This window comes from Candidatus Bealeia paramacronuclearis (assembly GCF_035607555.1).
GTDB classification, from domain to species: domain Bacteria; phylum Pseudomonadota; class Alphaproteobacteria; order UBA9655; family UBA9655; genus Bealeia; species Bealeia paramacronuclearis.
Window position 1 is genome coordinate 286659 of the sequence record NZ_JAVHWZ010000001.1, and the last position, 115343, is coordinate 402001.

Annotated in this window: 113 protein-coding genes, 2 tRNA genes and 3 pseudogenes (2 of these 118 cut by a window edge); 54 read left to right on the forward strand and 64 right to left on the reverse strand. The window is 42.9% G+C overall.

Annotated elements, in window-relative coordinates:
* From iscU to Bealeia2_RS01535, 12 genes are all read left to right on the forward strand, one after another.
* Nucleotides 1–107: the 3' portion of a Fe-S cluster assembly scaffold IscU gene (gene iscU / locus Bealeia2_RS01480; protein ID WP_331255392.1), read on the forward strand. It extends 286 nt beyond the left edge of the window; only the last 107 of its 393 coding nucleotides appear in the window; the start codon falls outside the window, past its left edge; its stop codon occupies nt 105–107.
* Between the two features lies 1 nt (nt 108).
* Nucleotides 109–450, forward strand: coding sequence for a HesB/IscA family protein (locus Bealeia2_RS01485; protein ID WP_331255393.1), 342 nt, complete (start codon nt 109–111; stop codon nt 448–450).
* 105 nt (nt 451–555) lie between these two features.
* Entirely contained in the window at nt 556–1071 is a 516-nt protein-coding gene (gene hscB, locus Bealeia2_RS01490; protein ID WP_331255394.1) for a Fe-S protein assembly co-chaperone HscB, read from the forward strand.
* The gene (gene hscA / locus Bealeia2_RS01495; RefSeq protein WP_331255395.1) at nt 1052–2863 is read left to right on the forward strand and encodes a Fe-S protein assembly chaperone HscA; all 1812 of its coding nucleotides are present in this window, start codon (nt 1052–1054) and stop codon (nt 2861–2863) included. The genes hscB and hscA overlap by 20 nt, the downstream gene beginning before the upstream one ends.
* 63 nt (nt 2864–2926) lie before the next feature.
* Nucleotides 2927–3781: a 2OG-Fe(II) oxygenase family protein gene (locus Bealeia2_RS01500; protein ID WP_331255396.1), complete on the forward strand. Its 855-nt coding sequence runs from the start codon at nt 2927–2929 to the stop codon at nt 3779–3781.
* 28 nt (nt 3782–3809) lie between these two features.
* A complete protein-coding gene (locus Bealeia2_RS01505) occupies nt 3810–4148 on the forward strand; it encodes a ferredoxin family 2Fe-2S iron-sulfur cluster binding protein (RefSeq protein ID WP_331255397.1) in 339 nt (112 codons plus the stop codon).
* A gap of 78 nt (nt 4149–4226) precedes the next feature.
* Nucleotides 4227–5261 (forward strand): small ribosomal subunit Rsm22 family protein, encoded by a 1035-nt coding sequence (locus Bealeia2_RS01510; protein WP_331255398.1) that lies wholly within the window; start codon nt 4227–4229, stop codon nt 5259–5261.
* A 72-nt stretch (nt 5262–5333) separates the two neighbouring features.
* Entirely contained in the window at nt 5334–6104 is a 771-nt protein-coding gene (locus Bealeia2_RS01515) for a transporter substrate-binding domain-containing protein (RefSeq protein WP_331255399.1), read from the forward strand.
* Nucleotides 6105–6122: 18 nt separating this feature from the next.
* The gene (locus Bealeia2_RS01520; protein WP_331255400.1) at nt 6123–6779 is read left to right on the forward strand and encodes an amino acid ABC transporter permease; all 657 of its coding nucleotides are present in this window, start codon (nt 6123–6125) and stop codon (nt 6777–6779) included.
* Nucleotides 6776–7498 carry an amino acid ABC transporter ATP-binding protein gene (locus Bealeia2_RS01525; protein ID WP_331255401.1) on the forward strand — a complete coding sequence of 241 codons (723 nt, stop codon included), beginning with the start codon at nt 6776–6778 and terminating at the stop codon, nt 7496–7498. The genes Bealeia2_RS01520 and Bealeia2_RS01525 overlap by 4 nt, the downstream gene beginning before the upstream one ends.
* Nucleotides 7499–7729: 231 nt before the next feature.
* Entirely contained in the window at nt 7730–11374 is a 3645-nt protein-coding gene (locus Bealeia2_RS01530; protein ID WP_331255402.1) for a vitamin B12-dependent ribonucleotide reductase, read from the forward strand.
* A gap of 120 nt (nt 11375–11494) precedes the next feature.
* Nucleotides 11495–12535: a DUF2608 domain-containing protein gene (locus Bealeia2_RS01535; RefSeq protein ID WP_331255403.1), complete on the forward strand. Its 1041-nt coding sequence runs from the start codon at nt 11495–11497 to the stop codon at nt 12533–12535.
* A gap of 116 nt (nt 12536–12651) precedes the next feature.
* On the opposite strand, the pseudogene Bealeia2_RS01540 reads toward Bealeia2_RS01535, so the two are convergent.
* The 12 genes and pseudogenes from Bealeia2_RS01540 to Bealeia2_RS01595 form a co-directional block, all read right to left on the reverse strand.
* Nucleotides 12652–13776: pseudogene (locus Bealeia2_RS01540) on the reverse strand (ISL3 family transposase); the annotation flags it as partial.
* 155 nt (nt 13777–13931) lie between these two features.
* Nucleotides 13932–14288, reverse strand: coding sequence for a peptide-methionine (R)-S-oxide reductase (locus tag Bealeia2_RS01545; RefSeq protein ID WP_331255404.1), 357 nt, complete (start codon nt 14286–14288; stop codon nt 13932–13934).
* Nucleotides 14289–14463: 175 nt separating this feature from the next.
* Nucleotides 14464–15303, reverse strand: coding sequence for a hypothetical protein (locus tag Bealeia2_RS01550; protein ID WP_331255405.1), 840 nt, complete (start codon nt 15301–15303; stop codon nt 14464–14466).
* Nucleotides 15304–15662: 359 nt separating this feature from the next.
* On the reverse strand, nt 15663–19652 hold the full coding sequence (locus tag Bealeia2_RS01555) for an inverse autotransporter beta domain-containing protein (protein ID WP_331255406.1): 3990 nt from the start codon (nt 19650–19652) through the stop codon (nt 15663–15665).
* 196 nt (nt 19653–19848) lie between these two features.
* Entirely contained in the window at nt 19849–20778 is a 930-nt protein-coding gene (trhO, locus tag Bealeia2_RS01560; RefSeq protein WP_331255407.1) for an oxygen-dependent tRNA uridine(34) hydroxylase TrhO, read from the reverse strand.
* Nucleotides 20779–20903: 125 nt separating this feature from the next.
* The gene (locus tag Bealeia2_RS01565) at nt 20904–21299 is read right to left on the reverse strand and encodes a hypothetical protein (protein WP_331255408.1); all 396 of its coding nucleotides are present in this window, start codon (nt 21297–21299) and stop codon (nt 20904–20906) included.
* Nucleotides 21300–21324: 25 nt separating this feature from the next.
* Complete coding sequence (locus Bealeia2_RS01570) at nt 21325–21789, reverse strand: phasin family protein (RefSeq protein ID WP_331255409.1); 465 nt, start codon at nt 21787–21789, stop codon at nt 21325–21327.
* 82 nt (nt 21790–21871) lie between these two features.
* Nucleotides 21872–22423 carry a hypothetical protein gene (locus Bealeia2_RS01575; protein WP_331255410.1) on the reverse strand — a complete coding sequence of 184 codons (552 nt, stop codon included), beginning with the start codon at nt 22421–22423 and terminating at the stop codon, nt 21872–21874.
* Nucleotides 22407–23228: a pyrroline-5-carboxylate reductase gene (proC, locus tag Bealeia2_RS01580; RefSeq protein ID WP_331255411.1), complete on the reverse strand. Its 822-nt coding sequence runs from the start codon at nt 23226–23228 to the stop codon at nt 22407–22409. The genes Bealeia2_RS01575 and proC overlap by 17 nt, the downstream gene beginning before the upstream one ends.
* A 4-nt stretch (nt 23229–23232) precedes the next feature.
* Nucleotides 23233–23736 carry a type III secretion system chaperone family protein gene (locus tag Bealeia2_RS01585; protein WP_331255412.1) on the reverse strand — a complete coding sequence of 168 codons (504 nt, stop codon included), beginning with the start codon at nt 23734–23736 and terminating at the stop codon, nt 23233–23235.
* A 169-nt stretch (nt 23737–23905) separates the two neighbouring features.
* Nucleotides 23906–24670 (reverse strand): methyltransferase domain-containing protein, encoded by a 765-nt coding sequence (locus Bealeia2_RS01590; protein ID WP_331255413.1) that lies wholly within the window; start codon nt 24668–24670, stop codon nt 23906–23908.
* A complete protein-coding gene (locus tag Bealeia2_RS01595) occupies nt 24670–25104 on the reverse strand; it encodes a hypothetical protein (protein WP_331255414.1) in 435 nt (144 codons plus the stop codon). Before Bealeia2_RS01595 ends, Bealeia2_RS01590 begins: the two co-directional genes overlap by 1 nt.
* Before the next feature lie 134 nt (nt 25105–25238).
* Between Bealeia2_RS01595 and Bealeia2_RS01600 the strand changes: the two genes are divergently transcribed.
* Together Bealeia2_RS01600 and Bealeia2_RS01605 are read left to right on the forward strand one after the other, a co-directional pair.
* Entirely contained in the window at nt 25239–25601 is a 363-nt protein-coding gene (locus tag Bealeia2_RS01600) for an IS1/IS1595 family N-terminal zinc-binding domain-containing protein (protein ID WP_462346296.1), read from the forward strand.
* A 19-nt stretch (nt 25602–25620) separates the two neighbouring features.
* The gene (locus Bealeia2_RS01605; protein WP_331255416.1) at nt 25621–25827 is read left to right on the forward strand and encodes an IS1 family transposase; all 207 of its coding nucleotides are present in this window, start codon (nt 25621–25623) and stop codon (nt 25825–25827) included.
* 156 nt (nt 25828–25983) lie between these two features.
* Here Bealeia2_RS01605 and Bealeia2_RS01610 read toward each other — a convergent pair whose 3' ends face one another.
* The 4 genes from Bealeia2_RS01610 to Bealeia2_RS01625 form a co-directional block, all read right to left on the reverse strand.
* A complete protein-coding gene (locus tag Bealeia2_RS01610; RefSeq protein ID WP_331255417.1) occupies nt 25984–26787 on the reverse strand; it encodes an ABC transporter permease subunit in 804 nt (267 codons plus the stop codon).
* Nucleotides 26777–27622, reverse strand: a complete 846-nt coding sequence (locus Bealeia2_RS01615) for an ABC transporter permease subunit (RefSeq protein WP_331255418.1) — start codon at nt 27620–27622, stop codon at nt 26777–26779. The genes Bealeia2_RS01610 and Bealeia2_RS01615 overlap by 11 nt, the downstream gene beginning before the upstream one ends.
* Before the next feature lie 70 nt (nt 27623–27692).
* Nucleotides 27693–28838 carry an ABC transporter ATP-binding protein gene (locus Bealeia2_RS01620; RefSeq protein WP_331255419.1) on the reverse strand — a complete coding sequence of 382 codons (1146 nt, stop codon included), beginning with the start codon at nt 28836–28838 and terminating at the stop codon, nt 27693–27695.
* 1 nt (nt 28839) lies between these two features.
* Nucleotides 28840–29943 carry an extracellular solute-binding protein gene (locus Bealeia2_RS01625; RefSeq protein ID WP_331255420.1) on the reverse strand — a complete coding sequence of 368 codons (1104 nt, stop codon included), beginning with the start codon at nt 29941–29943 and terminating at the stop codon, nt 28840–28842.
* Between the two features lie 107 nt (nt 29944–30050).
* Between Bealeia2_RS01625 and Bealeia2_RS01630 the strand changes: the two genes are divergently transcribed.
* Nucleotides 30051–31571 (forward strand): sensor histidine kinase, encoded by a 1521-nt coding sequence (locus tag Bealeia2_RS01630; protein ID WP_331255421.1) that lies wholly within the window; start codon nt 30051–30053, stop codon nt 31569–31571.
* Here Bealeia2_RS01630 and Bealeia2_RS01635 read toward each other — a convergent pair.
* The 4 genes from Bealeia2_RS01635 to Bealeia2_RS01650 form a co-directional block, all read right to left on the reverse strand.
* Complete coding sequence (locus Bealeia2_RS01635; protein WP_331255422.1) at nt 31568–32671, reverse strand: NAD-binding protein; 1104 nt, start codon at nt 32669–32671, stop codon at nt 31568–31570. The genes Bealeia2_RS01630 and Bealeia2_RS01635 overlap by 4 nt on opposite strands.
* A gap of 7 nt (nt 32672–32678) precedes the next feature.
* Nucleotides 32679–33353 carry a hypothetical protein gene (locus tag Bealeia2_RS01640; protein ID WP_331255423.1) on the reverse strand — a complete coding sequence of 225 codons (675 nt, stop codon included), beginning with the start codon at nt 33351–33353 and terminating at the stop codon, nt 32679–32681.
* A 99-nt stretch (nt 33354–33452) separates the two neighbouring features.
* Nucleotides 33453–34124, reverse strand: coding sequence for a phosphoribosyltransferase family protein (locus Bealeia2_RS01645; protein WP_331255424.1), 672 nt, complete (start codon nt 34122–34124; stop codon nt 33453–33455).
* Between the two features lie 19 nt (nt 34125–34143).
* Nucleotides 34144–35715: a lysine--tRNA ligase gene (locus Bealeia2_RS01650; RefSeq protein WP_331255425.1), complete on the reverse strand. Its 1572-nt coding sequence runs from the start codon at nt 35713–35715 to the stop codon at nt 34144–34146.
* A gap of 338 nt (nt 35716–36053) precedes the next feature.
* Here Bealeia2_RS01650 and Bealeia2_RS01655 point away from each other — a divergent pair, with 338 nt between their 5' ends.
* From Bealeia2_RS01655 to Bealeia2_RS01665, 3 genes are all read left to right on the forward strand, one after another.
* Nucleotides 36054–37025 (forward strand): IS701 family transposase, encoded by a 972-nt coding sequence (locus tag Bealeia2_RS01655; protein WP_422388038.1) that lies wholly within the window; start codon nt 36054–36056, stop codon nt 37023–37025.
* A gap of 647 nt (nt 37026–37672) precedes the next feature.
* The gene (locus Bealeia2_RS01660; RefSeq protein WP_331255426.1) at nt 37673–38809 is read left to right on the forward strand and encodes a phosphoserine transaminase; all 1137 of its coding nucleotides are present in this window, start codon (nt 37673–37675) and stop codon (nt 38807–38809) included.
* Between the two features lie 85 nt (nt 38810–38894).
* Nucleotides 38895–39143 carry a hypothetical protein gene (locus Bealeia2_RS01665; protein WP_331255427.1) on the forward strand — a complete coding sequence of 83 codons (249 nt, stop codon included), beginning with the start codon at nt 38895–38897 and terminating at the stop codon, nt 39141–39143.
* Nucleotides 39144–39150: 7 nt separating this feature from the next.
* Here the strand turns inward: Bealeia2_RS01665 and mutL are convergent, their stop codons facing one another.
* The 20 genes from mutL to Bealeia2_RS01765 all read right to left on the reverse strand — a co-directional run bounded on the left by mutL (nt 39151) and on the right by Bealeia2_RS01765 (nt 58140).
* On the reverse strand, nt 39151–40938 hold the full coding sequence (gene mutL / locus Bealeia2_RS01670) for a DNA mismatch repair endonuclease MutL (RefSeq protein WP_331255428.1): 1788 nt from the start codon (nt 40936–40938) through the stop codon (nt 39151–39153).
* Nucleotides 40935–42089 carry a hypothetical protein gene (locus tag Bealeia2_RS01675; protein ID WP_331255429.1) on the reverse strand — a complete coding sequence of 385 codons (1155 nt, stop codon included), beginning with the start codon at nt 42087–42089 and terminating at the stop codon, nt 40935–40937. Before Bealeia2_RS01675 ends, mutL begins: the two co-directional genes overlap by 4 nt.
* Nucleotides 42090–42212: 123 nt before the next feature.
* Nucleotides 42213–42722: a DUF3035 domain-containing protein gene (locus Bealeia2_RS01680; protein WP_331255430.1), complete on the reverse strand. Its 510-nt coding sequence runs from the start codon at nt 42720–42722 to the stop codon at nt 42213–42215.
* Nucleotides 42715–43203: a signal peptidase II gene (gene lspA, locus Bealeia2_RS01685; protein WP_331255431.1), complete on the reverse strand. Its 489-nt coding sequence runs from the start codon at nt 43201–43203 to the stop codon at nt 42715–42717. The genes Bealeia2_RS01680 and lspA overlap by 8 nt, the downstream gene beginning before the upstream one ends.
* Entirely contained in the window at nt 43184–45952 is a 2769-nt protein-coding gene (gene ileS, locus Bealeia2_RS01690) for an isoleucine--tRNA ligase (protein ID WP_331255432.1), read from the reverse strand. Before ileS ends, lspA begins: the two co-directional genes overlap by 20 nt.
* Nucleotides 45953–46122: 170 nt before the next feature.
* Nucleotides 46123–47388: an O-antigen ligase family protein gene (locus Bealeia2_RS01695; RefSeq protein ID WP_331255433.1), complete on the reverse strand. Its 1266-nt coding sequence runs from the start codon at nt 47386–47388 to the stop codon at nt 46123–46125.
* A 19-nt stretch (nt 47389–47407) separates the two neighbouring features.
* A complete protein-coding gene (mltA, locus tag Bealeia2_RS01700; RefSeq protein WP_331255434.1) occupies nt 47408–48532 on the reverse strand; it encodes a murein transglycosylase A in 1125 nt (374 codons plus the stop codon).
* Nucleotides 48529–49131 (reverse strand): Tim44/TimA family putative adaptor protein, encoded by a 603-nt coding sequence (locus tag Bealeia2_RS01705; protein WP_331255435.1) that lies wholly within the window; start codon nt 49129–49131, stop codon nt 48529–48531. The genes mltA and Bealeia2_RS01705 overlap by 4 nt, the downstream gene beginning before the upstream one ends.
* A gap of 10 nt (nt 49132–49141) precedes the next feature.
* Nucleotides 49142–50506, reverse strand: a complete 1365-nt coding sequence (miaB, locus tag Bealeia2_RS01710; protein WP_331255436.1) for a tRNA (N6-isopentenyl adenosine(37)-C2)-methylthiotransferase MiaB — start codon at nt 50504–50506, stop codon at nt 49142–49144.
* A gap of 18 nt (nt 50507–50524) precedes the next feature.
* The gene (locus Bealeia2_RS01715; RefSeq protein WP_331255437.1) at nt 50525–51313 is read right to left on the reverse strand and encodes a lysophospholipid acyltransferase family protein; all 789 of its coding nucleotides are present in this window, start codon (nt 51311–51313) and stop codon (nt 50525–50527) included.
* Nucleotides 51313–52140, reverse strand: coding sequence for a GNAT family N-acetyltransferase (locus Bealeia2_RS01720; protein ID WP_331255438.1), 828 nt, complete (start codon nt 52138–52140; stop codon nt 51313–51315). The genes Bealeia2_RS01715 and Bealeia2_RS01720 overlap by 1 nt, the downstream gene beginning before the upstream one ends.
* A 23-nt stretch (nt 52141–52163) precedes the next feature.
* A complete protein-coding gene (locus Bealeia2_RS01725) occupies nt 52164–52553 on the reverse strand; it encodes a Fur family transcriptional regulator (RefSeq protein WP_414437838.1) in 390 nt (129 codons plus the stop codon).
* A gap of 124 nt (nt 52554–52677) precedes the next feature.
* Nucleotides 52678–53112: a Ros/MucR family transcriptional regulator gene (locus Bealeia2_RS01730; protein WP_331255440.1), complete on the reverse strand. Its 435-nt coding sequence runs from the start codon at nt 53110–53112 to the stop codon at nt 52678–52680.
* A gap of 81 nt (nt 53113–53193) precedes the next feature.
* Complete coding sequence (gene rimI / locus Bealeia2_RS01735; protein ID WP_331255441.1) at nt 53194–53652, reverse strand: ribosomal protein S18-alanine N-acetyltransferase; 459 nt, start codon at nt 53650–53652, stop codon at nt 53194–53196.
* Complete coding sequence (tsaB, locus tag Bealeia2_RS01740; protein WP_331255442.1) at nt 53630–54259, reverse strand: tRNA (adenosine(37)-N6)-threonylcarbamoyltransferase complex dimerization subunit type 1 TsaB; 630 nt, start codon at nt 54257–54259, stop codon at nt 53630–53632. Before tsaB ends, rimI begins: the two co-directional genes overlap by 23 nt.
* A gap of 4 nt (nt 54260–54263) precedes the next feature.
* Nucleotides 54264–54854 (reverse strand): malonic semialdehyde reductase, encoded by a 591-nt coding sequence (locus Bealeia2_RS01745; RefSeq protein WP_331255443.1) that lies wholly within the window; start codon nt 54852–54854, stop codon nt 54264–54266.
* Nucleotides 54855–54863: 9 nt separating this feature from the next.
* Nucleotides 54864–55817 carry a glucosaminidase domain-containing protein gene (locus Bealeia2_RS01750; RefSeq protein ID WP_331255444.1) on the reverse strand — a complete coding sequence of 318 codons (954 nt, stop codon included), beginning with the start codon at nt 55815–55817 and terminating at the stop codon, nt 54864–54866.
* Between the two features lie 27 nt (nt 55818–55844).
* A complete protein-coding gene (locus Bealeia2_RS01755; RefSeq protein ID WP_331255445.1) occupies nt 55845–56393 on the reverse strand; it encodes a NifU family protein in 549 nt (182 codons plus the stop codon).
* A 63-nt stretch (nt 56394–56456) separates the two neighbouring features.
* A complete protein-coding gene (locus Bealeia2_RS01760) occupies nt 56457–57056 on the reverse strand; it encodes a hypothetical protein (RefSeq protein ID WP_331255446.1) in 600 nt (199 codons plus the stop codon).
* A 106-nt stretch (nt 57057–57162) separates the two neighbouring features.
* Nucleotides 57163–58140, reverse strand: coding sequence for a peptidoglycan -binding protein (locus Bealeia2_RS01765; protein WP_331255447.1), 978 nt, complete (start codon nt 58138–58140; stop codon nt 57163–57165).
* Between the two features lie 171 nt (nt 58141–58311).
* Between Bealeia2_RS01765 and Bealeia2_RS01770 the strand changes: the two genes are divergently transcribed.
* The 5 genes from Bealeia2_RS01770 to Bealeia2_RS01790 are packed head-to-tail and all read left to right on the forward strand — an operon-like array spanning nt 58312 to nt 59983.
* Nucleotides 58312–58869 carry a hypothetical protein gene (locus tag Bealeia2_RS01770; protein WP_331255448.1) on the forward strand — a complete coding sequence of 186 codons (558 nt, stop codon included), beginning with the start codon at nt 58312–58314 and terminating at the stop codon, nt 58867–58869.
* Nucleotides 58870–59067 carry a hypothetical protein gene (locus Bealeia2_RS01775; RefSeq protein ID WP_331255449.1) on the forward strand — a complete coding sequence of 66 codons (198 nt, stop codon included), beginning with the start codon at nt 58870–58872 and terminating at the stop codon, nt 59065–59067.
* A gap of 54 nt (nt 59068–59121) precedes the next feature.
* On the forward strand, nt 59122–59460 hold the full coding sequence (locus Bealeia2_RS01780; protein ID WP_331255450.1) for an IS630 transposase-related protein: 339 nt from the start codon (nt 59122–59124) through the stop codon (nt 59458–59460).
* A gap of 58 nt (nt 59461–59518) precedes the next feature.
* A complete protein-coding gene (locus Bealeia2_RS01785; RefSeq protein WP_331255451.1) occupies nt 59519–59725 on the forward strand; it encodes a transposase in 207 nt (68 codons plus the stop codon).
* Nucleotides 59726–59731: 6 nt separating this feature from the next.
* Nucleotides 59732–59983 carry a transposase gene (locus Bealeia2_RS01790; protein WP_331255452.1) on the forward strand — a complete coding sequence of 84 codons (252 nt, stop codon included), beginning with the start codon at nt 59732–59734 and terminating at the stop codon, nt 59981–59983.
* 125 nt (nt 59984–60108) lie between these two features.
* On the opposite strand, the pseudogene Bealeia2_RS01795 reads toward Bealeia2_RS01790, so the two are convergent.
* The 6 genes and pseudogenes from Bealeia2_RS01795 to Bealeia2_RS01820 form a co-directional block, all read right to left on the reverse strand.
* Nucleotides 60109–61101, reverse strand: a pseudogene (locus tag Bealeia2_RS01795) (acyl-CoA dehydrogenase family protein); the annotation flags it as partial.
* A gap of 44 nt (nt 61102–61145) precedes the next feature.
* Nucleotides 61146–62342: an RNA-guided endonuclease InsQ/TnpB family protein gene (locus Bealeia2_RS01800; RefSeq protein WP_331255280.1), complete on the reverse strand. Its 1197-nt coding sequence runs from the start codon at nt 62340–62342 to the stop codon at nt 61146–61148.
* Nucleotides 62326–62949, reverse strand: coding sequence for an IS607 family transposase (locus Bealeia2_RS01805; RefSeq protein WP_331255279.1), 624 nt, complete (start codon nt 62947–62949; stop codon nt 62326–62328). The genes Bealeia2_RS01800 and Bealeia2_RS01805 overlap by 17 nt, the downstream gene beginning before the upstream one ends.
* Before the next feature lie 33 nt (nt 62950–62982).
* A complete protein-coding gene (locus Bealeia2_RS01810; RefSeq protein ID WP_331255453.1) occupies nt 62983–63147 on the reverse strand; it encodes an acyl-CoA dehydrogenase family protein in 165 nt (54 codons plus the stop codon).
* Complete coding sequence (locus Bealeia2_RS01815; protein ID WP_331255454.1) at nt 63147–63812, reverse strand: hypothetical protein; 666 nt, start codon at nt 63810–63812, stop codon at nt 63147–63149. Before Bealeia2_RS01815 ends, Bealeia2_RS01810 begins: the two co-directional genes overlap by 1 nt.
* A gap of 18 nt (nt 63813–63830) precedes the next feature.
* A complete protein-coding gene (locus tag Bealeia2_RS01820; RefSeq protein ID WP_331255455.1) occupies nt 63831–64547 on the reverse strand; it encodes a hypothetical protein in 717 nt (238 codons plus the stop codon).
* Between the two features lie 266 nt (nt 64548–64813).
* Between Bealeia2_RS01820 and Bealeia2_RS01825 the strand changes: the two genes are divergently transcribed.
* Nucleotides 64814–65407, forward strand: a complete 594-nt coding sequence (locus Bealeia2_RS01825; RefSeq protein WP_331255456.1) for a CYTH domain-containing protein — start codon at nt 64814–64816, stop codon at nt 65405–65407.
* A gap of 4 nt (nt 65408–65411) precedes the next feature.
* Here the strand turns inward: Bealeia2_RS01825 and Bealeia2_RS01830 are convergent, their stop codons facing one another.
* Nucleotides 65412–66716: an ABC1 kinase family protein gene (locus tag Bealeia2_RS01830; protein WP_331255457.1), complete on the reverse strand. Its 1305-nt coding sequence runs from the start codon at nt 66714–66716 to the stop codon at nt 65412–65414.
* Complete coding sequence (gene pyk / locus Bealeia2_RS01835) at nt 66688–68115, reverse strand: pyruvate kinase (protein WP_331255458.1); 1428 nt, start codon at nt 68113–68115, stop codon at nt 66688–66690. The genes Bealeia2_RS01830 and pyk overlap by 29 nt, the downstream gene beginning before the upstream one ends.
* Nucleotides 68116–68307: 192 nt before the next feature.
* Here pyk and Bealeia2_RS01840 point away from each other — a divergent pair, with 192 nt between their 5' ends.
* From Bealeia2_RS01840 to Bealeia2_RS01860, 5 genes are all read left to right on the forward strand, one after another.
* Nucleotides 68308–70362 carry an OPT family oligopeptide transporter gene (locus tag Bealeia2_RS01840; RefSeq protein WP_331255459.1) on the forward strand — a complete coding sequence of 685 codons (2055 nt, stop codon included), beginning with the start codon at nt 68308–68310 and terminating at the stop codon, nt 70360–70362.
* A gap of 312 nt (nt 70363–70674) precedes the next feature.
* Nucleotides 70675–71628 (forward strand): PhoH family protein, encoded by a 954-nt coding sequence (locus Bealeia2_RS01845; RefSeq protein WP_331255460.1) that lies wholly within the window; start codon nt 70675–70677, stop codon nt 71626–71628.
* Nucleotides 71625–72128, forward strand: a complete 504-nt coding sequence (gene ybeY, locus Bealeia2_RS01850) for an rRNA maturation RNase YbeY (RefSeq protein ID WP_331255461.1) — start codon at nt 71625–71627, stop codon at nt 72126–72128. Before Bealeia2_RS01845 ends, ybeY begins: the two co-directional genes overlap by 4 nt.
* A 6-nt stretch (nt 72129–72134) precedes the next feature.
* On the forward strand, nt 72135–72980 hold the full coding sequence (locus tag Bealeia2_RS01855) for a hemolysin family protein (protein WP_331255462.1): 846 nt from the start codon (nt 72135–72137) through the stop codon (nt 72978–72980).
* Nucleotide 72981: 1 nt separating this feature from the next.
* Nucleotides 72982–73431, forward strand: coding sequence for a hypothetical protein (locus tag Bealeia2_RS01860; RefSeq protein WP_331255463.1), 450 nt, complete (start codon nt 72982–72984; stop codon nt 73429–73431).
* Nucleotides 73432–73472: 41 nt separating this feature from the next.
* On the opposite strand, the gene Bealeia2_RS01865 is transcribed toward Bealeia2_RS01860, so the two are convergent.
* The 3 genes from Bealeia2_RS01865 to Bealeia2_RS01875 form a co-directional block, all read right to left on the reverse strand.
* Nucleotides 73473–74627, reverse strand: a complete 1155-nt coding sequence (locus Bealeia2_RS01865; RefSeq protein ID WP_331255464.1) for a C1 family peptidase — start codon at nt 74625–74627, stop codon at nt 73473–73475.
* 121 nt (nt 74628–74748) lie between these two features.
* Nucleotides 74749–75156, reverse strand: a complete 408-nt coding sequence (locus Bealeia2_RS01870) for a hypothetical protein (RefSeq protein WP_331255465.1) — start codon at nt 75154–75156, stop codon at nt 74749–74751.
* A 506-nt stretch (nt 75157–75662) separates the two neighbouring features.
* Nucleotides 75663–76634, reverse strand: coding sequence for an IS701 family transposase (locus Bealeia2_RS01875; protein WP_422388038.1), 972 nt, complete (start codon nt 76632–76634; stop codon nt 75663–75665).
* A 315-nt stretch (nt 76635–76949) separates the two neighbouring features.
* On the opposite strand from Bealeia2_RS01875, the gene Bealeia2_RS01880 reads away from it, so the two are divergent.
* Nucleotides 76950–77933: an IS5 family transposase gene (locus tag Bealeia2_RS01880; protein ID WP_331255236.1), complete on the forward strand. Its 984-nt coding sequence runs from the start codon at nt 76950–76952 to the stop codon at nt 77931–77933.
* Between the two features lie 140 nt (nt 77934–78073).
* Here Bealeia2_RS01880 and coaD read toward each other — a convergent pair whose 3' ends face one another.
* From coaD to Bealeia2_RS01940, 12 genes are all read right to left on the reverse strand, one after another.
* Entirely contained in the window at nt 78074–78592 is a 519-nt protein-coding gene (gene coaD, locus Bealeia2_RS01885; RefSeq protein ID WP_331255466.1) for a pantetheine-phosphate adenylyltransferase, read from the reverse strand.
* Nucleotides 78570–81269 carry a DNA gyrase subunit A gene (gene gyrA, locus Bealeia2_RS01890; RefSeq protein WP_331255467.1) on the reverse strand — a complete coding sequence of 900 codons (2700 nt, stop codon included), beginning with the start codon at nt 81267–81269 and terminating at the stop codon, nt 78570–78572. Before gyrA ends, coaD begins: the two co-directional genes overlap by 23 nt.
* A 55-nt stretch (nt 81270–81324) precedes the next feature.
* On the reverse strand, nt 81325–81789 hold the full coding sequence (gene ssb, locus Bealeia2_RS01895; protein WP_331255468.1) for a single-stranded DNA-binding protein: 465 nt from the start codon (nt 81787–81789) through the stop codon (nt 81325–81327).
* 139 nt (nt 81790–81928) lie between these two features.
* Entirely contained in the window at nt 81929–82333 is a 405-nt protein-coding gene (locus Bealeia2_RS01900) for a ribosome-binding factor A (protein ID WP_331255469.1), read from the reverse strand.
* A gap of 13 nt (nt 82334–82346) precedes the next feature.
* Nucleotides 82347–84812 carry a translation initiation factor IF-2 gene (infB, locus tag Bealeia2_RS01905; RefSeq protein ID WP_331255470.1) on the reverse strand — a complete coding sequence of 822 codons (2466 nt, stop codon included), beginning with the start codon at nt 84810–84812 and terminating at the stop codon, nt 82347–82349.
* 6 nt (nt 84813–84818) lie between these two features.
* Complete coding sequence (gene nusA, locus Bealeia2_RS01910; protein ID WP_331255471.1) at nt 84819–86342, reverse strand: transcription termination factor NusA; 1524 nt, start codon at nt 86340–86342, stop codon at nt 84819–84821.
* A gap of 10 nt (nt 86343–86352) precedes the next feature.
* Nucleotides 86353–86841: a ribosome maturation factor RimP gene (gene rimP / locus Bealeia2_RS01915; protein WP_331255472.1), complete on the reverse strand. Its 489-nt coding sequence runs from the start codon at nt 86839–86841 to the stop codon at nt 86353–86355.
* A 173-nt stretch (nt 86842–87014) separates the two neighbouring features.
* The gene (locus Bealeia2_RS01920) at nt 87015–88130 is read right to left on the reverse strand and encodes a hypothetical protein (RefSeq protein ID WP_331255473.1); all 1116 of its coding nucleotides are present in this window, start codon (nt 88128–88130) and stop codon (nt 87015–87017) included.
* Nucleotides 88131–88231: 101 nt separating this feature from the next.
* Entirely contained in the window at nt 88232–88675 is a 444-nt protein-coding gene (locus tag Bealeia2_RS01925; RefSeq protein WP_331255474.1) for a Rap1a/Tai family immunity protein, read from the reverse strand.
* A gap of 39 nt (nt 88676–88714) precedes the next feature.
* Nucleotides 88715–89974 carry an RsmB/NOP family class I SAM-dependent RNA methyltransferase gene (locus tag Bealeia2_RS01930; RefSeq protein WP_331255475.1) on the reverse strand — a complete coding sequence of 420 codons (1260 nt, stop codon included), beginning with the start codon at nt 89972–89974 and terminating at the stop codon, nt 88715–88717.
* Nucleotides 89971–90657, reverse strand: coding sequence for an RlmE family RNA methyltransferase (locus Bealeia2_RS01935; RefSeq protein WP_331255476.1), 687 nt, complete (start codon nt 90655–90657; stop codon nt 89971–89973). The genes Bealeia2_RS01930 and Bealeia2_RS01935 overlap by 4 nt, the downstream gene beginning before the upstream one ends.
* On the reverse strand, nt 90654–91646 hold the full coding sequence (locus Bealeia2_RS01940; RefSeq protein ID WP_331255477.1) for a Ppx/GppA phosphatase family protein: 993 nt from the start codon (nt 91644–91646) through the stop codon (nt 90654–90656). The genes Bealeia2_RS01935 and Bealeia2_RS01940 overlap by 4 nt, the downstream gene beginning before the upstream one ends.
* A gap of 127 nt (nt 91647–91773) precedes the next feature.
* Between Bealeia2_RS01940 and Bealeia2_RS01945 the strand changes: the two genes are divergently transcribed.
* The 13 genes and pseudogenes from Bealeia2_RS01945 (at nt 91774) to Bealeia2_RS02005 (ending at nt 103935) form a co-directional block, all read left to right on the forward strand.
* Nucleotides 91774–91847: transfer RNA gene (locus Bealeia2_RS01945), tRNA-Gln, on the forward strand.
* Nucleotides 91848–91951: 104 nt separating this feature from the next.
* A complete protein-coding gene (locus tag Bealeia2_RS01950; protein WP_331255478.1) occupies nt 91952–94390 on the forward strand; it encodes a methyl-accepting chemotaxis protein in 2439 nt (812 codons plus the stop codon).
* A gap of 31 nt (nt 94391–94421) precedes the next feature.
* Complete coding sequence (locus Bealeia2_RS01955) at nt 94422–94808, forward strand: response regulator (RefSeq protein ID WP_331255479.1); 387 nt, start codon at nt 94422–94424, stop codon at nt 94806–94808.
* Nucleotides 94809–94831: 23 nt separating this feature from the next.
* Nucleotides 94832–95461: a protein phosphatase CheZ gene (locus Bealeia2_RS01960; RefSeq protein ID WP_331255480.1), complete on the forward strand. Its 630-nt coding sequence runs from the start codon at nt 94832–94834 to the stop codon at nt 95459–95461.
* Nucleotides 95462–95485: 24 nt separating this feature from the next.
* A pseudogene (locus tag Bealeia2_RS01965) lies at nt 95486–96634 on the forward strand (chemotaxis protein CheA); the annotation flags it as partial.
* Between the two features lie 120 nt (nt 96635–96754).
* Nucleotides 96755–97993, forward strand: a complete 1239-nt coding sequence (locus Bealeia2_RS01970; protein WP_422388042.1) for an ISNCY family transposase — start codon at nt 96755–96757, stop codon at nt 97991–97993.
* A gap of 101 nt (nt 97994–98094) precedes the next feature.
* Nucleotides 98095–99552 carry a chemotaxis protein CheW gene (locus Bealeia2_RS01975; RefSeq protein ID WP_331255959.1) on the forward strand — a complete coding sequence of 486 codons (1458 nt, stop codon included), beginning with the start codon at nt 98095–98097 and terminating at the stop codon, nt 99550–99552.
* A complete protein-coding gene (locus tag Bealeia2_RS01980) occupies nt 99549–100025 on the forward strand; it encodes a chemotaxis protein CheW (RefSeq protein WP_331255483.1) in 477 nt (158 codons plus the stop codon). Before Bealeia2_RS01975 ends, Bealeia2_RS01980 begins: the two co-directional genes overlap by 4 nt.
* Before the next feature lie 22 nt (nt 100026–100047).
* Nucleotides 100048–100413, forward strand: coding sequence for a response regulator (locus Bealeia2_RS01985; RefSeq protein ID WP_331255484.1), 366 nt, complete (start codon nt 100048–100050; stop codon nt 100411–100413).
* Between the two features lie 2 nt (nt 100414–100415).
* Nucleotides 100416–101531: a protein-glutamate methylesterase/protein-glutamine glutaminase gene (locus Bealeia2_RS01990; RefSeq protein WP_331255485.1), complete on the forward strand. Its 1116-nt coding sequence runs from the start codon at nt 100416–100418 to the stop codon at nt 101529–101531.
* Nucleotides 101528–102397, forward strand: a complete 870-nt coding sequence (locus tag Bealeia2_RS01995) for a CheR family methyltransferase (protein WP_331255486.1) — start codon at nt 101528–101530, stop codon at nt 102395–102397. Before Bealeia2_RS01990 ends, Bealeia2_RS01995 begins: the two co-directional genes overlap by 4 nt.
* A gap of 158 nt (nt 102398–102555) precedes the next feature.
* Nucleotides 102556–103398, forward strand: a complete 843-nt coding sequence (locus Bealeia2_RS02000; protein ID WP_331255487.1) for an ATP-binding cassette domain-containing protein — start codon at nt 102556–102558, stop codon at nt 103396–103398.
* Nucleotides 103399–103425: 27 nt separating this feature from the next.
* Nucleotides 103426–103935: a rhodanese-like domain-containing protein gene (locus tag Bealeia2_RS02005; RefSeq protein WP_331255488.1), complete on the forward strand. Its 510-nt coding sequence runs from the start codon at nt 103426–103428 to the stop codon at nt 103933–103935.
* Between the two features lie 3 nt (nt 103936–103938).
* Here the strand turns inward: Bealeia2_RS02005 and Bealeia2_RS02010 are convergent, their stop codons facing one another.
* Entirely contained in the window at nt 103939–106428 is a 2490-nt protein-coding gene (locus tag Bealeia2_RS02010) for an ATP-binding protein (protein ID WP_331255960.1), read from the reverse strand.
* Between the two features lie 165 nt (nt 106429–106593).
* Here Bealeia2_RS02010 and Bealeia2_RS02015 point away from each other — a divergent pair, with 165 nt between their 5' ends.
* The 11 genes from Bealeia2_RS02015 to hemF form a co-directional block, all read left to right on the forward strand.
* Nucleotides 106594–108498: an F-box protein gene (locus Bealeia2_RS02015; protein WP_331255489.1), complete on the forward strand. Its 1905-nt coding sequence runs from the start codon at nt 106594–106596 to the stop codon at nt 108496–108498.
* Nucleotides 108499–108577: 79 nt separating this feature from the next.
* Nucleotides 108578–109363 (forward strand): uracil-DNA glycosylase, encoded by a 786-nt coding sequence (locus Bealeia2_RS02020; protein WP_331255490.1) that lies wholly within the window; start codon nt 108578–108580, stop codon nt 109361–109363.
* Nucleotides 109356–109976, forward strand: a complete 621-nt coding sequence (locus Bealeia2_RS02025) for a ribonuclease HII (protein ID WP_331255491.1) — start codon at nt 109356–109358, stop codon at nt 109974–109976. Before Bealeia2_RS02020 ends, Bealeia2_RS02025 begins: the two co-directional genes overlap by 8 nt.
* A gap of 51 nt (nt 109977–110027) precedes the next feature.
* Nucleotides 110028–110165, forward strand: a complete 138-nt coding sequence (locus tag Bealeia2_RS02030) for a hypothetical protein (RefSeq protein ID WP_331255492.1) — start codon at nt 110028–110030, stop codon at nt 110163–110165.
* Nucleotides 110146–111393 (forward strand): hypothetical protein, encoded by a 1248-nt coding sequence (locus tag Bealeia2_RS02035; protein ID WP_331255493.1) that lies wholly within the window; start codon nt 110146–110148, stop codon nt 111391–111393. The genes Bealeia2_RS02030 and Bealeia2_RS02035 overlap by 20 nt, the downstream gene beginning before the upstream one ends.
* Before the next feature lie 51 nt (nt 111394–111444).
* Nucleotides 111445–112356, forward strand: coding sequence for a tyrosine recombinase (locus Bealeia2_RS02040; RefSeq protein ID WP_331255494.1), 912 nt, complete (start codon nt 111445–111447; stop codon nt 112354–112356).
* A gap of 18 nt (nt 112357–112374) precedes the next feature.
* Nucleotides 112375–113331, forward strand: coding sequence for an acetyl-CoA carboxylase carboxyltransferase subunit alpha (locus Bealeia2_RS02045; RefSeq protein ID WP_331255495.1), 957 nt, complete (start codon nt 112375–112377; stop codon nt 113329–113331).
* A gap of 9 nt (nt 113332–113340) precedes the next feature.
* On the forward strand, nt 113341–114312 hold the full coding sequence (locus Bealeia2_RS02050; RefSeq protein ID WP_331255496.1) for a sodium-dependent bicarbonate transport family permease: 972 nt from the start codon (nt 113341–113343) through the stop codon (nt 114310–114312).
* A gap of 51 nt (nt 114313–114363) precedes the next feature.
* Nucleotides 114364–114455, forward strand: a tRNA-Ser gene (locus Bealeia2_RS02055).
* A gap of 36 nt (nt 114456–114491) precedes the next feature.
* Entirely contained in the window at nt 114492–114944 is a 453-nt protein-coding gene (locus tag Bealeia2_RS02060) for a tRNA (cytidine(34)-2'-O)-methyltransferase (protein WP_331255497.1), read from the forward strand.
* Nucleotides 114945–114954: 10 nt separating this feature from the next.
* A protein-coding gene (hemF, locus tag Bealeia2_RS02065; protein WP_331255498.1) for an oxygen-dependent coproporphyrinogen oxidase crosses the window boundary here: on the forward strand, nt 114955–115343 show its beginning. The gene runs 460 nt beyond the window's last position; the window shows 389 of its 849 coding nt (coding positions 1–389); the start codon lies at nt 114955–114957; its stop codon lies beyond the right edge, outside the window.

Genomic DNA, 115343 nt, shown 5'->3' on the forward strand with positions numbered 1-115343 from the left:
ATTTATCTTTACCTCCTGTTAAGATTCATTGTTCTATGCTAGCAGAGGACGCAATTAAAGCGGCCATATCCGATTTAAAAACAAAAAACCAACGAGCTGCTGCTTAAAATGATACCGTCCAAGGCCATTCTTACTATCACAGACTCTGCCGCCGAGCGGGTCAAAGCTCTGCTTGCAAGCCGGGGAAAGCCGTCTTATGGCGTGCGTATCGGTATTCGGACAAAGGGATGCTCTGGCCTTTCCTACACCCTCGAATTTGCCGATGAGAAAAATCCTTATGACGAGGAGATAGAAGACAAAGGCGTTGTGGTTTTAGTGGATCCAAAAGCGACAATGTTTTTGCTAGGTACAGAAATGGACTACGTTGAAGAAAAACTCTCCTCCGGATTTACATTTAAAAACCCGAATGAAAAGGGGCGTTGTGGGTGTGGAGAGTCGTTTCATGTTTAGACTCTCCTATCGTCATTCTGAATTTATTTCAGGATCTTTTTTCGAGATGGTGAAACGAGTTCAGTATGACGGCGTAGGGCAAATTGGAAACACGGAGTGCTACTCATGACTTCCCAAAATCCCTATACACTTTTAGAACTCGAGCCTACCTTTGCAATTGATATAAAAACGTTGGATCAGCAGTATTTCAAATTACAGCGGCAATTTCATCCTGACCGTTTTGCGCAGCATACGGAGGAGGAAAGGAAGGTTACAGAAAATCATTCATCTCTCCTGAATTATGCGTATCAAAACCTTAAAAGGCCCATCGAGCGTGCAAAATCTTTGGCACAACTTTTAGGGCATGAAATTGAAGTCTTAAGATCTTCTGAAACGATTTTGGTAGAAGCTATGCACTGGCGTGAGCGTGTGCTTGTCACAGAAGTAGGCTCTTCGGATTTAGATACACTCTCTCAAGAGCTTCAGCAGGACATGAGCGCATGTCTTGATGCAATTGATTTGGCTTTTATGACACGTGATTTTTCGGCTCTTTCCCCCCTTGTAACAAAGCTTTCTTTTTTGGAGAAGGTCGCTCAGGATATTAAAAAGAAGGGGCAAATTAATGTTACTCCAAATTTCTGAGCCGGGACAAAGTCCTGAGCCTCATGCCAAAAAACTGGCTTTAGGTATTGATTTGGGAACAACTCACTCCGTTGTTGCTCTCTTGAAAGAGGGGGAAGTCAAGGTGATTGAAGAAGATGGAAAGGCCTTGATTCCCTCAATCGTAGGGCTTCTTGAAAATCACATTGTTGTGGGAAATGAAGCGCTTCAGACATCTTATCATTTGAGTTCAATTAAGCGCTTGATGGGGCGAGGGGCTCAAGATGAAATCGTTCAGAAGTTCCCAAATGTTATCACCTCTCAAGAAGACACCATTTTGAAATTAATGCTGGGTGATCGACAATTAACGGCGATTGAACTTTCTGGGGAAATTTTAAAGCATTTAAAATGTTTGGCAGAAGAGGCACTTTCAGCCTCGATTCAAGATGCCGTCATTACCGTTCCGGCTTACTTCGATGATGGTGCGCGCCAAGCAACAAAAGACGCTGCAAAATTAGCAGGTCTTAACGTCTTACGCCTGGTGAATGAACCCACAGCAGCAGCCTTAGCTTATGGTTTAGACAAGGGCGTTCAAGGCATTTATGCGATCTATGATTGGGGAGGTGGTACTTTTGATTTTTCATTACTGCGCCTTGAAGACGGTATCTTTCAAGTTTTAGCTACTGGTGGGGATCTCAATCTGGGGGGAGACGATGTTGATTGGGAGATTTTAAAATCTCTTATTGAAGAAGATCCAACCTCATTATCCCCTCTTGAACTCCAAAATGCACTTTCCAAAGTCAGGCGTACGAAAGAACTTCTGTCCGTAAGTGAATTTGCAGAATGTAAATTTAAAATCGGAAAGACCCTCCACGAAACGGAGCTTACCCGAATTGAATTGAATCGCATTGCACGACCTTTTGTGAGCCGGACGCTTAAAATTGCAGAGCAAGTTTTAGAGGCCGTTGAACTTAAACCTCAAGATCTTCAAGGGATCGTTTTGGTGGGGGGGTCTTCGCGACTTAAAATCGTAAGTGCTATGATAGAGTCTCAATTTTCACAAACGCCTTTAACTGATATTGATCCAGATCTTGTGGTTGCCATGGGTGCCGCACAACAAGCTGCAAATTTGATGGGTGAGGGAACATCTCTTCTTTTAGATGTGACCCCGTTGTCTTTAGGTATTGAGACCTTGGGCGGCATTGTGGAAAAAATCATCCCCCGAAATTCGCCAATTCCCTGTGAAGTTTATCAAGATTATACGACCTATGTGGATGGACAAACCGGCATTTCAATTCATGTGGTTCAAGGCGAACGTGAGCTTGTCAATAATTGCAGGTCTCTTGCCCACTTTGAGCTCAAAGGATTGCCAGTGCGGCCGGCAGGTCATGTCAAAGTCCGCATTGACTTTCGTATTGATGCCGATGGTATTTTAAAAGTCAGAGCTTCAGAAGATACCACTGGCATCGTCCAAGAAATTAACATCAAACCGTCTTATGGACTTTCTGAAGATCAAATTCGAATGATGATTGAAGAAAATTGGAGGCAAGGTGCCAAAGATATGGAAGAGCGTCTTTTTATTGAGACCAAAATTGAGGCACTACATCTTATTGATGATATAGAAAAAGCTCTGCTCAAAGACGCAGCGCTTTTGAGTGATTTGGAAGTTTTGGCGATTAGAGTCGGAATTGAAGATCTCAAATCCGCAATTACTTCGTCTCATCGTGGCCAAATCTTAAAAGCCCATGAAGTGCTTGAATCCTTAACCGAAGATTTTGCGGAAAAACGTGTCCGCGCAGCCCTTGAAAAGGTTTCTGTATCCTCCTCACTTTAGCTTGGCAAAGGGGGGAGACTCAGTTATACACTCCTCATGAATTTCTAATTTTGGAGGTTTTTTATGGATATTCTAACGGTTGATTATCGTAGTCCTGATGCGGCAAAACTCTTTGCAAAATCATTACACGAAACCGGGTTTGCCGTTATGAAAAATCATCCAATTCCTTATGAGCTGGTTCAAAAAGCTTTTGAGATTTGGGCCGGATTTTTTGCCTCTGCCCATAAAACAGATTTCATGTTTGATGCTACAAAAGCAGGGGCTCAAGACGGTTATTTCCCTTTTAAATCGGAAAATGCAAAGGGCTACGACAAAAAAAATCTTATGGAGTTTTTCCACTATTATCGTTGGGGAAAATTACCTCCTGAAGTTACAAAAGAAACAGTTGAGCTTTTCAATCAAATGGAAAAGTTGGGTACAGAAATCCTTGGGTGGCTTGAGGCTGGCCTTCCTGAAGGTATTCGGAGTCAGCTTTCGATGCCCCTTCAAGATATGGCAAAGGGAAGTGATATTTCGTTATTCCGCATTATTCACTACCCCCCTATTGCAGATGATGAAGAACCCGATGCCATGCGCTCGGCTCCTCATGAGGACATCGACCTTCTTACCATTTTGCCAGCCGCCTCAGCGCCAGGACTCCAGGCGCGAGATTTGGAAGGTAATTGGCATTCCATTAATTGTGACCCCGGTCAATTGGCCTTTAATGCGGGTGATATGCTGCAGATGTGTACGAAGGGCTATTATCCCTCAACGACGCATCAAGTCATTAATCCAGAGGACGAAGATGCGCGGAAACCACGTTTCTCGATGCCTTTCTTTTTTCATCCTCATGACTATGTGAGATTGTCTGAAGACTATACTGCCTTTGACTATCTTGAGGAACGTCTGAACGAGTTGGGCTTGAAAAAAGCTGTTTAATTTTTATTGAGTCAGTAAGGAGTATTCCATGCCAAAGATGATTTTTATAAAACCCGATGGAGAGCGCGTAGAAGTTGATGCGCCATTGGGACTTTCCATTCTTGAAATTGCCCATCAAAATGCCGAAAAAATTTATCTTGAGGGCGCGTGTGAGGGCTCCTTAGCGTGTTCCACATGTCATGTTGTGGTTGATCCTGAATGGTATGAAAAACTTTCCGAAGCCACCGAAGATGAAGAAGATATGTTGGATTTGGCATTCGGTTTGACGAAAACTTCACGCTTGGGTTGCCAAATTATTATGACACCAGAGCTGGATGGCATTGTTGTCAAATTACCCGCTGCGACAAGAAATATGCTTGTCGATTAAATTTATAAAACATTAGTAAATTCTTTACTCCTCCTTTGTCATAATGCGCTCATCACATTGTGTTGAAGGAGGTTAATTATGACAGGTCTGCTCGCCAACAAAGAAAGTGAGATTTTTATGGAATCTCTTCCTCTTGAACTCTCGAATGCCATTGATCGTGAGCTTGCACCCTTGCATCCAGATCGTTTGCGGGATGCCTGTTTTGAGCTTTCTAATCGCTATTCGCGTGAGAGTGTAAAGGGCCCTTTTATTACCACCACAGAACATCGACACGCCTATATTGCAGCACGCCTTCCCGCAACGTATGGTGCTATGCGGCAGATCTTTCGCCGGATTGAAGCCCATAAAAAAAATGTGAAATCGATTCTGGATTTAGGATCAGGTGTGGGGAGTATTGCCTGGGCCGCAAAAGACGCTTTTCCGAAATTAAAATCCGTGATGCTTGTTGAAGAAGATCTCGAACTTTTGAGATTGGGGCAATACCTCACAGACATCCACCTTGATCCCTTGCAACTGTCTTGGTGTCATGAAAATCTCATTGAACAAGAAGGGTTTCCTGTTCATGACGTTGTGACGATGTCTTATGTATTAAATGAGCTCTCTCCTCATGACCAACTGGTGCTTTTAAACAAAGCTTATTTGGCAGCAGATCAACTTTTGATTTTGGCAGAACCTGGAACCCCTCAAGGATTTGCAAATATATTAAGAGCACGAGAATTTCTGATCAAACAAGGTGCTCACGTTCTGGCTCCTTGCACCCACAATAATACGTGCCCGTTGGCCCAAGCTTTTCATGATAAAAAAGATTGGTGCCATTTTTCGGTGCGAATCCCCCGCGGAAAATATCACCGCAGGGCCAAAGCCGCAGCCCTTCCTTATGAGGACGAAAAATATAGTTATCTTGTGGTTTCTCCCATGCCTTTGCCGACGCCGCAATCTCGGATTATCAAAAGTCCTATCCTCAATACAGGGCATGTAATTTTGGATCTTTGTGATGAAACGGGAGCACACAGAAAAACAATTTCCAAAAGCCAAGGTAAAATTTATCGTGCGGCTCGAGATGCGGAATGGGGAGATGCACTCAATCCTTCTGATTTTGAGGGAAAAGAGTAATGACTAAGAGGCTTGCTTCCAAGGCGTGAATAAGGAATAGTAGCGCTTCACTTTGTGAATATGAGGACCATTATGAAATTCAAGGCAATTTTTCAAAGTATCGTATGCGTTTTGCTCCTGTCTTTGGGCGGTTGTGGCGAGAAGAAGAAGGATCCGAATGCGCCTTACATTGTCATGACATCTCCTGATAATCCGCCTTTTGAGTATGTCGACACCTCTTCAGGATCTGAAAAAATCGTAGGCTTTGATATTGAGATGATGAATAAAATTGCAGATCATTTAGGATGGAAAATTGAGGTCGTTCCCGCGGACTTTGCTTCTTTGATTCCAGCCATTCAATCGGGACGTGCGGATATGGTTATTGCAAGTATGGTCCCTACACCTGAGCGAGAAAAGAGTGTTGATTTTTCGACGCCCTATTATCAAAATTCACCAGCCTTCCTTATTCGCAAAGGGGCAACCATTCAAGGTGTTGCAGACCTTACAAATCGTCAAGTGGGCGTTCAATTAGGAAGTACGCATGAACAAGCGGCAAAAAAATTGAGCAATAATAACGAAATTTTCAATGTCTTAAGTTTGACCCGCATTGGTGATCTTGTTCAAGAACTCAAAACTGGTCGAATTGATGCGGTTTTAATTGAAAAGCCTGTGGCAGAAGGTATCATCGCCAATAATCCTGATCTTGCAGTCATTGATGCCACGGATGTGCAAGCTGAATCCCCAGCCATTGCATTTCCAAACGGTTCCCCGCTTGTCGTCCCTGTGAACAAAGCCATTGAGGAATTGAAAAGTACCGGCGTTATTGAGAGTATGGCTAAACTTTGGTTTAGTGATCACAAATAAGAAAGTCCTAACGTTACCATGATCTTGCAATTTGAAAGAATTTTACCTTCAATTCCTTATATTTTGGAGGGAGTTCAAGTCACCTTATTTTATACGGTGACGTCGCTGACATTGGGATTTTTTCTCGGAATTATTTTAGCTATGATGAAGGTGGGGTCTTTCAAAATTCTCCAACTTTTTGCCCAATTTTACACTTCTATTTTTCGAGGCACTCCGCTTCTTTTACAACTCACGCTCATCTATTTTGCCTCCCCTGAGATTACGGGATACAAAATTTCGGCGTGGGAAGCCGGTGTTCTTGCGTTTTCACTCAATTCTGGAGCTTATGTTTCCGAAATTATCCGGGGAGGAATTTTGGCTGTGGATCGGGGGCAAACAGAGGCGGCACTTTCTTTGGGTGTATCTTATTTTTCTATGATGAAAGATATTATTCTTCCGCAAGCCATTAAAAATATTCTCCCAGCCCTTGTAAATGAGGCAGTGAATCTTTTAAAAGAATCGGCAATGGTTTCGGTGATTGGTGGCACAGATATTTTAAAACGCGCCAATGTGGTCGCCAGTGAGAAATATATTTATTTTGAGCCACTTATTGTTGCTGGCGCTCTTTATTATGTACTGGTCATGATTTTGAGTAGCCTTGCAAAAATCCTAGAAAGAAAGATGGCACGTTCATGATTCGTCTGGAGAAAATCACAAAATCATTTGGTGCTCATCACGTCCTCAAGAACGTCTCAGGACAGATTTCTCATGGCGAAGTGGTGGCCATCATTGGCCCCTCAGGATCAGGAAAATCAACATTGTTGCGCATGATGAACGGGCTTGAAAAACCAAGCTCAGGACGCCTTTTGGTCGATGGAGAAGATCTCACCTCTAAAAAAATGGATATTCAAAAGGTCCGGACTCGTGCGGGCATGGTATTCCAGCACTTTAATCTGTTTCCTCATATGACTACTCTTGAAAATGTAAGCTATGTGCCTCAAAAAGTAAAAAAACTTAGCCGTGATGATGCAGAAGAAAGAGGACGAGTTCTTTTAAATCGAGTGGGCTTAAGCGATAAAACGGACATGTATCCGCCAAGGCTTTCAGGAGGGCAAAAGCAACGGGCTGCGATTGCCAGGGCGCTTGCCATGGACCCTGAGATTATGCTTTTTGATGAGCCTACTTCGGCTCTTGATCCTGAGATGGTCAAAGAAGTTTTAAATGTGATGCAAACGCTTGCGCACACCGGTATGACTATGGTCATTGTAACGCATGAGATGGGCTTTGCTCGAGAGGTTGCAGATCGGGTTTGGTTTTTAGATCACGGCGAACTTTTAGAAGATGCGTCTTCCAAAGCTTTTTTTGAATCCCCGAATTCCGATCGCGCAAAGCAATTCTTAGAAATGGTCCTTTAACTTTTTGTTTTTCATTGTTTTTTTATGAAGAAATTGAGGTTTGGACCTCGCTTTCTAAAAACCCTCCACGCTTCAACATATCTGATATGTCTCTTCTCTCAATGCGTTAGAAATTTTTTTGAGAAGGGGCATTGACGTGCGATTGTAACTGCATATAGTGGTCTTATCACCCAAAACCTACTAAATGTAGTAGCATTTTCGCAACACGTCCCGTATTGATAAGGAGCCACGATGAAAGTCTCTCGCCGTTTTACAAAAGCCAATCAATCCCCTTATGTGTCCATTGCCTTTCGTAAGACGGACAGTGAAATCCGAAATCCTGATGGTTCGATTGTTTTTCAACTTAAAGATATTGAAGTCCCTGAATCTTGGTCCCAAGTGGCAAGTGATGTCTTGGCCCAAAAGTATTTTAGAAAAGCAGGCATCCCGAAGGCGCTTAAGAAAGTTCTGGAAAAGGGTGTTCCTGAGTGGCTTTCCCGTCATGAGGCAGACGAAAAAGCTCTTGAAAAATTGCCTGAAGGTGAGCGTTATGGAAGCGAAATGACGGGCCAACAAGTCTTTGATCGCCTGGCCGGATGCTGGACATATTGGGGCTGGAAAGGTGGCTATTTCGATTCAGAAGAGGATGCTAAATCTTACTATGATGAAATGCGCTATATGCTTGCCAAGCAAATGGCCGCCCCCAATTCCCCCCAATGGTTTAACACGGGGCTCAATTGGGCCTATGGCATCGATGGCCCCACACAAGGTCACTACTATGTCGATCATGTCACAGGTAAATTAACGGCCTCTGCTTCTTCTTATGAGCGGCCTCAAGTTCATGCTTGCTTTATTCAAAGCATCAAAGATGATCTCGTGAATGAAGGCGGTATTATGGATCTTTGGGTGCGTGAAGCACGCCTTTTCAAATATGGCTCTGGTACGGGTACGAATTTTTCCAACTTGCGTGGCACGGGCGAGTCTTTGTCGGGGGGTGGAAAATCCTCAGGCATGATGAGCTTTTTGAAAATTGGAGACCGTGCTGCGGGTGCTATTAAATCTGGAGGCACCACACGTCGCGCTGCTAAAATGGTGACTGTGGATGTGGACCACCCGGATATTGAAGAATACATCAACTGGAAAGTCCTTGAAGAGCAAAAAGTTCTGGATCTTGTCGTGGGTTCAAAGGTTGCCAAAAAACATCTCACGGCCGTGATGGAAGCTTGCCAAGAGGGTTCGGGGGATACGCGATTTGATCCACGGGAAAATTCAGCACTCAAACTTGCCATTCGTGAAGCCAAAGCGGCCATGGTCCCTGAGAATTATTGTCAACGTATTATTCAATATGCGCGCCAAGGTTTTACAAAAATTGACTTCCCTGTTTATGACACAGATTGGGATTCAGAAGCCTACCTTACGGTTTCAGGCCAAAACTCTAACAACTCGGTCCGCGTGACGAACGACTTTTTAGATCGTGTACTTGAGGACAAAGAGTGGGATTTGATTCGCAGAAAAGATGGAAAAGTTTACAAAACACTGCGTGCACGGGATTTGTGGGATCAAATTTCTTCTGCGGCCTGGGCCTCTGCGGATCCAGGATTACAATACGACACCACTATTAATGAGTGGCACACGTGCCCCCAAAGTGGTCGCATTAAGGCGTCCAATCCTTGCTCTGAGTATATGTTTTTGGATGACACGGCGTGCAATTTAGCCTCCATCAATTTGATGAATTTTTTAAAGGATGAAGTTCAAAAAAATCAGGTCAATTTCGATATCGCAGGATTTGAGCATGCTGTTCGTCTTTGGACTTTGACTCTTGAAATTTCGGTCATGATGGCCCAATTCCCCTCCAAAGAAATTGCACAACTTTCTTACGACTTTAGAACATTAGGTTTGGGATATGCCAATATCGGAGGGCTTTTGATGGCCTCAGGGCTTCCCTATGATAGTGACGAGGGACGTGCTTTAACGGGAGCGATTTCAGCGGTGATGACCGGTGTTTCTTATGCGACTTCAGCCGAGATTGCAGGATCAATTGGTACTTTCCCCAATTATGAAATGAATAAAAACGATATGCTTCGTGTGATTCGCAACCACAGACGCGCAGCTTATGGAGAAAAAGAAGGGTATGAGAATCTAACTATTCTCCCCGTGCCATTGAAAGCTGAAGATTGCCCGAATCAAGATCTGGTTGAGGCCGCCAAAAAAGCGTGGGATCTGGCGCTTGCACTTGGTGAAAAGCATGGCTACAGAAACGCACAAGCGACCTGTATTGCGCCCACGGGTACAATTGGGCTTGTGATGGATTGTGACACAACAGGAATTGAGCCTGACTTTGCCATTGTGAAATTCAAAAAACTGGCAGGTGGCGGCTATTTTAAAATCATCAATACAATGGTGCCTCAAGCCCTTAAAGTTTTGGGTTACACGAAGTCTCAAATTGATGACATCATCAAATATGCCGTGGGTCATGGAACGCTTAAGAATGCACATGGCGTGAGCTTTGATCGCCTTAAAGAAAAAGGATTTACGGATGAGATTCTTGCTGCCCTTGAAAGCGGCTTAAAATCAGCATTTGATGTGCGCTTTGCCTTCAATCGTTGGACTTTAGGAGATGAGTTCTGCAAATCTACGTTGAAACTCACGGATGCACAACTCAATGACATCAACTTTGATATGCTCTTCCATTTAGGTTTTGATAAAGACGAAATTGAGGCTGCTAATAACTTCTGTTGTGGTACGATGACTGTGGAAGGCGCTCCTCATTTGAAGGACGAACATCTCCCTGTCTTTGATTGTGCAAATGCGTGCGGTCGTATTGGAAAGCGGTTTTTGTCCGCCGAAAGCCATATCCGTACCATGGCTGCGGCTCAACCTTTTATCAGCGGTGCGATTTCAAAAACCATTAATATGCCTAATAGTGCAACCATTGAAGATTGCAAAGATGCTTATATGCTCTCTTGGCGCTTGTGCTTAAAAGCCAATGCGCTTTATAGAGATGGATCCAAACTTTCCCAGCCTTTGAACTCATCCCTTTTGGGCGAGGACGAAGCCGAAGATTTCCAGATGCTTTCCACGCCTGAGAAAACCAAAGTTATGGCGGAAAAAGTGGTCGAGCGGGTTATTGAACGTGTGATGCAAGCGCAACGGGAAAAGCTCCCCTCGCGTCGGAAAGGCTATACGCAAAAAGCCTCTGTCGGTGGCCACAAAGTCTATCTCAGGACGGGCGAATACCATGATGGAAAATTGGGTGAAATCTTTATTGATATGCATAAGGAAGGTGCTTCCTTCCGCTCTCTTATGCATAATTTTGCGATGGCTATTTCCATTGGTCTTCAATACGGCGTGCCTTTGGAAGAATATGTGGATGCATTTACATTTACCCGCTTTGAACCCTCTGGTATGGTTACAGGAAATGATACGATTAAAATGGCGACCTCCATTTTGGATTATATTTTCCGAGAACTTGCGATTTCTTATCTCGGTCGGAACGATTTGGCTCACGCCAATCCATCAGACATTTTGCCCGACACCATTGGACGAATTGAGGCGGAAAAAAGTTCATTAGTGAGTATTTCAAGAACGCAAGAGGACTCCACAACCTCTCACACAAGTTCCGGATTTGTGAGAAACAGCCTTTATGCTTTCAAACCCAAGATGGTGGCCAATAAGGACGTGGATCATGCGATTCTTCAAGTTGCAACGGGCACAGAAGGCAGCGCTCTTGATATTGGGCATACGTCCTCTAAAACAGAAGTCATGAGTCAACGCGATCAAGCGCGCATGAAAGGTTATGCTGGAGATGCGTGTGGCGATTGCGGAAACTTTACGCTTGTGCGCAATGGTACGTGTTTGAAATGCGATACGTGCGGATCAACGAGTGGTTGTTCGTAAGTATTTTTGAAAATCTCCCTCAAAACTTTAGAGGATCCCCAAAGGGATCCTCTTTTTTATTGAAAAAAGAAAAAAATCTCTTTATGTGAATCTATTATTTTTTGAGGTTGAGAAATGATCATGTCTTTTATTTTTAGAGTCGTTCGTATTTTTTATATTTTTATTGTTTTGTTTCCGTTAGCTGGAAATGCTGTTGAAGATCAAGTCATTGATAATGGTCGGATTCATATTAAATCCATCATCGACTACTCAGAGCTTCTCCGAATCATTGAGGAAGAAGAAAAAAAAGACGTAAATCAAACTTTCTTTGTTATTACAGATTGGGACGAAACCGTCGTTGGAATTAGTAATTTTGATTTTATTCACCGACAACACAATACATCTTCTGTCATCGGGACGCTGAAAAAAAAGAGCATCCCTGTCTGTGTTGCCACAGCAAGGTGGCTTCATCAATCTATAGACCTTAATGACTATAAAAAGTATGCAACCTCTATGGAGCAAGGAACTGGAATTTATGTCTCCGATCAGAAATGCTTTGATAAGAAAACAATAGATTTTCGGAAATTATTACCCTCAAAAAGAGGCGTATTTATGAATGGTATTTGTTTTACTGGAAGTTCAAAAGGGCAAGTTACCAATGCACTTCTCGATCACCCAGACCTTCCTAAGGCCTCACATTATTTATTTGTTGATGATGATGAAAAATATATATCGCAAATGATTGAAGTCTTTAAAAATCGTAAGGAAAAAGCCACAATTCTTCATTATCCTAATGAATTAGAGATTCAAAAACATACCCCCCTGCTAAAACAAATTTCTTTAGAAAACTCTGATGAAGTGCTTTTAAGTCATCTCCATTTCTTGTTGCGCCATAACTATGAATATAAGGTATTGGAACTCTTACAGAATACAAGAATTTTAGAGGGCATAAGGAAGGGTGAGGCATTCCCTTTTCTTATTGATTTAAATTACTCTAAGAATGAATCTCTTGCCGAGAAGGTCTTGGGAATATTAAAATTCGACTTGAAAAAAATACATATTATCAAAGAGGTCTTTTTAGAGTCTTTCGACCAGGAAGAAACCTCTCCTTTTGAAAAATGGTTTTTAAAAAAGATGGATAACATATTCCTTCAAACTGAACTTATTGAATTCAAAAAATAGAATTGATTATACCCATCGTGAATGAAGATTAGAGATAAGGGCTTGAAAAACATGTGAAAATTGTTCGACAAAGAAAGGTGAAGAATTTTTGGCTCACCAAGAATCGTTGTTGCAAATTAAGCGAGCTCTAAGGCTTGGTTTTGCTTGAAAAAGTGGTATCCCGAGATGTCGAGGAAGGCTCTTTGAAAGAGGTGATTTAGGTTCCAAATGCCATAACAGCGACGCTTTAAAACTTTCAATTTGTTATTAATGCCCTCTACAAAACCACTGCTGTAGCGGTTTTTAAAATATCCCACAATCTCAGTCTGGTATTTCTTGAGTGTCTTGATAAATGTATTGAAACAGGTGAGTTCAGAAGCCTCAACAGCTTGGATCCATTGTGTAATCTGTTCGTGAGCCTCCTTCACACTTAAGTGGCTGTTATAGATTTTTGTAAACTCACACGTGAAGCGATGTGCGGCTTTCAGTGCTGGGGAATGTTTGAAAAGACGTTTTAAGAGCTTTTTTTCATCGGCAGACGGGAATGGATTCTTGCGACATAACACAGCAATGGCTGGTTTTAATCGCTGATACTCCTCCCGACTTAGCTCTTTTTGGAGGCGTTTGAGTTCAGATTTTCGAATCTGCACAAACCCTTTACGGTAAAGCTGCGCCACATGAAATCGATCGATAATCACAGGAATGTCTTGTCCCAATGCCTCCCGTGCCCCATTAATAAATCCTTCATACATGTCTGTACAGACTGCTGAGATTGTCCGGCGCAATCTCTTGGGCATTGTCTTGAGAAAGGCCGTAACTGTTGCTTTTTCACGACCTTTGAGCACGCCCAACATCTGGACCTCTGCCTCTGTTTTCGCGGTCAGTACCGTCACAAAATCACGGAATCCCTTTTTCAGGCTGATCTCATCAATCCCCAATAGACCAATCTTCTTAATTTGATCCCAGTTCACCTCTGTGACCACATGCCGGTCAATGATCCCTTGTACGGCAGCGCAGCTCAGATCTTCCTTGATGGCAACATCCGCAATCGTACTATGGATGAGGGAAATCACGGCGTGCTTTTCATAAGCTTTTGTATACTCGCTGTTGCGCTCATACCAGTTGGCTTGCTGTGTCGTTGTGGCGCCGCCATCACAATCTTCGCATTTCCCCCGTCTTGGTGTGATTTCGATGAATGTTGGCCTCCCACAAATTGGCAAGTGTTTCATTCGACAGATTACGCTGCGCCCATGGGGACGTGTTGACTTCCCACACTAACGACACGGAATCTTTTCAACAGTACTTTCTACACGAACAATGATACGCCCATTTCGGTCCATCTCTGATGAAACTACCCGAATATCAGAAATGCCCAACAGCTCTTCTGTAATGTTCAATTTGTTCGTATTTTGGGAAATCATAAAAACACCATTCTCTGTTTAAATACTTGTTTTCCATATACTTTTAAACATTTGTTTGCAACAACGATTCTTAAAGAGCCGAGAATTTCTGTACGAATCAAGCCGTGAGAAATGTCTCTTTTTTGAACAACGGCCTGAGGGGTTATTGCATCCCAAAAGCTAGGCCACCCACTTCCTGAATCATATTTTGTTTCAGATATAAAAAGCGGCTGATCACAACAAGCACAAAGGTAAGTTCCGTGATCATAATGGGTGTTATATTTTCCGGAAAATGGGGTCTCCGTGCGTTTGAGCCAGCAGACAGAATAAATGTCTTCGGGCACTTTTTTCCAATCTTCAGGGGTTTTGGTCATGAAGGCCTCCTGAGTTTGAGAGGTAGATCCGTTTAAAAGCTCAGTAGTTTTAATTTTTTATTTATAAATTCTACAATAAAAATCAAAAAACTTCAATTTAATTTTAGAACAGGGTGTGCCATCCTGAGAAAGGAGCTCCTTTTTCTAAAAAGTCACCCCTTTCTAAATAATGGCTCTATTTTTTCTCCTCAGCAGTAAGCTTCACACCATCAATCTTAATAAAGATATACCCTAATGGAGAGTCTGCATTAGGAATGAGAAGGATTTTTGATTTATGATCTGTGCTGTTACGAGCTATCCTGGCATCAGGTAAATTGTCTTTATCCATTTCTTCACAGATTTGCAAAATATCAACAAGTAATGTATTTAAGGCTGAATTTTCATCAAAATTACTATTAAGACTTTCAATGTCCCCTTTGAGTTTTGTGGGAAGATTTTTTTTAAGCAATTTAAAATCAATTGTGGCTTTAGTGTCTCCCCACAATTTATAAGCTTCTGTATTTTTTACTAACTCCTCTGATCCCACAATAAAATTCAAAAAAATAATTGGCGCCCTTATTGAAATCTTTTTTTCCGTCTGCTCAACTTTGGTCAGAGGAAGTGATTTTTCCACCTTTTGAATTAATTCATTTCCACGTTCTAGAATAGAGAGCTGCGACTCATCTCTAGTTTTTAGAAAAACCTTTGAAGTCTCTTCAGAATTAATGGATAGGACGTCTCTACGAACATCGCTATTCAAAAAAGGCTCATTTTTCTTTTTTTTACTGGTAGAGTTCTCTTTTTCAGTTTGAACAGAAAATACATCTTTTTTTACATCTTTTTTCTCCTCTTCTTGGAGAGACTCATTGACAAATTGATCATATTTTTGAACTGTTGAGCTTTGCACAAGGGATTTCTTCTCTCCTTCATCAGCGTGACTGCCTTTTGAGCAACATATCCCCGCCTGCGCCCTTTCAGAAAAAGCTGTAATGGAGATTAAAAAAATGGAACTTAATATTTTAAAATTACGCAACATATGACACCTCTTAAATTAAAAAAAATAATTAAATTTTACTCAACTCTATTTTTCTCCCCTAACGTTTAGTGATCTTACTGTCATTTTTGTTTTTTAGCTTTACCCAATGGGGTGAAGGACCCCCCCATTTTTTTATAAAGTGGAGAAGGGAGGTTAGAGGAATTAAATGAATTTTCTTTTTCCTTAGAACCCTCTTTTACATCCGGAGAATTAAATGCTTCATTGCCTTTCTTCGTACTCGACCGAGGAGAATCTGGAGAAAATGCATCCTTTCCAACACGAACAAAGCCTTTGTTCAATAGTGGTGTGGACATCATATCCGGAGAATTAAACGCTTCATTTCCTTTCTTCGTACTCGATTAAGGAGACTCTGGGAACGCGTCATTCCCAAAAAGATCAAAGCTCGTATTTATCTGCGAATCACTAGAAAAGGAACTTGAATGCATGTCAGGAGAGTTGAACGCATTATTTCCACGCAAAATTGAGGGACTATCGAATCCTTCTTCACGCTGAAGTATGTGTACAGAAGGAAATTCTTGCTTCACAAACTGCGCCATGTCTTTTGCTTTCTCTTCCGAAAGATGGGTGAGGTCTAAATAAGCATTTTGGCCACTTAAAAACTCCTCTTTAAAAGTGTCATAGCTCTCTAAATCCTCTAAACTTGGCAGTGTCATGTGGGTAACGCTTTGGATGCCTGGCAACAAAGACTCATCCTCAATGTTTATTGGTAAATTTTCATAAAGCTTGAAAATTTGAATGCCTTCATTTTGAGAAACTAATTTTTGAGGTGTTTCAAAATTGAATGTAAAAATTTCTGGGTCTACCAAAAGACCTTTGTCTTTCTTCAGCGTGGTTTTAAGAGGGGTGCTTTGCGGTGTGACACTGGATTGTGTTTTAATAAAGTTCATCTCATCATTTTTAAAAAGCCAGGGAAGATCCTCCTCTTCTTCAGATTCCAAAGAGGCCGTTAGCTGTGCTTGCGGCAAGGACTGAAGATTCTTTGGCGCTGGGTTTATATCAACAAGGTTTTCATCAATCAGGGCATCCAATTTCGAGCCTGTATCCATCAATGTGTTGGGTGTTTGATTGAGAGAGGTTGTTTGTGACAACGCCGATGTCTGCACGATTTGTGGTGTAGTATTCACGACAGGTGTCGGCATTTGAGGCGTAGAATTCAGAGAAACGGCATGAAGCGTCGATGGCTGTGAAATCATGCCTGTATTTTGAGGCGTCTGATTTAATGGTGTTGTTGTAACAAGCGCATTGTCAAAGAACGAACTTAAATCCCAGTCTGGATATTCTGTTTGTGTAGAAGTTATTGGGAAAGATATTGGTGTTGAGTTCGTCTGAACATTTACAGGAAGGGCCGTGTTTACGACAGGTGTCGAGATCTGAGGCGTAGAATTGAGAGAAACCGCATGAGGCGTCGATGGCTGTGAAATCACACCTGTATTTTGAGACGTCTGATTTAATGGTGTTGTTGTAACAAGCGCATCGTCAAAGAACGAACTTAAATCCCAGTCTGGATATTCTGTTTGTGTAGAAATTATTGGGAAAGATAGTGGTGTTGAGTTCGTCTGAACATTTACAGAAAGGCCCGTGTTCACGACAGGTGTCGACATCTGAGACGTAGAATTCAGAGAAACCCTATGAGGCGTTGATGGCTGATTAAGAGCTGTTGTTTGCGAAGACATCTGTACAGGTTGAGGCATAAGCAAAGTAGATTGAAGGGGCGTCGATGGCTGTGAAATCACACCTGTATTTTGAGACGTCTGATTTAATGGTGTTGTTGTAACAAGCGCATCGTCAAAGAACGAACTTAAATCCCAGTCTGGATATTCTGTTTGTGTAGAAATTATTGGGAAAGATAGTGGTGTTGAGTTCGTCTGACCATTTACAGGAAGGACCGTATTCACGACAGGTGTCGAGATCTGAGGCGTAGAATTCAGAGAAACCGCATGAGGCGTTGATGGCTGTGAAATCATACCTGTACTTTGAGACGTCTGATTTGATGGTGTTGAGTTCGCCTGACCATTTACAGGAAGGGCCGTGTTCACGACAGGTGTCGAGATCTGAGGTGTAGAATTGAGAGAAACCATATGAGGCGTCAATGGCTGTGAAATCATACCTGTACTTTGAGACGTCTGATTTGATGGTGTTGAGTTCGCCTGACCATTTACAGGAAGGGCCGTGTTCACGACAGGTGTTGAGATCTGAGGTGTAGAATTGAGAGAAACCATATGAGGCGTTGATGGCTGATTAAGAGCTGTTGTTTGCGAAGACATCTGTACAGGTTGAGGCATAAGCAAAGTAGATTGAAGGGGCGTCGATGGCTGTGAAATCACACCTGTATTTTGAGGCGTCTGATTTAATGGTGTTGTTGTAACAAGCGCATTATCAAAGAACGAACTTAAATCCCAGTCTGGATATTCTGTTTGTGTAGAAATTATTGGGAAAGATAGTGGTGTTGAGTTCGTCTGACCATTTACAGGAAGGACCGTATTCACGACAGGTGTCGAGATCTGAGGCGTAGAATTCAGAGAAACCATATGAGGCGTCGATGGCTGATTAAGAGCTGTTGTTTGCGAAGACATCTGTACAGGTTGAGGCATAAGCAAAGTAGATCGAAGGGGCGTCGATGGCTGCGAAATCATGCCTGTATTTTGAGGCGTCTGATTTAATGGTGTTGTTGAAGGGATAGGCGTCTGCACGATCTGAGGCGTCGTATTCACAGGAGCTCGTTGAGTTTCAATCGGTGTATTTGTGCGATCAGTGATGATGCTTTGAGTGCTCTCAATTCCCAAGAACGACTGATGCACATCACTTTCCTGATCAAAAGAAGGGCTGAGAGAATTGGCCGCATTCTCAAAATCTATATCATTGAAATCCCTCACGCTGTCTTGAGAAGTAATGATAGGTGTCTCTTTCTTCCTCTCCAAAAGCGGAGAATGGGCAGTCTCTATCTCTTCCTGATCTTGACTGGAGAATATAATGTCTTGAGGCAAACCTGGAATCTCGCTGAGTTTAATATCAGAGATAGAATTATCCGCAAATTGTGATTCCAGGACAGGGCTGAGCAAATTATTTTCCTGCTCAATAGCGTGATTTTCCTTTTGCACTTCAACAACAGAGTATTTCGTTTGTTCTTTAAGCCGCTCTCTCGAAACCTCAGACATTTTCAAATCGATGGTTTCTAGAGGTTTCCAGGAAGGTGTACTTTCAAAGGGGATCTCTGATGCAAGATTTTGATGAGGAGCCGCGGCCTCAAAATAGGGAGGACGCGGAACATACGTTGCCTTTAATTGGGACAATTTTTCCCGGGCTAAAATGCGTTCCCCTGTATCCAAATCATAGTAAAAATAGTTTGGATTTTTTTCAAGGACCTCTATCAGCTCTGTCGTTTCCGTGGAACTTGTGGGCGTTTCAAAAGATCCTTCGCGACCCGACTTTCTTTTTTGCGCAAAAATATAAAGATCTTCTGTAGAGACAAGTTTTGGTTTTGAGGCTTGAGCCACAATGTCAACATCTCTTTCAATCTCATGTGTCATCCGACGTTCAAGAGGTGTTAATTTCTCCCGATCCGCACGCCTTCCAAAAGGCACATGAATTAAGACCCCAACAAAAATCGCACCGTGACGAATATTGTCATATTGTTGAGAACCCGTAAAAGAAAGGTAATCATTCACCCGAATTTCCGCACGACCTCTCACTCCTTTGACAGGAATTGCCCCAGATCCATAAAAATAATAGCCTGCGGCATAGAGTCTCAAACGGTCAAACTTTGGTACAGAGCGTCCAATTTCAAGATCAAATCCACCTAAAGGAATTTCTTTGCGTTCCGTGAAATACTCGTTATGGCCACGGAAAATTCTTTCGGGGGAACGGCTGCTTTTAATCGGACGACTTTTGGATAAGGGGGTATACGTATTGAGGCGATAATCCCAAGTTTCACTTAGCGCTTCAAGGCCCAATGTGAACTGGTTGAACGTATTGTGGTGCTCACTTTTTCGGATATCGTAAAATCCATATCCGCCCAAAATCCAACCTGAAGACGCCTTCAGTTTGCGGAAGGCTAACCCCAGGTTGCCCTCTTTGTTGTTTTTGGAATCCGCCATTGAGCGTACATCAAAAAACCAGAGGGAATCCTGATCTTGAACTATCGGAATCGTCAGTCCGGCTTGCCCTAACTTTCGAACATTACCGGCTTTTAAATGAAGGCGAGATTCTGCTGCCCATTTTTTGGGTTGGAGTGATTCCAGTTTAACTGGCGATTCGGCAAAAAGATGAGATACACAAATAACTCCGAAAACTTCGAAAGCCATCACACCTAATTTTTTTTTACAGCCCATAAAGCAACACGTTTATACCCAATGAATACAATCAGCGAAAAAATACATTTGACGAAACAAATGCTTATAGAGATAGATTTGTCAATGTTTTTTCAACTTGATATCAATAAAATTTTAGATAACCCATATTTTGGCACAAAAAAGGGACACTCTTATGAGTGCCCCTCAGAAAAAGTTGACCATTTGGTTTAAAAAACTACACCTGAGGACCGAGCTTTGGCATCACAGCACCGATGTGTTTTTGCCCGCGCTTTGCCGCGAGCTCTTGTTGCCGCTGCCGTTCACGCGCACGCATTTTTTGCTTTTCGGTTTGATGATGATAACAATGCGGACAGGAAACACCGCGCTCATAAAATGGCGAAGACTTATCCTCTTCTGTAATGGGATTTCGGCACCCAAAACAAGACTCGTGATGACCAAATTCTAAAGCATGGGCTAAACTCACGCGTCCATCAAAAACGAAGCAATCCCCCTCCCAAAGACTTTGTTCTTTGGGCATGTCTTCAAGGTATTTTAAAATTCCACCTTTAAGATGGTAAACTTCTTCAAATCCTTCTTGAAGCATATAAGACGAGGCCTTCTCACAACGAATTCCACCAGTACAAAACATCGCCACTTTGGAGTATTTTTTGGGATCAATATTGTCTTTCACAAATTTGGGAAATTCGCGAAACGTTTTGGTCTTGGGATCAATGGCATTTTTAAAGGTCCCAATTTCCACTTCATAATCATTGCGCGTATCAAGTACAATCACATTTGGATCTGAGATAATTTTATTCCACTCTTGAGGACTCACGTAAGTCCCCACTTTTTCCGTAGGATCCACTTCTGGAATTCCAATGGTAACGATTTCTTTTTTTAGTCGCACCTTCAAGCGATAGAAGGGATAATCCTCTGACCAAGACAACTTGTAATCCACATCTGAAAAGCGGGGATCATTTTGAAGCCGCTTTAAAAGCTCATGAATATTATCTTCTATGCCGGCCACAGTTCCGTTAATACCTTCGTGGGCAACAAGAAGCGTCCCCTTAATCTCAAGCTCTTGCCCCCAGGATTTGAGAGTAACTTGGAGTTTTTGGATGTCTTCAATTTTAACGAATTTGTAAAGGGCTGCAACGCGGATCATTGGACGACTCATAAAAATTTTAAGGTATTATTCAAATACCAAAAAACAACAACACAACGCAAGAAAAAGAAAAACGGGGATTCAAAAATGACCCCCGTTTAAAAAGACTAAAGTCGCTCTTTGATTTATTGAGCGTGTTCTTGAGTGGCTTGAGAAGAAGGCACATAATCCGCCTTATCATCAGCTGTCAGTGATTTTTCACTGGTATGAAGGGGGCAGCGGCCATTTTCACACGCGGTGACAGTCTTTCCATTTTCAGTTGTAACATTGCCTGCAGCAGAACTAGATCCAGACTTAATCCCAACATCTGATGATCCTGTCGTTGTCCAATGACCTGTGCTAGGTCCGAAACCTGTACCAGTTCCACTTGCCGTTCCCACAGTTGTGCTTGAGCTGGAACCTGTCACACCAGAAGAATACCCTGTGCTTGTTCCGCCAGTACCCCCTGAAGTTTCTGATGTTGCAGAAAGTACTCCACCCGCTACCATCAAAGCTGCCGTTAATGTTATTAATTTTGTCATTTTTATCTCCTGTTAAACTTGGCGTTTATTTTGTTCCTGTTTGCTGAACTTTTGTTACAATATTAGCACACTCATCAACACTTTCTTTCAGACACTTTTGAACGGTGTCCATAACTTTTGTATTGGTTTGCGTCAAAAGATGATTGACTTCTTTTGTATGAGAAATGGCATGATCGATCGTATCTTTGACTGAACGTGTATGACTTGCAGTCTTGTCTTCCATACTTTGTGAAGACGTCAAATTCTCTTTTGTTTGTTGGGACAAATCTTCAAATAATTGCTTCATATATTGCGTTTGAATTTGAACCAAGTTGCGTGTGGCATCTGCAATCACTTGTTGCGTTGAATTCAGAATATCCAAATTTTTACGATACGTCGTCATTACAGACTCCATATCATAGTGGGGAACTTTAAAATCCCGAAAAAACTTTGTGTAATCTTGAGAAAAAGGATTGCTTTGAAAGTTGTCGTTATTGGTTTGCTTGGCCATGTTCGCCTCCCCTGACTATTTATTTATTAGGAGGAAGTATTCACCCGTCTATTCATTCCGTCAACATCTTTCTTTTAAATTTTTAGAGACTTAAAGCGTGCGCTAATTTTTCAACACGAAGAAGACCGCGATCCAGGGATGCCATGGTTTTTTCCATATCCAACGATGCATCCGAAAACCACGTTTTGAGTGTATAAAGATAAAGTACGGTTAATCCCTGAACGCGTAACATTCCCGACCAACCATAAGGATTGAGACCTGCTTGCTCAAGCATCCACTGAACGGACCCCAATCCCTTTTGAGAAATAAAAAGAGACGACAGGGGGGCAGACAAACTTTCTTCAAAAAGCTTCTGAAAGATTTTTTTGTAAGGGGATGCAATTTCAAGACGTGTTAAAATAATTTCAAATAAAATCTCTCGGGAAGAGTTTTGAGAATCCATGCCTGCCAATTCCTCAAGCATCTTCTCATCGATATACTGAATGAGGGAAGAAATCACTCCAGATTTATTTTGAAATAATCTATAAAATTCAGACAAAGGAATTCCAGAGGCACGGTAGACTTTCTCAAAGGAAAAGTCTTTCCAGTTGTATTTCTCAATAAAATCCAAACAAGCTTTAAGGCTTTGATCCATGGGTCCGAATGTCCTCACTGCGTTGAAGTGCAGCTTTTAACGCCCCTTTAATAAGGGATTTTAAGCCAAAATCACCCATCAAAACCTCCAAAGCGGCTTCTGTCATTCCACCGGGACTTGTGACTGCAATGCGTAAATCTTCTGGTGACGTCTTCGTGTTATGGGCATAATTTGAAGCCCCCCAGAGTGTCCCTTTAGCCAACTTCAAGGCCTGATCAGCTGAAAAACCTAAATCTTGTGCAGCCTCTGAAATCGCCTCAATCATATGAAAAACATAGGCCGGACCACATCCTGAAATGGCTGTGATATTATCAAGCACTTCATCGGACTCAACCCAAATTACATCTCCCAAAGGTGCAAACAAACCCTCAAGAACACTTCGGCTTTGAGAAGAGGTATTAGGCTCCATCAAAAGCCCACAAACCCCCTTGTTGATAATCACAGGAGTATTAGGCATGACGCGTGCACAGCAAGCGCCAGCTCCTAAACCTTCGGAGATTGATGACAATGTGAGTGCGGCTGCAATTGAGATAAAAATTGTTTTTTCAGAAATGAGTTTTTGATAATCTTTTAAAATCAAGGGCAAGACTTTAGGTTTGACCGCAAAAAGAATGACGTCCCAGTTTGAATCTGAAATCTCTTCAATCGCATGATAAAACTGAACTTGAGAATAGTTTTGAAAATTTTCAGCATTTTCTAAGTGGGGGGAGATCACCGTAATGCGCTCAAAAGATGTGCTAGAATTCATCCATCCTTGAAGAAGGCTTGAACCCATGGCGCCACATCCCACAAGAAGAAGCTTCATGAGATTAAGCCTCGCCCACCGTATCAATCATTGCGGCAAAAGCAGCATCTCGCGGCGATTTTCCACCCCACAAAACAAACTGAAGGGCAGGATAAAATCGATCACATTCCAAAAGGGCTGCCTCTAAAACGTCTTCCAATTGCTCAGGAGACAGTCCCGCACTCCCGCGCAGAGTCAAATTATATCGGAAGCAAGGATAATCCTCATCCAAAGGAATTTCGAAATGGCCCATCCACACGCGGGGGTTAACTGTGGCAATTAATTCTTCAACGGCTTCGCGATAGGTGTCTGGAATTTTAGCTTCAATCACGCAACTGGTGACAAGGCATTCCTGATCTTCGCGCCAGATGAAATAAAGACGATAAGCACACCAACGCCCATCAAGCTCGCACATCAGGCTTTCTTCCGCCATGCGCTCGAACTCCCACTCCCGCGCAGAGAGAGCATCTTCAATCAAATTTAAAGGATGAACATAATGGGAGGAAAAATCTTTAAGGGCAAGTTTCATGGGGAGGAGCCTTTATCATCAATGATATCTCAGAAGCTAACAAATTTCATGAGAATTGCAAGGATATTCAGAAGAACGGCTAAGCCTGTACATACCAAGAACTTTCTTGAGAGGCTGAATTCACGAGCGATTGGTTTATTATCCTTAATATCGGGCTTAAGGTGTGAAATTAAGACCGTTTTCGCGCTTGTATTCGAACGGAGAGTTGTGCTCCTGATTCAATTGCGGTCACGAGATCTCTGTTTGATTTCAGGAGAATGTCCCTCAAATTTGGCTCAATCACACTCGCGAATTTTCTTTTGTGATCTGAAGACTCCAAAAGTGCTCCCAAATTTTTAACATAGCCGAGATAAACGTCGCTTTCGTTTTCAAAAATAACATCTTGAAATCCACAATCCTCAAGAATTTTTTCATAAGACGTCTGCGTTTCTTTGGATGAAATCTCACCAGAGGCCCGCATTTCATTTTGAGGTCCCCGAATTTCGGGAACAATCCAATCGATCAAACAGAGCTGTGCTCCAGGCTTTAAGACGGGATAAATTTTTTGAAAAAGTGATTTTTTATCGGACACATGGGTGAGAACGCCTTTACTGTAAACCATATCAATGCATTCATCAGAAATGGGGATCAACCCCTCCTCAGTATAGGTTACAAAATTGACGTGATCTTTAATATTTGCAGGTGTGTGATTTTGCCCGTATTCGGCCATCCATGGGTGAATTTCAAGCCCCGTGACATGGGCCCCATACTTCTGCGCTAAATAATTGGCCATGCCCCCAATTCCCGATCCAACGTCCAGGAGTTTTTTTCCTAAGAGTGGGAGCCCCTCAAACATCCGATCCACGGCCTCATATCCGCCCAATGAAATAAGCCCCGAACCATACATTGCCTCATATAAGGGCACATTTGCGGGAGAGTAGATTTCTTGAGTCATTAATATTTCCAATCAGTCAGGTTTACGGCTTTGTTAAGATATTCGACTTCTGCTTGGGTTGGTACATAATTCACATGGGCAATGGAAGGATAATCCCAAAACCTTTGAGTAGATATTCGGCACGACTGATATGCCATTTTTAAAAATTTAAGATCAGATTTGGAAATACCTGAATGCGTTTTCTCATCCTCCTCAGACAACATGTGATTATGAGGCACATCAAACGCAGCTAATCTCTCACAAAGCATAGTTCCAATTCCATCCGTAAAACCTCCGACACCAGCGCCGGGAACGCCGCATAAATCATGATAGCTGTATAGATGATCTACAACACTTTGTATCATTCTTGCTGGAGTTACCTTTGAAAAATTATCAACGGTGTCTAATCTCCTCATACCTTCTGTTTTATTGCCGGAGTAATAAGGAGTCTTCATTTCTCAGGGGTATAAAAGTACTTTTTAGAACTTAAAAAACAAAGAGTCAAAAAGTATCAATTAAAATTTTGAGAGTATTCATAAAAAGATAGATATGAGCTATTCTTTATCCTTGGAATAAGAAAGGGGAAGAGATGGTTGCGTGCAAAAGATGTGGAGGCAATAACAGTGTTAAGAACGGTTTTGTCAGGAGACATCAGCGCTACAAGTGCCGGGAGTGTTTGCTGAATTTCGTTGAGGGCGACCAGCGAAAAAAGCCACAAACGGCCGTCAAGAAAGCCCTTTGCGTGATCCTTTATAGTCTTGGAAAGGCCTCATTTTCCATGCTGGGAAAAATATTAGGACATTCGCCTTCTCTTATGTATCGATGGATTGTGGAGGCGATGGATCAGGTGAGAGAGCCCATCATTTCAGAAGGTATTCAAGAAATGGAGTTTGATGAAATGTGGCATTTTTTGGGTTCAAAAAAACAAAATTTGGATCCTCAAAGCTGTTGATCGTGGGACCCGGAGAACTGTGGCCTGGGTTACAGGGAGTCGTGATACTGCAACATTCCAAAGGCTCTATGACAAAGTCAGTCACCTAAAAACATGTCATTTTTATACAGATAATTGGGATGCTTTTTCGAAGGTTTTACCTCAAGAGCGTCACACGATTGGAAAGTCGGGAACGGTGTGCATTGAACGCGATAATAGCAATACAGCCATCACCTTGGTCGCATGACCCGACGCACCAAGGTCGTTTCGAAAAAAGAATCCATGGTTTATGGGTCTATCCTGCTCTGGTGCGCCCTAACCTCTCCCGAAATCTTTCATCACTACCAGAAAACCCTCTTGCCTATCTTTAGGTGAATACTCTCAAATTTTATATGTTTTTTATCTATCTGGGTTGACTATGACGTTGCAAAATATAGCCTGCAATCATCACACCGATGGCAACAAATGTGATGATGATAGTGGCCAAGGCATTGATCTCAGGACTCATTCCGTAGCGCACGCTTGAGAAAATGACCATGGGCAAAGTGGAAGATCCCGGTCCTGCCACAAAGCTTGCAATCACAAGATCATCCAAAGATAAAACAAAAGCCAAAAGCCAACCCGAAATAAGTGCAGGCGAAATAATGGGCAATGTGATTGCAAAAAAAACCTTAAGTGGCTTTGCCCCCAAATCAAGGGCCGCTTCCTCAAGAGTAGGATCCATTTCGCTTAAGCGTGTTCGCACAATGATGGCGACATAAGCCAAGCATAAAGTGGTGTGGGCAATGGTGATTGTGGTAATCCCCCGGGACGGCCATCCAAAGGTTTGATCAAGGGTCACAAACAAAAGCAAAAGCGCAAGACCTGTAATGACTTCTGGCATGACAAGAGGCGCTGCTGTTAAAATAGAAAAAAGACCGCGCCCTCGAAAACGCTCCCATCGCACGAGTCCAACAGCTGACAATGTACCCAAAACCACCGCAAAAAAGGCGCTTAAAAAAGCGACTTTCAAACTCAATCCTGCAGCGTCGAGAAGAATCTGATTTTGCAAAAGCGATTCATACCATTTCAACGAAAAAGATGTCCAGACGGTTACCTGTTTTGAGTCATTGAAAGAAAAGATCACAAGAGAGATAATGGGTAAATATAAAAAGCTATAACCCAAAACCATAATCACCCGAATGGGCCAAGACCGCTTAGTCCTCATGATGTTGCTCCGTTTGCCTTTCTTGAAGCTTTTGGAAAAGTGCAATGGGGATGACCAAAAGGATCAACATCAAAACAGCAATGGCAGAGGCTACTGGCCAATCGCGGTTATTGAAAAATTCATTCCATAGCAATTTTCCGATCATAAGCGTTTGCGTACCCCCCAAAAGTTCGGGAATGACAAACTCGCCCACAGCGGGAATTAAAACCAACATGCACCCTGTAAAAACGCCGGGCAAAGACAAGGGTAGAATAATTTTCAAAAAAACTTTCCAAGGACGAGCGCCCAAATCAAAAGCCGCCTCAATAAGCGTATCATCGATTTTCTCAAGGGCAACATAAAGCGGCAAAATCATGAAGGGAAGGTAGCAATAAACAATGCCTAAAACGACGGTTCCCGTATTGTAAAGAAGAGGTAGAGGATCCGCGATCCACCCCAAAGACAAAAGTGTATTATTAATGATGCCCTTAGGGCTTAAAATTCCAATCCACGCATAAACACGCAGTAAAAATGAGGTCCAGAAGGGGAGAAGGACGAGCATCAAATAAAAAATGTGGTGCTGTCGGGGCTGCTTGGCAATGGCATAAGCCAAGGGGTACCCCACAATGAGCGCCCCCAAAGTGCCCAAAGAGGCAATTCCCAATGACTTTAAATAGACCTTATAATAAAGATCGTCAGAGGCAATAAAAAGATAGGATGAAAGGTTGATTTTGAGTTCTAAAACTGTCTCAGATACCCAAGTGAGAATAGGATCATAGGGGGGAATCCCAATTTTGAAATTGGAAAGACTTATTTTAAAGACGATAAAAAAAGGAATGAGAAAAAATAAGCTCACCCAAAGATAGGGGGAAATTACAACCCAAAGTATCGACCATTTTTTGGAAACAAGCTTTCCCACAGCGACCTCAAGAAACCAAAACGATGCTGTTTTCAGCGCGCCAATACAAGTAAACCTCGTCGTCCCAAGTCACCGTTCGCTCGGCCAAACGCACGAGATTGGGCATAGTTGCCAAGACAATTTTTCCCGAATCCAATTCCACGTGATAAATGGAAACATCCCCCAAATAAGCAATATCTTTGACGATACCTTTGGTAACATTGCGCACGATATCAGGCTCATTCAGCGAAATCATGACCTTTTCAGGACGAATAGCAACCAGAACTTGCGATCCTTGCGGAACGTCTGCACCGTGGCCTACATAAAGCTCACGGCCCGCTTCTTCGGATTCCACAACGACATGATTTTTGGCGGATTCTAAAACGATCCCCTCAAAGAGATTCATCATTCCGATAAAGTCGGCCACATATTCGGAATTGGGATATTCATAAATTTCATTGGGAGTTCCCAATTGGCGTAATCTTCCGTGATCCATAATTCCCATGCGCGAGGACATGGTCATGGCCTCTTCCTGATCGTGGGTGACCATAATAAAAGTGACCCCCACTTGCTCTTGAATGTTCACCAATTCAAATTGAGTTTGATCTCGAAGTTTTTTATCGAGGGCCGCCAAAGGCTCATCCAGAAGAATAAGCTTAGGTTGTTTGACCAAACATCTGGCCAAGGCCACCCGTTGACGTTGTCCACCGGAAAGTTGATTTGGTTTGCGCTTGGCGAATTTCCCCATTTGCACCAAATGAAGAGCATCGATGACTTTTTCTTGAATTTCTTTTGTACCAATACGTTCTTGTTTTAATCCAAAAGCCACATTTTGCTCAACGGTCATATGGGGAAAAAGGGCGTAGGATTGAAACATCATATTAACGGGACGATCATAAGGCGGCCTATGTGTCACATCCACACCATCAATATAAATCCGGCCAGATGAAGGCATTTCAAATCCCGCGAGCATTCTTAAAAGCGTGGTCTTCCCACAGCCTGAAGGCCCCAAAAGGGAGAAGAATTCCCCCTGATAAATCGAGAGACTGACATTATCAACAGCAGTCACGCCACCAAAATCTTTCGAGACCCCCTCAATTTCAATATAGGGTTTGGATTTGGGATCTTGCCAAGGCTCGAGATGAATGCGTTTGGTTTTGGGGTAAGCTGCCATTTTATTGTCCTGTTTTCACGCGAATCCATTCCCGAGAGCGTGAACGCTCAAATTGGGGTGGATGGATTTTATCAACAAATAATCTTTTGCGCACTTCTTTTGACGGATAAATCACGGGATCTTTAACAATGTCCTGATCCATGAACTTTTTGGAATTGGGAATCGCATTGGCTGTAAAAAGCGCATTTGAGATTCGCGCGATAATTTCGGGCCTGAGGAGAAAATCAATTAACTGATGTGCCTCTTGAATATGGGGGGCATTTTGAGGAACGGCAAAGGCATCAATCCACAAGTTGGACCCTTCCTGAGGAATCACATAATCAATCTCATCTCCGCCGATTTCCCGGGCCCTCTCGCGTGCCTGAAGCATTTCTCCAGACCAACCCTGAACAACGCAAGCTTCCCCATTTAAAAGATCTTGCATGCCTTGAGTCCCATGAAATTTAAAAATATAGTGACGAACTTTCATGACATTTTGAGAGGCGAATTTAAGATCTTCCAAATTGTCACTATTGGGATCTTTCCCCAAATAGGCAAGAATGGCGGAAAATACATCCACAGGGGAATCAATAAGCTCCAATCCACACGCATTAAGGTCTTTTGCAATTTCGGGGTCAAACAAAAGCGCCCATGTAGAAAGATTTTGGTCAGGAAGAAGCTTTTCTACTTTTGAGACATTCAGGCCAATTCCTGTGGTGCCCCACAAATAAGGAATTCCAAATTGATTTTTAGGATCGGCCGTACTCATTTTTTTCAAAAGATCGGCATCTAAATGAGCGTAATTCCTGAGGGACGTTTTGTTTAAAGGTTGATAAATCCCGGTTTGAATTTGACGATCTAAATAAGGCCAGACGGTAACACCCACCACATCATACCCAGAATCTCCGGTCAAAAGCTTAGCTTCCATGAGCTCTGCACTATCATAAACATCATAATGCACTTGAATTCCAGTTTCAGCTTCAAACTCTTTGAGGATATTTTGTGGAATACCTTCCGCCCAATTTAAAACGTTGACATGTTTTTTTTCAGACGCCACAAGATTTTGTGTGCCTAAAGATAAAAAAGCAAAAATTATAAAGAGTGTGTTAATAATTTTGTGAAACATTGCATGGAGTATCCTTTCAAAGGATTAAAAAGTTATTCCATCATAAAACGGGGAGACTATTGCTGCAAGTGAATTTATGATAAAATCATCAAAAAAGAATTAATAAAATGGAAAAAACCCAAATTCAATTTTTAACTTCTGGGCGATCAGGGCTCAAATCTCGAATGATGTCCTGGGTTGCGACCGTCATGACAGGTATTGTGTGTATTACACTTTTGGCCTCGCTTTACCATTCTTTTAAAACAGATTTAGAAAGCCTTGTGACACAAGGGCACCAGCTCGTCTCCATTCAATCCACATCTGTGGCCGAACCCCTTTGGAATCTCAATACACAGCAAGTAGATCTTTATCTTTCTGCCAATGCCAAAAACCCTGACTTTAAAAATGCTGTCGTCAAAGACCAGGAAGGAAAAGTTATTTCTCAGTATGGAAAATTAGACGTTTCCGAAGATGATTTAAAATTTGAAGGGGACATCATTTATAGGGGAGGAGATAAACCTCAAAAAATTGGCAGTCTATTTTTAACTCTTACGAAAGAGGGAATTATCGCCCGTGAAAAAACAGAATTTATAATTTCTGTTTTTGCGTTTTTGATACTTTTAAGTGCTACTATGGCAACCGTTTATTTCAGCCTTCAGCGCATCATTATGTCCCCTTTAAACGAAGTCTTGGATGTGATTGAAGCGGTCGCTAATGGGGATCTCAGCCGCCAAATTCCTTTAAGACGGGATGATGAGTTGGGTCGACTTTCTCTCTCGTTCAATAAAATGACCCAAAGGCTCAATCGTATTTATAAAGCTTTTGAAGCGCGCACCCATGCGCTTGAAACCATGAATGAGGAACTAACGCTCGCCCGGGAAGACGCTGAAACCGCCAACAAAACCAAAAGTCAGTTTTTGGCCAATATGAGCCATGAACTCAGACCCCCCCTCAATGCCATTATTGGTTATAGCGAAATTTTAAAAGAAGACCTCATAGATATGGGACAAGACAGCCTTTGCGAGGACCTTGATAAAATTATTCAAGCTGGAAAACATTTGCTTGAAATTATTAGCGACATTCTGGATCTCTCGAAAATTGAGGCTGGAAAAATGGAGTTGCATTATGAGAATTTTGATGTTCAAGCTTTGATCCAAGGCGTTGAGGCCATCATCAAGCCGTTGACTTCCAAGCGCAATAATACCCTTTTGATGGACTGCTCCAAAGATTTAGGTATTATGAACGCCGACATGACTAAGGTGCGTCAGAATATTTTCAACCTCCTTTCAAATGCGACGAAATTTACTGAAAATGGCGTCATCACCCTTACTGCAAAACGATTTGAAATCCAGGATGAAGATTGGATTGAATTTCAGGTTTCAGACACAGGAATTGGGCTCACTCAAGAGCAAATGGGAAAGCTCTTCCAAGCATTCAAACAAGCTGATTCTTCAACCACCCGAAAATATGGGGGCACAGGTTTGGGGTTGGCTATCACCAAGCGCTTTTGCAATATGATGGGGGGAGACATCACCGTTGAAAGCCAGTACGGAATGGGTTCCATCTTCACCATTGTTTTGCCCGCCTCACCCTTAAAATCAAATGAGAAGATGGATCTTGAGGAAGAAGACCTTGCAAAAAGAGCTTAAATATTCCCCAACTCTTTCATGACATCCTCAATCTCAACATTGTGAAATTGACACCAGTCCGAAAGAATTTTCAAATCCCAATCCTGAGGCACCCCATGGTACCCATTTTTGAGTTCTGTGTCCAAGAGCAAATCAATTGCTGAATTGTGTGCATGAAAAATCGCCTCAAGATATTTCATAGGCGTGGGTTCAGGCGTCCCAAAATTTACCGGCGATTTATGGTTGAGGATTTGAGCGGACTCAAATTGATCTCCCCATTCATCTTCAGCGCCGATATTGGCAAGATATTTTACGCATCTAAAATCATTTGCCGTAAAGTACTTTGAGATAAATCCGAGAATAGCCGTTGCTGTAACCACAGCAAATGAATTTTGAATGGCGTCCAAAATCTTTTCTCTCGCCTCAAAAGAAATACCGCGAATGCCACGTTTTTGAGCGTACGCGAGGCGATCAAAATCAACATCCACAACAGTAACATAAGCGCCACTTTCTTTTAAAAAATGAGCTACCCCTTGCCCCACTTTTCCGTATCCAAAAATGAGAAATTCTTGAGACGCCACACTTTCATTCGCAAACTGAGAAAATCCATTTAAAAATCCTGATCCTGTACCATAAAACGTCTCAAGTCCTTTAAGACGACTATCATCAACAGAGATAACTTTGTAACTTTGAGGATTGAGTACTTTGTAAATATTGGTCCCCGATTGGGTCAACTCAACAGCACCCAATCGGGGCGTAAGTCGCCCTGCAAAAACAGCAGAGCAATCTAAAATTACATCGAAATCATCTGAGATGTTATTATGATCCACAATCAATGGAACGCCTTCGTTGTAAAGAATTTCTTCCGCCAAAGGTTGCGTTTGAGGACGGAGGAAGGGAACACATGTCACCGTGACGTCCGCCCCTGCCATCAACAACAATTGAATCTTACAAGTCGCATCCAACGAAAGAGGAGTATTGTGAAGAATCTTAAGTCCTCGATAGGGCTTCTCGTTCAAAAATCGCTCTCGATCCCGCAACAAAAAGGGAATTGCGCCCGGATTATAATGATCCCAAGCCTCTTGAAAGCGTAATGTGTTTGATTTTAAAATTGCGGTCATGACTCACTCAATTGTAATAGATTCCTATGCCGTCAGAGGAGCAGTCTTTGTGTTTGGGCATAAAGTAATAGCAAGTCGTTCCCACTAAACCCAGCATAAAACCTAAAGCCCTGTAAGGACGTTGGTCAATGTAGTCACGGGCTCTGATTTGTGTTTTAAAAAAGCTCATTTCAAGTTGATACCACTCACGCACATTATAAGGTTCTGCGCGTCCAAATTTTTGTTCTAAAGCGGGAAGACAGAATTGAGCTTGATCAAAATCGAGTAGATCGGGGAATGTTTTCACAAGCTTCATCCCGGTCTCGATTTTTGCTTTTGTATCCTCCTCAAGATCCTCTTTTTCAATCGGCCATCGGGCTAAAAATGAAAATATGTCTGAAATACCACGGAATTTAACAAATTCTTGAATTGTACTTTCGGATTGAAAATAGTCCGATGGTAAATGCTGCACTATCTTTTTTGTGGCACGGATGATTTGTTCTTGCATCGGCGTGACGGCGTCTTTAAAATCGACGTCCCCTTGGTAGCTCAGCCAAAACGAATTAAGCTTCTGTACAGAATCTTCATTAAGATTATCAAGTTCCCATGAGATTTGCGTACGTCGTCCGCCTTGGGCATTTTCTGACGCAAAAACTAAAACAAGCCCGATAACAAAAGATCCGAAGAAATTTTTTGATGTCATTTTAGCTCCCTCTTTTTTGAAAGCTTACCTGAAATCAAAAATGATTCAATGGTGTTGTCCGGAGACTCTCTTTAGTGAGAGCCTCCATAAATTGAGAAATTATTGAGGAATTACGGGCAAATGAGCAACTTTCAGAAGAGGGCGACCCTCAAAAGTTTCTTTAATCTTGCCGCCGTGTGATCCATCTGTTTCACCTTCTGTTGCAACGCAAGCATACGCCAAAATATTTCCTCCAGCTTGATGAACAAGAGAAGATGCCGCTTTCACTGTGGCACCTGTAGAGAAAACATCATCAAAAATAATTACGTTTTTCCCTTCAAGGGTTTGGGCTTGATCTTCGCGCATATAGAGCGTCTTAGGTGTTGGGCTCGTAATAGGTGTATAAGTCACTTTTTTGAAATCGCCCGACTTATTGGAGCCACGAAAGATCACAAGTGATACATCCGGATTCTTTTCCTGAATATGTTTTGCAAAAATGGCGCCCATGGCATTGGCCTTGTCTCCAGGCACCACAATGGCATCTACCTTTTCGAGGATTCCCCGAGATTGAAGCTGCGTATAAAGAGCCTTTGTTGATTCTTGAATTAAATGGAGATTGTCTGCAAAATCGTAAACATAGGCGATTTTGACAGGCGCATCCGCGCTAAGCTTTTTAATATCGTAGGTTTTTTCAAAAGTCCCAACCTTCAATTTAAATTTATTATCACAATCGCAGGCGTGAAGAGCGGATATCGTTAACAATAAAGAAATTAAAAACGCTATAAGTTTCATAATTATTTCTCCGTTTTAATTATTTTCTTAAAATCGCCTCTTCGATAAGGCGACGCATTTCTTCAACACCATAAAGGGCAATGAAGGATCCCATACGGGGGCCCTCGTCTTGACCAAGAAGAATCTGGTAAAGACACAAGAACCACTCGCGAAGATTTGTGTAATTGTGGCGTTTTCCCACCTCAAAAACGAGAGCTTGAAGGGCTTCTGCATCAGGAGACACATCCTTGAGGCTTTTATGAAGGTCCTCAAGGGCCTCCTTTTCGATATCTGTGGGGGCGCGATAGTGCTTGTTGGGTTTGACAAAGTCTCTGTAATAAATGAGCGCATACTCAACCAATCGATCCAAAAGCGGCATCTTTGGAGGTGTGGCTTCGGACGCATAACGGGAAATAAATCCCCACAAAACGGCCTTGTCTTCCGTATTGCAAACAGAGGCCAAATTTAAAAGGATCCCAAATGTCAAAGGTAGTTCGACTTGAGGGGGATGGCCTTGATGAATGTGCCACACTGGATTATTCAAGCGTTGCTCGGGGGTTTGGGTTTCATACGCATTTAAAAAGTTCACATAATCGTCAACCTGGCGGGGGATCACATCAAAATACAGGCGTTTGGCTTTACGGGGCGATTGATACATGTAATACGCCAAACTTTCCTGAGGCGCATACTTAAGCCAATCTTCAATAGAAAGACCATTGCCTTTGGACTTTGAGATCTTGGTACCTTGTTGGTCCAAAAAAAGCTCATAGTTAAAGCCTTCTGGGGGTTCCTTTCCAAGAACACGGCAAATGCGACTTGAGAGTTTAACCGAATCAATGAGGTCTTTCCCTGACATTTCATAGTTCACATCAAAAGCGGCCCAACGCATGCCCCAATCTGCCTTCCATTGGAGTTTACAATGCCCACCCGTAACAGGAGATTCTACTTTTTTGCCATCTTCATCTTCGAACACGATCGTGCCGCGCTCAGGATGACGTTCTAAAATAGGCACTTGAAGAACACGACCTGAAAGAGGACTTACGGGCAAAAAGGGGCTATAGGTCGCACGTCTTTCGGGCCCCAAAGTGGGAAGAATAATATTGATGATTTCTTCATAGTGCTCGAGAACTTTTTGTAGCATCACATCAAACGTGCCTGCTTTGTACTGCTCGGAGGAGCTGATGAATTCATAGTCAAATCCAAAAGAGTCTAAAAAGGCCTTCAATCGTGCATTATTGTGATGCCCAAAACTTTGGTGGGTTCCAAAAGGATCAGGAATTTGCGTGAGAGGTTTTCCCAAATGAGGCGCAATGATGTCTTTATTGGGGATATTATCAGGCACTTTTCTCAGCCCATCCATATCATCCGAGACTGCATAAAGACGCGTTGGAATGTCAGACAAAAGAGAAAAGGCATGGCGCACCATTGTAGTGCGCGCAACTTCACCAAATGTTCCAATATGAGGAAGTCCTGAAGGTCCATACCCCGTTTCAAAAAGAATATATCCTTTGGAAGGAACCTCTCCTTTGAGCTTTTCAAGGATTTTTTTAGCCTCTTCAAAAGGCCAAGATTGGGAGGTTTCAGCGACGTGGCGAAGGTGATCTCGTGTCATAATGTCATCTCAATTTAACTGATTTTCGAGAAAATAAACGTACCCTAGTCAAGTATCATAGAGAATACGCACGAGGAAAGTTATTTTTATTTAAAAGCGGACGAAATATCCAAAAATAGTTTCCCAAAAAGAGGGCGGAGTGTTTTCGTGAACTTTTACAATCTGCGCCTCATTGAAAAAACTCATTGCGATTTTGCTCAGGGGTTTGTCGGGGGATGGATTGAGAATTTCGATAATCCTTGAAATACTGCTTTTGACTATAACACGAGTTACGCAGTTTGCAGGAGAAGAGAGAAGAGATAAGGTGAGAGGGAATATTTATTAAATGAGAAGAAATGATGTCTCGACACAAATGCACAAAATCACTTTATCGTTCATTTTTACAAGCCAGCAGTGTGCGCTATTCAGGGTTGGCACTTTCGGAGGTGTCACCGATTCCATTGTCGCATGACAGCGTCAATCGATGGTTGAGTTCTAGTGCATTGCGTCCGAGCGGAGTGTGGAATCTTACTCAATCTCTTATTAACAAGAAAGAACCTTGTTTTTTAGTATGTGACGATACAATTTTGGATAAAAATCGGAGCGAGAAGATAGAGCTTGTGCATTATCAGTATTCTGGGAATGCCCATGATGTTATTGCGGGGATAGGTCTTGTCAATTTGGTATGGCATGGCCTGAGGAGTCATGACTCTATTCCTGTTGATTATCGTATTTATGATAAAGCCAGCGATGGCAAAAGCAAGAATGACCATTTCAGGGAAATGTTAAAGCTGGCTCAAGACAGAGGGATAAATCCGGATGACGTGGTTGCAGACGCTTGGTACTCGAGCTTGAATAATCTGAAGGCCATTGAATCCATAGGCTGGACATGGGTGATGGGGTTGAAGAAAAACAGGAAAGTGAATCGTGGAGAAACTCTTGAAAAGCTGGACATTCCAGATGAAGGACTGAAAGTTCACTTACGCGGATATGGATGGATTACTGTTTTCCGGTTTGTTGCCAAAAACGGTCGCACGGATTATATCGGAACCAATAGGGATAATCCCTCTCGTGATCATATTGAACTGGTCATGAAATCGCGTTGGAAAATCGAAGTTTATCATCGGGAATTAAAGCAAACATGCGGTCTTGAACGCTGTCAGTCTCGCACGGGACGAGCCCAAAGAAATCATATATTTCTTGCCATTTCGGCTTGGATTCAAAGATTTAAAAGACGACTTGCTGGAGGCTTCTCTTTTTATCAGCAGCAGTGGGATGTTATTAAGCATGATATCTCTAGAGAAATAACAAAACTCATGTCTTTCGCTTAGATTCCCACCCTTTTGCTGCAAACTGCGTAACTCGTGTATAAGCGTATTATGATCTAAATGTGCAAATTTTTCTGGACACCAATTTTCTATTTTTTGAGAAAGCACTGAGGCACTGGCCCAATTCTTTTTTAATTCTGAAAGATAAGTGTCAAGCTCCTCTTTCGTTGCACAGGAAAGAGGCGTCTTGTGATCATCCTTCCAGGTTTGCAACTGGTTTCTAAGCTGAGGAAGGTGTTGAGAGATCACCTTCTTTGTTGCCGAAAACAAAAGGTTGGGCTCAGCTGTTTCAATTCTTAAAGTTTGTTCGTCAATTACAGCATATTGTTGTTGCACATCTCTTTTAAACTTTGCATAGGCCGATTTAAATGATTCAGGATCCAAAGGAGTTGCCAAAAGCGAATCCAGAGCTATCACAAAGAAAAAAACAAGGCCCCAAAAACATTTCATGCAAATTATATTTTTTGGAATGTTCATTTTTCCCCAAATATTTTTTCGTTATTTAACTTTGAAATTAGTATTAAGTCAATACAATTAATATATTGCTAATTTTTAATAAAATTAAATTTTAAAAATAGACTTTCAGGATCTTTTCCTTGTTTTGAATTAAAGTTATTATGAGTCATTATAAAAACGCAAATGAGACACACATGTTTCCTAAACCTAAAAATCCTTGTTTTTCTTCCGGGCCCACGGCCAAACGTCCAGGATGGTCTATTCAAGCACTCGAAGACGTTTTGGTAGGAAGATCACATCGCGCAAAAGTCGCCTTAAAGCGCATCCAAGAAGTGATCGATTTAACGCGTGAAGTTCTCCAAATCCCACAAGATTATTATGTGGGGATTGTGCCCGGATCCTGTACAGGGGCTATGGAGATGGCCCTTTGGAATCTTTTGGGACCTCAACCTGTGGACGCTTATGCGTGGGATGTTTTTGGAAAATTGTGGGTCGATGATGTGAAGGATCAATTGAAATTAAAGAGCACAAGAACGTTCATTGAAACACAAGGCCGAATGCCTCCTTTTCAAGATGATGAACCCTTTCGAGATATTGTTCTCACCTGGAATGGCACGACGACGGGCGCGTGGATTCCTGATTTGAACTGGCTTCAAAATGACAGGTCGGGCCTTGTCATTGCGGATACGACTTCTGCTCTTTTGGCAATAGAAGTGGAATGGAAAAAACTCGATGCCGCGGCCTTTTCCTGGCAAAAAGGTTTGGGAGGGGAAGCCGCCCATGGAATTCTCGTTCTAAGTCCCAAAGCGATTGCGCGTTTGGAGTCTTATACCCCCCCTTGGCCAATGCCAAGGCTTTTGCGCCTTAAAAAAGACGGCATCTTTTTGAAAAGCATTTTTGAGGGGCAAACTTTGAACACGCCATCCCTCCTTTGTATTGAAGACGCGCGGGATGCCCTTTTGTGGTGTCAATCTCAAGGTGGACTTCCCGCTTTGGTGGAACGTTCTCAAAAGAATCTCAAGGTTGTGTCTAATTGGGTAGCACAAACCCCTTGGGTTGACTTCTTGGTGAAAAATCCAAAATTTCGAAGTTCGTCCTCTATTACGCTTGATCTCATTGATGTGCCTGAATCACTGAAATGGGATGTCATTCATGGAATTCGGGATGCGTTGGATGCTGAAAATGTCGCCTATGATATTAATGGTCATATTCTTTCAAGTCCTTGTCTAAGACTCTGGGGAGGGCCCATGATAGACTCACAAGATATGGAAAAAATTCTGCCGTGGATAGACCGGGCATACAAAAAAGTTATCAACGAAATCAAAAAGTAAAATACATTTAATACCTTTTTAATTTCCCCTTAGGGGGATCTTAACCTCTTTTTGCTAGCCTCTTATGTGACAGGTGAGGTGATCAATGACAAAGGTATTTTATTTATCAATATTCTTCATAATCACAACCTCAAGTTTAGGGGCGTACGTACCTGAATGCCCTTACTTTAATAATAAAAAATCCTGCCTTCAGGCGGTCGATGAAAATTATGACACCTCATTTGAATATATCCGTGAAGACTATTTTGAAGACAGCATAAGCCCCCTTATTGAAGCGGCTCTCGACATTAAAAAACTCGAGTCCTTAGCCTGTGAGAAGACGTGTTATAATTGAAACACAACTACTTACGCCCAAAGAGTTTTTCGACATCGGAAAGTTTGAGCTCCACGTAAGTGGGGCGACCATGGTTGCATTGGGCAGAATAAGCGGTGGATTCCATTTGGCGCAACAGCGCATTCATTTCTTCGATTTGCATACGGCGACCTGCGCGCACGCTACCATGACACGCCATGGAAGAACAGACCGCATCAAGACGGTCTTGTAAGGAAAGAGCCTCTCCTAATTCAGAAAGTTCATCGGCCAAATCTTGAAGAAGAGATTTGGGGTTGATCTCTCCCAAGGCTGCAGGAATTTCGCGCACGAGAAGAGATTGGTCTCCCAAAGCTTCAATCCCAAGACCACAAGCGCCAAGATCATTTTTCAGCGTTAAAAGACGAGCGCAATCAGCCTCTTTCAATTCGACCACTTCGGGAATCAAAAGCATTTGCCGGGGCACGTTTTGCGTCATGCGCGCGGCTTTTAACGATTCATAAACCAGCCGCTCGTGGGCTGCGTGTTGATCAACAATAACAATGCCCGAAGGGGTTTCTGAAATAATATAGGTACTATGCAATTGGGCACGGGCTTGACCTAAAGGACCATATTGAATTTGAGGGGTTGGAGTTTCTTCATAAGTCGATTCATTTTCTGAGAGGTGAGAATAAACTGGCACTTCAAAGGGCGCCACAAGGCTTTGAGACGGAGGTGTAAAAGCGGGCCTATGAGATGCAGCTAAATGTAACTTGCCTTGATTGAGCGGTAACATTGGGGGCCTCAGGGCAGCAATGGCAACCTGTGCTGTATGAGAAGAGGCACGTTGACTTTCCCCATGAATCCCATGGCGGATGGCGCTGATCATCAAACTCCTCACTTTTTGGACATCTTGAAAACGGACTTCAGTTTTAGCGGGGTGGACATTCATATCCACAGCCTCAGGCGGTAATGTCAGAAAAAGGGCCACCAAGGGATGACGATCTCGTGCCAAAACATCTTGGTATGCAGCTTTAATCACCCCCATCAAAACGCGATCTTTAACGGGGCGTTGGTTCACAAAAAGATACTGATGGTTCGCGGTTGCCCGATGATATGTGGGCAAAGAAACATAACCTTTTACGACATAACCATCGCGCTCCAAATCGAGAGGAATAGAATTTTCCATAAATTCTCCACCCATAATCTCTTGAAGGCGATCCATGAGATTTTTTTGCGCTCGATAATTAAAAATAACCCGCTGATCATCTTTTAAAGAAAGCCCCACCTGTGGATGAGCCATCGCCAAACGATCCAGACTTTCTCGAATGGCTTGAAGTTCGGTTGTAGTGGCTCGTAAGAATTTAAGGCGTGCTGGGGTTGCATAAAAAAGATCACGCACTTCAATGAGGGTTCCCGAAAGCCTTTGTGCGGGTTTAAGCGGAGATTTCGTACCCCCTTCAATAGAAAATGTCCAAGCGTCTTGAGCGCCTTCGTAAAGGCTCGTGATGTGAAGACGACTCACCGATCCAATAGAAGGTAATGCTTCCCCTCGGAATCCCAAGGTCGAAATCTGGAATAAATTGCTGTCTTTGAGCTTTGATGTGGCATGACGCTCAACCGCCAATTGCAGTTCTTCCTCCGTCATTCCACATCCATTATCACTTACCGAAATATAGCTTTTCCCCCCATCGCGAACGATCACATCAATTTGTGTGGCACCGGCATCAATTGAATTTTCCACCAATTCTTTAATTGCCGAAAAAGGGCGTTCAATCACCTCGCCTGCGGCAATTTGATTGATGAGATGGGGTTCAAGAAGACGGATACGTGAGGTCATGCAGCTAAAATCTGACGTGTAAGTTCTTTTCCGTGCTCAACGGCGGGCTGATCAAACGCATTCACATCCAAAAGATCAGCGGTGACAATGGTTTCAATCATAAAGTGCATTAAAAGTGAGCCCAAACTTGTTTCGTTTAAAGTCTCCAAATGGACCACACGAAGGGGGCATCCTCGAGATGCCAAAGTCTCAATAGTGGCCTCTTGTTCGGCGACAATCAAATCCCCCATGGTCTTTCCTTCAAACAAGGGGATGCCTTCGACTTTCCATCCCAAACCTTTTTGAGACGTTGTGATAATGGTGAAGAATTTATCCTGAGGACCATCCAAGTATAGTTGAAGTTGGCTGTGTTGATCAACAGTACCTAAAGATTCAATCGGTGTGAACCCCTTGGTCTCTTTTCCTAAACTTTCTGCCCACAATTGCTTCCACCAAAAGGCAAAAGGCAAAAGTCGATCACAATAGGGCATGAGAACATGATTGGGCTTGTCCAATTTAAGATGACAATAACTTGCCACAAAGGCAGGACCTGATACATCCGCCTCATGAGCTTCAAGTGCTTTTTGTGCGCCCTCTAAAAGGGCAGAAACATCAACTCCAGAAATTAAGGCGGGAAGCAGCCCTACAACTGAAAAACAAGAAAAACGTCCCCCAATATCTTGAGGATGATCCAAAATTGTTACACCCCAAGATTCTCCTAATTTTCGCAAAGGATTGGGCGTAGGCTCTGTAATCATGACGACATTGGAAAGAATAGCATTTCCCCAAACGGCTTTGAGGGTCAATGTTTGCATTAAAGTTTCAACTGTAGATCCTGATTTTGAGACAATCACAATTCCCGTGGTTTTGGGGTTGAGGCGCACAAAAAGTCTTTCAAAAGTATCTGGATCCACATTATCCATAAAATGAATCCGAGCGGAGGGAGCTTTGGAAAGAGCACACAATGTTTTAGCGCCAAGGCTCGACCCCCCTGTTCCACAAATGAGCACATCTTGAAAGCGACTTTGAAAATCTTTGGCAATGACCTCAAGAGATTTTAAATGATTACGTTCATAAACAGACCTCAGGGGTGCATAAGATTGAGAATCAAAGTCAAGACTTTGTGTTCCCGTGGGAACCTTCACATTGCGATAAGTGGTTTGATAAAGCATGAGTCTTATTTCCTAAGGTTAACAAATGAGGAACCTCTATTGTCATCCCCGCGCAGGAGGGGGTCCATAAACAAATAGAAAAACTGGCTGCCGTGCTGAGTGGGCGCTTATAATGATGGCCTCTTAAGACCCTGGAGTTTTTGGCGTATAAGGCGAAGTAGGGATACCTTTTTTCTGCAATTCTTCAGCTTCTTCATAAGCTTTCAAAGCACTGCCACGCTTCTTTTCTTTTACGCGCAATCTTTCAAGTAAGGTTTCGTCCATGTCTTCAATGCGGGATTCTGTATCAATTTCTGTGCGAATGGAATCTTGGCCGGGCGCCGCTCCTGCCATATTCAAAAGAGCGGATTCCCCTTGGGACATGCCCGGAGTACGTGGAGCAGCTTTGCCGGTTAATCCTTTAAGCACTTTTTCTGACGTAGACATATCTTGAGGACGTGCAGCACCTGGTTGAGGCGTGGGAAGAACGCGAAAATCAGGTGGCATATCAAGAGGGGCTTCTGAAGGCGTTACGGCAAATTCGTCTGGCGAATGACGATCAAGCCCCAATGTTCTTTTGACGCCCGAACATCCCTCAAGGATCATTCCCAAAACTAAAAGTGCACCAATTGATGAAAGTGATAACTTATTCACGATATTCCCCTTTAAATGAATGCAAAAATATCAAAGCAACTCCTATTGTAATGGCGGTGTCTGCTACATTAAACGCGGGCCAATGCAACGCTTCCCAGTGGAAATCTAAAAAATCAACCACCGCACCATAGCGGAATCGATCAATAATATTACCGATTGCGCCTCCCATCACAAGCCCCAAAGAGATGTATAAGAATTTCTCTCGCGTTTTAAAAAGCCAAACCAAAATCCCTGTTACAATTAAACTCGTAAGGCCAATTAAAAACCAAACGCCCTCAGGTGATCCGGCTTGAAAAAGGCTAAAACTCACCCCGCGATTTAGAGCTAAAACAATATTAAAATAAGAGGTAATTTTAAGAACAAAAGGGGGATTCATAATATCCGTGATCATCCACCATTTCGTTGCTTGGTCCAAAATCATGACGATACCCGCAATGATAAAGGCGAGTATGGGGATACGATTAAGCAGCACGTTGATCATAAGCGCTTACCGCCTCCTCGCACCGTTGGCATAAATTGGGGTGATTTTGACTTTTTCCAACTTCAGGCAAAACCTTCCAGCACCGCGCACACTTCTCACCGGAAGCTGGGGAAACAACGACATGAATGCCTTTAACTTCCTCTAATTGAAATGCATTTGAAGGGATGTTTTGGACGTGGAATGTCAGACTAGAAACAATGGAAAGTTCAGCCATGTCGGCGTCCTGCAATTTTTCCTTCCAAGATTCATCCAAATAAACATCCACGTGCGCAGCAAGGCTTGAGCCAATCATTTTCTCATTGCGTGCAATTTCAAGGGCGCCCGTAAGAACCCTCCGCGCCTCCCGAAAGATCGCTAACTTTCCCGACAATTCAGGATTTAACCAAGATTGAGGAAGCTCAGTAAAAAGCTCTTCGTGAATACTGGTTTCAATATGAGGGTGACGGACGTGCCATGCCTCTTCTGCGGTAAAACTAATGACGGGGGCAAGCCAACGAATAAGGGATTCAAAGATTTGGTCAAAGGTCCATAAGACACCCTGACGCAAAGCGCCTTCCGGATCATCGCAATAAAGAGCATCTTTGCGGATGTCAAAATAAAAGGCCGAAAGGTCAACGGAACAGAAATGATGAATCTCTGAGTATAGGCCCAAGAAATCATAGGCAAAGGTGGATTCCCGAACCTTGAGATCTATTTCTTTCAAGCGATGCAGAACCCATTTTTCCAAAGTCGGTAATGAGGATGCGTCAAAAGAAGATGGAGGTATATACCCTTCCAACGCTCCCAAAAGATAGCGGAACGTATTTCTGTAACGCCTGTAAATATCTTCTTGGCGCTTGAGAATTTCAGGCCCAATGCGCATATCATCGCCATAATCGATTCCAACCACCCACAACCGCAAAACGTCAATTCCCATTTTGTCCCCAATTTCTTGAGGAGCAATAACGTTGCCTTTGGATTTTGACATTTTTTCCCCGTCTTCATACATCAAGAATCCGTGGGTCAAAACTTCCTTGAAAGGTGCTTTTCCATAAAGCCCCGTTGAGACCAAGAGTGATGTTTGAAACCATCCGCGGTGCTGGTCAGAGCCTTCTAAATAAAGGTCTGCTGGCCATCCCAATTCAGGACGCGCTTTTAGAACAAAGCTAGAAGTTGCCGCCGAATCAAACCATACATCTAAAATATCCCGAATTTGTTCGTAATCCTCTGCGTTGTATTTCTCTCCCAGAAAAACTTGAGGATCTTCTTCAAACCAGACAACACTACCTTTTTCGGCAATGGCTTTTAGAATTCTATTTTTAACATCTAAATCTTGGAGGGGCTCACCCGTTTCTTTATGCACAAAAAGCGCAATAGGAACACCCCAAGTCCGCTGCCGCGAAACGCACCAATCGGGTCGACCTTCCACCATAGAACGAATTCGATTAATGGAGGACTCTGGGTGCCATTTTACGTCTTGAATAGCTGCAACTGCTTTTTCACGAAGTCCGTGTTTTTCCATGCTGATGAACCACTGTGGTGTGGTGCGATAAATCAATGGCGTTTTGGAGCGCCAGGAATGGGGATAACTGTGGAGGATTTTATCTTCATTCAAAAGAGCCCCCATTTCTTTGAGTTTTTCAATCACAGGTCCATTGGCCTTGTAAACATGAAGTCCTGCAAAAAGGGGCACATGAGCGTAATAAGTACCGTCTTCACTGACCGTTCGAGGGAGCTCAAGTCCAAAGACTTTTCCAACGCTAAAGTCCTCAATACCATGGCCTGGGGCCGTGTGGACAAGTCCCGTCCCCGCATCCGCCATCACATGACTTCCAGGCAAAAGAGGGACATCAAAATCGTAGCCCTGCCCTTGGAAAGGATGGTGCGCAATGGTGCCCTCAAGCTCTTCACCAGAAATCGTCTCCAAGACTTTATAAGATCTAACGCCGATGTTTTTGGTGACATCTTCAAGAAGGTCTTGTGCAATAAGAATTTTCAGCTCTTTCTGAGATAAACGTCCATCTTCCACATCAAGAATTTCAAGAAGCACATACATCATCTCAGGGGAGTAGGCAATCGCGCGGTTTCCAGGCAAGGTCCATGGCGTTGTTGTCCAAATAACCGCACATGTGCCCTTCAAATGAGCAATGGGTGAGGACTCAATGGGAAAAGCTACATAAATGGAGGAAGAGGTATGATCTTTGTATTCGACCTCTGCTTCCGCCAACGCGGTCTTTTCAACCACAGACCACATGACGGGTTTTTCACCACGATAAAGATCACCTTTTTCTAAAAAGTCCCAGAGAAGTCCAGCAATGTGGGATTCGGAAGAATAGTCCATCGTCAAATACGGATTATCCCAATCTGCTAGAACACCAAGACGTTTGGAGTCACGTCTTTGATCATCCACCCATTTAGAGGCAAAGGCACGGCATTCTTTCAAAAATTGAGGTAACGGCACCTCATCCTTATTCATTCCCTTTTCCCGATAAGCTTTTTCAACTTCGGATTCAATAGGAAGACCGTGGCAATCCCAGCCCGGCACAAAGGGTGTCAGATATCCCAATTTGTAATGAGTTTTTAAAACGATGTCTTTTAAAATTCTATTGAGCGCATGGCCTGTATGAAGCTTTCCATTGGCATAAGGGGGGCCATCATGAAGCACAAATTTGGGACGCCCTTGAGCTTTTTTTTGAAGCTTTTCGTAAAGCTTATCCTTCTCCCATTTTTCCAAAATCTGAGGTTCTTTTTGAGGAAGGTCTCCCTTCATAGGAAAAGCAGTTTTGGGCAAAAAGATGGTGGGACGATAATCTCGGGTCATGGTTTCACGTGATCTTTTGGTGAGAAATTCAACTCTCTCTCTTCTGCCATTTTCTCACCCCTCCGTCAAAGGGATTTATAAGAGTCCGATTTTTCAAAACGTGTCTGAGGTATTACAGTTCAGACTTTTGGTGAAGATAAAACATTTAAACGATGAACCACAAACAAAAGGCCAAAACTGAGAACAATCCAAGAAAGTATCCAAATGTGCCACGCGCTATGGCTCATATTGCAAATGACAAGGGTCAAAATAGCCATGGCATTAGCGGAGGCAAGGGTTACCTTATTGTGAAATGTCAGTCTAAACAATTTGAAGATCGAAAGAATAAAAAGAGAATAAAGAATTCCGCCAGGAATTCCTAATTCCAAAAACACTTGAAGGGGATTGTTATGGGGATGAAGTGGTAGATTATTGATTGCAAAAGGATTCCCCCCAAAATATTGATAAAATATTTTTAAATATTGACCTTCACTTAGGGGGAGATCTTTAAATGCAAAATCATTTCCTCCTGGAAAGTTTTTAGAAGCCCCCAATCCCCACCCCAAAAGAGGTTTTTCAACAATTTTAAGACTTACAAAATTCCAGATTAACAAACGATGATAAAGACTTGTTAAGGAGTCCTTCATATAAACAAGAAGTCTTTGAGGATTGGCTAAAAGAAAGTAGGAGAAAAGGGGTGAGAGAAGGATAAATAGAAAACTTCCGTACTTTAAAAGCTTTGAAGTGAGATCCGATTTATATAAGGTAAGCAGAAAAACGCCTCCCCCTAAAACAAACCCGATAAAAGCGGATTTTGCATCAGAATTTTTCATCACATAAAGGGCAAAAAGAAAATAAATCCCCATAAAAACATAATTGTATAATTTTTTAGTTTGCCATAAAAAACAAAATGTTGGAAAAAACATCAAAGCAAAAAAATAAGCCAGCGGCTTTTCGATGACAATTCCACGGATTTTGATAAAGATATAAAATCCAATGATTCCACATAATGCAAAAATGCAAAAATAAACTATTTTTTTCAGCTGTTCTTTCTCTAAGTTTTTAAGGGTGGAGAAGAGAACTGTTCCGAAAAATCCGATCAAGAGAATTTTGTACCAAGTATCTGCCCCATTTTCAAAATTAGTCGTCCAAAATAAAGTGATTCCTGCCCACACCCAAAGGCTTAGGAAAAGCTGAAGAGGAACAGTTAAAAACAGCGAATAGAAATCTTTTGTGATACTTTTTTTGCAAAGTAAAAACAGAGAAATAGCGGCAATTCCAATATAAAGCGCTGCAAATTTATGAAATATCATACTAATTAAAAATAAAAAAGCCAAAGCTCCCCAATTAAAAAAATCTTTAGGGATTTGAGAAATTTTTGTTTTAATCAAGTGCAATGAATTCATTTTTAAAACCTTAAAAAAATTATTTCGGCAACAATAAATAAAATGTGCCTTTGGATTTCATGGGACCAGCCATTTTTTCAGCCTCAAATCCAGAGCCCCAATAATAATCCCCGCGAATAGCACCTTTAATTGCGCCTCCTGTATCTTGCGCAACCATAAGACGTTGGAGTGGCTCCTTTTTGAGTGGGTGTTCGGCATCAAGCCAAAGGAGGTTTCCAAGCTCCACCCATTTCCGATCCACGGCAAGGCTTCGTCCTGGCGTGAGCTCTACTCCTTGAGATCCAACGGGATCTTGCGTTTCTCGTACCTTAAAAAAGACATAAGACGGATTCATATTCATGATCTCTCGTCCTTCCTCAGGATGAGTCCTCAGCCAAGATTTTATGCTTTGAAGATTGATTTCATCTTTAGGCAGGTGACCCCGTTCATAAAGTGCTTTTCCAATGGCAAAATAAGGTTGGCCATTGGTGCCGTGATATCCAATACCTTGTGTGGATCCATCCTCAAATTTAAGACGTCCTGACCCTTGAATATGAAGAAAAAAAAGGTCAACTGGGTCTTTAGCCCACGCGATTTCTAAATTCTGATTTTTAAGAGCTCCTGCTTCAATTTTTTGGCGCGTATAGTAAGGAACAAGTGTCTCTTTATGAAGACGCCCTGCAATCCGCTCCCCCTTCATATTAGGCTTAAAAATCCCCAAATCTTCAATCACCACAAGATCCTGAGGTTTTAAATAAATGGGGACCTTATAGATTTCATTAGGGGCTTTAGAGGCCTCAATGAAAGGCTCATAATATCCCGTAAAAAGACCCGCTTTTTCATCTTGAACGGCATAAACGTCAAAATGAGATTTTAAAAATTCGCGAAACTCAGGTGTTGTTGCAGGAGTCTTTTTTAGAAAAGTAGTACACACGTTTTGCCAACGAGAGAAATCGGCATCCGTCCCTTCATATCCAAACATCTCCTTGGGCTTTTTACAAAGGAGTGCTTCACAGGACTTTTGATAGGCAGGCACGACTTCAATAAGAGTATCTTGGTCCCAGCCCGGAAGATCTTTGAAAGATACTTTCTCAAGTCTCGGTCCTGAAACACATCCTGAAAGTAGAGTTACTGCAACCATCACCACGCCCCATTTAAATGTCATTCTTTTTCCGTCTCCACAAGGGTCCAATTTGGATTCCCAGATCGCGTTTCTCGCTCAAAAGTCCAAATATCTGTAATTTCTTCAACCGAAGATGCGTCACCTTCAAGAAGTTGTCCGTCTTTCCCGCGAATAAGAACACATTGTTCGGATACAAATTTTACCCGAATTTTTTGAAGATGACCGTCTGTTTTGCGATCAAGAATCCGGCTCATAATCACACGATAAAGATTCGTCTCGAGAACTTGCCCCTTCTTATGCCTTGCGTCAATTGCTTTTGAAAATCGCGAGAGCATCTCAGGACTCAAAAGCTTTGAAAGGCCTGTTTTGTTACCTTGAGAATAGGCCTCTAAAATCATTTTGAAGGCCACCTCTGCCCCATGAAGAAAACCCTCCTCATCAAAACCATCAGTTGGCACTGCTTGGATTTTGGAACGTTCAGGTTGAGTTTGACTGCGGACAATTGAGCCGACTTCCTCACCCTGTAGTGTGTTTTTTTTCTTAATTGGTTTATTGGGATCGTGAGTACCCAAAACCATCCACAGGCGATATCCTACAAAAATGGCGACAAGGGCGAATAGGAAAATATCAATATGAGCCATGGGTTTGCCTCTAGGCAGCTTCAATTACTCTTTCTTCTACCACAATTTTTCCTGTGAGGCTATTTTGGAAAGCGTCCGTTATGTCAACTTCAACGATTTGCCCCCAAAGACGAGGGTTGGCTTCAACATAAACGGATTGCATATAAGGATTTCGTCCCAAATACTGGCCTTCACGTTTTCCCTGACGATCAAGAAGAACTGAGGTTCTTTGACCAATCATTTTTTGATTCACCTCAATTTGGTGAGAGATCAAAAGATCTTGAAGACATGAAAGGCGTTCAGATTTAACTTCTTCTGGAACTTGAGATTCCATGGCCGATCCTGGCGTTCCCGGACGGGGGCTGTATTTAAAAGAATATGCCATGTGAAATTTAACGTCCCTGACAAGATTTAAAGTTGCCTCAAAATCCGCTTCTGTTTCACCGGGGAATCCGACTATGAAATCTGAGGAAAGTGCAATATCGGGACGCACTTCCCGTAATTTCTGGATAATCTCAAAATAAAGGGCGGCTTTATGTTTTCGATTCATCGCCTCCAAAATACGATCTGAACCAGATTGAACGGGCAGATGCAGAAAGGGCATCACTTTGGGAAGATCCCGATGGGCCAAAATCAAGTCCTCATCCATATCCCGTGGGTGAGAGGTCATATAACGAAGGCGCTCAACTCCTTTGATGTCTGAGAGTTTTTCAAGAAGACGACCTAATCCCCACTCTTTTCCACCTTGGGGATCAATCCCATGATAGGCATTCACATTTTGGCCCAAGAGCGTGATTTCTTTAACGCCCTTATCGGCAAGACTTTGTGCTTCCCGAAGAACATCTTGAACCGGCCTTGAGAATTCAGCACCCCGTGTATAAGGGACCACGCAGAACGTGCAAAACTTATCACAACCCTCTTGAATGGATAAAAACGCAGAAGGCCCTACGCCTTCTGACATTTCGGGCAAGGAATCAAATTTAGTCTCAAGCGGAAATTCTGTATCGACAATCCCTTTTCCATCAACGGTTCTTAAAGCACGCGCAATCATCTCAGGGAGCCTATGGTATGTTTGCGGGCCTAAAACGATATCAACATAAGGGGTGCGTTTGATAATCTCACCGCCCTGAGCTTGGCCCACACAACCTGCCACAATCACGAGCATGCGGCGCCCAGAATCCGATTTTTCCTCTTGATAGGGACGAATGCGCCCTAAATCGGAGAATAACTTTTCATCGGCTTTTTCCCGGATATGACACGTATTTAAAATCACAATATCTGCACCCGGATAATTCGCTTGAGGCTCATATCCCAAAGGTTTTAGAAGGTCGATCATACGTCCTGAATCATAGACGTTCATCTGACAACCATAAGACTTAATATAAACCTTTTTCATGACCATTTGACCTTGTGACTAATTTTGAGAATGAGAGAGTGCGACAAAGGACGTCTCAAGTCCTTCACGCACAGCAGATTCGGAAGTTTTCGCAAGTTCTTTGCGAGAATGAAAATCATGACTTTGCAAAGGCGGATGCAATGTTACAACCACTTGGACACGCCCCAATTGTGAAATAAACCAAAGATGAGGCAAGAGTTCAATTTTCTCACTGAACCATCCACTTTCTTGCCTGAAAATCCTTGGCATGGGCATACCATTAAGCCCTGCATAAGCAACCGTTACCGGTTGAACAACAAGATCATTTTTTATGGCCACATCAAAAAAAGAACTTTTAAAAGGAAGGATCCGACAGCCATCGCTAGTCGTGCCTTCGGGAAAGAGAATTAAATTATCTCCCTCTTTTAAAGGGGCTTCGAGAATTTTACTGCCCTCTTCCACGGACTGGCGCTTTCTTTCAATATAAAGTGTGCCTTGTTGAGTAGCTAAAAATCCCAAAAGAGGCCAACCCTTAACCTCTTGTTTCGCCACAAATCGTCCTGGCAAAAGGGAGAGGACTAAAATGTCCACATAAGACGAATGATTGGAAACAAAAAGAGTGGGTTTATGCTGAGAGAGCTCTCCGCGTACAATCACATTGTGGCCCAAACATTTTGCCCAAGTCGCCAAATAAAAACGTCCAAATCGACGTCCCCAGTTTTGATTGAGCTTCAGAAGAACTACGTAAGGAATTGTAAATGTGCTCCATACAAGTGCCGCCAAAAAAAGTCGTAATCCCCCCAGAACTGGTGCCGGGATGAAAGTCATTAAGCAATCTCCAAATCTGTAGTGTATCGATTAGAATAGCGTTCCGTCATCAGCTCCCGCTTGACAATAATACAAACGTCTACGGTATTAAACTGGGGATCAACAATTGCACCGTCTCCCACAAATCCACCAAGACGGAGGTATCCCTTGATTAAGGGAGGGAGTTGATGCATGGCTTTTTTCTTATCAACATTTTCTTTTGGAATGGTGTTCATTTCTTGATAAAGCGAAGGCAAAGGGCGCGCACGAAAGTCTTCAGGCGCCAAATGATAATGATAAAGATAGGCCATGGCTTCGCGATATTTCTCAATCTGTGTTCCTCGAAAACTCGCACAACCAAAACACAAAGCCACATTGTGCGTGATGATATAAGCCCCAATCCCGCGCCACAAAAGCTGCATCACGGGGCGCGTCCTATAGTCTTTGTGAACACAAGAACGACCGAGTTCCATCACCTCACCTGGTTGAGAAATGAGTTTGTCGATCTCAAATTCTGCAGCTGTATAATAGGTACCATATCGAGATGCAGCCTCACGCCGCATAAAACGATACGTCCCCACAATGGCATTGGGGCCTCGAGAATGATCAATCACAAGCAAATGATCACAAAAAGAATCCACACCGTCAAAGTCGCGCTTTAAGGAGGCCACTTGATCTGAGGGGTGGGCCCCACATTCTTCATAAAACACTTGATAGCGCAAAGCTTGAGAGGCCTCAATCTCAGCTTGAGATTGGGCAAGACGAACCTCGAGGTGCCCTGACCTCAGTTCAGGCAACGCCTCAGGCATTGCGAAAGCAGAAGGTGAATTCATTTGCGATAAAGCCATCAAAAATAGACCTGGTTCATTACTCAGGAGTTCTTATCACGAGTTGTTTCTTTTTGCAAAGGGACACAATATAATTCTAAACGATGATCGATTAAATCATATCCATAGCGCTCAGCAATTTTTCTTTGTAAAGCTTCAATATCCTCGTCGTGAAACTCAATAATCTCACCCGTTTGCATATTGATTAAATGATCGTGATGCTCAGATGAAGCATCTTCATAGCGAGATCTTCCATCGCGAAAATCATGACGCTCAAGAATATTAGCCTCTTCAAAAAGGCGGAGAGTGCGATAGACGGTGGCAAGACTGATATTGGAATCAATTTCGCTCGCACGTAAATAGACTTCATTCACATCAGGGTGATCTGTGGATTCAGACAAAACTTGAGCAATAATACGCCGCTGATCCGTCATACGAAGACCAATTTCCTGACATTTATCCAACAAGCGTGTTTTCAAGGAATTTCTCTGAGTTATAAAAAATCCACCGACATCCCGAAAAACTCGGGACATCGGTGGATCTTAAAATTAACCGAACTTACGCGGCGTCTTTACGACGATCACGACGTGTTCCCAAACCAAAATCTTTGGCAAGGCTGCTACGCTTACGCGCATATTGTGGTGCAACCATTGGGTAGTCAGCAGGAAGGTCCCAACGCTCTCTGTATTGCTCAGGAGTCATGTTGTAAGCTGTTTTCAAGTGACGCTTCAACATTTTAAGACGGCGCCCATCTTCAAGGCAAACAATGTGATCGTCTTGAACTGAGTCTTCAATCGCAACGACTGGGTCTGGACGACCAGACAAGTGTGAGCGACGACCTGAAAGATCGTTAAGGCTTGCATGAACAGTGCGAATAAATCCCGGAACTTCTTCAGCAGACATTTCATTGTTGGACAAATAAGCCGCGACAATCTCAGCCGTCAAATCGACAGTCTCAGTCCCGGTTTGTGTCATAAAGTTTAAATTTTCCATAGTTTTTCTCTCTATTTATCTATTGCAAAAACTTGCGATGGCTTTTTATAGCCGCCTTATAAAATAAAATCAATAGTTGTTTTATTTAATTTTTAGTTTCATAACAATCGCGTCCTGATTAATTCCGCTTTTTCGAGCATAATACTGTTTTCGGAGCATCATTTTTTTGAAACCACATGATAAATATAACAATATAGCATGTTGATTATTGTGTGCAACATCTAAAAATACAAACTCTAAATTATTTTTTTTCAGCTCCTCAATAGAGAGTGTTAAAATTTGTCGCCCTACTCCTTGGCTTTGAAACTCTGGATCAACCCCAAATGTAAGTATTTCAGCCTCACTTTCAATGACTTGAAATAGAATAAAACCCCTCAATTGATCAGCATCAAAAGCACCCCAAAACTGATGGAGGGGGCTTCTTAAATAATCTTCAAAGTTTTTTTTGGACCACCCCTTTTCAAAACACTTTTGATGAAGGGATGCGAGCCTTTCACATTGAATCGTTTCTATTTTCTCAATTTTTAGGGTGTGAAACATCAGCTGAGCGCAAGTAAAACGGAATGGCAGGGCTTTGGGAATGTCCCAATAAAAAAGCAATGTTCATGAGTTCAAGAAAAGTCATCTCAGACTTTATTAAATTAAGCGAAAAACCCAACTCTTTTTCCAATTGAGTCGCTCCGTCTCCAATGCATTTGATCTCGTTCAAATCATAGAATTCCTCAATATCGTGAGAACTTAAATTTTGGGGTACTGAGGAATTTCCATTTTTAGGGAAAAATTGGCAATAAAGGTCCTTACGTTTGGCATCAATCACAACCAAAGTATCTTCTCGATTTGTTTTGCCTTGGAAAAACATATCAAAACCATTAATACCTTCAAGAGGAATATTAAGCCCATGAGCAAGACCTTTGGCAAAAGCAACGCCCACACGAATCCCCGTGAAAGATCCAGGCCCCACGTCTACAATCAAATTTTGAAGATCTTTAAAAGTGGTCCCGGTAGTGGCCATGACCTCTTCCACCATTCCAGGCAAGAGTTGGGCATGGCCCTGGATCAATGCGGTCTCTTTTTGGGCAAGTAACGTCTTTTCGTGAAAAAGGCCCACACCACAAATCGCATGGGCCGTATTAATAAAAAGGTTCATGGAATTAAATGATCTTACATGTATCTTTAAATTCAAAACGCGGCGCACGTGGCCCTGGTAATTGAGTCGAATCTCCCATTCCCAAATTACAAAGGAAATCAGATTTAAAAGACGTACCCTTAAAAAATGCCTCATCTACGGCTGCGTTATCAAAGCCTGACATGGGGCCGCAATCCAACCCCAACGCCCGAGCGGCCATCATAAAATAAGCGGCTTGCAAGGTCTCATTTCGTTTTGCGCTTTCTTCAATGAAGGCGGGTTTTCCTTCCCACCAGGATTTAGCGTCCGTGAACGGAAACAAAAAGGGCATGTGTTGATAAAATTCAAGATCATAAGCAAAAATTGCGGTCACGGGCGCCGCCATGGTTTTGTCGACATTTCCAGGAGCCAGACAAGGTTTCAACTTTTCCTTTGCCTCAAGGCTTTTGACAAAAACCACGCGCAAAGGCGAGCAATTCGCACTCGTCGGTGCCATTTTGGCAGCATCATAAATCTCTTCTAAAAGAGAATCACTGACGGGTTCTTGTGACCAATTGTAATGTGTTCTTGCTTGGTAAAAGAGCGTATCCAAATCCTGTTGAGAAATTTTTGTCATTGTTATTCCTTAGGGCTTTAAGCGCACATGAGCGGCATCAAAATGATGCAGTTCGAGACGATTAATCAAGTTTTGTAATTCTTTTGTGTAGGCCGCACCGCGCACGGAATATTTGATCAAATGAGACGCTAACTTATGACCACAAATCTTTCCCTCAGATTTACGCATTTTCGCACGCGCTTCACGAAATCCTTTGTAAGCCGGGTGCCTGTTTAAGTTTCCAGCATAAGACTTTACACCATGATGAAGGCTTTTGAAGGATTTGACTTTTGAGTGGGATGCCATGTGACCAAAAGTAGAATTTTTATCCTTTGCGGCTTTTGACGTTCCCCAACCGGATTCAATAATCGCTTGAGAAAGCGCCAATGATGGTGGAATTTCGTCCACATGCTTTAAAAGCACTTTAATGTCATGAGATTTTGATTTGTATTCAGATGCCACATAACGTAACCAAGTGCGATCTTGAGACCTCAAATGACCTCCTTTTTCAATGCGGCCTTGAAGCGCCAGAAGTTTCTCACGATCGGCGCGAATTTCTTCATTCACCTCCAAAACCAAAGGCAAAATCGATTTGATAAAGGCATCCCGTTTGTGTTTTGGGGGAAGCCCTTTAAGATCTCCAGGAAGTTTTGTGAGGTAAATGCGGGGGACAGAATCTTCACCGCTTGCAACTTTAGAAAGCTCAAACCCGCACTGGTCAAAAGCTTGACACATCTCGGTCGAGGTTTCCATTTCCACAAACGCCATTTCTTTGCGTGGCGCGGGCAAACCCATAGCAAAGCGCGACCCCAATGGCATGACATGGGATGTTTTTGGTGTTTGGGACGCGATATCTGGGGCACTATGATGCGCTGTGGGTTTAAAAAATAACGCAACCGCATAGCTTAAAACGACCAAGCTACCCAGAAAACCTAATGATATATAACGTAACTTCGATTTAGGATTTAATGCAATTTTAGGCATTAACTCTTCCTCTGTTGTTTCGGAAAATTAGACGGCGCGGACTTCAACCACTTCAGGAACATAATGACGTAGCATGTTCTCAATTCCCGTCTTTAACGTTGCGCTCGAGCTCGGACATCCCGAACACGAACCTTGCATGCGCAAATAAACCACACCTTCCTCGAATTTGTCAAATACGATGTCACCTCCGTCCATGGCCACGGCCGGACGAATGCGGGTATCAAGGAGTTCTTTGATTTGCAAAACAAGGGGATCGTCATTTTCTGATGATGTAGAAGAAAATTTATTTTCACCCTGAAAAAGGGGCTCATGACAGAGATAATGCTCCATGATGGACGCCAAAATCGACGGTTTCAAAACGCCCCAATCGAGATCTTCCCTTTTTGTGACTGTAATAAATTCAGAGCCATAAAAGACACCTTGAACACCATTAATTCGGAAAAGTCGTTCCGCCAAGGGTGATTTTTGGGCGCCCTCAGAAGATGTGATTTCACAAGAACCCTCTTCCATAACAATGCGTCCAGGTAAGAACTTTAGCGCTTGTGGGTTGGGAGTCTCTTCAGTTTGTATGAACATGGAACCAATCCTTTCTTGATGCCTTAATGTGGGGTCTCCCCTTTTAAAAATCAAGAGTATTTGTTACATTTCATTAATTTCATCCATAGAATCATTGAGTTGAATATTTTTAATCAGCTCTTCAACTTCTTGTAAAGATTGATTCTCAGATGAGTTTTCCTTGGAATTTTTAAAATTAAGAGTATTGAAAACATCCTGAGACAATTGTTTTTCAGTCCTTAAAACGTTTCTTGCATCAACTGGAAGAGGCATAGGCGTATCGTCATGAAACATAAAATTATTTTTTTGATTTGAAGGCTTCCTCCTAGGTATACGCAATAAAGGTGGCGTTTCACAAAGGTTGAGTTTATCTGGGGCGAAGAGAAGCTCTTGGCTCTCCGTCTGCCCATTTAAACGCTTTTTTTGGGGGGAAGGGTGTGGCGTTCCAGGCCTGACATTCTTTGCGGACTCTTTTTTCTCTTCAGTATCTCTAAATTTTGTTTTCTTTTTAATCTTCTTTTGGAGCCCAGGATGTGATCGCTCCTGAGTGCCGCCCCTCTCTTCACATTGAGGTATTTTTCCAGCATTAAGCGTAAGCGAGGACAATACCAATCCTAAAACAGACATTGTGTAAATAATTTTAGTAACCATCATAAAACCCAATCTATATTCAATCATTACCATAATAAAGTTTACCTTGAAACGCATATAATAGGCAACAGCCAATATTGCAAGTAATATTTTTAAAATCTTATAAATACAAATATTAAATTCTAAAAATGTCGAAGAATCATCCCTGATCTAATTTCAGCTCAATACGGCGATTTTTGGCGCGCGCATTATCTGTGGATCCTGCTTCCAAAGGATGATATTGACCAAATCCGGCAGCCGCTAAATGTTTGGCAGGAATGCCTTGTTTTTCCAGATATTTCACAACTGCCAAAGCGCGGGCAGTTGAAAGTTCCCAGTTGGAATCAAACTTGTCCGTATGAATTGGAAGATCATCGGTGTGGCCATCGACACGCAAAACCCAATTGAGGTCTGCTGGCATTTCTTTGGCAATTATCTTTAAACTTTTAGCAAGACCATTGAGTTTTTCTTGCCCCTTTTTCTCAAGAACGGCAGCGCCGGATCCAAAAAGAACTTCAGAGGAAAAGACAAAGCGATCTCCCACAATGCGGATATCTGAACGTTCGCCTAAAACGTCTTTGAGCTTTCCGAAAAACTCTGAGCGATATTTTTCCAATTCTTTAACTTTTGTCGCAAGGGCGTCATTGAGCTTCTTTCCCAAATCTGCAATCTCAATTTTTTGTTGTTCTTTGGTACTTTCAGAAAGTTGAAAGGCTTCTGAGATTTTTTGAAGCTGTTGGTTTAATTCCGAGAGCTCTTGCTGAAGGGCCGCCAATTGCACATTTGCACTTTGGTGCGCGATTTGCTCTTGACCCAAGGAAGCCTCTAGTGCGGCTTTGGCTTGTTGTAACGTTTTTAATTGATCGGAAGTCAGAAGAAGGGATTGATGCAAGTCCTGACTTTTCTTCTGCTCAAGCCCTAAAAGTTGAGAAACCTCTTGAATTTTCGTGCGAAGAGATTGAACGTTCCGCTCTGACCCCGAAAGGGCATCGCTTAAATAAAATTGTGTCACGACAAAAATCATGAGTGCAAAAAGCATCACGATGATTAAGGTTGCAAAAACGTCCACAAATCCAGGCCAGATACTGAATTCCTCTTGGACTAATCGGTTTCTCCTTAAACTTCCTACAGACATCATTATACCCTTTTTTAAAACATGATCGAAAGTCTAGCCTGATTCCTCAACTTTGAACACTCTTAATCTTATCAACTCGTTGCTAGTTTTTGTTTGAAATAAATATGTTGAAAAAGTGAGGTAAAACAAGGCATTGAACACTCTTTACTGTGTTGTTGGATAAGGAGTGTGAAAATGAAAGATAAGGATCAAAAGCGTAAAGAACATAGCATTCCTGTGGAGTTGACGCCGGAACAGTTTGATGAATTTTTCTTAGACGCCATTCCAAAACCGAAACGTGGACCCCAGGGTAAATTGCCTCCTTATAAGATTTTCAATTACATTATGACTGTGATTTATACAGGATGTCAGTGGAAGGCACTACCCATTGAAAAAGATGTCCGTGGAGTCCGAGAGATTTGCTATAGCCGTGTTTTTAAGACTTATCAAAAATGGCTTGAAGAGGAAGTATTTCATAAGGCTTTTGGGGAATCTGTCGCGCGTCTTTTTCAAGATGGAAAACTTGATATCAGCATTATCCATGGGGATGGAAGTACAACGGCCGCAAAGAAAGGCGGAGATCAAATCGGATACAATGGCCACAAAAAAACCAAAGGGGAAAAGGTGGCATGCTTTACAGATCGCAACTGCAATGTTCTGTCTCCTTTCACCACAGCCCCTGGCAATGCCAGTGAAATGAAGCTTTTTCCCAGAGCCTTAGATGATCTGAAAAGCTTTTTGAAATCCATTTGAATGTCTTTGAAAGGCGTTATGGCCAGCTTTGATGCCGGATATGATAGCAAGGCCAATCGCAAGCTTGTCTTTAATGCTGGAATGATCCCCAATATCAAGGAAAATCCGAGGAATCGCAAACACACAAAGCGTGGCCGTAAAAGACTCTACAATCCAGATGTCTTTGAAGAACGCTTCTTTACCGTTGAGCGTGTATAGTTCTTCCCCTATAAATAGATAGATTTTTAGGAAAAGTTTAGGTATAAGGAGGGAATGGCAAAAGCATATTCGGAAGACCTGCGGAAAAAGGTCATCTCCTACATTACGAGCGGCGGCCGTAAGCGGGAGGCTGCAAAGGTTTTTAACGTTGGAGAAGCCACGATCTATCGATGGATATGTCTTCATAAACAAGGGGATATTAAACCGAAAAAACGCACTTCTTATCCGCGTAAAGTCGATGAGCAAAAACTCAGAGACTACGTCGCTCAAAATCCGGATCATACGCTCAAACAAATCGCCGAAGCTTTGGGGTTGAGATTCCAAAACGTGAGTAAATGGCTTAAACGTTTAAACATTACACGAAAAAAAGACGACGCTTTACAAAGAACGTAACGAAGACAAGCGGGCCGAATTTATAAAACAGCTTGAGAAAATAGATCCTGAAACAATCGTGTGGATTGATGAAGCTGGGATTGATAATCGCCTTTATCGAGAGCATGCCTGGGCGCCGCGCGGACAAAAGGTTTACGCGGAGATCCCGGGCCAAAAAAGAGAGCGTGCCAGTATCATTGGCGGTCTCATGAAGGGTGCGTTCGTGGCGCCTTTCACCTTTCAAGGTGGATGTCATGCAGATCTTTTTAATGCTTGGCTTGAGTAGGTTTTATTGCCGGGTTTATCAAAAAATACCACCCTGATTATGGACAATGCCGCCTTTCACAAATCGCCAAAAACGAAAGATTTGATTGAGAAATTTGGCTGCCATCTCCTCTTTCCCCCAACTGACTCTCCTGACCTCAATCCTATCGAACATTGGTGGCACAAAATCAAATCCATCCTCCGTCCCCTCGTCCAGCAAAACCCAGAAAACCTTCATCAACTCCTTGATAAACTCCTCAGCCAATGTCTATCCATATAATGGAGAAGTACTATAAATCTCCTTAAATCTCTGTCACAAACTTCAAATGCAACGCCGCCGACCAAAAGTAGACTTAGAACATAATTCCAATACCCTCAAAACTAGCAACGAGTTGTACATAAAATCTAAGCCCCCAAAGTTTTGCGCGAGATAATCAGACGCATGATTTCGTTCGTGCCCTCAAGGATTTGATGAACACGGACATCACGGACAAATCGCTCAATTTTATATTCACTGATATAGCCATAGCCACCGTGAAGTTGGAGTGCCTCGTTACAAATCCGGAATCCTGCATCGGTCACAAAACGTTTGGCCATAGCGGAATAAAGGGTCGCATTGGAATCTTTTTGATCTAATTTTTGCGCCGCATCGTAAAGCATCAAGCGTGCGGCATAAAGATCAGTTGCCATATCGGCGACTTTAAATTGGAGCGCCTGAAAGTCCGATAAAGGTTTTCCAAATTGTTGGCGCTCATGCATATAGTTTTTAGAAAGATTCAGGCAGGTTGTAGCCGCCCCCAACGAGCACGCGGCAATATTGAGGCGGCCTCCATCAAGTCCGCTCATTGCGATTTTAAAGCCATCCCCTTCATTTCCCAAACGATTGGCGACAGGAACGCGACAATCCTCAAACGTGACTGTTGTGGTGGGTTGACTATTCCATCCCATTTTCTTTTCTTTTTTTCCAAAACTCAGGCCCGGCGTTCCTTTTTCAACAATAAGAGTTGAAATGCCTTTGGGTCCCTCCTCGCCAGTACGGACCATCACAATATAAATATCGCTGACTCCACCGCCGGAAATAAAGGCTTTGGATCCATTTAAAACATAAAAGTCCCCGTCCCGCACTGCCCGTGTTTTGAGGGAGGCAGCATCTGATCCGGAACTGGGCTCTGTCAAGCAATAACTTGCCAGATGCTCCATCATCATGAGAGATGGTAAAAATCGGGCGCGCTGCCCCATTGTTCCGTACGTGTCAATCATCCAAGAGGCCATATTGTGGATTGAAATGTAAGCTGAGGTGGAAACGCAGGCCGAGGCCAAGGCTTCAAAAATCAAAACCGCATCCAGACGGCTGAGACCACATCCCCCACTTTCCTCCCGAACATAAATCCCGGCAAACCGCTCTTACAAACTTATCCAAACCTAACCATATTTTACTAAAGTTACGCATGGTGTTGTATTCCTGATTCAACGCAGGTAGTTTCACTTATTTGACGAGCAAATGAGCCAGAGCTTCCCACTCCACAGGCATAAGTTTCGGGCGAGCTGCCCGTACATAAACGTTGTAAATTAAGGGCTGCATTCACATCTCTGTCATGAGATTGGTTGCAATGTGGACACGTCCAATGTCTCTCCGACAACTTTAAATCCGCATAAACACATCCGCAGCTATGGCAGAGCTTGCTTGACGGAAAGAACCGATCAGCAACAAAAATTTGAGCATTATAGAGACCTGCCTTATATTCCAATTGACGCCTGAATTCATAAAAAGACTGATCTAAAATATGTCGAGCTAATTTTCTGTTCGCTGACATACCTTTGACATTTAGGTTTTCAATGCCAATTTCATGATGATTCAGGACAATATCGGTTGTTGCCTTATGGAGATAATCACGTCTGATATTAGCGATTCGGGCGTGAAGACGTGCCAGTTTTTGAGTATGCTTTTTAAAATTCATACTCTTTTTATCTTTACGAGATAGCTGTCGAGAAGATCGTTTTAACTTCTTCAGCAAAGCGGTATGTGCCTTTGCTCCCTCAACAACCATGCCATTGGATAAAGTTGCCAGTTTTGTAATACCCAAATCCACACCCACAATACCTTGGTTCTTGCGTACATGAGGCAGTTTGTCTATTTCAACACTGATGGATGCAAACCATCGGTCTGCAACTCTTGAGATCGTCAAGGATTTTATTTGTCCTTGAAATCTCAAATTCTCTGTTATTTTGACCCATCCCAAACAAGGAATTTGAATCTTTTTACCTGTCACACGAATGGCAGACTCTCCTTTTTGGGGCGGACCATTGTCCGCTCTAAAGCTATCCCTGATTCCTTTCTTTTTAAACTTGGGATATCCTCCCTGTTTGCGGAAAAAGCGGTTAAAAGCTGATCCTAAATTTTTGATGGCTTGTTGAGGGGCATTTTTAGTGACCTCTTGCATCCAAGGATATTCTTCCGCCTTACAAGCATTGAGAAGTTTACGCAGGCTTATTTCTGTAGGCTTCTCACCATTCTGGTATTGTTTCTTCCATTGATCTAAAGCCCAATTATAAGCAAAGCGTGCAACACCGCAGGCTTTTCTAAAATAAGTCGCCTGCTTATTATTTGGCTTCAATTCTACTTTATGAACTAACAGCATCGTAGGCTTCTTTCAGACCTTCCAATAATTTCTTGTTCTTTTTACTTCTCGCACCATACAATCTGGCCGAAAAAACAGTGATAATTTCCAACACATCTTTGGCGAGTTCCTCTTCAAAAGAGGGTTCTTTCCCTTGATTGATAATCACAACTTCTACCTGATTCATCTCACAAATGGAAAAGATTAATTCTGCTCCAAATCTTAACAGCCTGTCTTTATGGGTTAAAACCAATCGACCTGCTTCTCTGTCTAAAATGGCACTAATCAGGATCTTCAGACCCTTTTTGTTGTAATTCATACCACTGCCAAGATCCGCAATGGTCTCAAACTTCCAACCTTGAGCTGCACAATACATCTCAAGGACTTGTTTTTGTCTTTCCAAATCCTGCCGTTGATCGTGACTGGAAACACGAGCATAGCAAAGCGTTTTTCTATCTATCTTTTCAGTGCGAACAAGATGAGGGCGCAAGGCAGATAAAGGATAACGTCTTTGTCCTCCCGCTGTTCTTTCGGGAACAAGGCGACTCTCTTTTTCCCATCGCCTTAATGTGCCATTTGACACTCCAAGAATACGACTGGCTTCTCTGATACTCAATAACTTATCCATAATTGGATAACTATATACAAGTTTAGATAGGTTTTAAAGAGCAGTTATTAACCCCATGGCGGCGGCTTTTTTTAACGTCTCGATGGGGAAAATAGATTTTTCATCCCATTCGCTAGCAAAAGGTTCTAGTTCCGACTCTGCAAATTGCCGTGCCGCGTCTTGAAAGGCGCGTTGTTCGGAAGAAAGAAGCGGCATCATTATTTTTTCTCCCCAGGCGTTCCCACCCACTTTTGCCAGGCCAATAGAAGAGTTGTTTTTACACGAAGCTCCGGACCTTTTACGAGCGTTGGCTGTTGTTTGCGATAATTGTCAATCCAGGCGTTGATTACGTCAGGTTTTGAGAGGTTATCAATGTTAGGAATATTTTTCAAAGGGGGAATTGTTTTTGTCACTTCATTAAACAAGCCAATGTTTTCATTGCTTGACCACTTTTCGTTTGAAGATCTCAGCATAAACATGGCCATAGTCCGAGATCTGAGATAGTCTGATTCTTTATCAGACTCTTCTTTTTCTGACGTTATGGAAAACGTTAAATGTAATTTTGTGAACTTTTGGAATAAATAAAGATCCCATTTAAATTGCTCCTCTGGGCCTTGCATCTCATTAAGTTTGTGATGACCTTGCATTTTTGCCTGAAGATAATTAACGGCATTGAACAGGCCTTCTCTTTCACAGATTTCCCGAAATTTCCCCTTTCCTTCCAGGAGATCTGCTTGAAAAAACAAAGCGATGACCACAAAGCAAAAGGACCCCAAGGCGTTAAAAATTCTGCATTTAGAGCGCTGACAACGCTCTTTTCCGGATAAGTCCGGGAGGAAAGGTTCAGGATGACGTGGCTGAATTACATTTTGATACATTTTCATGACAGGCTCCCTTTCAATTTATTTTTTCTCCTCAGGAATTTTTACCCATTGATCCCAAGCCCTTGTGATAACGGACTTAGTTCTGATTTGCAGAACACTTTGAGCCGGAATTACTTCTTGATGACGATGTTTTTTAATCCAGTCTTCAATGAGAGGTTCTGTTAATTGTAATTCAGTTTGTTTTGAAAGAAGGCTTCCTAAGGAGGAAATATTTAACTGAAGGCTCTCTAAAATGACTTTATTCTCTTGCCCACATTTTTGAGCCACATTTCTTGTGAGAAAGAAAGCTGAGGCTCGAAATTTACGATAAGTAGAGCTTGTTTTGGACTCTTCCTCTAAAGTTGCGCCTCGAATTATAAGATGTTTGACAAATTTTTTAAAACAATAAAGATCCCATTCAAATTTTTTGTCGTCATCTTTATTGTTGTCTAATTCATGAGCAACATTCATTTTAAAATCAAGATAGATTGTGGCATTTTTAACTTTATTTTCAAGTCCATCCTCACCGTCGAAGATTGAGCGAAGACCACCTTTTCCTTCAAGGATGGAGGATTCCAAAAGCAAGGCGAAGGCGATATAGGTAAAGGATTTCAATCCATTGAAAATTCTACATTTAGAACTCTCGCAATGATTTTTTCCATACAAGATATGCTGAGCCTGCCTCAGCATCTTAGAAAAAGATCCTGAAATAAATTCGGGATAATGTTGCTGTATTCCGCTTTGATACATTTTCATACCCTCATGTCTGTCATTTTTATTTTTATAAAACTCAGGTTAAGAGGGAAGGTGGATTTCGTCAACAGAATGAGATGTTTTAAACAGGGCCACCTCATGAAAAACAGAAAGCATCACACCCCCGAATCGTCAGGCTGAATTATTTGGCTGCGCCACCGTTCCGGTCAGCATCTCAATGGCTTTGTTCGGGAGGGTATGAAATTGATATTGCAAAATAAGTAAATAAAAATTATAATGAATGATTTTTTAAAATTTTGGAGAAAAATATGTTTGAAGTTGAGTTAAAGTTTATGTTAACCGATGCGGAAAAATCACACCTCCTTGAGGGCGCCGTTTTTGTTGAACATCAAAACTTCGTTGATGTTTATTATGACGATAAAAATTACAGTTTAAGCATAAAAGACGTTTGGTTGCGCACAAGAAATGGAAAATTTGTTTTAAAACTCCCCCTCTCAACAACAAATTCATCTTTGAAGATGCAACGAAATTTCCCCAAACATGAAATTGAAAATGAAAGAGATATATTAAGTCATTTCAATATCCTACAAAATATTAGCACACATGAGGACCTTGTTGAAAATGGAATTTACCCTTTGTATCAATTTCGAAATATGCGGGAAAAGTATGTAAAAGATGGTTTTATCATTGATATAGACAAAGCTATTTTTGAGGATTTTATCTATGAAACTTGCGAAATTGAACTGGTCGTTGCGTCTGAAAGTGAAATTGAGCATGCAATCAAAGAAATAGAAGATTTTGCCAAAAGACATGGGATTAAAGTGACTCATGTTGAAGGAAGATTGATCGAATATATAAGGAGAAAAAATCCGCGCCATTACGAAAAATTAAAGAAGGCTTAAAAATTCAAGAACTCGAAATCAGCTCTTCATACAGGCGGTGCCAGTTGAGTTCGGCTTTCAGATGAATAAAAACAGATCCTAAAGCGACAGCCGCGCGATCCATAAAAACAAATTCGCGGGGGGGACGAACACCCCCTATTTTTTTAAGTTCGCTTAAAATTTCACCAGCAATTTTACGACCGTTCTGTCCAGACAAACTTTCGTCAATAGGACGGATGCGGTCGTCTAAAAGGGGTCCATATAAATAGGACGCCCAAAGATTAAGAATAGTAAGAAGTTCGGGTGTCATCGTCCCAAAGCCCCAGCTTTCATAAGCGTTTCTGGCCAGCTCTTCATCATTATTTTGTAATGCATGGTAAAGTTGAATGACGCTTGCGATGAAAGATTTTGGAAATAGGCGAATGCATCCGTAATCCAAAAGATTCAAGGACAAATCCTCACGCACCGTATAATTCCCCAAATGAGGATCGCCATGTAAAACTCCCTCTTTATAAAAAGGAAAATACCAAACACGGAAAAGGTTCTCGCAAATCTTATTGCGAATCTCTTGTGGAGCGTCTTTAAATTCGAGAAGTTTTTGTCCGGGCATCCAACTCATCGTCAAAAGCCTTGAGGTTGAAAGCTCTGGAATGACCTCTGGGACGTGAACGAAATTTTGGCCTTCAAAAATCGCCCTAAAGAGGCGGATATGATCTGCTTCCCGTTTGTAATCCAATTCTTCATGAAGACGTTCGGCAATCTCAAGGTAGAGATTTTGTGGATCAATGGCACCTGATGTTTTGGCGTAAAGATTTAAAAATAATTTTAATTGGGCCAAATCCGCATTCACCGCCGAAGCCATATCCGGATATTGTAATTTGCACGCAAGATCACGCCCCTCTAGATTACGGACTTTGTGGACTTGACCCAAGGAGGCGGCTGCTGTGGCTTCATGGGTAAACGCTTGAAAAAGATTTTCCCAATCAGGTCCCAATTCTGCCTTCATGCGACGTTTGACAAAAAGCCAGCCCATGGCTGGCGCATTGGATTGAAGGGTTAGAAATTCTTCCGCATATTCTTGCGGTAACATATCGGGAACCATAGCTAAGATCTGGGCGATCTTCATGACAGGCCCCTTGAGATTACCCATATTGGATTTTAAAAGCCCCGCATATCCGCCATGATCCATGGAAATTCCAAGATATTTCTCACCAAAAAGGCGGGCCATGAGTCCCCCCACAGTGGAGGTCGTTTCGGCATAGCGTTTTAAGCGTAAGGAAATACCGCCTTGATCCATGACATTAAGGAGCTTCTTCGCGGATGCGGGCAATACGAAGGATATTTGTGGATCCTGCCACTTGGAAAGGGACCCCTGCGGTCACTACGATGCGGTCTCCCGTCTTGGCGAATTCTTCACTTTTTGCGCGAATGCATGCCATTGTAGTCGCCTCGCTAAAATCATGAACGTCTTCGCTGCACACAGAATGAACGCCCCATGCAAGTGTTAACCGGCGGGCAATATTTAATTGTGCGGTAAGCCCTAAAATAGGGCATTCTGGGCGTTCGCGTGCGGCCCTTAATGTCGTTTCCCCTGAAGTTGTAAATGTCACAATTGCTACAGCACCAATGGTGTGTGCAACTTGACTTGCAGCAGAAGTAATCGCATCAGAAGTTGTGGATTCTGGGGGCGTACGGCTTGCGTCCAAAAGCGTTCTATAGAGGGGATCTTGCTCCACACGACTTACAATACGGGACATCATCTCAACGGATTCGACTGGGTATTCACCGGACGCAGATTCCGCCGAAAGCATAACCGCATCTGCCCCATCATAAACGGCGGTGGCCACATCTGAAGCCTCAGCACGGGTAGGTGATGGAGAATGCACCATCGAATCCAACATTTGTGTGGCGACTACAACAGGCTTTCCCTTAAGCCGCGATTCGCGAACGATGCGTTTTTGAATGCTGGGGACATCTTCAGGAGGGAGTTCGACACCCAAATCCCCTCGTGCCACCATAATTCCGTCGGAAAGTTCGACAATGGCCTCTAAATGCTCAATGGCTTGAGGCTTCTCCAGTTTTGAAAGGATTGCAGCACGCCCTTGCACAAGTTCGCGGGCCTCTAAAACATCTTCAGGACGTTGTACAAAAGAAAGGGCGATCCAATCCACGCCAAGCTCTAATCCTAAGGAGAGATCTTCCTTGTCTTTTTTCGTTAAAGGCGAGATAGGCAAAGCCACACCGGGAACATTAAGGCCTTTACGATCGGAAAGAGCCCCCCCCACAACAACCTCGCACAACGCATGTTGCGGACTGCAATCTTTGACTTTAAGTCGCACTTTTCCGTCATCCAAAAGAAGGTCTGCGCCCGGTTGAAGTACTTTAAAAATTTCAGGATGAGGAAGAGTCACTTCCTTTTCATTTCCTGAAAGGGACTCTAATTTCAGAAGAAAATCTTGGCCTTTTTCAAGGTCAATGGAGCCGTTCTCAAATTTTCCCACACGGAGTTTGGGACCTTGAAGATCGAGAAGGATGCCAATGGGTCTGCCCACTTTTTTCTCAAGATTTCGGATAATATTATAACTCTCCCGATGTTGGTCGTGAGATCCGTGGGAGAAATTCAGACGAAAAACATCGACCCCTGCCTGAAATAAAGATTCAATCATCTCAGCGGAGGAACTGGCGGGCCCTAAAGTAGCCACAATTTTAGCAGATCGAAATCGTCTCATAATTTCTCTTATACCACCCTCTTAAGGGTTTGAGAATGCAAAGAATGAGATCCTGTTAGAAAAACGCAGAGGTGGGTTGTAATTTTTTGTTGCAATACAGTGGTGAGCATGCCAAGTTTATGAGATTAATCTTTTTTGGTTAAAAAAGAGTTAATGTTTGTACAGTACTGTTTAACAAATGAGGAATGACCTATGTCATTAAAAAAACAAAGCCATTTGGCCGTCGCGCCTTATATTTCGGCGTCTCAAAACTTACCAGAAGCCACATTACGAACTTTTATTTTGGGCTCTCTTTTAGCCGTTCTTATGGCAGGTGCAAACGCCTATCTTGTCCTTAAGGTGGGTATGAGTGTTTCCGCTTGTATTCCTGCAGCCGTCATTTCCATGGCCGTTTTAAAACTCTTTAAAAATTCAAACATCCTTGAGAACAACATTGTTCAAACTGTAGCTTCTGCCGGTGAAGCGCTCGCAGGCGCATTGGCTATGATTCTTCCCGCTTTAATTCTCATTGGCTATTGGCAGTCTTTTTCGTTGGTTCTGACCAGCAGTATCATTTTGATTGGAGGAGGCCTTGGCGTTTTATTCACTGTTCCCCTTCGTCGTGCGATGATCGTTGAAGGTGAGCTCAAGTTTCCAGAAGGTGTTGCCACCGCTGAAGTTTTAAAAGCGGGCGATAAATCCTCAGAAGTTGGACTTTGGGACCTTTTGACGGCAGGAATAGTTGCTGCAGTTATTAAATTTGCCCAAAGCGGATGGCAAATTGTGGCGGACAGCATTAACTTTTGGACACGTTCTGGAAACACAGTTTATGGTGCTGGCGGAGGATTTTCTCTGGCCATTACGGGTGCCGGATACATCATTGGATTTCATGCCAGTGTGGCTATCTTCACGGGATCTATTATTGCGTTTTACATTGGTATTCCCCTTTACAGTACAATTATGGGTGTGCCCGCTGATGCCAGCTCGGCTTATGATGCCGCCATGACCATTTGGAATACAAAAATCAGAATTGTTGGTGTGGGTGCCATGATTTTGGGTGGCCTTTGGACAATTGTAGAGCTCTTACCCTCCCTTAAAAAGGCGATTGTTTCAGCCGGAAAAGCTATGCGCAACGTGAAAGAACGCGGACAAGATAGTATTCCCCGGACGGACCGTGATATTCCTATTTCTTGGGTTGCTGGAGGCTCTGCGCTTTTTGCAGTTCCGCTTTATGTAATCCTGGATTATGTTTTGGAGACCAGCCACATTGATATTGGAACAAGTGGGTATATTTTCACAGGGCTTGTCCTTCTTGTGATTTCCTTTCTGCTTTGTTTCTTTATGGCTGCAGTCTCTTCTTATATGTGCGGTCTGATGGGATCTTCGAATAACCCTATTTCTGGGACAATGATTATGACCGTGATCATTTTGTCTTTCACTCTTATGCTGATTTTAGGATCTCATATCAACTTCACAGTTGATCCAGAGGCCGCTTTGAGTGCAGCTGCCATTGTGATTCTTATTACTTCCATTGTAGCATGTGCAGGGTCATTAGGCGGAGACAACATGCAAGATCTAAAATCTGGCCAACTTGTGGGATCAACGCCTTGGAAACAGCAGGGTATGCTTATGGTGGGTGTGATTGCCTCAGCCATTGTTGTAGCTCCTGTATTCCAACTTCTTTTTGAAGCTTACGGTATTGGAGACATAATGCCACGAGAAGGCATGGATCCAGCAAAAGCTCTGAGCTCACCAAAGGCAGCCCTTATGGCTGCCCTTGCTAAAGCCATCTTCACACACACAATGGATTGGCTCATGATCGGAATTGGTATGGCTGTTGCGCTTGTGACCATTATGGTGGATAAAATGTGCATTGCGATGAATTCTAAATGGCGTTTCCCAGTTCTTGCTATTGCAGTTGGAATTTATCTTCCACTCGATGTCACATTCCCGATTTTATTGGGTGGACTTGTGGCCTGGTTTGTAGATCGCAGTATTGCTAAGCAAAAAGACGCCTCCAAAAAATCACTTGAGAAAGAAGAAGCCAATGCGCGAAAAAACGGTATGCTCTTGGCCTCAGGACTGATTGCGGGAGAAGCCGTGGTTGGAATCTTGATTGCCATTCCTTTCGTAGCTTATCAAAGCACTGACGTCTTCAAGTTTGTCCCGGCCTTTATCGAGCCATTCCGTGAGCAACTGGGTCTTTTGATTACAGCCCTGGTGCTTTATTGGTTCTATAAAGCTGCAACAAACATGAAGAAGGTGTAAAATCTTCGTGAACAGAAAAAAGCCTTCCTTCGGGAAGGCTTTTTTTTTAGATTTTGTCGCAAATATTTTAAAATTTATTTATCAAAAACAAATATACATTTTAGTTTCAAGATTTTTTTACTGACGCAATGCAACAATTGTCTTTTTGCTAATCTGTTGTCATGCTGAAATAAATTCAGCATGACAATTCACGGACATGATGTTCCCTATTTTTTGAGGAGTCCCTAGTGAATTTTAGAACAGTCTTGCGTCCTTTTTAAAAATGAAATATTCTTAAAAAATAATTATAAATAAGAGATTTTTAAACTCCCGATGCCATCCTCCCCGTCTGATGAGGTGATCAGTTATCTCGAATTCGAAGATAACCGTTTTCTTCCTGAACTTTTTGGATTTCAAGATCGTAATTTGAAATTTATTGAAGGTGAACTTCAGGTTAAAATTTCAACACGGGGCAATCAAGTTGCGATCAAAGGCTTAAGTGATGCTGTTGACACAACCCTTCAAGCCCTCAATACGCTTTATGATAAATTGAAAAATGGCCAGAATCTTGAAAAGGAAGATTTACCGATTGCACTTAGACATTCGGGTCGCATGGCTCAAATTCCAGAATCTGCCGTTTTGATGACAAAAAAACGCCCCATTTCGGCCCGAACCCCCATGCAAGGGGAATATATCGAAGCGCTCAAAACAAATGAGCTCGTCTTTGCAGTAGGTCCTGCAGGAACTGGAAAAACGTATTTAGCGGTTGCCGCGGGCGTTGCTCTTATGCTCGAGGGTCAGGTTGATCGCATCATCCTCTCCCGCCCTGCTGTTGAAGCCGGAGAGCATCTCGGGTTTTTACCCGGAGATTTAAGGGAGAAGGTCGATCCTTATTTGCGCCCTCTTTATGATGCTCTTCACGACATGTTGCCTCATGATCAGGTCGCACGAAAACTCGCTATTGGGGAAATTGAAATTGCACCATTGGCGTTCATGCGGGGGCGAACTCTTTCTAATTCTGTGATCATTTTAGATGAGGCTCAAAATACAACACCCGTTCAAATGAAAATGTTTCTGACGCGGTTGGGGCACAACTCTCGAATGATTGTAACGGGAGATTTGACACAAATTGATCTTCCCATGGGATCGACTTCCGGATTATCGGAAGCCGTTCATAAACTCAAGGACGTGAAAGGCATTGGATTTGTCCATCTGACAGACGCAGACGTTGTCCGCCATCCACTGGTGGCTCGCATTGTGCAAGCCTATGAACGTAGGGAAATATGAAAAATTATTCTCCCATCCCTGGCGTAATTATCAGTTTTTCTGATTCTGCCTGGCAACAAAGCCTTCCCGATTGTGAGGGGCTGGTTCTTCAAGTTATGGAAGTGGCCATACCCTTTATTCCCTTTGATTTGCGAGGAACTGAACTCAGCGTTTACTTGACGGATGATGAAGAAATCCAAGGGCTTAATAAGGATTATCGCGGGAAAAACAAACCAACCAATGTGCTCTCCTTTCCACAAGGAAATGTTCCCAAAGGACCCAATGGTGAGGTCCATCCTTTGGGCGATATTGCGATGGCTTACGAAACCTGCTTGCGGGAAGCTGATCACGAAGGCATTCCTTTTAAAAATCATTTCATTCATCTTTTAATCCATGGTCTTTTGCACCTTTTAGGATATGATCATGAAAATGAAGAAGACGCCGAGAAGATGGAAACATTGGAAGTGCAGATTCTTCAAGCTTTACATATTCCTAACCCCTATCTTGCAGAGGAAAGTTAATCTTCGATGTCATTTGTTGATCGTTTGAAAAAAATTATACGCAGACAAAAAGATTCCGATTCCACATTACGCGATACGATTGAAGGATTGATAGAAGAAGACAAAACCTTCAATCCCTCTTTGGCACCAGATGAACGAGCGATGCTTGCTAATATTTTAAAGCTGCGAGATTTAACGGCAGAAGACGTTATGATCCCAAGAGCTGATATTGTTGCTATTTCCCAAAGCAGTACACGGGAAGAAATTTTAAGCACATTTCGTTCGGCAGACGTGATGCGTCTTCCCATTTTTCATACCAATCTCGATGATATTTATGGCTATATTCATATTCGTGATTTAATTGATACGACCCCTGAAAACTTTAATTTGGCCAAAATTACACGCAAAATTGAAGTCATCGCACCTGCCATGGGTGTTTTAGATCTCCTTCTTAAAATGCGCCTTTCTGGAGAACGATTGGCCATGGTTGTTGATGAATATGGTGGCATTGATGGACTTGTCACTATGGGAGATTTGGTGGAAGAAATCGTAGGAGACATTCAAAATGTAGCCGACAGTTCGCTTCCTGATCAAATTTATTTTCGTCCCGATGGCGTAGTCATTGTTGATGCTCGAATTGAAATTGAAGACCTTGAAGAAAAATTGGGACCTATTCTCGCCACTGAAGATCGCGATGAAGATATCGAAACTTTAGGGGGACTTGTCTTTGCATTAGCTGAACGCATTCCTCAACGCGGAGAGCTCATTACCTATGAAGGCCATAACCTTGAATTTGAGATTATTGAAGCCGACCCCCGACGGATCAAACGCATCGGTATTCATGGAATTGCACCCCAAAACTCAGGGGCCTAAAATGGAAACCAACCATAAAAAATCTTGCTTTGAATTTTTAAGAATTGGGCCCGGAGAGACCTTTGAAAATCCGGAAAGCTGGACTCCCAGTACGCGTTATTACATGGGTTTGCTCGAGGAAAAAGAAGGCCAGGATCTTTTCTTTAGTTGGAACTGGCCAGGATTTTTTCTTTTTCCCTATTGGGCATTTTACAGAAATATGTTTCTTTTTGGAACGTTGGCCATTCTTTTGATTGGTGTTACTTGGCCCATCAGTCATATTCTGGGCGCTCTCATTGCCAATCCCCTTTATCTTCATTTTGTAACACACAAGGTCGCTTTGGGCAAAACACAAAAATCTGGAATTTCATGGCTTAACGGGATTTTAGCAGCCTTTGGCACATTTATTATAGGGGGTATCCTTTTCATTGTCATGCTGATGACGCTCTATCATAATCTGAGTTCGACATAGCCACGCGCGACTTTAATTTACCCCCCTCCCCCGAGCTATTATTAATCTGAGGCCAGTTTAATTTGCATCAATTCAAGCGTATATTTGGGATTTGAGATCATCTCATAAGGGACTTTGCAAAAGCCATTAATCCCCCATTTTGGGCCCCACGAATTGTTCACAAGAAATGTTTGAGCTTTGCGATCGTAACCCACAATTTTCATTTCATGTCCCCCTATTCTCTTTTCGTGATTTTGGGGAATGGTCACGATCCCTGTTTTTTCAACGGAGGGTGATTCAAAGCTTTCAAACAAATCCATAGCGAGCAGTACCAATTTTCCGCTTGAAATGACTTTTTCTATTTTTGCGGGCGCCAAAGAATTCACATCAATCAGGGAGACATTAACCCTAACTTTAGAAGCATTCAGAGCGGCTTCCGTAAATGCGTCTTTAGTGGGGGTTTGCGTAAATTTTACCGTATTGTAAGGATAAGTATGCTCATAGGCCCACCCCCGTTGATAGGATAAGAACGCCGTTCCTGCATCAGTCCCTGTGTCGCTAATATCCCCTTGCATCCCTAAAACATCCCGATATCCAAAAAGACGTGAGTAAAAAGGAATAGTCTTTTTAATCTCCTCAATATCGGGTGAGGTTGTTGATATTTCTGTTTTGAGAGAAGAATAATGATAAGTTGGGTGTGAGGGTGAAGCATTGGAGACCCACCTCAAGGACGAACTTGAAATCCATTTCATATAATCGGAAATTGTTTGCTTGATTGTCTCGTGATTTGCAACTTTAATAACAGAGGGATCTGTTTTTTCCTCCTCAACTTTGGTTTCAAAAATTTTTGCTCTGGTTTTGTTTTGGAGAGATTGAAGATCTCCTCCTTGCTTTTTGAATATATCAAGTGTTTGAAGCGCATGTACAGATCCTGAAAACGCATTGATAACGCAAGACCCCAAAGATCCTTGATCCAGAGTTGTGCAAGCTGCAGATAAATCGAAAGCTTCAGGGGTTGAGTCTTTAACAATTTTAGGTGCATATTTTCTGACACTTCTGAGTTCCTCTTTCTGCTCTTTACGGGCCTTGTGCAGTGCAGTAATGACAAACTTTTCATTCTCAGCCATGGGTTTCCAACCCTTAGATTGGACTGCAAATGTATCGCAAGAAAATAAAAGGGTCGTTCCCAATGAGATGAATGTGAGTTGTTTAATCATGAGCCTCTCCTTTACTTTTATCGAGACCTCATTTTAATTATAATTTTATAATATTAGATGAATTTTAAATAAAACTTTATTTGATTTTTGATTAAAATTAGAATTTAAATTGCTTTAATTGTTAATGCTGATGGTCGTGATCGCCTTCGTGACCACATTGGCGAAGCGCACGCTTGTGCCAAAAAAGACTCAAGCTGAAAAGCCCGAGACTTGCGTAAAGCTGATAATCCCAATCATACCAAAGGCAAACGGCGGCAAGTATCGAGACAACAATCGCAACACCCAAGGGAAGATAAGCCTTTTTATGGCGAAAACTATGATAAGCCATAAGCCCCAGCGTAATTAAAAAGAGTGCGCCAATAAAGGGAAATAAAAACACATCATCGCGGCAGATTTCAAATCCTAAAAGTCCTAATGCGCCCGTATAAACAGGAATGCACAAAGGACACGCCGCACAAGTCAAAAGAGAGAGAATTACGGCTCCCACTCCACTTAATGTTTCCAACCATTTTTTCGAATCAAATTCCATTTTTCACTTTTTTTCAAAAATACATAGTTTGTTAACCATTAATCGTCATAATGAAACTATAGAGTGGTTGTTGCAAGATGGTTTTATCAAAAGGGTGGTTAAATTTTTTTGATGTTGTTCTTCAGATCCATTGGTGTTTTTAATATAGTAGGTTTTAATTTTTTTATTAATATATTATTTTTGGTGATTTATTACGTTTTTTGTGATTTTAATGGTGTTGGTTAAGGCTAAAAAAGCTGTTACGCCGATTCTTGAATGGTTTTTGGATTTATAAGAATCGAGGCCAAGTGCGTGTTATATTTGTTTTTGGTAATTACTGCAGTAAATCAAAGGGCCCCTCAGTTCAGGGGCCCTTTGATTTTGAGTGCAGCCTTTCTCGTAAAACAGGGCGACCTCATGAAAATTTTTGAGTGAGGATATTGGAAAGGATGTTGTCATCCCAACCGGCCATTTTTCTAAGCCTTTTAATACACGAGTTACGCAGTTTGCAGCAAAAGGGTGGGAATCTAAGCGAAAGACATGAGTTTTGTTATTTCTCTAGAGATATCATGCTTAATAACATCCCACTGCTGCTGATAAAAAGAGAAGCCTCCAGCAAGTCGTCTTTTAAATCTTTGAATCCAAGCCGAAATGGCAAGAAATATATGATTTCTTTGGGCTCGTCCCGTGCGAGACTGACAGCGTTCAAGACCGCATGTTTGCTTTAATTCCCGATGATAAACTTCGATTTTCCAACGCGATTTCATGACCAGTTCAATATGATCACGAGAGGGATTATCCCTATTGGTTCCGATATAATCCGTGCGACCGTTTTTGGCAACAAACCGGAAAACAGTAATCCATCCATATCCGCGTAAGTGAACTTTCAGTCCTTCATCTGGAATGTCCAGCTTTTCAAGAGTTTCTCCACGATTCACTTTCCTGTTTTTCTTCAACCCCATCACCCATGTCCAGCCTATGGATTCAATGGCCTTCAGATTATTCAAGCTCGAGTACCAAGCGTCTGCAACCACGTCATCCGGATTTATCCCTCTGTCTTGAGCCAGCTTTAACATTTCCCTGAAATGGTCATTCTTGCTTTTGCCATCGCTGGCTTTATCATAAATACGATAATCAACAGGAATAGAGTCATGACTCCTCAGGCCATGCCATACCAAATTGACAAGACCTATCCCCGCAATAACATCATGGGCATTCCCAGAATACTGATAATGCACAAGCTCTATCTTCTCGCTCCGATTTTTATCCAAAATTGTATCGTCACATACTAAAAAACAAGGTTCTTTCTTGTTAATAAGAGATTGAGTAAGATTCCACACTCCGCTCGGACGCAATGCACTAGAACTCAACCATCGATTGACGCTGTCATGCGACAATGGAATCGGTGACACCTCCGAAAGTGCCAACCCTGAATAGCGCACACTGCTGGCTTGTAAAAATGAACGATAAAGTGATTTTGTGCATTTGTGTCGAGACATCATTTCTTCTCATTTAATAAATATTCCCTCTCACCTTATCTCTTCTCTCTTCTCCTGCAAACTGCGTAACTCGTGTAATAGACTGACGCTTCATTTTATCTTTGGTAAGCTGTGGATTCAAGGATGAGGTGCAACGTCTTGTATGCTAATTAGCATTGATCAAAAGGAGACGTTGTGATGAAAAAATATAAGCATTTGAGCCAAGTAGAAAGAACTCTGATATCCCATTATCATGATAAAAGACCATTGCATAATTGAGGGATGAGGAGAGAAAGGATATACTGAGGAAAGTCCGAAAAGCAGGAGTGATCGAAAATGTCCTTTTTAAATCGTGAAGCCAGAGAGCGTTTAAAGAACAGTCAACTTATCCAAGCTTTTAGCCTTATCGACTGGGAGAGTGTAAAGCAAAATATGGGGAAACTAGGAAGATCTGGCTATGGCCCCAATGGGTACGTACCAGTCAATTTACTGAAGGCGTTGATTTTGCAGGCTTGGCATAGCTTAAGCGATGAGGGGTTGGAAGAAGCCTTGAGGGTTCGGTTGGACTTTATGGTCATCACGGGGTTGGAAAAGGTGCCTGATCATACGACGCTCTGTCGATTTCGCAACTTGTTGATCAGTCAAAACCTTTGGGAATACCTCCTTGCAATGATCAATTATCAACTAGAACAAAAGGGATTAAAAGTGAAAGAATCCCAAGGAGCGATTATAGATGCGACGCTTATCGAATCAGCGGCACGTCCTCGGAAAGAAATGGAGGGGATGGCTGTTGATCGTGAAGAAGACAAGGAATATGCTGTTGAAGAGCAGGTAACCCTTTCCAAAGATCCAGATGCCACATGGCTTAAGAAGGGGAAACGGAGCTATTTTGGGTACAAAGGCTTTATGGTCATTGACCAGGAGGACGGATATATTGATCAGGTTCACGTGACGCCTGCGCATGTCTCTGAAGTGAGAGAGTTGGAAGAGGTTGTGAAGAAGCGTCGAGATAAGAGGCTTTATGGAGACAAAGGGTATGCTTCCCAAGGAAACAAAGACTTGCTGAGGTCTAAGGGGATTAAGAACGGGTTGATGGAGAAAGCGAAAAGAAATAAGCCCTTAACCCATTGGCAAAAAGTATTTAACCGGATGATTTCGAAGATTCGATATAGGGTGGAACAAGGATTTGGAACCTTAAAACGAAAATTCAAATTCACGAGAGCATCCTATTTTACAACACCCAAAGTTCAAGGACAAATGGCCCTAAAAGCCATAGCCTTTAACCTCTTAAAGGCCACAAATAAGGTTGCTTATGGATAAATCAGGCGAGTTAAGTGAGTATTTGAGCAAAAAAAGAACAAAGAGACGAAGAAAAATATCATCCCCCTCAATTTAAAAAACTCAAAAATTAGCTTTTCAGGACCTCAGTTGGAATTTTTATTAATTATGCAATGGCCTTTTTAATTGTATTTTTCTCGCACTCTGATCCCCACCTCTGGTGAGACAAAGGAGGAGAGCTCTCCGCCCAAACGGGCCACGTCTTTCACAAAGCGGGAAGCGATGAGTTGATAAGGCTCTGAGGCCATGAGGAAGAGTGTTTCTATGTGGGGCGCTAATTTTCGGTTAGTACCAGCCATTTGAAATTCATATTCAAAGTCTGAGACGGGCCTGAGTCCTCGGACTAGAACTCGCGCCTTTTGAGTTTCTGCAAATTGAACAAGCAGATTATTAAATCCTAAAATTGAAATCTCTTTCTCTTCAGGATTGGGAAGGGATTTAATTTCTGTTTTCAAAATCTCAATGCGTTCTTCAAGCGAAAAAAGAGGCCCTTTTCCGGCATTTTCCGCAACCCCAATGACAAGCTTATCGAGAAGGGGCAATGCCCGGCTAATGATATCCATGTGACCGAAAGTTACCGGATCAAATGTGCCGGGATAAACGCCAATGAGAAGGGGATTATGAGGCATCTTCAGGGGCATCCCGAACGATCCCTGCGTCCTCAATGATCTCTTCCTCCTCAGAAGATTCATCTTCGGCCAAACGTGCCACAGAGACAACATTCTCTCCATCGCTCACACGGAAAAGGGTGACGCCTTGGGTTTTTCGACCTGCCACGCGAATGTCATGAACGGGGCAACGAATGAGCTGACCGCCTGCAGTCACCAACATGATGTGGTCCGTATCAAGAACCGGGAAGGAGTCCACAACGCCGCCGGTTTTGGCGGTCACATCCATGGAGGCAATACCTTGCCCACCACGATTGGAAACGCGATATTCGTAAGATGAGCTTCTTTTTCCAAATCCATTTTCACTGACGGTCAAAATAAATTCTTCCTGAGTTTCCATTTCGGCTAAGCGTTCTTCAGACAAGACAACATCGGTTGTGGCAATTTCTGTACCTTCGACTTGGCGTTTTTGTTTGAGGAACGCATCGCGCTCTTCAATGGTAAATTCGCCGCGCTTCAAGATCGACATTGAGACAACTTCATCGTCTTTTTTAAGTCGAATTCCGCGCACACCCGTTGAAGAGCGGCTTGCAAATTGCCTGACGTCTGTTGCTTCAAATCGGATACAGCGTCCTGATTTTGTGGTCAGAAGAACATCCGTTTCATCTTCACAAGAGCACACAGAAATCAACCTTTCCTCACCCTCAAGTTTCATGGCAATTTTGCCGTTGGAGCGAATATTGGTGAAATTTGAAAGCGCATTCCGACGGACATCTCCAGAAGACGTCACGAACATAATGTGCATATTCTCCCATGCGGTTTGATCTTCGGGCATCGGCATGATGGTTGTGATCGTCTCCCCTGTTTCTAAGGGCAGAAGATTGATCATAGCTTTTCCACGTGCCTGCGGATTTCCAAGAGGAAGTTTGTAAACCTTCATCTCAAAAACGCGGCCTTTGGAGCTGAAGAACAAAACAGGTGTGTGTGTATTGAGAACAAAGACTTGTGAGACAACGTCTTCATCGCGTGTCGCCATGCCTGAGCGCCCCTTGCCCCCGCGTTTTTGTGCACGATACGTGCTCAAAGGCACCCTTTTGATATATCCGCCCAAACTGATGGTGACGACCATATCTTCTTTTTGAATGAGGTCTTCTTCGTCAGCGCTGAGCTCAAAAGGTTGGATTGCGGTTTTGCGTGGGGTTGCGAATTGATTTTTTACATCGATCAACTCATCCTTCAAAATTCCAAGAAGACGAACGCGGGAGGAGAGAATCTCGAGATAGTCTTTAATTTCTTCAACAATAGCGCCGAGTTCATTGGCAATTTTATCCCTCTCCAGACCCGTCAAACGATGCAAGCGCAAATCCAAAATGGCTTTGGCTTGAAGTTCAGACATTTGATAGGTGCCATCGATAATAGGGAATCCGGGTTCATCAATGAGGCGAATTAAAGGATCCACATCAAGGGCAGGCCAACGCTTGGACAAAATCCGCTCACGCGCCGTTTGAGGATCGGGTGCGGTGCGAATTGTCTGGATCATCTCATCCAAATTCGCAACGGCCAGAGCCAAACCAATCAAAACGTGAGAACGCTCTCTCGCTTTTTTGAGCTCATAACGGGTGCGTCTTGTGATGACTTCTTCCCGGAATTCAACAAAGGTCTCAAGGATGTCTTTGAGGCCCATTTGTAGCGGTCTTCCGCCCCGAAGCGCCAACATGTTAATCCCAAAGCTTGTTTGCAAAGGCGTCATAACAAAAAGACGATTTAAGACGACTTCAGGAATGGCATCGCGCTTGAGTTCAATTACAACGCGTACACCGTCCCGATCGGATTCATCCCGAATGTCGGAGATGCCTTCAAGTTCTTTATTGCGCACAAGTTCGGCAATGCGCTCGATCATGCGGGATTTATTAATCTGATAGGGAATTTCGCTGACGATAATGGCAGGTCGATCTTTGCGGACGTCTTCAATGTGTGTGCGAGAGCGAATGGTAATGCTGCCGCGTCCTGTTTTAAATCCGTTATAAATTCCGCGTGTTCCAACGATAATACCCCCGGTTGGAAAATCAGGACCATGAACATAGGTCATAAGATCTTCTAAGGTAAGATCCGGATTATCAATTAAAGCACAACAGGCATCAATGAGTTCGCCCAAGTTATGCGGGGGGATATTGGTGGCCATACCGACCGCAATTCCGCCTGCGCCATTAACAAGTAGGTTGGGAATGCGTGTGGGTAAAACCACTGGCATAGTTGTCGTATCATCATAGTTTGGCATGAAATCGACTGTTTCTTTGTCGATATCAGACAGCAAGAAATGAGCCGGCTTGGAAAGTCGTGCTTCTGTATAACGCATTGCGGCAGGCGGGTCGCCGTCCATAGATCCGAAGTTTCCTTGACCATCGACTAAAGTCACCCGCATGGAGAAATCCTGTGCCATCCGGACGATGGTGTCATAGACGGCTTCTGTTCCATGAGGGTGATATTTTGCGATCACATCGCCCACGATACGCGCAGACTTTTTGTGGGGTTTGTTGTGATCAAAACCGGATTCATACATCGAATATAAAATGCGTCGATGTACGGGTTTGAGTCCATCACGTGCATCAGGAATAGCACGACTCACGATCACGCTCATTGCGTAATCAAGGTAGGAGTTTTTCATCTCCTCTTCAACGGAAACAACTTGAATTCGATTTTCTAAAGTCACGGGAAATCCTTGTTACTGTGATAGGACAGAAGGCAGAGTTTCGTCTGAAAATGGCTTAAAAAGGCATTTCATCGTCAAGCACGGCAGCCATGTCTTGGGAGCCTCCGAAAGGATCGAGTTCTGAACCTTGACTTCCAATGCTATAGTTATCGTTATTGCCGCCGCCACCTTTGGAATCCAACATTGCCATCTCGCCCCGGAATTGTGAGAGAACAACTTCCGTTGTGTATTTTTCTTGGCCGGATTGGTCGGTCCATTTGCGGGTTTGCAGTTGTCCTTCAATATAAACTTTTACACCTTTGCGAAGATATTTTTCACACACATCCGCCAAGCCTTTATTGAAGACCACAACCCGGTGCCATTCTGTTTTTTCTTTGCGCTCGCCCGTCATTTTATCTTTCCAGGATTCAGACGTTGCGATGGAAAAGTTTGCGATTTTGGATCCATCTTGCGTGGACCTGATTTCGGGATCTTTTCCTAAATTTCCGACTAAAATAACTTTGTTCACACTGCTGGCCATAGGCGTCTCTCCATCTTTAAAATGCTATTTTATTTATAAGCTATTGCGCGCTCAAGAGCCAGAAAAAGATGCAACAGAGTTATCTTTTGCAAAAAAAATGCATTTAGTGACAAGCAAGTTCATACTTTTATAGCGGAGTTCACTCGCCTGATTCAAGATCTCTTAAGACTTTTGGATCGCGGAGGAGTTTTTCAAGGCGGTCCGCGTCTTCAAAGGAATGATCGACTTTGAAAAAAATACGGGGGGTGCCTCGGGATTTCAGACCTTTGGCGATTTGGGCCCGAAAATGCTTCGTATAAGCGTTAAGTTCTTTGACGATCTCATCGGCATGAATGCCTCCCAAAGGGATGACATATGCATTGGCGGTTAAAAGATCAGGTGTGACGCGCACTTCAGAAACCGTAATGGAGGCGTTATCTAAAAGTTGGCTACCACTGTCGGCCCGTTGAAGCGCCTCTACCAAAAGATGGCGAACGTTTTCTCCAAATCGAAGTTGACGTTGTGACGGGCCTTGCGTCGCTTTGGGAGTTCCTGAAAAACGCATCGGGGTCGCTCTCTTAAAGGGTCCTTTTGATTTCTTCAATTTCGAAGCATTCGATGACGTCGCCCACTTTAAGATCGTTGTAGTTCTCGAAAGCCATACCACATTCGTAGCCTTCTTTGACTTCTTTGACTTCGTCTTTAAAGCGTTTCAAAGTTTTCAAAGTGCCTTCATGAATGACGACGCTGTCACGAAGCAAACGAACTTTTCCGCCGCGTTTGACAATACCATCAGTGATCATACAGCCTGCGATTGCACCCACTTTGGGGATGGTGAAGATTTGGCGAATCTCAGCATTACCCAAGAAGCTCTCTCGGAGCGTAGGGGAGAGAAGTCCGCCCATGGCCGCCTTGACATCGTCAATGGCGTCATAGATCACAGAGTAATACCGAATCTCAAGTCGATCACGCTTGGCCAAATCACGGGCTTGCGGATTGGCGCGAACGTTAAAGCCCATAACAATCGCATTGGAGGCTTTGGCTAAGATTACATCGCTTTCTGTAATTCCGCCCACAGCTGCGTGAAGAACACGTACTTTGACTTCCTCAGTCGAGAGTTTGTGCAAACTGGCGACAAGAGCTTCCATCGAACCTTGAACATCTGTTTTCAAAATGACGGCCAATTCTTTGGCTTCACCAGCCGCGATGAGGGAGAACATTTGATCCATTGTGCCACGTGCAGAAGCGGCTGCTTTGACGTCGCGTTCACGGCGCGCACGGAATTCAGCAACTTCACGAGCTTTGGCCTCATCATGTACGACAGTAAAATCGTCCCCTGCCATGGGGGCCGCATTAAATCCGATAACCTCCACTGGAACCGCAGGGCCCGCTTCTTGAATTATTCTACCATGATCATCCACAAGGGCACGCACACGTCCGAATTCTTTGCCGGAGACAAAAATGTCACCTACACGTAAGGTTCCTTTTTGAACAAGAACGGTTGCAACAGCACCGCGACCCTTTTCAAGTTTGGCTTCAATAACAACACCTTGGGCAGAACGTGAAGGGTCTGCTTTGAGATCTAAAACTTCGGCCTGGAGAAGAATTGTTTCCTCGAGTTTATCGAGATTAATACCCTTTTTAGCTGAAACTTCCACATCCAAAATGTCGCCACCCAAGCTTTCCAGGACGATTTCATGCTGTAAAAGCATGGTGCGCACGCGCTCAGGATTAGCGTCTGGCTTGTCAATTTTGTTAATAGCCACAATCACCGGAACACCTGCGGCACGTGCGTGATGGATGGCTTCAATGGTTTGGTCCATGACGCCGTCATCAGCGGCAACCACAAGAACTACGATGTCTGTCGCATTTGCCCCACGGGCACGCATTTCCGTAAAGGCCGAGTGACCTGGTGTGTCAATAAATGTAATTTTTTGGCCTGAAGCCAAAGTGACCTGATAGGCCCCAATGTGCTGGGTAATTCCACCGGCTTCACCAGAGACCACGTCAGTCTTACGCAAAGCATCGAGAAGAGAAGTCTTACCATGATCGACGTGACCCATGACCGTCACAACGGGAGGACGTGATTTGAAATTCTCAACATTGTCTTCAACTGTGAGAAGAGCTTCTTCAAGATCAGAATCGGAGATACGTTTCACGCGGTGCCCAAATTCTTCTGCAACCAACTGAGCTGTGTCGCCATCGATCACTTGGTTGATGGTGGCCATAACTCCTAACTTCATGAGCGACTTGATGACATCCGCTCCACGCTCTGTGGTTCGGCTGGCAAGTTCTTGAACAGTGATGGTTTCAGGAATAACAATATCACGATAGACTTTTTTGACCTCGGCCTGCGCAAAGGACATGGACTTTTTCTTGTGCTTGGCTTGGGCACGGCGCATAGAGGCAAGGCTCCGCGTGTGCTCTATCTCTTCTCCTCCCACAAGAGCGCTTTGAATGAGGTGAGAGCGATCATTGCGCTGGCGTCGATCTTCATGGCGCTTTACAGGAACAGCCTTTTTAATATCGATGGCCGCTTTGTGTGCCGTTTTTTTGCCGCGGGATTCATCATCCTCATCTTCTGCATAGGACGAATAGACTGCTTTTTTAATAGGTTGAACTGTTTTTTCAGGAAGGGGAGCGTTTTCAGGAGTGACTTCTGTGATCACGACCTCTGCCTCAACAAGATCAGCCGCCTTGACGTCTTCTGTAACTTCGACGGGCGCTTCTTCGGCTTCTTGAACAGATTGCTGGCGCTTGGCTTCAATTTCCTCATCTCGGGCTTGACTGCGACCTTGAAGAACGCCTTGAGCTTTTTGAAGCGCTTTAATCCGCGCTTCCAGATCTTTATCTGCTAAAGGCGAATTGGGATTGGCGCTTTGTGGGGAGAGTACGCGCTTTTTCTTTACCTCAACGGTTACAGCTTTCGAGCGACCGTGGGCGAAACTTTGACGTACTTGCCCTCCATCAGGACCCTTTTTAAGGCCTAATGTCTTTGAGGAAAGCGTCAACGGCTTATGTGTCTTGGCGTCAGAATCAGTCATACCAATTTAACTTTCTATAGATTCACCTTCAAACCAGTGGGCTCGGGCCTTCATGATAATGTCGTTTGCTTGAGATTCGGTCAAATCTTGTCTTGGCAAAAGCTCTAAGAGCTCATCGGCCGCAAGATCTGCGAGATCATCAAGCGTTTTTATACCACCCTCGCCTAAAGAGACCAAGAGGGAAGATGTGAGACCTTCAAGATCCGTTAATTCTTTTTGAAGTTTGAGGTCTTTGATGCGCTTTTGATTGTGTTTTTCCTTATCCTCAAGGTAAGTCACTGCGCGATTTTGAAGTTCTTTCGCAAGGTCTTCGTCAAATCCTTCGATGGAAAGAATTTCATCTAAGGGAACGTAAGCAATTTCTTCAATCTTTGTGAAGCCTTCACCAACAAGAAGATGCGCAATAACCTCATCCACATCGAGGGCTTCTACGAAAAGTTTCGACCGCGTTTTGACTTCCTCGTTACGCTTTTCCATTTCTTCAGCTTCGGTCAGGATATCGATATTCCAACCCGTTAATTGGGTGGCCAATCGCACATTTTGACCGCGTCGTCCAATGGCAAGACTTAATTGCTCGTCAGGAACGACCGCATCAATTCGATTTTGATCTTCATCCAAGACGACTTTCGTGACTTCTGCGGGGGCCAAAGCATTCACCACAAAAGTTGCGACATTTTGAGACCAAGGAATAATGTCAATTTTCTCGCCCTGAAGTTCAGACACAACAGCTTGAACACGGCTTCCACGCATACCCACACAAGATCCTACAGGATCGATACTTGGGTCATGGGAATAAACACCTATTTTAGCACGACTTCCGGGATCACGTGCGGCGGATTTAATTTCAATGATGCCTTCGAAAATCTCAGGAACTTCTTGTGTGAAAAGCTTCACCAAAAATTCAGGGCGCGTACGACTTAAGAAAATCTGAGGCCCACGTTGTTCTTCTCGCACATCAAAAATTAAGGCGCGGATACGGTCACCCACACGGAAAGTCTCCCGGGGAATCATCTCGTCGCGACGCAAAAACCCTTCGGCTTTTCCAAGATCAATAAAGACATTCCCAAATTCAACGCGTTTGACAACGCCGTTGATAATGTCGCCAATCCGATTTTTGTACTCGCGATATTGACGACCGCGCTCTGCATCACGCACTTTTTGATAAATAACCTGTTTTGCAGTTTGTGCGGCTACACGACCAAAATCAATGGGGGGAAGGGGTTCGGTTAAGATATCCCCAATTTTAAGAGCAGGATTGATAGCTTGGGCTTGTGATAAGGTGAGTTGAGTTAAATCGTTTTCGATTTCCTCAACAACTTCACGACACCGCATCAACGTAATATCCCCCGTTTTGCGGTTAATAGTGGCTCGAATATCATGCTCATGACCATACTTGGAACGGCCGGCTTTTTGAATAGCCTGCTCCATGGCATCAAGCACTTCGTCACGATCAATAGATTTTTCACGGGCTACGACATCAGCCACATGGAGAATCTCTCGACTGGCTAAATCAAAAGTATTTTCGCTCATCTTCTCTCCACTACCTCTCGGTCTTTTTAAATGATATTTCAGGAATGACTTTTGCCTTTTGTACGTCAGAATAGGGGAACTTCACAATAGGTTTTCCATCTTCGGGAAGCTCAAGGGTAATTTCTTCCCCGTCAACGCTAGCCAAGCGGCCAGAAAATCTTTTTCGGCCTTCATAAAGAGTGTTCAACTCCAGTTGAATATCCGATCCTTGAAAGCGAACATAATCCTTAAGTTTGACCAAAGGACGATCAATCCCAGGCGAACTGACCTCAAGGACATAATTTTCAGAAATAGGATCTTCCACATCAAGAAGGGCTGAAACTGTTCGACTCACATCGGCACAATCATCAAGGCTTAAGTTTTGATCATCCAAACGTTCAATCATAATTTGCAAGCGTTTTCGATTTCCGCCACCAAACGAGATGCGCACAATGCCAAAACCCATTTCCTCAAGGGAAGGGCCTATAATTCTCTCAATTGTATCTGCAAAACTGTTCATTCAAAAAATCCAATAAAAAAAGCGAGACAACTGCCCCGCTTGCCGAGATCTCCATTTTCTTCCCTTTTTAAGAAAGATTTTTGCATCATACTGTGTTTTTCAGAGATTACAAGGAAAAAATAGAGGGAGTATATGGCAACATGTGAAAGGGGATCGCCCTTAGGGGTGCGTTATTACTCCTCGTCTGAAAACTCACCAAAGCTTTCTTCGTCACTTAATTTTTCAGACATTAACAACTCATTTTTTAGATTATACTCAGTTAAAAATTCTTTTTCTTCATCATTTAAATCGCGCATAAGATACTGCTTAAGAGCAATTAAAAAGCGCCTGAGATCGCCTTTTTTCTTCTCTTCAGGATTTTGAAAAAACAGTTCTGGTGCAGCATTTTTAAAAAAAACAGCATCCAAAGAATTAATCATTTTTTCAACATTAATGGATTGGAAAAGACCTTGAGACAATAATTTTTTCATCGCGGTTTTTCCACTTTTTACACTCGCTTTAAGTTCATTTTTAATTTTGAGAATGAAATCGTTTTCAATTAAAGTGCTTTGTTCATTCTGAACCGTTAGAAACTGTTCAGAATTTGTATCAATCTGGTAATTGAAAAGTTTTTTTGTGTTTTCACGTGCCTGTGTTTTGATTGCAATTTGTGTTGTTGTTAAATATAGAATTTGGTTTGTTCTCTCGAAAAACATATCAAAACGACGGTTTTTATAAGCCTCATCATTTTCCATGAGAGTTTTATCGTTAGGGGAACTGAAAGCGTAAAACAAGGCTTCTTTTATCCAATCGACCTCATAGCATGTTCTATAAAATAAAAAATTTTCAAGTCTCTCAAAATTCCATTGTGGATGCCTTTCAATCACCTCATTGTGCAATCCAAAAGCTTTAGAAATTGAAAGAAAACCAAATTCCCACTCTTCATCTAATACCACATTCGCGGCAACGATCTGTTCTTTTTTCTGTTGGTATTTTTTCAACTCTTCCTCTGAGAGATATCTGTGAGTCATAAGGCATTTTTTGTTTTCATCATAAAAATAACTTACAACCAAAGACGTGTTTTGCTCTTTAGCCAGCTCTTGCATTTTTTCAATCGCTGTCCACTCAAATTCATAACGATGATGGGGAGTTTCTTTATATTCTGGCTGTTCAGGGTGATTGCCCTCAGAAATCTTAATATTTTTTGGCTCTTTTTCTTCTTCGGATTTCTCAGACTTTGGGGACTTTTTTAAAATACTTTTTTGAGGAGCTTCTGGATTTCCTGTCTTTACGGCAGAAAGATTCGTCAAAACAAGAAATTGAATCAAAAGAAATGGAAAAATAAATCGCATCATCAACACCTATCGATAAGGAATATTTTTTATAATAAATAAATGGGAAATTTGTCAATTTATTTCTTTTTGGGGCAGCTATACTTCGTTGAAAATGAAGTAGAAACGCCGATAAAGGCGGGGCCTTGGGCTAAGCTTGGGTTTTTTTTGCCCCATTCCAGATAGAGTTTGACGATATCTTGATTCGAGATATTTTCAGGAAAACAAATATCCACATAAGAGTCCTCCACGTCCATGATATTACGATAAAATTGGGCAGCATTTGAGGCACTGACAATAAAACCATAACAAAAATTTTGCGAGGCCACTCCTGGGTTTTGGCATGCCGCAAGAAGGTCTTTATTGGTGACACTTTCGGCCTGAAGGGCATGACACGTTGTGAGTCCTGCCCAGGTAAGAATCCAGCGTTGATAAACAAATAATTTGCGAATTCGATCTTTGAGTTTGCGGGACTTGTTTTCCAGTAATTTGCCATTCTGAACTTTTTTTATTCCCTGTGTCATTGATTCAATCATTTTTTATGTTATTTATTCCTAAAAAGGTTACTCGATTTTTGAGATAGTCGCTATAAAAAATCCATCAGTCCCATTCTGAAGGGGAGCCAAACGCACCTGAGATTCCAATTGGAACTTTGGAGTTTTCTTAAGAAAGGCCTGAACCACGTTTTCATTTTCGTCTTTTAAAATGGAACATGTTGCATAAACAATTTTGCCGTTGGGCTTTAAAAGGGGTGCTGCTTGATGGATGAGGCCTTCTTGAATTTCAATTAAACGCTCAATTTCATCAGGGGTGAGACGCCACTTTTGCTCAGGATTGCGGCGCCAAGTTCCCGTACCAGAGCAAGGAGCATCAATCAAAATGCGATCAAAACGCCCTTTTTGGCGTTTGAGCCATGAAAGTCCTTCTTCGTCTAAAACGCGACATTCTGTGTTGTTCACATCCGCTCGTTTCAAACGCAGGCGTGCCTTTTGAAGTCGCCAATTGGCAATATCCATCGCCACAATTTTGCCCTTGTTTTCCATGAGTGCCGCCACCGCTAAAGTCTTGCCACCAGCTCCTGCGCAAAGATCTAAGACTGACATTCCTGGGGTTGCTTGAAGGGATTCGGCAATTTTTTGAGATCCCAAATCTTGGATTTCAAAAAGGCCATCCCGAAAAGCTTTTGTTGAAGTCAACGGCTGGCGATCTTTAAGGCGCAAAGCTGTTTCAGAATCGGGCAAAGCATCGGCAATAATTTTTTCAGCCTTCAATTTGACTTTCAAATTCTCGCGATTGATTTTTAACGTATTGGCCCGAATGTCCACAGGCGCCTCTTTTTGAAAGGCTTGCATATTTTCAAGCAACTGATCTCCATAAAGATCTTGAAGGGCGGGTTGCAACCATTCAGGAAACTCTCCCCGAACCCAAAGAGGCGGATTGGGTTCTCCAAGATCCAGCCCTACAAGTTGGCGCTCTTTGTCGTTTAATTTAGAGGGCGAATATTTTTCGCCGTCAAACCAAATGCCAATTTTAGCGCGATCAATTTTTTCGATTTCCATTAAATAAGCCAACACTTGAAGACGAGCTGCAGCCCCTGATGAAATGGCACTTAAAGAGACGCCACGCAAAAGCGCCCACCAAGAAATATGCGCATAATTGCGAAAAATACCATAAACGCGGGTCGCAATAGCTTGACGATCTTTAGATCCAATGTAACGCCGCGCCTTAAAATAAAAAGAAAGGTGAGCATCCAAAGGAGAGTAGTCTTGAGAATATGTTTTTATAACTTCAATAACAGCATCGATACGAGCAGCTTCAATCATTTTTTAAATCCTATGGCCACCACATACATCTCCGCGGAATCCGGGCGACTGGCAGGGGGCTTTGAATGAACAACTTTTGTAAATTTTTGTTTGAGCTCTCGCAAAAGATCTCCTTCGGCACCACCTTGTAAAACTTTGGCGACATAAGATCCGCCTGGTTTTAAAACCTCTTTGGCGAAGTCAAAGGCCACTTCTGCGAGCATCATAATGCGTAAGTGGTCTGTAGGTGCATGACCTGAGGAAGAGGCTGCCATGTCGCTTAAAACCAAATCTACGGGACCTTTTAAAAGGGCTTTGAGTTTGTCGGGCATCTCAGGATGGAGAAAATCCCCCTCAATCAGAATAGATCCCGGAATGGGATCGATGGGCTTAAGATCAATGCCAATTACAATTTCTTGTCCAGGCAAACTTCCCGTTTTTTCAACTGCCACTTGAACCCAGCCGCCTGGAGCCGCCCCCAAATCGACCACGTGTTTCCCAGGGCCCAAAAGCCCATACTTTTCATCCATCTCAATTAATTTGAAGGCTGCGCGTGACCGATATCCCAAAGCTTGTGCTTTTTGGACATAAGGGTCATTAAGTTGACGCATGAGCCACAATTGGGAGGAAATTTTCCGACCGCGCGCCGTTTTGAGTTTTACCGCTAAAGTTCGCGTTCCTGAGGTGGGCGTTTTCTTTTTCATGCGGCAACTCCCCCTTGCGTTTTGAGGAAGAGATCGAAGATTATACCTTCTCTAAGGCCGCGATCCACGACTTTCACTTCATTGATGCCGAAAATATCATAAATTCCTTGAAAGATTACAACTCCCCCCATAATTAAATCTGCGCGCTGAGGCCCAATGCAAGGATGCAGAAGTCGCTCGTGCAAAGTCATACGTGAGACTTTGTAGATTAAAGATTGAAGTTCTTTTTGATTTAAAACCATTCCATGAACTTGGGCACGATCGTAATGATCAAGATTTTTGTAAATTGCCGCAAGCGTTGTCAAAGTTCCTGAGGTGCCAATCATTTGAATCGCTTGTTTGCGCAAATGAGGGTGGACGTGACAACGATCGGCAAAAGCCTTGGTTTCCTTGGCCATGGCCCTTCTGACTTTCGCCTGAAATTCATGTTCGTCGGGTTCTCCCCGAATGGCTTCGGCAACTGTCACAACGCCAAAAGGAATGGAGACGGAATCGATGACTTGGGGGACGCTTCCTGGAATAAGTTCCACCCACGCAAGTTCTGTACTTCCTCCGCCGATATCAAAAATAAGTGCGTAACGGGTGCATTGTGTGAGCTGATCCGCGCAGCTCATCATCGCCAAACGTGCTTCTTCTTGGGTTGATATGACTTCTAAAGGAAGACCCGTTTTTTCCCGAATTTCTTGGACAAACGCATCGCGATTTAAGGCGTCTCGACAAGCGGCTGTGGCCACGCATCGAAGAGCCGACACAGAATATTTCTCAAGGCGTTTCGCACATTCTGAAAGAGCATCAACTGCACGGCCTCGGGCAACATTAGAAATTCGTTTATAGGTCACAAGTTCATCGCCCAGTCGCACGATACGTGTGAAAATCTCAACAGGCACAAGCGTAGCTTCAGTCTTTTGTGCAATCAAAAGACGGCAGGTATTTGTCCCCAAATCGATGGCCGCAACAAGCGGGCCTTTATTTTCAAGTTTGTCGTTCATTTTGTACCGGATTCAGACTATTTCTTATAAGTAGTCTTATCCCAAGCATTTATCAATGAAGATTATCTATCATTTGAGGAATCTCTTGCCTTTCCCTCTAAAGTCAGTATGATGCCTTCATTATTTTTGGGGGATAGTTTAGCGGTAGAACTCCCGGCTCTGGACCGGGCAACTCTGGTTCGAATCCAGGTCCCCCAGCCATCTTCCCGAAAAATCTCTTTTTTTTCTTCCTTTACCAATTGTTAATAATTTTTTGATTTAATGAGCTTCAATGTGTTCAAAAAAATAAAATTTGGAGCTCAAAAATGCAATTCAAGCCATTAAAAATAAGAGGAAAGCTTACATCTTACTTTTTAGGATTTAGCCTTGTCCCGTGCCTCATTTTTTTGACTGGAATTTATTTTGGAGGGGATCTTTTAAAATATTATCGTGGACTTCGTCTTCAAGATTTAGCCAGCGCTCTTTCACATAATGTTGAAAATAACCTTTTTGAACGCTATGGCGATGTTCAAGCTTTTTCATCTAATGATTCTGCAAAAAATAAAACCAATTGGGGAAATCCGGATGCTGCAAATCCCCTCGTTCAAGCAATGAATAATTATACAACCCTTTATGGAATGTATGATCTCATGCTTGTCATAGACACCAATGGCGTTGTTCAATCCGTCAATACCGTAGGAGCAGATGGAAAACCTATCAATTCCCATATTATGTTAGGCCAATCTTTTGGAAATGCTGATTGGTTCAAAAAAACATTAAAGGGTGAATATTTGGTGGGTAAAAATGGATTTACAGGAACGCTTGTGACTCAACCACAACATTATGATTTTCTGGATAAAGTGTATAATCGGAAAGATAGTTATAACATTATTTTCTCCTCCCAGATTAAAGATACAAACGGTGCCGTCATTGGAGTTTGGGCAAACTTTGCAAGCATGGGGCTTGTGGAAAACTTTGCGACCATGGCCTACAATGAGATGAAATCTCAAGGTATTGAAAACTCAGAAGTTGTGATTCTTGATGAAAAGGGTTTCCCCGTTGTTCATTATGACTTTGCATTATTACAAAATGGAAAATATGTCCGGGATTTTAAAATTCTTGGAAAAGAGAATTTTGTGGAAATGGGTTATGGGGCTGCTAAAGAAGCGCTTGCTGGACAAGCCGGGGTTGTGGAATCATTTAATGACCACGCCAAAGAAGATGCCGTTACAGGATTTACACATACACCCGGCGCTTACGACTATCCAGGAATTGGGTGGTCATATTTTGTCTCAACATCCAAAGCGTTGGCTTATGCAGATGTGTATAAATCAATTATAATCTCAATGGTTGGAATTGCGCTTTTAGGACTGATAGCCTCTATTATGGGTTATGCGATTAGCGGTGGGTTTACGCGTCCGATTCTGCGCATCACGGATCTCATGAACCGTCTTACGGGTGGAGATGTCAACATTCAAATTGATTCCAAAGATCTTTCGCGACATGACGAAATTGGGGATATGAGTAAAGCCGTTGAGGTCTTCAAAGATAATGCTATCAAAGTCATAGAGATGAGTGAGGCGCGAGAAAAAGAAGCTCTTATGCGCGAAAAAGAAATCAAAGAAAAACTTTTAACCCTTTCAAATGGTCTTGAATCAGAACTTGAGTCAACACTCAAACAAGTCATGCAAAATGCAGACGCCGTTTTGAAGATGACGGAATCGATGAATGTCTCTTCAAGTAACGTGAGCACACAATCTACCAGCGCCAATGAAGCCACAGACGAAACAACGCGAGATGTTGAAAGTGTGGCGGCGGCTACGGAAGAGCTCTCAAGCTCGATTCATGAAATTAGTGCCCGCGTGGCTGAATCCACCCGAATTGTTCAAACAGCGGTGACTACAACAGAGAATACAAATACCACCATTCAAGAATTAGCTCATGCTTCAACCCACATTGGTGAGGTGATTAAGTTAATTTCAGACATTGCAGAGCGAACCAATCTTTTGGCCTTGAATGCTACTATTGAAGCGGCCCGTGCCGGGGATGCAGGAAAAGGATTTGCGGTTGTGGCAGCAGAGGTGAAAAATCTCGCTAATCAAACAACGCAGGCCACTGAAGAAATTGTGGGGCAAATTAATGCTATTCAAGAAGCAACACAAGGTTCAGTTGTGGCTATTTCTGAAATTACAAAAACCATCCAAGAGGTGGATCACGCTTCGTCGTCCATTGCTGCAGCTGTTGAAGAACAAGGCATTGCTACCGGTGAAATTAACAAGCGTACGCAACAAGCCGCAAGTCGCACACGGGAAGTGGCCAATGGCATCAGCATTATGAATACTGAGGCACAAGAAACTGGACGACTTTCCTCTGAAGTGATGTCCGCGACCACAAAAATTGTTAAGGAAATGGAGGCGTTGCAATTGCGAATGAAGCAAGTTATTCGTGAATCTTATGCCGGCGATAGACGTCAATCCAAGCGCTACAAAAACCCAAGTTCAGCCACCATTAATGGGCAAAGCTATTCCTTAAAAGATATCTCTGGTTCTGGACTTTCAATAAATACCTTCGGAACAGAGCATTTTTTAACAATGGGTTCGACAGTGAGTATTGAGATTCCAGGGTATGCCTCAAAACTATCAGGTAATGTGGTTGACACCTCTGATCCTACATATATTCGAGTTGTTTTCACTGTAGACGATGATGAATCTAAGAAAATTGATAATTATCTTGCAGGATTGAATGGCGTGAAACGTGCGGCCTAATAAAATTAAAATTATATAGGGAGAAATAATTATGTCTGTTGATAAAAATATGCCGATCTTGATCGTCGATGATTTTAAGATGATGCGACGTGTGGTCAGAAATCTCCTTACACAATTGGGCTTTGCCAATTTAGATGAGGCTGCTGACGGAGGTGAGGCCTTGCAGAAAATTAAGGCAAAATCTTATCGTTTGGTGGTTTCAGACTGGAATATGGAACCTATGTCCGGAATTGAACTTTTAGAAAAGGTCAAATCCAGTCCAGACACCAAAAATATTGATTTCATTATGCTTACAGCCGAGGGCAAGACCGATAATATTATCAAGGCCAAGCAATTGGGCGTGAACTCTTACATTGTCAAACCATTCACTGCCAAAGTTTTAAAAGAAAAACTTGTGGCCTTGATAGGTCCTTTTTAAAAAATAAGCGGAGGAAGACTTCTATGATTCCACAATCCCCGACGCTCATACGCAAATATCTTCGTTCTTATATGCGGAATGAAAACTTTGTGCTCACACCAGAAGATGCCGACCAATTAATGGTGACACTTTCAGCATTTATTAAGGATGATATCGCACAAAGCAACCTTCAGGTTTTAAAAGAAATGACTGAAATTGCAGATTTCATCACAACGTTTAAAAATGAAATGCGAGCGATGGATGTTAATAATTTGAAATCCAAAACGACAGATGAGCTAGATGTTGTGTTGGTTACAACAGAAGAGGCCGTGGGGCAAATTTTAGAGTGCGCTGAAGATATCGATACATTGATGATGGGGGCTTCTGATGAGCTGTCAGAAAAACTCCAAGATGTTTCCACGCGCATTTATGAAGCTAGTAATTTTCAGGATCTCAATGGTCAACGCATCATCAAAGTTATTAAAACATTTCGGACTTTGGAAGGAAAAATATTCAAACTTTTAGAAGAAATTGGCGGGCGCCTTGAAACAGGGGAGAATCAACCAGAAAAAGAGACCTCTCCTTCAGAAAATGAAAACCTTCTCAATGGTCCTCAAAAACCAACTGAGGCTTTCAGCCAAGAAGATATCGACAAGCTCTTTTCACAAGGCTAATGCTCAAAAACAGGGAATTCAAAGATGGATGAACTACTAGAAGAATTTATTACAGAGGCCTGCGAGAATTTAGAAAAACTCGACAATGATCTTGTGATTTTAGAAAAAGACCCAAATGATGTCCAACTTTTGGGTAATATTTTCAGGACTATTCACACGATTAAAGGCGCTTGTGGCTTTATAGGCCTTGCCCGTCTTGAGAAAATTGCGCACTCGGGAGAAAATGTCCTGGGTAAGTTTCGCGATGGAGAAATGAAGGTTACTCCTGAGGCAATTACACTCATTTTGGCGTGTGTTGATGCCATCAAATTTATTTTGCAAACTCTCAAAGACACAGGACAAGAACCAGAAGGTGAAGATTCTGCTCTCATTCAGAAACTTCAGGACTTAATTACATTAGGAAGCACATCAAAGGAGGAGACAATTATTGTTCCTCAAGAAGAGATTATTATTGAAGATGTTCCTGAAAATGTAGAAATAGAAGACGTGACCCCGTTAAAAATTGAGGTACCAGAAGTTATGGCACCTTCTTTTGAAGCGTCTGAGCCAGTACATACAGTCCCCACGGCAGAACACCAAAAATCGGCTGAAAAAGATCAAGGACCTCAATCCATTCGTGTGAACGTTTCCCTTTTGGAAAACCTCATCACAACTGTGGGAGAGCTTGTTCTCACGCGCAATCAACTTCTGCAATTGGTGCGTCAATCGGAATCAAGTACCTTTGAAGTCCCTTTGCAAAGGCTCAACCAAGTAACTTCAGAGTTACAAGAAAGCGTTATGAAAACCCGCATGCAGCCTATTGGAAATGCATGGTCTCAAATGCCACGTTTAGTTCGAGATTTGGCAAAAGATCTGAATAAAAAAATTGAGTTAGAAATGCTTGGGGCAGACACGGAAATTGATCGCCAAGTCATTGAACTCATAAAAGATCCTTTAACTCACATGCTTCGAAATTCCGCAGATCATGGCCTTGAAACACCCGAGGAGCGCATTCAATCTGGGAAGTCAGCTATGGGTACCATTCGCTTGAACGCTTATCAAGCCGGGGGACACATTGTCATTGAAATTTCAGATAATGGACGTGGCTTGAATTTAGAACGAATCAAAGAAAAAGCTATTCAAAATCGCCTAGCATCTTTAGAGGAAATTGCCAATAAATCTGATGCTCATGTAGGAGCAATTTGAAAATGTCCGGTTAAGCAATTTAGAAATGTCCGGATTTGTCCTTAAGTTTTATGCTGATGCAGTCAGCAAGCAGGAGGATGAATGGAGACATTGTATAGCGAGGCCGAGATGGAAAAACTAAAGATATTGGATGACATAAAACGAGGTCTGCTGCGCCAAGGTGAAGGTGCGGCAGAGTTAGGTTTGAGTGCTCGGCAAGTGAGGCGTTTGCAGGCGAGAATTTCTGTTGAGGGACCTTCCGGGATTAAACGGCGTGCTATATCGGGCAGTAATCGTGCGCATTCAGAGGGCTTCAAAGCCAGAGTTCTTGAGGCAGTTCGGAATCGTTATGCGGATTTTGGTCCGACGCTAGCCAGCGAGAAACTGTTGGAGAATGAGGGGCTTAAGATCAACAAAGAAACTCTGCGACAATGGATGATAGCCGATGCATTATGGAGCGGGAAAATTCGGAAAAGCTCGCCTCTGCATCAATCCCGTCAGCGCCGCTCGTGCTTTGGTGAGCTTGTACAGATTGATGGGTCGCACCATGATTGGTTTGAGGGACGGCGTGCAAAGTGTTGTTTGCTCGTCTTTGTAGACGATGCCACCAGCCGCATCGTATCTATGCGATTTGAAGAATCGGAGACCACTGCCGGCTATTTCCGAGCCATGGAATCACACCTCGAGCAGCATGGTCTGCCTCTGGCCTATTATAGTGACCGGCACAGCATTTTTAAAACAACGCGCACAACTGACGGATATTACCAAGCTACTGAGCTGCATCGCGCCATGAAAGATTTAGGAATTGAGTTGATTTGCGCTTACTCACCCCAAGCCAAGGGCCGTGTCGAGCGGGCGAATCAAACGCTGCAAGATCGCTTAATCAAAGAGATGCGTTTGAGAGGTATCTGCGATATTGCGACTGCCAATGCCTATTTGCCGGCGTTTATCGAGAAGTATAACCAAAAGTTCGCCGTTGATGCGGCAAACCCGAAAGATCTGCACCGTGACGTACCTATCGACGCGCAAAGGTTGCGACGAATTTTATCTCATCACGTCACGCGCAAGCTTTCAAAAAACCTTGAATTCTCTTTGGAAGGGCAGGCCTATCAAGTTCAAGTGCCTGGAAAAGGCTATCGCTACCAGAATAAAAAAGTCACAATTTATCAACATTATACGGGGGCAATAGAGGTGATGCTTGGAGAAGAAGTCTTAAGCGTGATGGCGCTGGATAGGGTGACAAGGGGGCCCATTCTAGCTGATCGTAAGGACTTAGATCATGTTTTTGACCAGGAAATCTTCCCCAAAATAAACCCAGACTTCTTATTACCCACAGGGTCCACAGCCCCAAGTCTCTCTTGCGCTTGAGAGCGCGAGAGAGGGCTATGGACTTGTGGATAATAATTCAACTCAAAGCGGACATTTCTAAATTGCCTTGACATAAATCTGATGCTCAAATTTGCCAGTATATTTTCCATGCAGGACTTTCCACCGCTGAAAAAGTCACCAATGTCTCTGGCCGAGGGGTGGGAATGGATGTTGTGAAAACCAATATTGAAAAAATTGGTGGCAATATAGAGGTCAAGTCCGTAACAGGAAAAGGGGCCACCTTTACCATTACAATTCCTCTGACTTTGGCTATTGTAGCCGCACTCATTGTCGGCGTTGAAGATCAACGATATGCCATTCCTCAGGTGAGTATTCTTGAACTTGTTCGTATTGCATCAGATTCTGAACATACAATTGAATACATCAATAATAATCCTGTTTTAAGACTGCGCAATCGTCTCTTGCAACTTGTCTTTTTAAATGAATTGTTTGGAATTGAAAAAACGAAAGAAACCGAACACTCAAATATAAATGAAGATCAATACGTTCTTATTGTCCAGGTGGGGAGCTATTATTTTGGCATTGTCGTAAGTGAGGTCTTTGACACGCAAGAAATTGTGGTAAAGCCTGTCTCCCCTCTTCTTCAAGGCATTAACGTTTATGCGGGCAATACTATTTTAGGAGACGGAAGTGTCGTCATGATTTTGGACCCCAAAGGAGTCATCCTGCGCAAGGGTGAAATTGACCTGACTGACCGGGGTGCTGAGGATTTGAATGACAGAAAAACTTTTGCAGAAGATCTCACAAGCCTTCTTCTTTTCAAAGCGGGAGATGAAGCCCCCAAAGCGGTTCCTCTTGAACTTGTGGTTCGATTGGAAGAATTTGATGTTAAGGACATTGAACACAGCCATCACCAATCTATTATTCAATATCGAGAGCAGTTGATGCCATTAATTCCTTTTGATCAGTATGGGGGAATCCCACAAGAAGGAACAGTGGCTGTTCTTGTCTTTTCAAATGGAGAACACTTTGCGGGTCTAATTGTTGATCAAATCATCGATATCGTTGAAGAACGCGTTGAGCTTAAAATGCAATCAACAACGGATGATGTTTATGGCACTGCAGTCATCAGTGGGCATGCTACCGATGTTATAGATGCAGATCACTATATCAGACATCTTTTCCCAAAATGGGGTGGCGCTGAAAATCGGAAAGTTAGTGCAAGTAAAAAGTCCGTCCTTCTTTTGGGAGATGGTGTGTTCTTCCGCAATATTTTAGGCACCTTATTGCGGATGGAAGGATATCAAACACAACGCGCTGACAGCCTTGCCAAAGCCTTAAGGATTATTGAGCAGGGCCATATATTTGATGCTGTTATTCAAGATTTTGACAGTACAACCTCTTTTGATTCGGATGATACGGGCTCTTTAAAACGCTTCTTGGAATGCCATCCCCTTCTTCTTTTAACAGAGGATGGAAATCTGCCTCAAGGGGGCCGTCTTTATGGTGAAGGTCTTTGCTGTGGAAAAGAAGATCGCGGCATGATCTTGAGAGCCATCTCAGAACTTATTGAACAAACACAAAGAGAGGCAGCATGACCGAGGCATTTGCTATTAAAAATTCAGTTTGGGAAGATGATGAAGTTCAGCTTCTGACCTTTCATGTGCATGATCAAGTTTTAGGGATCCCTGTTCTTCAAATTCGGGATGTCTTCTTGGCGCAAAAAATTACACCTGTTCCTTTGGCGTCCCAAGAAACTCGAGGACTCATCAATCTTCGAGGGCGCATTGTTACAGCACTTTCTATGCGAGAAAAACTTAACTTTCCTAAAGTTGAAGCGGGCCAAAAGCAAATGATTATTGCTATTGAGCATGCTGGTGAAGTTTATGGTCTTCTAGTTGACAAAGTGGGCGAAGTCATTACGCTAGCACAAGACCTTTATGAGAAAAAACCTCAAGTTTTGGATGGAAAACTGAGAGAAATTGCCAAAGGGGTTTTTAAACTTGAAGGAAAACTTCTAATTCTTTTGGATGTGGATCGTATCATCCAAACGTGTCAAGACAACATATAAAAATAATAAGAGGAGGATTCTCGTGAAAAGCTGCCTGATCGTTGATGATTCAACTGTAATCCGCAAAGCCATAAGACGGATGATGGAGCCTATTTTTGGGGAGGTCCGTGAGGCCGAAGATGGTCTTGTTGCCCTTAACTCATGCAAAGAAAATATGCCCAGCGTGGTCATGTTGGATTGGAATATGCCTGTGATGAGCGGCATCGATTTTTTGCGCCATCTTCGAAAAACGGAGGGTGGTGATAAACCTGTCGTCGTTCTTTGTACTACAGAAACCAGCTTTGATCATATTCAAGAGGCTCTTAGCGAAGGGGCGAATGAATATATTATGAAACCTTTTAATGAAGATATCATTCGTGAAAAACTCCAAATATTGGGGGCGATATAAAGGTGGCACTTAACGCACCCACATCTCAAACTCAGAATAAAACACGAGTCATGGTCGTGGATGATTCCCTTGTGATTCGCGGTGTTTTAAGGCGTGTAATTGAATCTGATCCAGATTTAGAGCTGACTAAAACTGTTTGTAATGGACAAGAGGCCGTTGATGCACTTGCCAAAGATTCTTCTGTTGATGTTGTGATTTTAGATATTGAGATGCCTGTTATGGACGGCATAGAAACTCTTCCCCTCCTTTTAAAAATCAAGCCCAAACTCATCATTATTATGGCCTCGACTTTGACATTGAGAAATGCGGATATCAGTTTGAAATGCCTTTCTTTGGGTGCCAAAGATTATATTGCCAAACCCGAATCCTCAACGGGAGGAGGTGCCATTGAAATTTTTAAAAAAGACTTGATTGCAAGAATTAAAGCCCTTTCACCCCAAAAATATTTTTCAAACGCTGGAAGATCTCAATTTTCAATCCCTGCAAAAGATTACACTCTCAAACCTATGCTTAAATTAAAGCCACGAGCCATTGCCATTGGGTGTTCGACGGGGGGACCCCAAGCTCTTGCTGTAGTTTTAAAAGATCTTGCCTCTAAAGTAACGTTGCCCATTTTTATTGCGCAACATATGCCGCCCTCCTTCACAAAAATGTTGGCAGAGCATTTAGCTCGTGTGAGCGGACTGACTGTAAAAGAGGGTGAAGATGGGGAAGTTGTTCAAGACAAGACCATTTATATTGCCCCTGGGAATTTTCATATGGAAGTCATTGAACTATCTGGGGATGTGCGTATCTGCCTGACACAAAGCCCCCCTGAAAACTTCTGCAGACCTTCTGTGAATCCTTTATTTCGATCTCTCAGCAAAACCTATCATGGCCGGGTTTTGGGATTTATACTGACAGGCATGGGAAGTGATGGACTTGAAGGGGCTAAAGTCCTTGTGCAAGAAGGTGGAGCCATTATTGCCCAAGATGAAAAAACAAGTACCGTTTGGGGGATGCCCAAAGCCGTTGTGATGTCGGATCTGGCTTCAGCTGTTTTGCCACTTGAAAAATTGAATTCTGCACTCGAAAAATTATCAAAAAGTTTAACACCTAGTTTTGAGGTTTTGACATGAATATTTACACTGCATCCTTAGCCACAACCTCAGTTGATAAAGTTGACGATGCACTTTCTGTGCAAGAGTTCAATGTGTTGAGAACGTTTTTAGCCAGTCATTCAGGGCTTTATTTAAGCGATGATAAAACTTATCTCGCCCAGGCGCGTCTTCCCCAAGTGGCGAAAAATCATAATTTTGCCTCCCTTCATCAATTGGTGAATAATATGGGATCGCCAACAGCTGGAAAATTACGTGAAGAAATTGCTGAAGCTATGGCAACTCCCGAAACTTTCTTTTTCCGAGATACCAAGCCTTTTGATATTGTCAAGAACGATCTTCTTCCCAAACTTATGGAAGCGCGTGCACATTCAAAAACCCTCCGTATTTGGTCAGCTGCGTGTTCAAGTGGTCAAGAATCTTATTCTTTGGCCATGATTATTAATGAGCTGGGGCTTTGGCAACAAGGTTGGAAAGTTGAAATTTGGGCGACCGATTTTTCTAAGAAAATTTTGGATCGGGCGAAAGCTGCAGAATATACACAGTTTGAAGTTCAACGCGGACTCCCCATTCAATTATTAGTAAAATATTTTGAAAAAGAGGGTGCCATTTATCGCATCAAGCCTGAACTTAAAAGTCGGATTCAATTTCAAGAATTTAACCTTCTCCAATCTATGTCTGGATTAAGACCATTTGACATTATTATGTGCCGCAATGTGCTTTTCTATTTCGATGTGTCTAATAAAAGAAAAGTTTTGGACCAAGGCATTGCCACATGTTTGGCCAAAGACGGCGCCCTTTTCTTAGGCACGGCGGAAACCGTTATGAGCGTTTCTGAAAAACTGATTCCTGATCCTGTGATCCGTGGAATTTACCGACTGAAGTAGCTCACCCTATAATTGCTAAATTGCAACTGACAGGGGTGAAAGGCAAAAAGAAGTGGCGTTTTTACACAGCTTTTGCTAGGAATAGAGGCAATTCATGAGACCGATGCTGAAAATAGCATCACAAAGGTCAAACTTAATTTTTCAAAAGGAAATGCCCTATGTCATCAAATCAATATAGTTACGTCATTAAAGGTCTGACCAAGATCTATCCCGGTGGACGAGATATTTTCAAAAACGTCTGGTTATCATTTTATCCTGGCGCTAAAATTGGCATCATCGGTGTGAACGGATCAGGTAAATCAACCTTGATGCGTATTATGGCGGGTATGGACAAGGATTTTTCCGGCGAGGCGTGGGCCGCTGACGGCGTTAAAGTCGGATATCTATCTCAAGAGCCAGAGCTTGATCCAACACTCACCGTTCAAGAAAATGTCACGGCAGGTCTTGCCGAAATGAAAGCCTTGATGGATCGCTTTGATGCGGTGAGTGCTCGCTTTGGGGAAACACTTTCCGATGACGAAATGAACGCGCTGATTGCTGAGCAAGGCGAGCTTCAAGAAAAGATTGATGCAGTTGACGGTTGGGATTTGAATCGCAAAATTGAAATTGCGATGGATGCGTTGCGGTGCCCTCCAGGAGATGCAGATGTCACAAAACTTTCTGGTGGTGAGCGTAATCGTGTGCATTTGGCAAAAATGCTCCAACAAGGTGCTAATCTCCTCCTTCTCGACGAGCCAACCAATGACTTGGATGTGGAAACACTCAGGGCTTTGGAAGAAGCCCTTCTGGAATTTGCCGGATGTGCTGTGGTGATCAGCCACGATCGCTTCTTTTTGGATCGGATTTCAACCCACATTTTGGCCTTTGAAGGGGACAGTCATGTGGAGTGGTTTGAAGGAAACTATCAGTCTTATGAGGAAGACCGAAAGCGCCGCTTGGGCCATGCTGCGGATCAACCCCATCGGATTAAATATAAGCCGCTCATGCGAAAGACTGCGTAATCATCCAAATAACGGGGGGGCTTTTCAATGAAAACGATCACATCAGATGAACTCAAAAAACGACTGAAATACGCTGAGGTAGTTCTCATAGATGTGCGAGAACCCGGAGAACACAAATCCGAATGTATCGAAGGGGCTCACCTTATCCCTTTGTCTGAGATTTGCATTAAGAAATTACCGACATCCTTGCTCCCTATTGTGATTCATTGCCGTTCTGGAAAACGCAGCCAAGAGGCATGCAAAAAGCTTTTGGCAGAAAATCCTAATTTGGAAATCTATACTTTAGAAGGCGGGATTTCGGCCTGGAAAGAATTGGGTGGAGAGGTGAAAACGCAAGGACGTAATGTGTTGCCTTTGGATCGGCAGGTTCAGGTCGCGGTCGGATTTTTGGCGTTTTCTGGTGTGATGTTGGGAACATTTGTGAACTCAGGCTTTTATGTGATACCTGGGTTTATTGGCTTAGGGCTTGTGTTTGCAGGGCTCACAGGATGGTGCGGTATGGCCAAGATTTTAGCCAAAATGCCCTGGAATCAGTAAAAGTTATCCGACTAATTTTATGTTTTCTTCATCGGCCAAAACTTCCTTGACGCGACTGGCCAGTTCCGCAAGAGAGAAGGGTTTGCCTAAAAATTGAATATGCATATCGTCTTTAATTTTGTTGCGGAATGCATCTTCCGTATAGCCTGAGATGAAAATAACCTTGAGGTCTTTATTGTGTTTTGAAAGTTCATTCACAAGGGTGGGGCCGTCCATTTGGGGCATCACCACATCGGTGATGATGAGATCAAGTGACTCCTCTCCTTTTTTGATAAACTCAAGGGCTTCTAGCCCATTGCTCGCCTCAATAACTTTATACCCTTTGGATCGCAATGCGCGCGCGGAAAAAAGCCGGACAGCATCTTCATCTTCGACTAACAAAATGGTGCTGGATCCGGAAAGATCCTCTGTGACCCATTTTTTCTTTTTTTCGGGTAGAGGTAAGGCCTCTTCTTTTTCCACATAGCGGGGTAGAAAAATACTAAATTTTGTGCCTTTTTCTGGCTTAGAGTCGACCTGAATGAACCCACCAGTTTGTTTGATAATTCCATAAACTGTGGAAAGCCCCAATCCAGTACCTGATCCTAAGGCTTTTGTTGAAAAAAATGGATCAAATATTCGATCCAAATTATCGTGAGGAATGCCTATGCCATTATCGATAACTTCAATCAAGACATAAGATCCAGGCGGCACCTCATCATGCCCCTGCCGGCGGGTTTTTTTCACTTCAAGATTGCTAGTTTTAATGGTGACATCGCCTCCATTTTCCATCGCATCCCTGGCGTTTACAACCATATTAATGACGACTTGCTCAAATTGCCCTTGGTCCACCAAAACGAGCCCGAGATCGCGTGTATGCTTAATTTTAAGTTCGATATTAGATCCAATGAGGCGCCTTAAAAGTGCTGAAAGCTCGGTCAAACAATCTGTAATATCGAGAACTTTGGGTTGTAACGTTTGCTGACGGGAAAAGGCCAAAAGTTGACGTACCAAGTTGGCAGCCCGATTGGCGTTTTGTTTGATCTGCATAATATCGGTAAAAGATTGATCCCCGGGCGTGTGCCTTTGTAAAAGAAGATCACAAAAGCCAATCATGGCGGTTAGAAGATTGTTAAAGTCGTGGGCAATGCCGCCCGCAAGTTGCCCCACCGCTTGCATTTTTTGAGATTGCACCAGTTGTGTTTCGAGTTTCTTTTGCTCTGTAATATCGTGAAATTGAAGGAATAAGCCGCCGGGATTGGTGGCATCTCCATTGACTTTTCCAATATAAACGGAGGCGATGAGTCCCAAAGAATTCTCAAAATAAATTTCAAGAGGCGTGCTTAAATCTTGTCCATCGGCCACATCTCTTAAGATAGCAGCCACTTCCTCTTGCTTTTGTGATGCCACAAGATCCAAAAATAAACTGCCTTCGGGAGATCCTTCACCTTCCCAATATTTATCGCTGAAGTAGGTATTGGCATTTTGAATGTGGCCTTCATCGTTTAAAAACGCCACAGGGATGGGAGAAATTGCAATCACACGCCCCATATCCGTCATGCTCTGAAGGGCTTGAGACCTCCCTAAATTTACAATGGAGCATGTTGAAAATCCTTTTCCTTCCGGTACAATACGCTGAGAGAGAGGTGCTCCTTTGATCCGTTGAGATGCTGTTAAAAATTCGACAGTTCCATGAAGTTCTTTTAAACGCTCAGGGGATCTTAAAAAATCACGATGGGGACGCGCTAAGATTTCCAAGAAAGATTTACCTTTCAAATCTTCAGGGCGATATTCTAACCAATCGGCCATAGATTTATTGACATGATGTAGAATTCCTTTTTCGTCGATTGAAAAATAACCATCTCCGGAATTATTAAAAAATCGAGAATAAAGAGCGTAATCTTTCTTGAATCGTTTTTCAATTTCATGGGCGTCCGTAATGTTTTCGACAGAAATTAAAAAGCCATCCTCCAGTTTGTGAGAGATCATCTCCCACCATTCCTTTTCATTTCCGTGGCAAATTGCAATAATTTCTTTCGCTTCATCATCTTCGGAAAGAAGCGTGAAGAATCGATCATAGGCATTTTTTGATTCCTGATCCCACGTATACTCTTTGAGGCGGGTTAAATCTTGTCCCCACCACCAGGATTTTTGAGCGGCAAGATTAGGGGAAACAAATCCTTTGTGCTTGTCATAAAATATTTGTGACATCACATTATGAAGATAGGATTGCTGTTCAAGCCTGTGATCTGTGATGTTTTGAGTGAGAGATTTAAGTTGCCACAAAAGGAGGAATATGAAAAAAAAAGTGGAAATTGTTAAGGTGCCTACTAAAATGAGCGTTTCACTTTTCCAGTCTGAAACGGCCAAAAGTAAGGCGCCCAAAATTCCCACAAAAATTAAATTCCCAAAAGATATCATGAGGGTTTGACGGAATGCAGATCTGCCCCAAGCCTCACGATGCGCCGTCTTGAAATGAGTAGCGTGTTGTAAGAAGGCTAAGGCTTTTTGCACCCAATTCAACGTGAAGATCCCTTTTGTTTTTTAGAAGTGTATCAAATTTTTGAGTCCTCTCGCAAGCCAATCAATTGAGTTTGTGAGGATGAGTTTTCATTGACATGAAAGCTATACTCCTTAACCCTATCAAATAAAAACTCTTTTCAAAAATGGGCTCCCTTTATGAAAAAATTATTAGCATATTCAGTTTTTTATTTTGTTTTTGTGCCGCTTTTTTTGGACCTTCAAACATCTTATGGCATGAAAAAAAATCCAACACCTCAAGAGGAGAAAACAAAAAACCCTCTTAAAAAAGACAAATTTGTAATTGATTTTATCCTGAATGAGAGTGAGGAAGGGCAAGAGCCAAAAAAGTTTGGAGCGCCTTCAGAAACGGTTCTCTCTCAGATTCCTGTGGATATTATTTTTGAGGGAATTTTTTCCCATATGACCCCAGAAGACTTTCCAAAACTAGAAAAGGTTTGCAAACATTGGTATCAGCTGAGTTTGGCATTTGGTATATCTTTAAAAGAGAAAAAACCTTTGAATTTTCAATATATTCTCAGGCATCCCCGTAATTTCATGTGCGCTTGTGAAGGGGTCGAAAAAGAGTTTTCTTTAATGCCACAATCCTTAAAAACCGCAGTGCCGGAAGATGAGCTCTATCAAGATGGTATTTATCCAGAAGACATTGAGGAACCTGCAAATTTTTCTGTTTTAAATGAGGCTTTAAAAAAGTTTTCACCCTACCAATGGCCTTTCCTCAGAAAATATATTCGCATTAGCCCACTTGATAAAAGTGCCCTTGAATTTCGCAAGCGTGTGACTGACAAGGTTTCTGAACTTTCCGGGCGACTTGATACGGTTATTCAGAACACAAGATTTGATTATGGGAAATTTGAAAATTTGATTAAAGACCCTCATAACCATAAGAAAATGCAGGTCCATTTGATGGGGGTTAAGTGGAGGTATTGTGATGGGGTGTGTAAGGGGTTTTTTGGCCCAGAGTTTTCTCAGGTGCTTTTTCAAGCGTTAAATAAAGTTAATCGAGTGGGGTTTATGGAGAATGGTAAAGTTTGTTTGGATTATGCTCACTGGGTAAGGCAGCCTTTGTGGTCCCTATATACATGTCACAATGAGAATTCCAGAAGTAAAATGTTTCATAAAGATAGCCTCAAGATGCACTTGCACGTGTTGAATAGATTGGCGAGCTCTTATTATGAGACTCGTGCTTTTAAGCCTGATGTGAATCAGATTCAAGATCTCGCTCACTATTTTTTCGATATTTATCCGGAAGAAAAAAAGAAAAGTCATTTATCGCATTATGATGCGATGATAAAAATTTATGAAAGTGATGGAAACCGTCCTCAATTGAAAAAAATACTGATTGAGGCTTATGACAACTTTAAAGATGGGGATGCCTACCAGTTGGAAATGTTAGCCAATCTTTTTTTTAATGTGGGGGAGTCTGTTCAGGGGCGAGAACTTTTAGACTGGGCCATTGCCAAAGCACAACAGCATTTTATTCGTTTTGAGATTTATCAAAATCTTGTGAAAAGAGTTTTAGAGGCAGGGGATGATTCACAGTTTGAGAGACTCGAAACCTATCTTCAAAATGTTCTTGTAGCGTTTCATCAATATCAAAAAGTGATATTATTTGATTGTAGAAATGGTTCCTTTCAAGGCTCATTGAGAATTGAAAAAAGAGAAATTTTTGATCTTCGCGCTAACCTTTATATCGCTCAGGGAAAATTTCAAGAAGCTCTTAAAGAGTTAAATAATACAGAGGGTTGTGATAAGTTTCCTCCGAATTTAAATCTTATTCAAAGGCAAGTTCACAAAGGGGCAAAATTTCCACCAGAACTTCTGGAAATCTTCCAGAAAAGATTTTCAAATTACATGAATGACGTGTATGAGCGTTGGGGTGATATTGAAAAAAGCATTCCCAAAAGATCGCAGGTATTTGAAGAGTTTTTCATAAAATATCGTGATGCAGTGAGATTATTGCTGGAAAAAAATCCTGAGGGACAGAAGAAACTGGAAACCTTCAAGGCGCTATTCACGTCCTTATCAAAAGGGGAGGAATGAGATGGATTTCCTCTCAATCACTCTGGATAAAAACGAAATCCATCTGGCCATAAGGATGCTCTTATGCTAGTTAACCTTTATGACAAAAACAAACCTTTCAAAAGATCTGATTGCGTGGCTTATTGAGGCAGGTGTGGATGAAATTCATCAAGATACGCCGCAGAATTATTATACCCTGATTGAAGAAACATTAACTCTTCCCAAATGCGCTCCTGCAGCCTCTCTGCTCGCAGCAAAGCCTGTTTTGCGCACCACACGCGAGATTGAGGAAAGTGCCCAAATCTCAGCAAAAGAATCCAAAACTCTTGAGGAATTGCAAAGTGCTCTTGCGGCTTATGAGGGGTGTGCCCTCAAAAAAACAGCTACTAATATGGTTTTTGGAGACGGAAATCCGAAGGCCAAAATCATGCTTGTGGGCGAAGCGCCTGGTGCGGATGAGGATCGGCTTGGAAAACCATTTGTGGGACTCAGTGGTCAGCTTTTAGATAAAATGTTTTCCTTCATTGGACTTTCCCGTGCTGCAAATCTTTATATCAGCAACGTCATTCCTTGGCGCCCTCCGGGAAATCGTCAACCCACTCCTCAAGAAACGGCACAGTGTTTACCTTTCATTCAGCGTCATATTGAACTTGTGAAGCCGGATCTCTTGATTATGGTGGGTGCCACTGCCGCCAAAGCCTTGAGCGGATCCAATGAGGGAATTATGCGTCTTCGTGGAAAATTTCGACCCTATGAATCTCCGGGACTGACATCTCCTATTCAATCAACGGCGATTTTTCATCCAGCCTACCTTTTGAGATCGCCGGGGCAAAAACGAGAAACCTGGGCAGATTTGCTCAATATTAAGCGCGCACTCAATGCCTGATTTTCTCTACGAAAACATCACACAAGGCCCCGTTGTGGGCTTGGATGAAGCAGGATGCGGTCCTTGGGCGGGCCCTGTGGTTGCAGGATGTGTTTGGATTAATCAAGAAACTTTTCCAAAAGATCTTTTAAAACTCATCAATGATTCAAAAAAGCTCACGGGGAAAAAGCGCGATTTCATTTTTGAATCCCTAATTGTTCTTTCTGAGGAGAATATTTGTTATGGCGTGGGTGAGGCCAGCGTTGTAGAAATTGATCAGATGAATATTCGCCAAGCTTCCTATTTAGCAATGCAGCGCGCTTATGAAAAGGTGGCAAAAGTCTCGCCGCAATGGGCACTTATTGATGGTACCTCAAAACCGGATTTAGGCGTTCCTATAAAGCCCATTGTCAAAGGGGATCAATTGTCATTTTCCATTGCAACTGCTTCTATTTTGGCCAAGGTCACCAGAGATCGCATAATGGAAAAACTCCATGACGCCTATCCCGAATATGGATGGGCCCAAAATGCTGGATATGGCACCCGGCTCCATATAGAGGCTCTTGAAAAGTATGGAGTCACAGATCATCATCGTAAAACTTATGCCCCTATTGCAAAATTATTGGCGGCGTAACCCTCAAATGATATAGATTGGTTTAGAAACATTAATAGTTGGAGTACCGTTATGACAATGATTCGGATGATGTGGGGACTTTTGGCGCTTTTGATTATCACTGCACTTATGGTGTTGTCCATGTGGGGGATTCCCGCGCCACAAACGAAAGTTGAAAAAATCATACCTCATGACAAAGCGCTCCACTAAACTTTTTCTCAGTGCTTTTTTAATCAATTTGGGGGGGCTTTATGCGTCTTCTGAAGAGGCTCCTATTTCTTTGCGGCCTTTAGATGCGAGTCCTGAGGAAGGGGGGGAAGTCACTCCCGTCCTCCCAGTTCAAAATTTAGAGGCGCCTACGGGGGAAGACCTTAATTTTTTGGGGACTCAAAAAAGCACTGACTCTTCACTTTGGATCGAAACACCTCGGAAAATTTTGGATCATTTTTTGCCTCACCTTTCGTTTCCCTCCAAACTTCCAGCTTTAAACGTGCTTTTGGAAGACCTCATCCGTCGCGGTGGATTTCCCAAAGAAGGTGGGAGTGCGCCTGGATCATTGAGTTTAAATCGTGCTGAAATTCTCATGAATTTGGGGCACGGTGATGAAGCCGCTCAAGTTTTGGATGAGGATCTTCTTTCGGGGATTTTTAAATCTGGCTCTAAAGGCGCCTATGAGCAGCTCAAGTTTTTGAGTCTTTTAAGTTTGGATGACAAAGAAAAAGCATGCACATTTGCCATCTCCAAAAGCCAGGGGGCGAGCGAGTCTTTCTGGATTAAGGCTGGGATTGTTTGTAATGTTTTGCAAGGTGAAATGGAAAAAGCTAAAGTACGCCTTGAGGCGTTGCGAGAATCGTCTTCCGAATCCGCTCTGGAGGAAGCCCTTTCCTCTGGAGAAGTTGAGAAACTTCCGCCTTTGGATGTGATCATCGTGGCCCTTTTGGGAGAACAGCCCCTTCAAGATTCTGAAAATCTTCCTCCTTGGTTGAAAGCGTGGGGCCCAAAAACTGACCCCCTCCCGCAAGATGAGGTTTTGGCAGAACTTAAAGCAGAAAAGGGTGAGACGCAAAATCCTCGCACCGAACTACAAGATTATATTCAAAAAGCGAAATTTTCGAGGGATGTACAGAAAATGTATTTTCTCCAAAGACTTTCTAAACTTTATGATTTTGATTCAGCGCATTTGGGTGTTGAAATTCCTACCCCCTCCTGGCGGCAAGGTTTGGGAGTTTCCAAAGAGGATTTGGAGTTGCTGATCTCAGCCGCAAAATCTAAACGTAAAGGTGAGGTGATTCTCTTGGCGGCAACTCTGCTCAAAGATCTCAAGGCAATCCATCCAGAAGTTAAAATTAAAGTCCTTCTGGCCCTGAAGTCCGTCGGTTATGAACGCGAATCCGAAGCTTTGGCTTTGGAACTTTTGAAGCAAGAGCTGGAGAAGTGAGGTTGATAAACAGATGCTGAAACAAATTCAGGATGAGAATGAGGGAGAAGTATGATCTCTCGGTGGCTTCCCCTTTTTCTTGAGATGCTTTTGGCAGAAAAAGGCGCGTCTTTAAAAACCCTTGAAGCCTACAAGTCCGATCTTACAAAGTTTCTGGAATTTTATTCTGGGCGCCTGGAAGATGTCACCGAATCCGATATTGGGGCTTATATGAGATCTTTATCGCAAGCCCATTTTGCGGTCACAACTCAACAGCGCAGGCTTTCTGCATTGCGACAATTTTTTAAATTTCTTGTACGCGAGGGACATCTTGAAAAAGACCCTACCCTTTTGATGGAGGCCCCTAAAAAAGGACTCCCCCTTCCCAAGACACTTTCAAAACTTGATGTGGAAAAACTTTTGGAGACCGCACGCCAAAAGAAAGATCTTGAAGACCTCCGTATGACGGCTTTGCTGGAGGTACTTTATGCCACGGGCCTTCGCGTGAGTGAGCTTGTGGGACTGCCTATAAGTGCTATTAGGGAAACACTCAAGTCTGATCAACCTCTTTTGTGGATCATGGGCAAAGGACAAAAAGAACGCATGGTGATTTTATCCCAAACGGCCCTTAAAGCTCTTGGAAATTATTTGGAGGTACGCCCTGCATTTTTGGGAAAAGCCAAATCATCGCCCTGGCTTTTTCCCTCCTCAAGCCAGGAGGGACATTTGACACGGCAACGCTTTGGTCAGCTTTTAAAAGATTTGGCGTTAAAATCTGGCCTGGATCCGAGTATACTTTCTCCCCATATATTAAGGCATGCTTTTGCCACACATCTTTTGCGCGGAGGGGCAGATCTTCTAAGTTTGCAAAAGCTTTTGGGCCATGCAGACATCTCAACGACGCAAATCTATACCCACATTGCGCAAGAGGATCTTGCTGAACTCGTCGAAACCTGTCATCCTCTGGCCCACCAAAAACGGTGATAAATTAAGGATTATTATATGCGTACGATTTTGGATTTTGAAAAGCCAATAGCAGAACTTGAGTCGAAACTTCATGAGCTCAGGCATCTGTCGTCCTCACAAGATGTGGACATTGCCTCTGAAATGACACGACTTGAAAAAAAGTCTGAAAAATTGCTTTTGCAAACATATTCGAATTTATCATCCTGGCAAAAAGTCCAAGTGGCGCGTCATCCTGAACGTCCGCATAGCAGCGACTATATTGCACGATTAATCACCGACTTTACCCCTTTGGCAGGGGATCGCCTTTATGCGGAAGATCCTGCCATCATAGGCGGACTTGGAAATTTTCGGGGAATCCCAGTGATGGTTTTGGGGCATGAAAAAGGAAAAGATACAGAAACCCGCATTCGTCATAATTTTGGCATGCCTCGCCCCGAAGGATATCGCAAAGCCACCCGCCTTATGCGGATGGCCAACCAATTCAAACTTCCCGTCATAACGTTCGTGGATACTGCAGGGGCTCACCCAGGAATTGACGCCGAAGAGCGCGGCCAATCTGAGGCGCTCGCCACTTGCATTGAGATGTGTACAAAACTGGAAGTGCCGATGATCGCAATGGTTATTGGCGAAGGTGGATCTGGAGGGGCTGTGGCATTGGCTGTGGGAAACGCGGTCATGATGCTTGAGCATTCCGTCTATTCCGTCATCTCTCCGGAAGGTTGTGCTTCGATTTTGTGGCGCACCCGTGATAAAAGAGAGGATGCGGCAGCAGCTCAAAAACTCACTGCTCAAGATTTGCAATCGTTTGGCGTAATTGACACCATCGTCACTGAACCTTTGGGAGGAGCCCATAGAAGCCCTATTGCGACCATCGATGCATTAGGGGACGCTCTTGAAAAAACATTAAAGCCTCTCATGAATTTGGATGGCAAAACTTTGCGCAATGCGCGCCGTGAGAAGTTCCTCAATATGGGCCGTCAGGGCGCCCTTTAGGGGAATCAAATGACATCACTTGATCTTCTTTCGACAAATCTTTTGTCCCCTGTGGTTTTGGCCTTTGTCTTGGGTGTTTTTGCGTCCTGGGTCAAAAGCGATCTTGAATTTCCTGATCAAATTTATGCGGCCCTTTCCATTTATTTGCTTTTGGCTTTGGGGCTTAAAGGCGGATTTTGTTTGTCCACCACATCCCTTCCTGAAATTACCTGGCCTATCATTGCAACTCTGGGATTGGGGATGTTTATTCCATTTTGGGTTTATGGGGCGCTTCGAAAATTAGGCAAATTTTCCGTTGTGGATGCGGCCGCTTTGGCGGCGCACTATGGATCTGTTTCCGCCGTCACATTTCTGACGTGCATGAGTTATTTGCAGACGCTTTCTATCCCCTATGAGGGTTTTATGCCAGCGCTTTTGGCAATTCTCGAAGTTCCTGCCATTGTGGTTGGATTAACATTAGCTTTCCTCCGCTCTCCCGTTCATCGCGGCAGCCTTTCGGAAGGAATTAAGGAAATCTTTGTCAGCAAAAGTGTTCTTCTTTTAATTGGCGGACTTGTGATTGGATATCTCACAGGACCTGTGGGTAAAGAAAAAATTGGATCCTTTTTTATAGACCCTTTCCAAGGAGTGCTTGTCCTTTTTTTGCTCGAGTTAGGACTTGTGGCCGGTCGTCATTTCAAAGATGTTTTAACCGTAGGTCAATTTCTTGTTATTTTTGCATTTCTTGCGCCCGTTCTTAATGGAGCCTTAGGCGTTTGGATTGGATCTCTCTCAGGGCTTTCCGTAGGTGGCTGCACAATCTTAGGCGTAATGACCGCAAGTGCTTCTTATATCGCAGCGCCCGCTGCCGTCAGGATTTCTTTGCCAGAAGCCAATCCTGGCTATTATCTGACGGCCTCTTTGGCCCTGACGTTTCCTTTCAATTTGGCTATCGGGATCCCTCTTTATTTAATGATGGCGGAATGGATTTGCGTGCGCTAATCAAAATGATTTGACAGAGTGGGTCCCCAAGGATAGAAAATGAAGATCTCAGGAGGGGTGGCCGAGAGGCTGAAGGCGGCGGTTTGCTAAACCGTTATACGGGTTAAACCGTATCGTGGGTTCGAATCCCATCCCCTCCGCCAGTATCCATTTTCAGAGATGGGGGAATAGAACAATTCATGCGTCTTTGTCTCGTTCATCCTGAAATTCCTCAAAATGTGGGAACGCTCATTCGATTGGGGGCCTGCTTAAATGTTCCCATTGATGTGATTGAACCTTGTGGATTTCTCTTCACCGATAAAAAACTTAAACGCGCGGGTATGGACTACATGGATCTGGCGGTACTGCATCGTTATGACTCATGGGAGGTGTATCAAAAAACGCGAATGCCTGGGCGACTGATTGCACTGGCTCCCCGTGCCTCCACCTATCATCATGAATTTTCTTTTGCCCCAAATGATATTCTTGTTCTGGGTCAAGAAAGTTTGGGACTTAATGAAATGACACTTAAAGCCTGCGAGGCTTTAGTGGCCATTCCTCAAGTTTCAAAAACACGCTCCCTCAACGTCGCGATTGCCGGAGCCATCGTTTTGGGTGAGGCTTTACGCCAAACCCAAGGATTTACATTTTAGGAGTCAAACTATGGAAGACAAAAAAAAGCGTGCCTCAAGTTGGTTTCAAGATCTTCAATCTCAAATCATTGCGACGTTTGAAGCGATTGAAAGAGAAACTACGAATCCTCAACTCCAGGATTTAACGTCGGGCACCTTCAAAAAGTCTTCTTGGGATCGACCGGGTGGAGGCGGGGGCATGATGGCCGTTCTTGAGGGGCGTGTTTTTGAAAAAGCCGGTGTGAACGTCTCGACCGTTTGGGGCGAATTCTCCGAAGAATTTCGTGCACAAATTCCAGGCGCCGATCATGATCCCCGTTTTTGGGCAAGTGGTATCTCTTTGGTGGTGCATCCCAGGTCTCCGCATTTGCCTACGGTTCATATGAATACCCGCTTTATTGTGACCCAAAAACATTGGTT

Coding starts and splice junctions, on each gene's coding strand:
- Bealeia2_RS01485 (WP_331255393.1), top strand. CDS start 109: ATGATACCGTCCAAGGCCATTCTTACTATCACAGACTCTGCCGCCGAG.
- hscB (WP_331255394.1), top strand. CDS start 556: ATGACTTCCCAAAATCCCTATACACTTTTAGAACTCGAGCCTACCTTT.
- hscA (WP_331255395.1), top strand. CDS start 1,052: ATGTTACTCCAAATTTCTGAGCCGGGACAAAGTCCTGAGCCTCATGCC.
- Bealeia2_RS01500 (WP_331255396.1), top strand. CDS start 2,927: ATGGATATTCTAACGGTTGATTATCGTAGTCCTGATGCGGCAAAACTC.
- Bealeia2_RS01505 (WP_331255397.1), top strand. CDS start 3,810: ATGCCAAAGATGATTTTTATAAAACCCGATGGAGAGCGCGTAGAAGTT.
- Bealeia2_RS01510 (WP_331255398.1), top strand. CDS start 4,227: ATGACAGGTCTGCTCGCCAACAAAGAAAGTGAGATTTTTATGGAATCT.
- Bealeia2_RS01515 (WP_331255399.1), top strand. CDS start 5,334: ATGAAATTCAAGGCAATTTTTCAAAGTATCGTATGCGTTTTGCTCCTG.
- Bealeia2_RS01520 (WP_331255400.1), top strand. CDS start 6,123: ATGATCTTGCAATTTGAAAGAATTTTACCTTCAATTCCTTATATTTTG.
- Bealeia2_RS01525 (WP_331255401.1), top strand. CDS start 6,776: ATGATTCGTCTGGAGAAAATCACAAAATCATTTGGTGCTCATCACGTC.
- Bealeia2_RS01530 (WP_331255402.1), top strand. CDS start 7,730: ATGAAAGTCTCTCGCCGTTTTACAAAAGCCAATCAATCCCCTTATGTG.
- Bealeia2_RS01535 (WP_331255403.1), top strand. CDS start 11,495: ATGTCTTTTATTTTTAGAGTCGTTCGTATTTTTTATATTTTTATTGTT.
- Bealeia2_RS01545 (WP_331255404.1), bottom strand. CDS start 14,288: ATGACCAAAACCCCTGAAGATTGGAAAAAAGTGCCCGAAGACATTTAT.
- Bealeia2_RS01550 (WP_331255405.1), bottom strand. CDS start 15,303: ATGTTGCGTAATTTTAAAATATTAAGTTCCATTTTTTTAATCTCCATT.
- Bealeia2_RS01555 (WP_331255406.1), bottom strand. CDS start 19,652: ATGGGCTGTAAAAAAAAATTAGGTGTGATGGCTTTCGAAGTTTTCGGA.
- trhO (WP_331255407.1), bottom strand. CDS start 20,778: ATGATCCGCGTTGCAGCCCTTTACAAATTCGTTAAAATTGAAGACATC.
- Bealeia2_RS01565 (WP_331255408.1), bottom strand. CDS start 21,299: ATGACAAAATTAATAACATTAACGGCAGCTTTGATGGTAGCGGGTGGA.
- Bealeia2_RS01570 (WP_331255409.1), bottom strand. CDS start 21,789: ATGGCCAAGCAAACCAATAACGACAACTTTCAAAGCAATCCTTTTTCT.
- Bealeia2_RS01575 (WP_331255410.1), bottom strand. CDS start 22,423: ATGGATCAAAGCCTTAAAGCTTGTTTGGATTTTATTGAGAAATACAAC.
- proC (WP_331255411.1), bottom strand. CDS start 23,228: ATGAAGCTTCTTCTTGTGGGATGTGGCGCCATGGGTTCAAGCCTTCTT.
- Bealeia2_RS01585 (WP_331255412.1), bottom strand. CDS start 23,736: ATGAAACTTGCCCTTAAAGATTTTTCCTCCCATTATGTTCATCCTTTA.
- Bealeia2_RS01590 (WP_331255413.1), bottom strand. CDS start 24,670: ATGACTCAAGAAATCTACTCTCCCGCAAATGTGCCCTTATATGAGGCA.
- Bealeia2_RS01595 (WP_331255414.1), bottom strand. CDS start 25,104: ATGAAGACTCCTTATTACTCCGGCAATAAAACAGAAGGTATGAGGAGA.
- Bealeia2_RS01600 (WP_462346296.1), top strand. CDS start 25,239: ATGGTTGCGTGCAAAAGATGTGGAGGCAATAACAGTGTTAAGAACGGT.
- Bealeia2_RS01610 (WP_331255417.1), bottom strand. CDS start 26,787: ATGAGGACTAAGCGGTCTTGGCCCATTCGGGTGATTATGGTTTTGGGT.
- Bealeia2_RS01620 (WP_331255419.1), bottom strand. CDS start 28,838: ATGGCAGCTTACCCCAAAACCAAACGCATTCATCTCGAGCCTTGGCAA.
- Bealeia2_RS01625 (WP_331255420.1), bottom strand. CDS start 29,943: ATGTTTCACAAAATTATTAACACACTCTTTATAATTTTTGCTTTTTTA.
- Bealeia2_RS01630 (WP_331255421.1), top strand. CDS start 30,051: ATGGAAAAAACCCAAATTCAATTTTTAACTTCTGGGCGATCAGGGCTC.
- Bealeia2_RS01635 (WP_331255422.1), bottom strand. CDS start 32,671: ATGACCGCAATTTTAAAATCAAACACATTACGCTTTCAAGAGGCTTGG.
- Bealeia2_RS01640 (WP_331255423.1), bottom strand. CDS start 33,353: ATGACATCAAAAAATTTCTTCGGATCTTTTGTTATCGGGCTTGTTTTA.
- Bealeia2_RS01645 (WP_331255424.1), bottom strand. CDS start 34,124: ATGAAACTTATAGCGTTTTTAATTTCTTTATTGTTAACGATATCCGCT.
- Bealeia2_RS01650 (WP_331255425.1), bottom strand. CDS start 35,715: ATGACACGAGATCACCTTCGCCACGTCGCTGAAACCTCCCAATCTTGG.
- Bealeia2_RS01655 (WP_422388038.1), top strand. CDS start 36,054: ATGTCTCGACACAAATGCACAAAATCACTTTATCGTTCATTTTTACAA.
- Bealeia2_RS01660 (WP_331255426.1), top strand. CDS start 37,673: ATGTTTCCTAAACCTAAAAATCCTTGTTTTTCTTCCGGGCCCACGGCC.
- Bealeia2_RS01665 (WP_331255427.1), top strand. CDS start 38,895: ATGACAAAGGTATTTTATTTATCAATATTCTTCATAATCACAACCTCA.
- mutL (WP_331255428.1), bottom strand. CDS start 40,938: ATGACCTCACGTATCCGTCTTCTTGAACCCCATCTCATCAATCAAATT.
- Bealeia2_RS01675 (WP_331255429.1), bottom strand. CDS start 42,089: ATGCTTTATCAAACCACTTATCGCAATGTGAAGGTTCCCACGGGAACA.
- lspA (WP_331255431.1), bottom strand. CDS start 43,203: ATGATCAACGTGCTGCTTAATCGTATCCCCATACTCGCCTTTATCATT.
- ileS (WP_331255432.1), bottom strand. CDS start 45,952: ATGAAGGGAGACCTTCCTCAAAAAGAACCTCAGATTTTGGAAAAATGG.
- Bealeia2_RS01695 (WP_331255433.1), bottom strand. CDS start 47,388: ATGAATTCATTGCACTTGATTAAAACAAAAATTTCTCAAATCCCTAAA.
- mltA (WP_331255434.1), bottom strand. CDS start 48,532: ATGACATTTAAATGGGGCGTGGTGATGGTTGCAGTAACTCTACTTTCA.
- Bealeia2_RS01705 (WP_331255435.1), bottom strand. CDS start 49,131: ATGGCTCATATTGATATTTTCCTATTCGCCCTTGTCGCCATTTTTGTA.
- miaB (WP_331255436.1), bottom strand. CDS start 50,506: ATGAAAAAGGTTTATATTAAGTCTTATGGTTGTCAGATGAACGTCTAT.
- Bealeia2_RS01715 (WP_331255437.1), bottom strand. CDS start 51,313: ATGACTTTCATCCCGGCACCAGTTCTGGGGGGATTACGACTTTTTTTG.
- Bealeia2_RS01720 (WP_331255438.1), bottom strand. CDS start 52,140: ATGGCTTTATCGCAAATGAATTCACCTTCTGCTTTCGCAATGCCTGAG.
- Bealeia2_RS01725 (WP_414437838.1), bottom strand. CDS start 52,553: ATGACGGATCAGCGGCGTATTATTGCTCAAGTTTTGTCTGAATCCACA.
- Bealeia2_RS01730 (WP_331255440.1), bottom strand. CDS start 53,112: ATGGAAAATTTAAACTTTATGACACAAACCGGGACTGAGACTGTCGAT.
- rimI (WP_331255441.1), bottom strand. CDS start 53,652: ATGTTTCACACCCTAAAAATTGAGAAAATAGAAACGATTCAATGTGAA.
- tsaB (WP_331255442.1), bottom strand. CDS start 54,259: ATGAACCTTTTTATTAATACGGCCCATGCGATTTGTGGTGTGGGCCTT.
- Bealeia2_RS01745 (WP_331255443.1), bottom strand. CDS start 54,854: ATGACAAAAATTTCTCAACAGGATTTGGATACGCTCTTTTACCAAGCA.
- Bealeia2_RS01750 (WP_331255444.1), bottom strand. CDS start 55,817: ATGCCTAAAATTGCATTAAATCCTAAATCGAAGTTACGTTATATATCA.
- Bealeia2_RS01755 (WP_331255445.1), bottom strand. CDS start 56,393: ATGTTCATACAAACTGAAGAGACTCCCAACCCACAAGCGCTAAAGTTC.
- Bealeia2_RS01760 (WP_331255446.1), bottom strand. CDS start 57,056: ATGGTAATGATTGAATATAGATTGGGTTTTATGATGGTTACTAAAATT.
- Bealeia2_RS01765 (WP_331255447.1), bottom strand. CDS start 58,140: ATGATGTCTGTAGGAAGTTTAAGGAGAAACCGATTAGTCCAAGAGGAA.
- Bealeia2_RS01770 (WP_331255448.1), top strand. CDS start 58,312: ATGAAAGATAAGGATCAAAAGCGTAAAGAACATAGCATTCCTGTGGAG.
- Bealeia2_RS01775 (WP_331255449.1), top strand. CDS start 58,870: ATGTCTTTGAAAGGCGTTATGGCCAGCTTTGATGCCGGATATGATAGC.
- Bealeia2_RS01780 (WP_331255450.1), top strand. CDS start 59,122: ATGGCAAAAGCATATTCGGAAGACCTGCGGAAAAAGGTCATCTCCTAC.
- Bealeia2_RS01800 (WP_331255280.1), bottom strand. CDS start 62,342: ATGCTGTTAGTTCATAAAGTAGAATTGAAGCCAAATAATAAGCAGGCG.
- Bealeia2_RS01805 (WP_331255279.1), bottom strand. CDS start 62,949: ATGGATAAGTTATTGAGTATCAGAGAAGCCAGTCGTATTCTTGGAGTG.
- Bealeia2_RS01810 (WP_331255453.1), bottom strand. CDS start 63,147: ATGATGCCGCTTCTTTCTTCCGAACAACGCGCCTTTCAAGACGCGGCA.
- Bealeia2_RS01815 (WP_331255454.1), bottom strand. CDS start 63,812: ATGAAAATGTATCAAAATGTAATTCAGCCACGTCATCCTGAACCTTTC.
- Bealeia2_RS01820 (WP_331255455.1), bottom strand. CDS start 64,547: ATGAAAATGTATCAAAGCGGAATACAGCAACATTATCCCGAATTTATT.
- Bealeia2_RS01825 (WP_331255456.1), top strand. CDS start 64,814: ATGTTTGAAGTTGAGTTAAAGTTTATGTTAACCGATGCGGAAAAATCA.
- pyk (WP_331255458.1), bottom strand. CDS start 68,115: ATGAGACGATTTCGATCTGCTAAAATTGTGGCTACTTTAGGGCCCGCC.
- Bealeia2_RS01840 (WP_331255459.1), top strand. CDS start 68,308: ATGTCATTAAAAAAACAAAGCCATTTGGCCGTCGCGCCTTATATTTCG.
- Bealeia2_RS01845 (WP_331255460.1), top strand. CDS start 70,675: ATGCCATCCTCCCCGTCTGATGAGGTGATCAGTTATCTCGAATTCGAA.
- ybeY (WP_331255461.1), top strand. CDS start 71,625: ATGAAAAATTATTCTCCCATCCCTGGCGTAATTATCAGTTTTTCTGAT.
- Bealeia2_RS01855 (WP_331255462.1), top strand. CDS start 72,135: ATGTCATTTGTTGATCGTTTGAAAAAAATTATACGCAGACAAAAAGAT.
- Bealeia2_RS01860 (WP_331255463.1), top strand. CDS start 72,982: ATGGAAACCAACCATAAAAAATCTTGCTTTGAATTTTTAAGAATTGGG.
- Bealeia2_RS01865 (WP_331255464.1), bottom strand. CDS start 74,627: ATGATTAAACAACTCACATTCATCTCATTGGGAACGACCCTTTTATTT.
- Bealeia2_RS01870 (WP_331255465.1), bottom strand. CDS start 75,156: ATGGAATTTGATTCGAAAAAATGGTTGGAAACATTAAGTGGAGTGGGA.
- Bealeia2_RS01875 (WP_422388038.1), bottom strand. CDS start 76,634: ATGTCTCGACACAAATGCACAAAATCACTTTATCGTTCATTTTTACAA.
- Bealeia2_RS01880 (WP_331255236.1), top strand. CDS start 76,950: ATGTCCTTTTTAAATCGTGAAGCCAGAGAGCGTTTAAAGAACAGTCAA.
- coaD (WP_331255466.1), bottom strand. CDS start 78,592: ATGCCCCTGAAGATGCCTCATAATCCCCTTCTCATTGGCGTTTATCCC.
- ssb (WP_331255468.1), bottom strand. CDS start 81,789: ATGGCCAGCAGTGTGAACAAAGTTATTTTAGTCGGAAATTTAGGAAAA.
- Bealeia2_RS01900 (WP_331255469.1), bottom strand. CDS start 82,333: ATGCGTTTTTCAGGAACTCCCAAAGCGACGCAAGGCCCGTCACAACGT.
- infB (WP_331255470.1), bottom strand. CDS start 84,812: ATGACTGATTCTGACGCCAAGACACATAAGCCGTTGACGCTTTCCTCA.
- nusA (WP_331255471.1), bottom strand. CDS start 86,342: ATGAGCGAAAATACTTTTGATTTAGCCAGTCGAGAGATTCTCCATGTG.
- rimP (WP_331255472.1), bottom strand. CDS start 86,841: ATGAACAGTTTTGCAGATACAATTGAGAGAATTATAGGCCCTTCCCTT.
- Bealeia2_RS01925 (WP_331255474.1), bottom strand. CDS start 88,675: ATGACACAGGGAATAAAAAAAGTTCAGAATGGCAAATTACTGGAAAAC.
- Bealeia2_RS01930 (WP_331255475.1), bottom strand. CDS start 89,974: ATGATTGAAGCTGCTCGTATCGATGCTGTTATTGAAGTTATAAAAACA.
- Bealeia2_RS01935 (WP_331255476.1), bottom strand. CDS start 90,657: ATGAAAAAGAAAACGCCCACCTCAGGAACGCGAACTTTAGCGGTAAAA.
- Bealeia2_RS01940 (WP_331255477.1), bottom strand. CDS start 91,646: ATGAACGACAAACTTGAAAATAAAGGCCCGCTTGTTGCGGCCATCGAT.
- Bealeia2_RS01950 (WP_331255478.1), top strand. CDS start 91,952: ATGCAATTCAAGCCATTAAAAATAAGAGGAAAGCTTACATCTTACTTT.
- Bealeia2_RS01955 (WP_331255479.1), top strand. CDS start 94,422: ATGTCTGTTGATAAAAATATGCCGATCTTGATCGTCGATGATTTTAAG.
- Bealeia2_RS01960 (WP_331255480.1), top strand. CDS start 94,832: ATGATTCCACAATCCCCGACGCTCATACGCAAATATCTTCGTTCTTAT.
- Bealeia2_RS01970 (WP_422388042.1), top strand. CDS start 96,755: ATGGAAAAACTAAAGATATTGGATGACATAAAACGAGGTCTGCTGCGC.
- Bealeia2_RS01980 (WP_331255483.1), top strand. CDS start 99,549: ATGACCGAGGCATTTGCTATTAAAAATTCAGTTTGGGAAGATGATGAA.
- Bealeia2_RS01995 (WP_331255486.1), top strand. CDS start 101,528: ATGAATATTTACACTGCATCCTTAGCCACAACCTCAGTTGATAAAGTT.
- Bealeia2_RS02000 (WP_331255487.1), top strand. CDS start 102,556: ATGTCATCAAATCAATATAGTTACGTCATTAAAGGTCTGACCAAGATC.
- Bealeia2_RS02005 (WP_331255488.1), top strand. CDS start 103,426: ATGAAAACGATCACATCAGATGAACTCAAAAAACGACTGAAATACGCT.
- Bealeia2_RS02015 (WP_331255489.1), top strand. CDS start 106,594: ATGAAAAAATTATTAGCATATTCAGTTTTTTATTTTGTTTTTGTGCCG.
- Bealeia2_RS02020 (WP_331255490.1), top strand. CDS start 108,578: ATGACAAAAACAAACCTTTCAAAAGATCTGATTGCGTGGCTTATTGAG.
- Bealeia2_RS02025 (WP_331255491.1), top strand. CDS start 109,356: ATGCCTGATTTTCTCTACGAAAACATCACACAAGGCCCCGTTGTGGGC.
- Bealeia2_RS02030 (WP_331255492.1), top strand. CDS start 110,028: ATGACAATGATTCGGATGATGTGGGGACTTTTGGCGCTTTTGATTATC.
- Bealeia2_RS02035 (WP_331255493.1), top strand. CDS start 110,146: ATGACAAAGCGCTCCACTAAACTTTTTCTCAGTGCTTTTTTAATCAAT.
- Bealeia2_RS02040 (WP_331255494.1), top strand. CDS start 111,445: ATGATCTCTCGGTGGCTTCCCCTTTTTCTTGAGATGCTTTTGGCAGAA.
- Bealeia2_RS02045 (WP_331255495.1), top strand. CDS start 112,375: ATGCGTACGATTTTGGATTTTGAAAAGCCAATAGCAGAACTTGAGTCG.
- Bealeia2_RS02050 (WP_331255496.1), top strand. CDS start 113,341: ATGACATCACTTGATCTTCTTTCGACAAATCTTTTGTCCCCTGTGGTT.
- Bealeia2_RS02060 (WP_331255497.1), top strand. CDS start 114,492: ATGCGTCTTTGTCTCGTTCATCCTGAAATTCCTCAAAATGTGGGAACG.